The following is a 115,343-nucleotide window of genomic DNA, read 5'->3' on the forward strand; positions in this document are numbered from 1 at the left end:
ATGACAAAGCTAATTATTCACTTGGTTTCAGACTCTTCCGTGCAAACTACAAAATATGCAGCAAATTCTGCTCTTGCACAATTTACTTCCGTAAAACCAAAATTATATCATTGGCCAATGATTAGAAATTTGGAATTGCTAAATGAAGTATTAAGTAAAATAGAATCTAAACATGGGATAGTATTATACACGATTGCCGATCAAGAACTCCGAAAAGCTTTAACGAAATTTTGCTATGAATTAAAAATTCCATGTATTTCCGTAATAGGTAAAATTATTAAAGAAATGTCTGTTTTTTCAGGTATTGAAATAGAAAAAGAACAGAATTACAATTATAAATTCGATAAAACTTATTTTGATACACTTAATGCCATAGATTATGCCATAAGACATGATGACGGGCAAATGCTTAATGAGTTGTCGGAGGCTGATATAATATTAATAGGTCCTTCTAGAACTTCCAAGACACCGACTTCCGTATTTTTAGCGTATAACGGTCTAAAAGCTGCCAATATTCCTTATGTTTATAATTGCCCTTTTCCTGATTTTATAGAAAAAGATATAGATCAATTATTAGTAGGACTCGTCATTAATCCAAATAGATTAATAGAGATAAGAGAAGCTAGATTAAATTTATTACAAATTAACGAGAATAAAAGCTATACAGATTTTAATATAGTACAAAAAGAATGCTTAGAAGTTAGAAAAATTTGTGATCAAAGAAATTGGCCGGTAATTGACGTGTCGACTAGATCAATAGAGGAAACAGCAGCTTTAATAATGCGGATATATTATAATAGAAAAAATAAATATAATAAATAAAAAGATTTTCATTATTTACAAGTAGAAGCCTGTACTTTATAATTTTATTTTATACTTGGTGAATTTCAAAAATTGGCATCGTCGTCTAGCAAGTTCTGCGGTACTCACGTATTAAGTATATGCTCCGTTCCTCGCCTTACAGACTCCTTGCTCTTTTTAAATATTGGCCTTCGTATAACCACTCTTCATTTACCGATAGTAATAACAAGGAGAAATTATGGCAAATAACGTAACGGATAGCTCTTTTAAAAAGGAAGTATTAGAATCGGATTTACCGGTACTGGTTGATTTTTGGGCAGAATGGTGTGGACCATGCAAAATGTTAACACCGATAATAGATGAAATCAGTAAAGAATTAAAAGGCAAAGTAAAAGTACTTAAAATGAATATTGATGAAAATCCTAACACTCCTTCAGAACACGGTATTCGTAGTATTCCAACGATAATGTTATTTAAAAACGGTGAACAAAAAGATACTAAAATAGGTTTGCAACAAAAAAATTCTCTTTTAGATTGGATTAATAAATCTATTTAATATTTATTTTATGTCACTTAGCCATTCAAAAGTATTTATAGAGATAACCGATGGTTATGTAGAAGGCATAGATACTCATAAAAGAGCTCAAGGTTTAAAGCATTTCTTCTTGAAAAAAGGAGTCTCTCTCTCTCCAAATATACCCATATTAAACAATATTAATTTTTCTTGTTATGAGGGAGAAAAAATAGCTTTTATAGGAAGTAACGGTTCGGGAAAAAGTTCACTTCTAAAGCTAATCGCTGGAATATATCCGTTAAAATCTGGTACAGTCAGAGTTCATGGAGATATTGCGGCAATTATAGATATGGGAGTCGGTTTTGAACAGGAGCAGACAGGTCGTGAAAATATAAAAATGTTAATGCTATATAATAATATGCTGGATAAATATAGCAAAAAAATTGAAAAAGAAATTATAGATTTTTCGGAACTCGGTAGTAAGATTGATCTACCGATAAAAATTTATAGTTCAGGTATGTTATCACGGCTTGCTTTTTCCGTATCGATATTCCAAAATCCGCAGATTCTATTACTTGATGAAGTTTTTGCGGCAGGCGATAGCTATTTTATAGAAAAATCTCTTAATTTAATGAAGAATAAATTTAAAAATACTCCTATTTCAATAATAGTAAGCCATCAAGAAGAAATTATAAAAGATAATTGCAATAGATGTATTTTATTAAGAGATGGTAGTATTATAGGTGATGGTAGTCCATCAGAAATATTTAAAATCTATAACCAACAACAAGGAAATTCATAAATGATAAAGTATTTTTTTTCTAAAAAATACTGGCAAGCAATAGCATTACTGGTTAAAGCTTCTATAATTAGGCAAAACAAAGATTCTTTTTTGGGTTCTTTATGGAGTTTAATTCAGCCTTTTATTCACATAATGGTAATTTCATATTTTTTCGGTTTTTTATTAAGACAACCGAGAGAATTTATGGTAATGAACTTAGTCGGCGGTATTCCTTTATGGAGTTTTATAGTAAGCAGCCTAACGATTTGTTCAAGTTCTTTAGTTACACGTGATCAAATAATAAAAAAAGTTAGAATTTCTAAGACTTTTTTTCCTGTTGCGGATAGTTTAGGGCAATTATATACTTTAATTTGCTCATTTTCGGCAATGTATTTTGCTTTTATTTTATTATTTCCGGAAAAATTTTCTTGGCAAATAATATTTATGCCGATATTAATTTTGCCCTTAATAATATGCGTGATTAGCAGTTCTATCGCAGTAGCATTTTTAACACCGTATATTCGAGATATTCCGCAAATATTAAATGTTATTCTCGGAGTTATTTATTGGAGTATACCGATAGTTTATCCATATTCGCTAATTCCGGAGTCTAAAAAAATATATTTTGAATTTAATCCATTCTTTTTAGTTATAAGACCCGTACAAGCGTTGGTGATTGACGGAACATTACCGGATATGATGCTGATAGTTAAGTCTATTATAGTGGCATTTATTACTGTTTATATCAGTTATTTAATTTACAGACAATTTTCTAAAAGAGTTATTTATTACTTATGAAACTTGGTTTTAATCTAGATTTTAATGAATTAGATTTAACCGGGCTTAAAAAATTAGATCAAATATTTTTAGATTATCTCTTTAAAGCCAATAAATCTCTGCATAAAGATTTAATATTATTTAGATCAATACCTTTCTCTATTATTCCACAAGATTATTCCGAATTTTTATTAAAAATCTCCCCTCATTTAGACGATTTTTTAGCAGAGTTATTTTGTATTTCAAAAGAAGTAACTATATCAAGATTAAAGCATAAAGATTTTGATATTATTTATGAATGTAAAAGAAAATTTATTCAGCGTATTGCCGTAAAAGAATATCCACCGGAAAAAATAAGAAATATTAATTTTGAAGAGATATATTTAAAGCTAACTGATTTAATAGGTGCGAATTTTACTTCTAGAGAATTTGCCAAACAAATAATTATATGGCAACAGGCAGAAGAAAGTTTTGCTACAGAATTAGACATAGCAGCACAATATGCAGCGTGTAGGGTTTATTCCTGTGATGGTGTCATTCCGCGGCTTGACCGCGGAATCCAGAAAGAATTTAAAAAAGACTGGATCCCGCTACAAGCTCACAGGATAACAGGGGCAGATGACATCTTGTTCACAATCCCCCAAAAACTAGATAAAGAAAACCTAATAGACGATAAAAAAATATTAAAATATCAAAAAAATGAGAGAGTAGATTTTGACTATACAGATTCTTTTTTAAATCTAGATGAAGCTCTAAACCATTCTCATTATTGTATTTATTGCCATAAGCAGGATAAGGATAGCTGTTCTAGGGGAATTAATGTCATCCCGCAACTTGATCGCGGGATCTCAGAACACAATCTGCGATACAAGATCCCGTGGTCAAGCCACGGGATGACAACCGGCTGTCCCTTAAAGCAGAAGATTTCCGAAATGAACTATGTTAAGGCACAAGGCTTTAACTTAAGTGCTCTTGCTATTATCGTTATTGATAATCCGATGGTTGCGGCAACGGGTCATAGGATTTGTAATGATTGCTCAAAAGCTTGTATTTACCAAAAGCAAGATCCGGTAAATATTCCTTTAATAGAATCAAATATTTTAGAAGAAACGCTTAAATTACCTTATGGTTTAGAGATATATTTACTTCTTACCCGTTGGAATCCGCTTAATATTTATACACCGCTGCCAAAAGAACCTACTAATTATAATATTTTAGTTACCGGTCTTGGTCCTGCAGGTTTTAGTCTTAGCTATTATTTATTACGGTCAGGTCACAATGTCACGGCTATTGACGGTCTTAAAATTACTCCCCTACCTTTTGACGTTCATAAGCCTATAAAATTTTGGCATGAATATAAAAATTTATTATCGGAAAGAATGCCAAGAGGATTTGGAGGGGTAGCAGAATACGGTATAACTGTTCGCTGGGATAAAAACAATCTTGATATATTGCGGCTAATATTAGAAAGAAATAACAATTTCAAATATTATGACGGAGTGGCTTTAGATTTTAATATAACGAAAGAACAAGCTTTCGATTTAGGTTTTGACCATATAGCTTTTTGCATTGGAGCAGATCAGCCGAAAGTTTTGGATATAGAAAATTTTGAAGCTAAAGGCGTAAAAACGGCTTCCGATTTCTTAATGACTTTGCAAAGCGGGGGAGCATTTTTAGAAAATTCTAATACTAACATGCTAATTAGGATGCCGATTGCGGTGATAGGCGGTGGTCTTACTTCCTTAGACGCAGCAACGGAAAGTTTATATTACTATAAAAAGCAAGTAGAGAAATTTGCCGAAGATTATATAGAAAAAGATTTAGCGGAGGAAGATAAAGGAATAGCTGAAGAATTTATTGCTCATGCAAAATTGTTTAAAGAAGCTAAGAGTAATGAAGAATTAAGAAAGATTTTTAATAAGCTTGGGGGTGCTACTGTTTATTATCGTGGAAAATTGCAAGATTCACCGGCGTATAAATTAAATCACGAGGAGCTAATATATGCATTAGCACTTGGTGTTGATTTTAAAGAAAATATGCAGCCTTCAAGGATTAATCTAGACAAATACGGTCATGTGGAATCTGTGGAGTTTGAGAATCGTCATTGCGAGCAGTCAAAGACTGCGTGGCAATCTCAGGAGTTTGGCTTAACAAGATTGCCGCGTCAATGCTACGCATTTCCTCGCAATGACGTCAAGGCCAAAACCGTGATTATGGCAATCGGTATTGAAAATAACACTCAATTTGATGAGAATAAATACAGCTATTTTGGTGATTGTAATCCTAAATATTTGGGTAGTGTAGTGAAAGCTCTTGCTAGTACCAAAGAAGGGTACGATGCTATTAACAAAAGACTTATAAATAATAACCCTAGCTTTAAAGGTAGTTATAAAGATTTTTGTACGCAGCTTGATTATTTGCTAACTTCTAGGGTTAATAAAATAAATATTCTAGATGATAAAACTTTTGAGCTTATAATTCGCTCACCGCTTGCTGCTAAAAATTTTAAGTTCGGACAGTTCTTTCGCTTACAAAATTATTCTGAAGATGCTGCTAAGTTAATAGAGCCGGTAGCCTTAAATCCTACAAATATCGATGTAGAAAAAGGTTTAATTAGCTTCATAGTTTTTGAAGTCGGTAAATCCACTAGCTTATGTAAAACATTATCCGAAAATGAGAAAGTGGTTTTAATGGGACCGACAGGCTCACCGATGGAAATACCTCAAAATAAAAAAATAGTTATTGTTGATTCCGAAGCCGGTAATGTAGGCTTATTAAAAGTTCTAAAAGAAAATAATAATGAAGTTATATTTGTTACCTATCCTGATATAAAAAACTGTAAATTAACTTCTGTGGATAGAGTAATAATTAATGCTTCTCCTGAAATAATAGAAGAATTGCAAAGTCTAAAAAATGAAATATTTGGTGAAAATACGGAGCTAATAGTTAGCGTTAATTCATCGATGCAATGTATGATGAAAGGGATTTGCGGACAATGTATCCAAAAAGTTAAAGGAGAGCAGAAATATATTTTTGCATGTAGCCAGCAAAATCAAAATGCAGAAATAGTTGATTTTAAGAGCTTGAAAACTCGTTTACGCCAAAATTCTTTACAAGAAAAAATGAGAAAATTAGTAGCTAATTCATCCATGATTTAATAGCTTCAATTAACTCTTCTAGTTGTTCAGGTGACAATTCACCAATTTTTTTTTGAATTTTATCACTTCTTATAGCACTAATTTTATCAACCATAATATGAGATTCTAAATTAAGACCATTTAGCTCTGTAGGAGTCAATAACAGGCGAAAAGTTGGGGCATCTATTAAATCCGTTGTTAGAGGGCAAACTGTTATACTGGGATGATTTTTATGTAAATTAGATTGAACAACAACAGCGGGGCGAGGTTTACCATAATCTCCAGATATTACACAAGCAACAATATATCCTTTTTTAATTTCTATTATTTCCATTCATCTAACCAACTTTCTTCATTGTGTTTTAACCATAAATCGGCATCAGGATTGTTTTCTTTACTGGCTAATAAGGATTGACGTTTAGCTTCTTTGGTTAGGTCTGAATTTTCTAGTTGTTTAAGATATATACGTATTGCTTCACTAATTATCCAGCTTTTGCTACAGTGTAAATCATGAGCTGCTTTTTCAAGTTTTTTACTTAAATTTATTTCTAAACGTATACTAGTCATAATACTTTTTATCATTTTTATCCCTTTTAATAAATTAAAATAACCATGCTTATAATATTTAATTGTAACACAAAGTGTACACATTGCTAGTTAAATAAATTTACTTCTCAAAACGACAAAATGCTCTACTACTATCTTGATTAAGAAAATCGATGATTTGCATTACTATAGAATTATTGTTATATTTCTCGGCAACTTGTTTTATACGCTCAGCAAAATTACCTTTACCTGAGAAGATTTCTTCGATAGCTTTTAAAGCACTTAAAGACTCTGCTTTATCAAACCCTTTTCTATTCATACCGATTAGATTTAAACCCTCAAGCACCGCACGTTTGCTGCTTACAAGCCCAAACGGTATTACGTCTGCTCCAACCGGCGATAGCCCGCCGATCATCGAATATTCACCGATTCTAGCATATTGATGTACGGCAGACAGCCCGCCGATTATTGCGTAATCACCTACCTCAATATGACCTGCTAGGCTTACATAATTAGCAAATACTATGTTATTGCCGATTTTACAATCATGACCGATATGAACGCCGACCATAAATAAATTATTATTTCCTACTCTTGTCACCATTCCGCCGCCTTGGCTTCCTGCTTGCACCGTAACATATTCTCTAATAGTATTATTAGAGCCGATTATTGTGTTTGATCTTTCATTAGCATATTTTAATATTTGTGGAGGTTGACCGATTGATGCAAAAGGATAAATAACCGTGTTTTCACCGATTTCAGTAATCCCTTCAATTACCACATGAGATTTTAGCTCTACATTATCATGAAGTACTACTTCAGCACCTATAATACAGTATGGACCGATTTTTGTATTTTTACCGAGCTTTGCACCTTCTGCAATTATAGCCGTAGTATGGATATTGTTTGCCACTACTTTTTCCTATGCTTTATCTTTAATTATTGCAGTAAATTTACTTTCTGCGGCTATTTCGCTTTCGACCGTAACCGTACTTGAAAATTTCCATACGTTAGCTCTTTGCTGATCAATAACAGTGTGGATATGCATAGTATCCCCCGGCTGAACAATTCTACGAAATTTTGCATTTTCGATAGCCATTAAAAACACTTCTTTATTCTTAGTAGAACCTAAAGATTTAGCAACTAATATAGCAGCTAATTGTGCCATAGCCTCAACCATTAGAACGCCGGGCATAACAGGTCTTGCCGGAAAATGTCCTGTAAATTGCGATTCGTTAACGGTAACGTTTTTAATACCTGTTATTGATTTGTTAGGATCGATTTTAAGTACTCTATCTACTAATAAAAATGGATAGCGATGAGGTATCAAATCCATGATTTCGGTAATATCTATGATCATTTATTTAGGTCTCTTCTTTAATGCGAATAACTATATTTTTATTGTTGCATGGATAGGAAAATTTCCACATTGTCATCCCGTGGTTAAGCCACGGGATGACAATAAAAAAATTGATCCATATAACAAAGCCCTTTTCAATAGCAAACTACTTTTTTAATTTGCTATTAGAGGTCTTTAGTAATTGTTTCATAATAATAGATTGTCTATACCAGTCCATGATAGGAACTGCAGGGCTGCCGCCGACAATTTTACCTGCCTCTATATTTTGCGCTACACCGCCTTGTGCTGCTACTTGTACCCCGTCGCCTATATTTAGATGTCCGGCGATTCCTACTTGTCCTCCAAATGCACAATATTTGCCAATTGTGCTACTACCTGCTATACCTGCCTGTGCTACGATAATAGAGCCTTTACCTATTTTTACGCTATGTCCTATTTGTACTAAGTTATCTATGCGGCATAGATCTTCTATAACGGTATCTTGAAGTGATCCTCTATCAATAGTAGTGTTCGCACCGATTTCAACATTATTGCCGATCTTAACTATTCCTATATGAAATATTTTATGATGTACGCCTTTTTCGGTAGAAAACCCAAACCCGTCTTGTCCGATTTTTGCACCTGCGAGTATTACGACGTCGTCGCCTATAATTGCATAATTTATTGAAACATGTTGTTCTATTCTAGCGTTTCTGCCGATATTTACGCCTCTACCTATAAAACTTCCGGCTTCTATAATACTATTATCACCTATAATAACATCGTCTTCAATAACTACATTGTGACCTATATAACAATTTTTTCCGATAGTCGCCGAATCTGCAACAATAGCGGATTTCATTATTTTAGCAGGGTATGATTTAATAGGAGCATAGAAAAAATCTATTAATTTGCCGTAAGCAAAATATGAATTCTCGGCATGTATTAAAAGAGTATTTGGATTTGCTTCTCCCGTAAAATTTTTTGGCACTATACAAGCAGCAGCTTTGGTAGTTTTTAAAAATTCGGAGTATTTAGGATTGCTTAAAAAGCTAATATCGCTTGAAGATGCTTCCTGCAGAATTTTAATATCATGAATAGCTATATCTTCATGAATCTTAGGAGGTTCTATAATATCGTGTAAAAAATCTATAATTGCCATTAGTTTTCGTGGTCCTAGATTTTTATAAAAATTACTACTTACCATATATATGCTTTGCTTCATCAAGCGACAGTATATAAGCGATACTTTTAATAAGCAACAAAATTTACAAGTAATATTAAGATTTAAAGAGTAAAAGCCCTTTAATTATCAATTATACAGATAAGCTCTTAATAAAATATGTTTTACTAGCTTCCTGTCACATAGAAATGACATAGAGATCATGCAACAATGCCTACTTGATTGCAAGATCCAGTAAAAAAATAGATAAATATTAATATATAGTTTATAAAAGCCACAAATATTAATTTTTATTAATATTAACTAAATCAAGGTATTGAAAATGTTAGAAATAAACAACTTAGCCTTTGCAGGTGGTGGAGTAAAAGTCATAGCATATGCAGGGGCTCTAAAGGCATTAAAAGAAAAAGATTGTTTAAAAAATATCCAAAAAGTAGTCGGAACTTCTGGTGGTGCAATAGCTGCTTTATGCATAGCACTAGGATATCAACCGGAAGAAATTGAAGATATACTTAAGAAAATTGATTTTAATAAATTTTCAGATAATGCTAAATGGTGGGTACAAGTTTGGGACTTGATAACAACAGGAGGGCTAAATTCTGAGAAATATCTAGAAGAATTTTTAGGGCAATTATTAAAAGATAAGGGATTTGACCCCGATATTACTTTTAAACAGCTACATGATAGTCAAAAAACAAATATAGATTTATACGTAGTGTGTACTAATCTCAGCACTCAATTTCCGGAAGTTCTATCTTATGAAAATGCTCCTGATGAGAAAGTCGTAAAATTCGTACACGCTTCAGGGGCTTTTCCTATATATTTTCAGCCCGTACAAAAAACTGATCAGGGAGTAGTTTCAACGTATGTTGATGGTGGAGTTACGAACAATTACCCAGTTGAGGTGTTTGATGATAAAAGTACAGCATGAAGCCTCCCTAGAACAGAAAATAAAAACTATAAAACTCTTGGGTTTAAACCAATTAATAAAGAAATATTAAACGCTTATCAGAATGGTATAGAGAACCTAAACCATTTGTGAATACTACTACTGTTGCCGATCAACTATATGCATTAGCTGAAGTTTTCACAAGCTCTGACTTGATACCCCGTTTTCAGAATCATGAGAGAACAGTTTTTATTGATGATAATAATATATCAGCTTTAGATTTTAATATCACATCTGAACAAAAAGAAGCATTAATAAATTCAGGTTATTCTGCAACTTGTGAATATGTGAAGGGAGTGGATAATATAGTCCTTGCAGGGTTAGGAGTAAACGATTCTGATGATAGCCTTGTAGTATAACAACGCAAATGAGTAATCCGCTATTTGCTTTAATCTTGTTGTATGGATCAAGAAACGCATTCGATGTCATACCGTGGTTTGATCACAGTATCTAAAAAATAACTTAAAAATTCTAGTATTTTTAATTGGAGCTAGTGCAAATCACGGGGCGACAGAAGTAAAATCGATCCATTAGAAAGTTGAATATAAAAGGTAGGAAATTGTCTACTATGAATAATAGACAATTTTTAAAAATCCACTACTATTAAGTTCTTGTGTGCGAAAAATTAAATTAATCTATTTTAGTTCTTTTTTGCAGCAAAAAAATACTTATTTCCTTAGTAGAACTGGCTTCCAATGCCGTCAAATATTGCCGAAAAATGTAATTTAGTAAATTTAGTATTTGTTAACCTAACATTAAAACCTGAAAAGCTTGACTTTATGCTGAGTCCGTCGCTCTCAACTTTTGTAGAGATCTGAAAACTAGAGAATGGTGAGACTAGTGTACGATTTGCTCCATCAAGTGACAGTAATAAGCGATACTTTTATTATGCAACAAAATTTACAGGTAGCATAAAAGGTATTGCAAAATAAAGATTGATATCGTCATTGCGAGCAGCCGTAGGCTGCGTGGCAATCTAGAAAAATAATAAAAAAATTCTGTAAATCAGAATTTTTAACTGGATTGCTTCATCGAATTACGTTGTAATTCTTCTCGCAATGACGAAAAAATACGAGCCATGCGGGCAACGCCTAATTATCCCCATAATGACCACATATACGCAAAATTTTTATTTCTTTGGTTTCTTCATATATTTGATAAAATAACCTATAGGTTAATTCTTCTTGAATAAGCACCTACTAATTTTTTATAAGGAGGCGGATTTTGAAAGGAATTATTTTGGATAATATGTAATAGATTTTGAATTTTATCGTTATAAATAGATTTGCTTACTAATTTATAATCTTTGCGTGCAGCGTCAGTAAAATACAAAGTATACATTTTTATATTAATCTAATGAAGTACTACATTTTTTGATAGGAGTATTTAGCCCCTTAATAATTGAGTCGCTTAATTCTTTATTAGAAGCTACAAATATTGTTTCTTGTATATCTTCCCAATCAATCAGCCGAAATTAAAACTGCGGCATTTCGCTTACCCTTTATTAACGTAGGTTCATGGCTTATAGCTAATTCATCAATTAACTTGTATAGACTTTTTCTAGCTTCACTGGCAATTAAATATGTCATAAATTTATTTAATTAAGTACTAAGCTAAATAAGTACCACATGAAGTACCAATAGTCGATGTTTAAATAAATTGTTATAAGGTATTGCTAAGTAAAGAATGATATCGTCATTGCTAGGAAATTATGAAATAATTGACGAAGCAATCCAGTAAAAAATGCTAGAAATTAGCATTTTTTTTTTAATTATTTTCTAGATTGCCACGCCCCTTTCAGTCGCTCGCAAGGTATTATTGCGTGGATCGGTTTTTCAGTTGTCTCATCCCGCGACTTGATCGCGGGATCCAATTAAAAATACTAACATTATTAGTATTTTTAGTTGTTTTTTTTTGGATACCGTGGTCAAGCCACGGTATGACACCGAACGCGTTTTTCAATCTATGCAACAATGCTGAGCTAGGAATGACATAGCAGCCATGAAACAATGAAAAAATTTTTGAAATCAATAATCATATTGACTTTTTGAAAGTTATATATAAAATGATACTTGAAATAGCAAAGTGCTGTTTCAGGGTGTCGAAACCTCTGCCAAAAGTGAGAGCATTTCTCACAAAACTGATGTAATCCTTGACTCTTTTGATCGGGGGGATGATAGGGTATGTTCAGGGCTTATAGGGTATAACTTTAAGCTTAAAGCCTATCATAGCTGTTGTTCTATACGGTGTTATTAACGCCCTGGTGATTTGTGTTTAAGAAGTCAAGATAATTTGTTTATATTGCTCCTGCCAAGGTCGTTTGTTTTTAACAATGTTATTGATAATTATTATTATCTTTCGCATTACAGCAGTAAGAGCTAATTTTTTGGCCTTTCCTTTTTCTACAAGTCTTTTATAAAAAGGTTTAACTGCAGAATTACATCTTACAGACATAACAGCTGCCATATATAATGCTGCCCGTACCGTTTTTCTACCACCTTTAGTTTTTGCTTTAAATCTTGTTTTGCCACTTTCCTTACAGTGAGGTGCTACCCCTACTAAAGAAGCTTATTTGTTTACAATTTAAATTACCAAGCTCCGGTAATTCTGTAATTAAGGTTATTGCTATAATCGAGCCAATACCTGGAATAGTAATGAGTAAATTATAATTTCTTTATAACTTTCTAGATTTAAAATAAGATGTAATATAAGCTTTTCTACTTCTTCCTTTTGGCTATTAAGTAAATCAATAACATTATTTATACTATTAATTATTTTTTGATTAGTAACTCTACGTAAGCGATTGTGTTCAGATACTATCATAGTAATTAATTGGTTACGTCTAGCTGTAAGTTCTTTTAATTCTTTTTCTATCTCATTCGCTACTTTTCTAGATTCAGGGTTAATTTTTTCTGCAAATAATGCTAACATTTGTGCATCGATGGTATCAGTTTTTGTAAACTTACCTCTCATAGTTCTAAATGCTGATGTAAAATAAGGATTAACTACTGACACCAAATATCCTGCTTTTTATAAGGTGTTTGCCGCTTTATATTCAAGCCTACCGGTAGCTTCAATTACAATTTTAGCAATACTATAACCTGCTATATATTCGGCTAGCTCATTAATGCCTTTTTGATCATTATTAAAAACTTTATATTTATTCAATGGGTGTAACCAGACGTCTAAAGTATCTTCAGATACATCGATACCTATAAAAATATGCTTTGTTATGTTTTTCTCTCCTGTCCTATGTACGAGCTAGGGGGTTATTCACTTGATCTTAATGGTTGATCGTGAATAACCCCTTGCTCTATTGATTGTTTGGAACCAAATTAAGTAAGGAGTAACACACCGGGGCACGGTTCATTAATTATAATTAAATTAATAACCTGACCACCATCGTTACCTCCTTACAGTATCTAGAATTATGCATTATTCTAAACACTTATTAAATACATAGACCACCAAGAGTTTATTTCTCTTCGGTGGTTGAAACTTGAGCAATTTAAGTTTAATCAGGAGAACTAAGCCGTTATGAACACTAAAACAGTAGCAGAAAAGAATAGCCATTATTGAGCCGTATCTAGATTTTATTATTAAAGACAAAGACTTATTACGTGAAATTTATCCGAATGGCATGAATAGGGAATTAAGAATAGAACTTATTTTAGCTCAAAAACCTTACACATCATATTCTTACTACAAATTAATCAGAAATTTATTCAAATTACCATACCGAAAAATTATACTTATAATCGACAAACAACTTTTAAAAGCATCTCTTGGTTTATTTTGTTCAATTATTCTCGGCACTTTATCATATCTAAACTTAGTTAAAATTTTTATCTATGATAAGAATTGATTTTATATTAAATATGAGAGCTTTAAAAAGTAACGAAAATTACTTTAAAAAACTTATTAATTGGGAGTAATTAAATAAGCAGAAAGAAGAAGAATTGAAGTGGTGAAGGCAAGTAGACGATTTGCTCCATTAAGCGACAGTATTATAAGCGATACTTTTTTGTGTAACAAAATTTATAAGCATCATAAAAATTTGAAAGGAGACAAGTTGCCTCCGTCCTTTTTTCTGATTATCCAAATGCACTACACTGCCTAACACATTAATATCATTTATCATATCTTGATGTTGGTTCTCTATTAATTCGTCAAGCTGTTCTTCTATACTTATAATCTTTGATTTTAAAAGCTTATGATCTGCTAAGCGTTGTTGCATATTAGTTGTTATGTATATATATATGGGATTTGCAAATAAGAAATTTGATTTTTTGTGATATAATGTTTAGTGTATTTGTAAGTATAGATTTATCATAAGTATTTATTGTGGTATCATTAGATATTCTAACATTTATAGCATCCACTAAACTTTGAACACTACCATATTCGGTTACTAACTCTTTATTTCGTTCTAAATACTTGCTAATCATAGCATTACTTAAGGTTTTATCTTGTTCGTTCATATTATTTTGCTCCAAATTTAAACCAGTAATAGTAATGTTTTCTTCTAAAGCTTCAATAATTGGTTTTACTCCATAAACATTTATCTTATTTAATGAAATATCAAGATAATTTAAAGCTTTATTATTTTTTAAAAATTCAGCTATTAACTTTGCTCCATCATTAGCTATATTATTGTTATGCAAATCTAAATGTGAAATGGGATTATTATGTAACTTTAAGTTTTCGATAATTGTGTTTAATCCTGTAATTTCTATATTGTTGTTCCCTAGATTAAAATAAATTATAGTATTTGCTTGTAAGATTTCAGCTAATAAGACCGTTTTTTGATCATTTAAATTATTACAACTAAAAAATCAATTGCTTCTAACTTTTTATTTGACTTTAAAGCTTCTATGATAATTTTAATCCCTTTATAACTTATTTGACTTCCAGAAAAATTAATACTAGTAATTGTGTTAATATTTTTTATTTTTGTTGCAATTAATTTAGCTATGTCATCATTTATTGTTTGAGGTCGTGTATCAAGAAAAGTAATAAAAAAATTATTGACGAGTTCATTATTTTTTAGGATCGTGCAACCTTAGTTGTTGTGCTTCATATTTTTTTCTACTGTATATTGTTCTACAGCTTTATTATACTTTTCTTTGCTACATAAGTCATTAGTCTCTGAATTTAAATTTTTTGCTTTTTCTTCTGCTATGATTTTATTTCTTTTTAGATATTCGTAAATTATTCTAAAAAATTCTGTTTCTATGCTGTTATAAGTAAGATCAAGGTAAATTAAAGAATTATTAGTTTTAAGAACCTCAGCAAAACTTTCTCCTAAGTAGTTATCAGCAAGAATAAGCCAAGTTAAAGAATTATTAATTTTAAGGGCTTCAGCTAAAACCTTAGCTCCTTCAACTTCTATTTTATTATTTCCGAGCTCAAGATGAGTAATAGAATTATTAATTGCAATCCCCTCAGCCAAAGTTTTAGTTCCTATGCCACCTATATTGTTATGATAAAGACCTAGCCAAGTGATAAAGTTATTGTTTTTAAGAGTCTCAGCTAAAAACTTAATCCCTGTTTTTCCTATATTATTATTTTGAAGCTCAAGAAACGTCAAAGAGATATTGTTTTTAAGTATTTCGGCTAAAGCTTCTATCCTTTCATTTCTTATTTGGTTACTAGAAAGATCAAGCTTAATAATAAAATTATTGCGTTTTAGAGTTTCAGCTAAAATCTTGATTCCTTCAGCTTTTATGTTCTTATCCCTAAGATTAAGCGATGTAGCACCATTTTTTAGGTCATTAGCTTGTGTATAGAATTTTCTTTTTTCTAGAAATTCTATTAATTCTTTCATATTTCCATCCTTATTAAATTCTATAAATTTTAATATTTTGTTAAAAAAATAACTGAAATATGGATAAACTATAATAAGTAGTTTTAAGAATGCAATAGAAATATAATTAGAAGTATAAATAAATGAATTGAGATTGATTTAAAGAAGAATCACTAGAAAGATTCAACATTATCTAACTTTTTTTTGGAAAGCAAAAAGTCCTTAGTTTATAATGTGTTCGCTGTTTGAGGTGTTTATAAATTGGAATAGAAATAAAAAATGGTGGCCACGGTTGGAATTGAACCAACGACACAAGGATTTTCAGTCCTTTGCTCTACCGACTGAGCTACGTGGCCGTATATACTCGTTTAATTTGAAAAATTGGCTACGTCGTCTTTGTAAGTCCTCAGATGCTCACGTATTATTATACGCTCCGCTCCTCGGCTTACAGACTCCTTGCTCTTTTCCAAATTAAACTTCGTCTATCCACTATTCATTTATTAGGAGTATGAACTTAAGCTTATAATAGATTAATCGGCTTTTGTCCATTCTTAATTAGTAATATTAGACAAAAATACTTAATTATGATATTATGAGCGTTTATTTTTATAACGGTTTTTATGATCAAAATCGGCAATATTGAACTTTCTTCAAATATAATTCTTGCTCCAATGTCAGGTGTTACGGATTTGGAATTTAGAAGATTGGTGAAAAGATTCGGTGCAGGGCTTGTAGTTTCTGAAATGGTAGCAAGTAGGGCAATGATTGTGGAATCTAGGCAGTCACTACAAAAAAGTGCCATTATGCGTGATGATGCAACAAGTGCTTGCGTACAGCTAGCAGGCTGTGAGCCGAATGTAATAGCTGAAGCTGCTAAAATGAATGAGGATATGGGGGCGAAAATTATCGATCTTAATTTTGGCTGTCCAGCGAAAAAAGTAGTAGGCGGTTATTCAGGTTCGGTTCTAATGAGAGATGAGCAGCTGGCAGCTAAGATTTTTGAAGCTACCGTTAAAGCGGTAAAAGTTCCGGTAACCGTTAAAATGCGTATGGGCTGGGATGATCATACGAAAAACGCTCCGACTTTAGCCAAAATTGCTGAAGACTCAGGTGTTCAGATGGTTACCGTTCACGGTAGAACTAGATGTCAGTTTTATTCCGGTAATGCCGATTGGGATTTTATACGATTAGTTAAAGAAGCAGTAAAAATTCCGGTTATTGCTAACGGTGACATCACTAATTTTACCAAAGCAAAAGAAGCTCTGCAAAGATCGGGTGCGGACGGTATTATGGTCGGTAGAGGAGCATATGGCAAACCTTGGCTTATTTCACAAATTGATCATTATCTTAAAACAGGTGAAGAAAAACCTGCTCCCTCTATAGCAGAACAGCTAGATATCGTAACCGAGCATTATGATGCAATACTTGATTATTACGGCGAATCCGTGGGCGTACCTATTGCTCGTAAGCATATTGGTTGGTATAGTAGCGGTTTACCGAATTCGGCAGAGTTTAGAGGTGCCGTTAATTTGATGAACGATCCCACAACGGTAAAAGAGAAAATTGCGGAATTTTATACGAGCGTTATGGAGACGAATAAATGAAAAGAATTGTAAGTTTTATTTTTATAATATTATTTTTTAATTTAAGCTATGCAAGTGAAAAAGCAGCAATCATAATTGATTATAAACCGGTATTTTTGCCTGTAATTGCTGAAAAAATAAAAATCGCTATTCGTTCTTATTTAAATAATGAGAAATCATATTTCGTTTTAGTAGATCCGAATTCTTTTAAAACTGAGCTAGTTCTACAAGAGCTGGTAATTTTACCTACGAATAAAATAGAAGAAGAAAATCTTCTGAAAAAATTAAATAAAACTCCGTATATTAAACTTTAGATAAATATAGCTCTGCACATTAACACAGCAAAATTACGGTGCTACGAGTAGCATGTATAAAGTAAAAGGACAATTTCTTACGATTGATATGTGTCCTTCTTCCAAAAGCTTTGAGAAAGAGTTTTTTAACATTCTTTTAGAATTATCAATCAAACTAAATAAACCTATTCCGATTGCTATATGTGTTTCAGGATTATGGATTAATAAACATCAAGAGGAGTTTTTATGGCTAATAAAGCAACAAGAAAACGGTTATCTACAAATAACATGGGTTAATCATTCATTTAGCCATCCTTACTTTAAAGATAAACCTCTTGAAGATAATTTTCTTCTTTCCAATAAAGATGATTTTGAAAATGAAGTATTAGAAGCAGGAAAAATATTGGTAAGTTATAATATTGCTCCATCGCCTTTCTTTCGTTTCCCTGGATTAGTTTCTGATCAAACATTAATAGAAAAACTAAAAGATTTTGGATTTATCCCGCTTGGCAGCAATGCATGGCTTGCTAAAGGCGAAAAAGTTCAAGATGGTTCTTTTATATTAGTACACGGTAATAGTAACGAAAAAGCCGGAATAGATTTAATTATGCCAATGCTACCAAAACTAAAATTACTTCCTATTGAAAAGGCGTTTTTACTGCCGAATTTATAATTCAATTTTTCTAGTAGGGCTTTTATCTCTTCGAATATCAAGCTTTGTACCGAATAGTGGAGAATTTTGTAAAAAATCAATAAGGGAAGATTCTTGTGAATTTTCTTTATGATTTGTTATAATACTACACAAACGTTTGTTTTCATCTAATACTTCTAGGTTTACTTCGATTAAAGGCGGAGTAAGTAAGTGCTTAATGATCTCAGACCATTCTATTAAAATTAAATTGCCGTTTAATGCCTCTTCAAGCCCAAGTTCATAAATTTCTTCAGGTGATTTAAGACGATAAAGATCATAATGATAAATAGTGAAATTAGGAGCTTTATATGTTTGCAGTAAGTTAAAAGTCGGGCTTATAATGATTGTATTTTCACCGCAAAAATGTTTAATAATTTCACGACAAAAAAATGTTTTACCTGCTCCAAGGTCACTGTTAAATAAAACTATATCATTTGGTTTTAAGCGTTGTGCAAAGAGTTTTGCAAGATTCTTTGTCTCTTCTTCGTTATTTAATTTTATAAACATTTTTTAACTTGATCAATCATTTGTAAATATTGGTTCTGAAAAGTGTTTGAATCGATATCTTTCACATTCCAGTTTTCGCTATTTAATATTATTATTTTAGCGTTTAATTTGTTATATAGTCGTGAATTTTGTTCGTTACTTAAAACAAGACATTTGTTATTAGACTCTTTAATTAAATCTTCTAGCTTGCTTATATATCGGAGGCTTTTTTGACTTTCGCTATATAATTTTGCAGTTTTAATATTAGTATTAAGAAAAAAATACTCGCTACTGTCACTTAATAAAATTACATCTTTTATCGTTACAAGTTCATTATTTTTGATTTCTTGTAGCTTGTTTAATTCTTTAAGTGCTGTTGAAAGGTTATTATTAATATCTTCTTGTAGCTCAGGAAATTTTTCACTAAATTTTTGTGCAAATTCTTGTAGTAAAATCGCAGCATTATTAAGATCAAGCCAAATATGCCAATTATCTTTTATAGTGGTTAAAGATTTAATATCACTGATTTTTATAATGTTTTTACTATGATTACTAATTAATTTCTCGGCAAAACCGTCAAATTGTTCATTAATATAAATTACAATATCGGCATTTTTGACTTTTACTAAATCACTAGGTTTTAAATTATAATGATGAGGGCAGTCGCTACTAATAGCTAAACTTTCTATATCTGCTTTATCTTTAACAAGCATTGAAATAATACTACCGATTGGCGTGATACTTACAACTATTTTAGGCTTAGCATAGCTAGTGAAGCTGAAGAATGTAAGACATAATAATGCTATGCATGTCAAACCAGTCTTTCCGTCATTGCGAGGAAAATTACAAAGTAATTGATGAAGCAATCCAGTAAAAAATTCTGATTTACAGAATTTTTTTATTATTTTTTCTGGATTGCCACGCTCCTTACAGCCGCTCGCAATGACGACTCGGTATCTACGCAACAATGCCTTTAGTCGCTCGCAATGACGATTTAATATACTAGCTCTCATAATTTCTCCAATAACTCTGATTTACTAGGCTTGAAATCCTGCTCTATCCAAAAATTTTTTAGATATTCTAATTTTACACCTATCTCTTTTTTTTCTATATTCATATTTAATAAGTCATTACCGTTTACTTGGAATTTCGGACGTAATAACGCATCATATTTAAGGATAAATTCTTTTGCTTGTGAATGGTTTAATTTACCGATTATGCTAGCTGCTAATAAATATTCCTTATAGTTCTTCTTTTCAAACCAAATTTTCTTTATGTTAAATTTAGCTTCATTCAGAAAGTTCGTTATTGATAATATTTGCACTGCCTCATGTTTTGAGAATTTCCAATCGAGAAAAAGTTTTGAATTTATGTTTTTTAAATTATATAGTAATAAAGCATAGTTAGTTGCTAATTCTAATTCTTTAGCTTGCTCAAAAAATTTTATTTCATAATTTTGGATAGAGAATATTAGTTCTAATATTCCTATTTCAAACATAGCTTCTAAAATTTGTGCTACTCTTTTTGAAACGATAATTTTATCCATTTCACTTTTTATTCGCTCTCGTGATAAAGTTTTTAAGCCGTCTTTTAAAGCTTTACATGCTTTAAACCCTCCATCATCAAGCTGATTCGCATAATAGCTAGAAAACCGGAAAAAGCGTAGGATTCGCAAATAATCTTCTTTAATTCTATCTAGAGCTTCCCCTATAAATATGACCTTTTCCTGCTGCAAATCCTTAAACCCTTCAAAGTAATCATATATCTCGTTCTTAAAGGGACAATAGCTTAAAGCATTAATAGTAAAATCTCGTCTTGCAGCATCTTCGGCAAAATCATTTGTGAATACTACTTTGGCATGTCTGCCGTTACATTCAATATCTTTTCTAAGAGTCGTAATTTCAAATTTTTCATTATTTAAAATAGCCGTAATCGTGCCGAATTTTAAACCGGTCGGAATAGTTTTTATTTTAGCTCTAGATAAAATATTTGTTACTTCACTTGGCATTAGAGTAGTAGCTATATCGATATCATAGCTATCTTTCTCAAGTAATACATCTCGCACGCAGCCGCCGATAAGTCTTGCTTGTCCTTTTTCATTTAAGAGACTCAAAATTTTTCTATATCCTTTTGAAGGGATTTTTAAAGTTTTATGTATAATTCGCATGGTTTGGTTTTACTGTACATTCCTTTTTGTTGCAAAAGATAAGTATAATAGGGCTTTTTTTTAAAAAATCTTTATTAATTGTTATTAAGCTCCCGCGGTATTTAGTTTTGTAATTGAGATTAATATGAATTTCGGCTTTCTCACAATGACAATTTTTTATCCGTAGTGAGTTAAAAAAATATTATTCTCTAAAGGTAACACCATACTATCTTTTTGTCCAAACCAATTAGTCCAGTAAGTTCTATTGAAAGCAGGCATTTTATCGGCGTAGGTTACTAGCTTATTTTCTCTATCTTTAACGCCTACCGCCATATGATTTGCGTCAAATATTAATTCCGGTTTTGGGGAGTAGAACATAAATATAAAAGATATTGCCATGATTGCAAGACCAAGTAAACGCCACGAGGTTTTCCATATACAAATCCAAACAAAGCCGAATAAAAAGAGTAATATGCTGAAATTGGTAATATAACCGAAATACCATACAGCAGCCGGTAAACTATTAAAATAGGCGGATGATTTTATTATTATATCAATAAAGAACCCCATAAGCTTTAGGATATAGTTATCAAACCCGATCATGGTAAAAGGCAGAGATAACAAAGCAAGCGGCATAAGAAAAAATGACGTTATCGGAACGACAATGAGGTTAGCCGGTACTGAGTAAGTAGAAAATATAAAGAATTGATTAATTACCACAGGTGCCGTTATGATACTTATAAAATTTTACTGCCCCAAAAATGCCTTTCTTTTCTCCAAGTAACCATGAATTCTTTAAATAAAATTCATAACCGGCAACAAGCGATAATACAGCGATAAAAGATAATTGGAAACTTGGATGAAAAATATATTCAGGATTTAACAATAATATTATAAAAGCCGCAATTGCAAGAGAACGTAGGGGAAAGCAAGATCGTCCGATAATAATACCGTAAATAAAGATTGCAGCAGTAATAAAAGCTCTAGTTGCTGCAATTTGCATACCGCTTAGCTCTAAATAACCAAAGCTACCTACTAGCGAACAATAAGCAGAGATTAATTTTATATTGAAATTATATGCCAAATAATTTGAGAGATTTAATAAAAATCTTGTAGTAAGGAAAACAATCATGACTACTAAAGATAGATGCAAACCTGAAACGCAAAGCACGTGCGATATACTGTTTTGCCTCATATCCTGCATGATTTGTCTGTTTAAACCTTTCGTCTCGCCGAGTAATATCGCAGCTGCAAAATTCCCTTTATCTTTTCCTAATTTTTCTATTAAATTATTATAAATATGAATGCATATTTTATAAATAAAACTATCAAAATTTATTTTGTTACGTTCTATAATTTGCAGCTCAGACATCGCATAGTCGTTTGCTCCAATATCCGATAAATAAGCATAAAACCCGAAATCATAACCGCCTGGTATACTATTTTGCGGCTTATAGAGCTTAGCAAGCAAAGTAATTCTGTCATTTACCCTAATTTCCTTTATACTCGATCAACTTGAAAAATTGGCTGCGTCGTCTTTGTAAGTCCTCGGATGCTCACGTACTTCTATACGCTCCGCTCCTCGGCTTACAGACTCCTTGCTCTTTTTCAAGTTGATCTTCATATAATCACTCTGCATTTCACCAGAGTATATATATTTCCTCGGTGTACTAATTTTAACTTTTTGTAAATTACGATTAATTTTTTTGATCTTGATGTTATTTAATACTACTTGTCCTCCTATAATAGTCGGTTTTATCGATTCTATTTTACCGCTAATTTTAGTGATGATAGGTTTATAAAGCATTTCGCTATGTAAATTTGTCACACGATATTTAGAGATAAATATGCCAAAAATAAAAGCAATAATCATCCAGTAAATAAACTGTAAAAATATATTAGAATTTCTAGTAAAGGTTAATATTAGGCAAACACAAAAAATGAAAAAAATTGTTGTAAATGAAAGCTCAAAATCAAGCGAAAAATAAACAATAATACCGTAAATAAAACTAACAAAATACCAAAATTTAAATTATTATATTCTGCTTCCAAAGTTATTTTAAAATATTGTAGCATTTTCAATTAAAAGTTAAAACACACACTATATACATCCTTTACCGCATTTTCAAGGCTTTGTTGTATAGTTCGATGTTACTCTTGTGAAAGCAGAAATCCACTCAATATAGTAAGGAAACCAGGTGTTTTATATAAATCCCAAAGTTAATTTAAAAACTCCTAATAATCCTATATTTTTTAAATTTTTTTCTAGATTCTCACTTCTGCAAAAATGACATAAGCCCAGACACTAATTATTAAAATAAATTAACTTTCATATTGCTTTTTATTAACTTACTTATTATTTTTTATTAACTTACTTATTATAATTCCCAACATTTATGTATATAAAATTTTAATTTAAATTGAGATATTTATGATGAATAAGTTAACAGAACAAAATTTACTAAAAAAATCAAGATTTTTAAAATATTCTCTACTTGCCTCTATTTCAGTAGGAGCAATAATCGCAATACCTTTTGAGGGTATGGCGATGAGTAAAGAAGTATTTCGTATCGACCTCAGTAATAAATTGTTGAATAACTTATCACAATTAAACGGAAACGAAGATACGACAAATACCCCACAGCAGATAGGAACAGTAATTGTACGGGGACCGGAAATAAACACATATACTCCATCTGAAATAAGAGAAATGGAAATATCTAGCCAATCTAAGCCATCTAATCCATTAAAAGATATTCCTATAGAGGATCATTATAAAGAGATAGCACATAGTAAGTCTGAGGTCGGAAAAGCAAGAAAAGTACAACCACCTACTAGAAACAAAACAATTGTAGGTGGTGAAAAAACAGAACAAAGTCAAAATACTTATATTCCTGGACCGACAGAGCAAACGCCTCAAAAACCAGAGATTATAATAACAGCGTCTTCGCCTACTGTTAGCCCAGCTTCAAATAGCTTGGTCACTGCACCTAATACACCAAGTACTACCCTGACGTCACCGGAACATTATACTACGGCACCTGGTACTCCATCAACACTAGTGACTCCATATCAGCCTACTCCAGATTCTAAACCAAATGATAGTGTAGGAGCTAATACACCACCAAATACAAACTCAAAGGTAGTACAAAAACTATCGTTTAGCAGCGAGCCACAACAGACAGTACAACTTAGTACACCAACAGTTCCTCCGAGACCGATAACATCTGTACCGTTGCCTATAAAAAAAAGCAGTACCGAAGTTACAACAGGAATGGTAAGTAATATATCACGAGTTAATGAGACGATAGGAATCAAGTTAGCTGAAGTAGAATCAACAATTAAAAATACCCAAGGCAAAAAAAATAAAAAACCATGGCAGAAGTTGCATAAGCAGCTAACTGCATCACAAAAAACAACAGAAGCACTAAAGTCAAAAGCTGAAGAGATAGAAAAAAAAATAAAAATACTATCTGACCAAAATAAGGAGTTAGATAATCTTAGCAAAGGAGCAAGGTTAAAAAGCACTCAAAAGCAAGATAAAATAAAAATAGGTAAAAATGAAGACAAAATAAAGAAACTTGAAAAAGAGTTAACAAGTAAAAACAATGAAGTAGATAGGTTATCTAAAGAAATAGATATTTCAGTAAATAAGATAGTTTTAACAAAACCTCAAGGAAAAGCCCCGGTTACGGAGATACCGCCAGCTGGGGTATTCTTAAATCAGCAACAACAACTAGATGTGCTTACTCAACAGCAGAAAGTCAATGCTGCTAGACAAGCTATAGTTGATAAAAAGAGAGCAGAAGCAAATGAAGTAAAAAGAAATAGTGCAGAATACAAAGATCTAAAAGATAAAAAGCAAAGACAAGCAGCACAAAAACAATTATCGGAAATAAAAAAGCAAGAAAAAGCTATAAAAACGGTAGTGGATAAAGCTGTAGATATAGAAAAGCTAGAGGTATTAGTTTCTACTCAGTCAACAACTTCTTCCACTGCTACTATTCCTAAGCAGCCGTCAAAAGCAAAGCCAATAATACCATTAAGTCATGGGGTTCAGAAAATGTTAGATGAACAGCTGGACGAGTATGGTGGGTACTTAGTGCCAATAAAAGCTCAGCCGCAAACTTATATGCTGAATCAAGAAGTGGCAGACCCTAAAAGTATGGATTCAGGCTTTGTAAGCAGAACTTCAGATACGGGGTTTGGTTCAAACCAGAATAGCAATAGAGCCTACGAGGATTTGCCGCTGATAGAACCTGAGAATCAGCAACAACATGATATGTTAACTATAGAAACTCTTGATTTAATAACGCCAACACAAAATACAACGGTTGCTAAAAATGACTCATCGAGGAAAAGTAATGTAAGTGGAAGTATTCCGGAGATACAACAACCGCAGTCAGAAAAAATGCTTTTAGCAATAAATGCACGATTACAAGAGTATGATGAAAAAATTTCTTCGTTACTTCTAGAGAAGTATACAAGCGAAGAAGCTGAAGATATTCTTGCTCAGTCATTGTTACAAGAAATGTTAGTGTCGGATGGTAAATCAGAATCTACCTTACCTGCAGGAGATGAAGAACAAGAAGACATAGAAGTAACAGACGTAAGTAGAGAATCATCTTTATTACCTGTATCAAGTAATGAGTGTGCATTAGCATTAAGCGACGGTAGAGAATTGTTACAAGAAATGTTAGTGTCGGATGGTAAATCAGAATCTACCTTACCTGCAGGAGATGAAGAACAAGAAGACACAGAAGTAACAGACGTAAGTAGAGAATCATCTTTATTACCTGTATCAAGTAATGAGTGTGCATTAGCATTAAGCGACGGTAGAGAATTGTTACAAGAAATGTTAGTGTCGGATGGTAAATCAGAATCTACCTTACCTGCAGGAGATGAAGAACAAGAAGACACAGAAGTAACAGACGTAAGTAGAGAATCATCTTTATTACCTGTATCAAGTAATGAGTGTGCATTAGCATTAAGCGACGGTAGAGAAAAGGAATGTTTAGCATTAGGCGATGGTAGCGGAGATGAAGAAAGTTATGATTCAGGGTTTGAAGCAGAAGAAGAAACAATAGAGCAATTATCTGATTCCGATGGGGGTAACCTTAAAATGACGGAAGTTGATACGGCTATTCCTCTTGAACAGGAAGCAAAAAAAGAAATGCAAATGCAAATTTCAGAAAATGCTCCTACTTTAAATCAAGCGAAAGTTGTTAATACTATTGTAAATAATATGATTCGTAACAGATTAGATGCATCTATGAATATGTCTAATAATATGGTAGCAGTAGGAGCCGGTGATGAAGAAGAGTTTCGTATAAAAAGAGGTTTGTGGATGCGTGGTATGTACGGTACTAATAATCATGGACGTGTTGACAATATGACCGGTTATAGAGGTACTAACAAAGGTGCTACTATTGGGTTTGACGTTGAAATCGACAATAATATTGTAGGTATAGCTTATAGTAATGTTCATTCAGTATTTAAATTTAAAAATAGTAAAAATAATGATAAAGAACTTATTAATAGTCATGTGGTTTCTATTTACGGACAAAAAGAATTACCAAAGAATTTTGCACTACAAGCTTTAGTATCTGCTTCTAAAAACTTTATTAAAGATAAGACAACTTATTCATATGGTGATACTAAAATTAGAAGTAATGTAAAACATCGCAATCATAGTTATAATGCGGAAGCATTACTGAATTATAATTATCTTTTGCAGAACAAGCTCGTTATTATCCCAAATGTTGGTTTAAGATACGGGAAGTCACGAGATGGGGTATATAATGAAACCGGTATTAACATACAAGAAATAGCTCTTACAATGAAAGAGAATAATATATTGTCCGGAGTTATCGGTACTAAAGTCACAGTACCTTTAAAAGATGTTCTAAAATTTAATAATTTAGGGCTAATATTCCAAGGAGCGGTAGAACATAATTTTAAAGAGAAAACCCAAAGAATAAATAGAGTCGTTAAAATATTTGATACTGAATTTAAGCAAAATTATGTAATACCGAAACAACCGAAAACATCCTATAATTTAGGAACGGGTATTATAGGCAGTATCAAAAGTACTACTATTGCTTTGGATTATAATTATTATCTAAATAAACATTATAGAAGTCATCAAGGTAGTGTTAAGCTTAAGGTAAACCTATAATTTTTATACTTGCAATATTTGCAAAGGTGTTGTATAAAACTTCTAATTTACTGTCATGCCGTGGTCGTAGCCACGGTATGACTAATATATCTATATTGCCTACTTTTAAAATTAAGGCCCCTTCGTCTAGCGGTTAGGACACCACCCTTTCACGGTGGGAACACGGGTTCGAGTCCCGTAGGGGTCACCACGTCCCTGTATACTTCTTAAAGCAATCTCAATTCATTTATACTTCTAATTAAATTTCTATTGCATTCTTAAAACTACTTATTATAGTTTATCCATATTTCAGTTATTTTTTTAACAAAATATTAAAATTTATAGAATTTAATAAATATGAAAAAGCTAATAAAGCTTCTAGAACAAAGAGGATTTTCTAGAGAAGCTAAAAATTTAGAAAAAGATAATACTATTTTAAAGATTAGATATAAGGGTGTCGATATTGATATGATAAAATTTATTCTTAATATACTAACTTTTGATAGCGAAATTAGTTCTACGCTTACTTTGCCTTATTCTAGAGAGGAGAGTGCTTTTATACAAAGTGATGGATTAAAATTAATTGCGGAATTTTTACAATAAAACTCTAAGCTTATTTCACTTGATTTAAGCAGCAATGGTTATTTACAACCTAGAGCAATTGAGCCGATTGGTAAAGCTTTAGAATTTAATGATACATTAAAGTATCTTAGTCTTAACGATAATAAAATAGGTGTTATAGGAGCTAAAGCAATAGCTGAAGGGTTAAAGGTAAATAAATCTCTTACATACCTTGACCTTGGTAGCGATTGTCATTGGGGCAATGAGTGAGCTATAGGTGATAAAGGAGCAGAATTTCTTGCGGAAGCATTAAAAACAAATAATACTTTAACTTATCTTAGTCTTGAAAGAAGTAGTATTAGTCTAGGAGGGATAAATTTTTTTATAGAAACCCTACAAACTAATTATTCTCTTACTACTCTTATACTAAATCAATGGTTAGGTTCATATACACGGAAGAACTGGAAGAAATACAGGAAATTCTTTGCTTAAATAGAGAATTTGTAAAAAAATTATCGTTATTTTTAATTAATGATTTTTCTACCGAAGACAAGAATATAAGTTTAAATATTCAAAACCTAATAGCTTTAAAATTTTATCAAATTGCTGATAAAGAGCTGTTAATAGATCATTTAAAAGAATATGAAGATGTAACATCTTTTTTTATTATCAACTGCAACAAAATTGGTTGCAGAAAATCCTTTAGCTATAGCAGGAGTCTGTAAAGTAATAACACCTGATACTGAGCTTGCAAAAGGTGAAGTTCATATATCACACTTACCGGCTGAAATAATATTATATATTTTAAGTTTTCTTAAACCATATTCTATAGAAACAGGGTATAACGATGAACTTTTAGAAATAGTTGAAGTTATAGGAAATAACTATTGTATTTTGTCATAATTTGATAAAGCAGTAATGCAAAGCCAAATAAATAATATATCAAGCAAATTACTGAATTTTAAAGATAAGGTAGAAGTACAACAAACAATAGAAGCAATGAAGCAGTTTAATAACGAAAGTAAAAGATAGCTCTTAAAAGTAGACGAGTATTTAGATAAAAAAATTGCATCACAAGAAACAGTTGAATTAAACAATAAGTTAAGTTCTAATTTACTTCAAGAAGCAATTAATAATAATAACAGCGTATTATTATATTAGCCGGATTACTAAGCATGGGGTATGATGTAGGATTAAGTAAGTAAGAACAGAGGCAACTGAGCCCCCTACCCTTTAGATAATTATGATGGAATTAAGTGATATTCGCTTAATTAAGCCGATATTAAGGCATAACGGGGCTTAACAAAAGCCCTAATCAGGTCTAATCTATACTGGTTTAAGGTTCTAATAATGTACCATGTCTCTCACCATTCTATATTTTCCTATAAACTCATGATCTCAGATAATCTAATTTTAAATTCAGAATAAAAATAATAGTTGAAAGTAATAACTTTTAATTTATAATGCTTCAAAAAATTTGGTTGAAAACGCAAAGTTCAGTTCAATTAGAGCTATATAATACAACCAATAAATAAGGCACTTGATTTTATATCCGGCATTAATATGGTTAAAACTTTAACAAACAATTTAATATATAAAAATGCTACTGCAACGACATTTGGAAGCTTCTTAGAGGTAATCGATCAGCTTATAAGCGGATAATATTGCAACCGGACAATTTTTAGAGGTTTATAAGCATTTAGAAAATAATGCCGCACAAGGAATACCCATCAAAAGAGATCATAACCCTTGAGGGAAAATTTGAACTTTCTTACAAAGATCATTATCGTATAGAAGAAGTAAATTTGTCTATCGATGTAGCAAACACAGATAATAAAGGAAGCAGCGATTACTATTTAAGCCAGTTAAATAATCTAAAGATAGATGCACAAGAAATATCGAGTTTAGTTAAACAACAGTTAAAAGCAATAAAAGAGCAATATAAAATAGAAAGTAAAAATAGGAAAGACCATATTTTTACAAACTCCTCGAATGTTAAAGTAGATGACTTAAGAGAGCAAATTTTAAGGTTAATTGAAGTTAGTGAAGAAGCAAAAGAAGTATTAGAATCTAGTAACAATTATATTTTTATTAAAAATGATAAAAATATAATTAGTAATTTACCTCTTTTATCAGTTCATAATATTATTACTCGTGAAAAAGTATTTCAAGAAATAGGTAATATTTTAAGTAAAGAGCAATGTGTAATAATTAGTGCTTTCGCTGGAACAGGTAAAACTACGCTAGCTATAGATTATGGTGGTAAACAAAGAGATGAAGCAAAGAAAATAGTACGTTTTATTAATGCTGACTCTGCAGACAAAGTCCTTGAAACATACCAAAAACTAGCTGAGGAATTAGGAATTAATATTAAAGATGAAACAGAAGAATCAGTAGTAATAAGTTTAGTTAATAAAAAGATTGCTAATTTAAAGCCGTTTACATTATTTATTTTTGATAATGTCGAAAAATATAAAGATATTGAGCCTTATCTTAACGGTACAATAAATATATCTAAAGATAAAGCACAAGTGATAATTACTACTAAAGATAAAAATTTACATGGTGATTTAAAATTACATAAGGATTTAAATGTTGAGTTAGAGCCTTTTAGCAAAAAAGAAGCAAGATTATATTTAGAACAATCTTTAGGAAATAGATTAAATAATCAAGATATTTACAAATTAGTAGAAGAGTTTGGTAGTAAAGATGCTGCATCACCTTATAGGTTATCTAAAGCAGTAGCGTATGTAAAAGAAAATAAACTACTTAAAGTAAATGATTACATTAATTACTTTAAAAATAGCAAAGATGATCACATAGAAACCATTTTATTACTACAATTATTAGAAAAATCACCTTTAGCTTGGCAGATATTACAATATTCGACACATTTAGACCCTGATTTTATCAGCATAGAGATTTTCAAAGAATTATTTCTAATAGATGAAGAAAAGTTACAGGCACCTATAAAAATGTTGGAAGCATTATCGATAATGAATTTAACATACCGAAATGGACAAGCCGGCTTACAATTACATAGATTAATGTAATCTATAACAAAGCAATATATAAATAAATATAAAGAACATGCGATAGATGAAAAAGAGATTTATATAAAATTAGTAGAAGTGTTAGATAATTTATTTCCTTATTTAACAGCTGTTCCAAACGGAGACTGGGAAAATGCTAAATTACTTTATCCACATATAATAAAAATATTAAATGATGATACTAAAATCTATAAGCTTATAAAAGCAAACTTATCTCAAAAAATAGGGAAATATAACGAATGTGTACTATGTAAATTTACAGATTCATTAAAATATTCCAAAAAAGCTTTAGAAATAGTGCAATCGTTATATCAAAACAATCACATCTATATTGCTAGCTCCTTTAATAATGTCGGAGTAGTATATGATAAATTAGGTAATACTACAAAAGCACTAAAATATTATGAAGAAGCCTTAATATGTTTCAAGAATTACATCAAGGTAATCACCTTAATATTGCTGACTCTCTTATTAAGGTTGGAACAGCTTATAAAAGCTTAGGAAATATTTCTAAAGGACTGAAATATAAAGAAGAAGCACTAAAGATATATCAAAGATTATATCAAGGTAATCATCCTTGTATTGCTAGTTCTTTTAGTTCAATTGCATTATCTTATAAAAAATCAGAAGATACAAATAAAGCGATAGAGCTTTGTAAACAAGCTTATTTAATGTATGTACAAACTTTAGGCTTAGAACATCCTAATGCTAAATTTATAAGAAGTTATCTTAAAACAATGGCTCCGGAGTTTATAAAAAATAACGAAACTAGGGAGTTTATATTACAGAGAAGCGATTTTGAGGAAGTTACTTACAAATTAAACAAAAAATACAAAAAAGAGTTTTAAATAAATATATATTAATGCTGCTAAAGATAAATGGAATAGTAAGTTCTCAATCTTAGGAAATTGGGGAGTGAAAGGCTATTTAGGCGATAAATATTTAGCAAAACAACTAAGAGTTTTAGCGGGTCTGTCAGATTCTTTGTGTAAGTATGATTTCTCCATTTGCCCAATTTTGTAAAGTAGTATCACAAAGGATTGCAAATTGATTTAAAGCCATCGCCCAATTCTTAATAGGCATTGTCCATTTTTTAGAGGCATTTGTCAACGCCAAAAAGATTATTTTCTGAATCGATTTGTCATCTGGAAACACTCCTTTATTTTTAATAATTTTATGAATTTGACGGTTAGTGGATTCAATAGCATTAGTAGTGTAAATCGCTTTTCTAATGTCTTCCGGAAAGCTAAAAAATGGAGCTATGCCAGACCAATTTCGTTGCCATATGTCAAAAATAACTGGATATTTTTCATCCCATTTTTTGGCAAAATTTTGTAATTCTCTTAATCCCTCTGCTTCATTTATTGCAGAATAAACTGCTTTTAAATCAGCTGTTACCGCTTTTAAATCTTTGTATGATACGTATTTTACAGAATTTCTTACCATATGAACAATACACAACTGCACTATGGTTTTTGGAAAAATGTTATTTATCGCCTCTGGAAAACCCTTAAGACCATCAACACATGCAACATATATTTGTTCAACTCCTCGATTCTTAAGTTCTTGTTACTACCTGCATCCAAAATTTAGACCCTTCATCTTGCCTATCCAAATTCCTAATAGCTCTTTCTTGCCCTCCATATTCACTCCAATAGCTATATAAACTGCTTTATTTATTATTACATGATTATCTCTTGCCTTAACATGAATACAATCTAAGTACATTATAGGATATACATTATCAAGTGCTCTATTCTGCCAGGCAGTTACTTCCTCTAAAATACCATCAGTTACCTTTGATATTAACTCAGATGATACCTTGGTGGCATATAGTTCTTCTAAGTGCCATTGTATTTCCCTAATGGTCATTCCCCGAGCATATAAGGATATTACTTTATCATCAAATCCTTCAAATTTACGCACTCCTTTTGGAATTAGTTGAGGTTCAAATTCTCCGTCCCGATCCCTTGGCACTTCTACTTTCAATTTACGACCTTCTGGATCTATTAGAGTCTTTTCATAATTGCCATTATGTCTGTTATCTGAGTCTTTCTCATTTTTAGAATGTTTCTCATAACCTATATGAGATTCCATTTCTTTCTCTAAAATCTTATTTACTATCTGCTTTTTAATTTCCTGAAATATCCCTTCTTTGCCAAATATCTCAGATGGATCACTTTGTGATAGTATTTCTGATACTACTTTTTCTATAGTTGGATTTGATACTTTGCTCTTATTTTTCATATTAGCCTCATGTAAGTTGTTTTAATTAATTTTATTCTTAACTATTTTTATAACTTACATAAACTTTCTGACACCCTCGTTTTAGCAAATGTTAAGAATATAGAAGTAGCTAAAATGTTATGTTTTGAAGCAATTTGCTTAGGAGTGATTAACAGCCCTAGCAAAAACTTCGCTTGTGTAAAAGAATTCGTTAGAGCCGATCCTGAATTAACAAACAAGCATCCTGAATATTTTATTGACGGCTCAATATTACGATTATGTGTCAACGATAAAGGGATCTTAAAGAAATTGCTAGATAGTTGTTATGTAGCTTTATCCTCATCATGAGGAAAATTAGATTTATCCATTAAATTTTTAGCAATATTGCTTTCTGAAAATTTAGCTGATTGAAAATATTCAGATACAAGTTTTATCACTTCATCACAAAATTCATCTTGTAATTCCTTACTTGCAGTTAATTTTTGGTTTTGAATTAACTGTATAGCATCAGATTTTTTATGCTCTAAAAATTCTTCAATTTCTTTAGTTTTTTCTTGAATGATTTTTTTTGTAACTTCATTGCTTTCTTCTATCATTTGAGAGCATAAAGTTTCTAATTTCTTTATTTGTGAGTTGGTTTGTTCAAAAAGCAAAGCAGCATCTTCTTTTAACTTTTCAGCTTTTAGAACTTTTTCTTGTACTTCTAAAATCTTAGCATCTAAGGAATTTAAAATGGCTTTTTTTGCCGGTCTATAAATTAAATATACAAAAATTACAAAACTAACGGCAAGCCAGAAGCTCTCATCTAGGAAATTCATTATTTTATTTTTTTTAGTAAATCTATATCTGCTTTAGTTCCAGCTATTTTTTCAATAATATTAACGGCAAGTTTTATGATTGCTTCACTTTTATTAGTTCTAAATTGCTTAGCAGCTAAATTTATATCTTCAATATTTTGATTTATAGAGTTTTTTAAATTTTGCTCTAGATTCTTTTTTTTAATTAAAAATTCTGATTCTAAAGAGTCTATTTTTTCTTTTTTTAGTCTATCTATTTCGGTATTTGTTTTTGCTACTTCCTCATTATAATATTTAGTTAGCTTTTCTGCTTCTAGGGTCAGTGTATCGGCTTGCGTAATATTATCTTGAATATTTGTCTGTCTATTATTAAAAATTTCTTCGGCTTTTGGAGTAATAAATTTATAAACAAAGATATATAATAAGCCAAAAGTAACGATAAGCCAAAAAATTTGCGAATAATAGGTAGCAATATCAAATTGAGGCATCTTATTTAAAAATGAATTTTAAGAAAAAATAAGTAACATAGCAATTACAAAGGAAAAAAGTCCCATTGCTTCAGCAAGACCTGCACCGATCAGAGCCATTCTTTGTAAGTTTTCTGCAGCTGAAGGGTTTCGTGCTATTGAACTAAGTAGAGAGCTAAATATATTACTAACGCCTAGAGCCGCACCGTACATGCCGATAGCCATAAGCCCTATACCAATAAATTTTAAAGAAACCATGTCCATAAAAAACCTAACTTTTAATTAATCAAAATAACAATTAGTGTAAATTAATAGCATCATTAAGATACATACAAGATAAAATAGTAAAAATATAAGCTTGAAGTATTGCAACAAAAATTTCAAACCCAATTAATATCACCATAAGAGGGATTGGTAGAAATTTCAAGTAAATCATTAATGAAATAGTAAAACCAGCTATTACTTTTAATAAAACATGCCCCGCCATCATATTAGCGGCAAGTCGCAATGATAAACTAACCGGTCTTGCTAAATATGTAAATAGTTCAATTACTATCATTAACGGTGCCAACCATAAAGGAGTACCGTGCGGTAAAAAAAGAGTTAAAAAACGTAAGCCGTGTTTTACGAAACCGACTATAGTTACCGTTAAAAATACTAAAATTGCCAAGGCAAAAGTAACGATAATATGACTAGTAGCAGTAAAGCTATAAGGTGTCATACCAAGTAAATTACAGAATAAAATGAAAATAAATAAACTAAAAACTAACGGAATAAATTTACGTCCTTTTACTCCTATATTCTGATTTAACATATCAGCTACAAGATTATAAACTATTTCAGCACTTACTTGTAATCTAGAAGGTACTAATTTTCGGTTATAAAAAGCTAAGTAAAAATAAGTTAGAGCTAAGATGCTAGCAAGTAACATATAGATACTCGAATTAGTAAAGCTGACATCAAAACCGAACATTTTGATTTCTATCAATTTTTTGATATCAAATTGTGCTAAGGGACTATGAGTCATTTTCTTACTTTTTATTGTTTACTTTTTGCCTTATAATGTTCAAGCCGGCAATCATTCCTATTATTGTAAATATAATAAGAAATAAAGGTTTAGAATTAAAAAACTTATCCGTAAATATTCCGATCACAACACCTACCATTGTACCTGAAACTAAATCTATAGCTATAGAAAACGAGCTAATTTCTTGCCGAATTTTAGGATTAGAAAACTTAGGAGTTTTTAAGTCTTGAATTCTTGCTTTGATATCTTTTAGTTTTTCCATATTCATTAATTTATTTCCCCGTCATTGCGAGGAAAAATTGAAAATTTTGACGAAGCAATCCAGTTAAATTTATTATTTTTCTGGATTGCCACGCTCCTTTTAGTTGCTCGCAATGACGATCTACTGCCGATATTATAATTACAAGCTCATTTCATTTTTTCTTTCTGCTCCTCTAAAGCTTTATCTACTGCTGTGGAAATATTATCTATACTATAATTTCCGGTTTGTACTCCGTTAACAAAGAAAGAAGGAGTGCCTATAAATTTTGGTGTTTTTGCTACAAAGTTAGTATTAGCAATTAGCGTTTCAGTAATTTTATCACTATTTAAACATTGCTTATATTCTTCCGGAGGAACACCGCCAAGCTGACCTATATCAGTTAATAATTCTCTGTATTTATTGCTATATGCCCATTTATCTTGTTGTTGTAATATGATATTATGAAACTGTACAAAACTATTTGTATCGCCCTTGCAGCGGGCTAAAATTGCAGCGTCTAAATCTTGTTTTGTAGCAATAAATTCACGAACCACATATGCAATTTTATTAGTATCGATATATTTTTTCTTAAGTTCCGGAAAAATTGTTTGATGATAATAAGCACAATGCGGACAGGTAGGAGAAAAATACTCGACTACTATAACATTTGATTTTTTGTTACCGAGAACCATATCATTATCATCAACTTTAAAAGTGACTTTAACAGGTTTTATTTCAGGATTTTTTTGTTCTTGTGAATCCGGCGTTGATACTTCATCAGTCTGATTATTATCATTAGCAGGAACTATCAATTCAGCTGCATTTTCAGAATTTACGGCTTCCTGATTCGTTTCTTTAGAAGTTTCGTTATTTTGCAGAGTTTCTTGCTCTATTATTTGTTTTTCCTCATGGTTCTTATCTTGTGCTTTTTCTTCTGAACAGCTACTCAAAAATAATAAAAATATTAGCACAATAAAAATACTTCGCATATTTATTCCTTTAACTATTAATATTATCTACAATAAGATCATATCAATTTTATTTCAATAAAAATATCTACTTTATAATAGGAGCAAAATGTGCTATGCTATAGAAAATAATAGTCTAACATTAAGTTCTTAGGCACTAAAACCACTATGGAGGAATTAATAATGGCAAATACAACACAAACCGAACAAAAAACCGAGTTTAAAATAGGGCAGAGAATTGTCTATCCTGCACATGGAGTTGGTGAAATAACAAACATAGAATATCATACTATTGCAGGTACTGAAATTAAAGTATATGTAATTTCCTTTTCGCAGGATAAAATGACATTAAAAGTGCCTGTTAGTAGAGCTGCGGTTGTTGGTCTTAGAGCGGTTGCAAGCAGAAAAGATTTAGATGTCATATATTCAACTCTTCAAGGTAAACCAAAGCAAGGAAATAGGATGTGGAGTAGAAGAGCTCAAGAATATGAAGGTAAAATTAACTCAGGTAATGTTATAGCTATTGCTGAAGTATTACGGGACTTGCATAAAAATGTTGATAATGATCGTTCTTATAGTGAAAGAACACTCTATGAATCAGCTTTAAATAGACTTGCAGGCGAACTTGCTATCCTTGAAAATATCCACCCAACCGAAGCAATTAATAAGTTAGTTGAAGTATTGCGTGAAAAATTAGTAGCATAGCTATACGAAGTTCAACTTGACAAAGAGCAAGGAATCTGTAAGCCGAGGAGCAGAGCATACAAAAGTACGTGAGCATCCGAGGACTTACAAAGACGACGCAGCCAATTTTTCAAGTTGAACTTCGTATAGCTACTCTTCATTTACTCGGAGTATATTTTTTATGGATTGGCTACAGTCTATGACTACTCGCAATAACGGAAAAGCTGATCCACGCAACAATGCCCACAAAGCCACACTAAATTACCCTACTAACAGATAGTTCATCCGGAATTTCTCAAGGGATGCAGTAACTACATAGTCAACAAATTCTTTTAACAATTTTGGATCTGTTACTTCCTGTCCTTTATCGTCACGAGCAGTTAAAAGTTTTGAATTAATTTTTTCAAGAACGCCTTTCTTAATATCATCAATATTATGCATACCGTCTAACATTTCTAAAATATATTTTTCATGTATCGGTATACCTACCATATCGTTAAGTCTATTAGTGACGCTAAACACGTTAGTTACATTATTAAAATGTGCTTGTTTTGCTTGGTATCTTGCAAATTCGCTAGTTTTAGGTTTGTCGGTGATAGTTGCTATAATATGCGGTTTGGTCTCAAATATTTTTAGATAACCTTGAAAAAGGAATTTGATAAAATGTTGTTCTAATGCTGCTAAGAAATCTTGTAATTGATATTTACCAAGCTTTTTTAAAGCTTCTTTTGCTACTTGTTCTAAGCTTATCGGATTGCTAATATTTTCAGCATATACATATAAAATAGCTTTCATGATCGGTGAAGTGGTTGAAATAAAAGGATCAGGTAAATTTTCGTAATAGAAGCTAACATTTTCCTGTTCGTTAGTTAAATCAACATCTTTTTCTAGAGTTACTGGTCTAATACTAAGGGTAGTGTAAAACTCTTTTAAATTGTTAAATTCAATTTTTCTGTTTATAGGCATGTTTTGATGACATAATAATGTCGAGCGGAACTTTCTATTAGTGATAAAATCCATATATTGCTCAGTACGAACAATATCATTAACAGCTTGTAGCTTTTCTGCTGCCTTAGTAGGTAAATTACCGATAAACATTGCAGTAAGCGACGTATCACCTAAGTAATTTAGATGATTTTTTTGAGCTTTTTCTATGAATTGATGAAAATATGTACCTGTATTAATTTCGCCTAAATATTCATGTAGTACGTATGAATCAGTATATGCAGATAATAATTTTGTTTCATCTCGTAAGAAATTAGAATAAGGCGTTGTGGAGCTTTCTAATGAGTCATTGATAAACTTTAAAAGTAATCTAGCTTGCTGTAATTTATCATAGCTAGTATTAAATAGCTCTGAATGGAACATCATCATTTCACGTATTGTTCTCTGCATATTCCAGCCTGGGAGCGTATTATAACTTACAAAAGCTATGCCGCTTGGATTTAGCAGTTTATTGCAAATCTCTAATATTTTATTTTGTACTTCTTCAGGTACCCATGAATATACGCCGTGACAAACTATGTAATCAAACTTACCGTATGACTCATCAAGGTCTAATATAGATAATGCCTTTAGCTCGGCATTTTTTATTTTCAAATCACTGGTAATTTTTTTACCTAATTCTATTTGTATTTTGGATAAGTCAATACCAAGAGATTGTGATTTAGGATATGTTTCAGCAAAGTTAAGCATATTAACACCGACTCCGCAACCGATATCAAGTACTTTAGCAGTTTCAAGAGGCGGAGGGTTTAGTCCAAATAGCTTAGCGATAGTTCTTAAATACGGTGGGGAGGTATAACTGAAAGTAAATGGAGAATAAGGTACTTCATCATAGGATATTTTATTAGCTTGTTTTGTCATAGTATTTACATAAATTAAAAATTAATTTTAAGCAGTTTCAAAAGATTAAGCAATATATTTTATATACAAAAAACTTTAAATTTAACTAATGCTCATATAATATGTAATGAGTGTAATTTTATTTTATGAAAAATAATAATAGTTATTTTGGTTTTTTAAGAGGTGCGATAAAAATCAAGGAGGATGTTGTAAATTATTCTTGCGAAGCTGATTAGGATAGTGCTTTACTGTATGGATCAGAAAATGCTCTCGATGTCATTTCTGCAAAAGCATTATTACATGGATCGGAAAATACTCTTGATGTCATTCCCGCGTAGGCGGGAATCCAGAAAAAATATTAGAATTACTAACATTTTTAGTTGTTTTTATGGATCCCGTGGTCAAGCCATGGGATGACATCAAACGGGTTTCTCGAGTCATGCAATAAAACCAATCAAATCACGGTATGACAGGTAATTTAATCAATTGTGCTTTAGTTGTAAAATTTTCTATTCCCTCTAGATCGGTAGCGGTAACCCATAGCTGTATATTTAAGCCGGTAAAAAATTCGATTAAATATTGACGTCTTTTGTCATCTAGATGCACAAAGACCTCATCTAAAAGTAAAATCGGTGCTATTTTAGTTAGCTTTATAGCATAATTCATTTCAGCAAGGATTATCGCAATTAATATAGCTTTCTGTTCACCTGTAGAACAGAATTTAGCTAAGATATTTTTCTTTTGATGCTTTACTAAAAAGTCGCTTTTATGAACTCCAAAACTAGTGTGACCAAGTAGTTTATCTTTGCTTCTTGTTTGATAAAGTTCTGCAGTAATAAAACTAACAATATTTTCTTCGCCGTCTAATATTTTTTGTTCAACAATGCCGTCAATCGATAAATCGGCTTTTGGAAATTCATTTTCAAGGTCATCTATTGCTTGCTGCATAAATTCTAAGGTTTTTAAGCGATTATTAGCAATATGGTTAGAAATATCAGCCATCTTTTCTTCAATAATTTTAAGCCAATTATCATCTCTTATATCTTCTGCTAGAATTTTATTTCTCTCATGCATGTAATATTCATATTTACTAACTAACTCTGCATGCTTTGGATCAAAATTATAAACTATCCGATCAAGAAATTTTCTTCTATTGGTACTGCTGCTGGTAAAGATTCCTTCCATTTGCGGAGTCAGCCATACCATGCTAGTGAATTTACTTAACTCATTATTGGCTATTTTACTTTCGTTATACTCAGTTATCCTTCTATTAGAACTACGTTTGAACTCGGTACTGAACTCTGCAAGTCCTAGCTTACTATGCAATAGAGCTTTTACGGTACAATGATCTTCTGAAGTTTTGTATATATCAGCAAGTTTCGCTGATCTCAGTCCTCTTCCTGGATAAAATAGCGATATAGCTTCTAAAATATTAGTTTTACCGCTACCGTTTTCACCTATTAAAATTATTGGGGTATTATCTGTTTTTAGTTCAAGATTTTTAAAATTACGATAATTCTCAAGACTTAAGGAATATAGGAAGATATTTTTCATTTTATGAAAGAATAATAGTTAAATTATTGATACGTTGCATTTATACCGTCTAGAAATTGCCATAGTAGTTTTGCACCTTTTATTGCTCCTTGATATGCTAATTTTTGTTCTTTTGAGCTTAAATTATTAATCAAATTTACACATTCTTGTGCATGCCATTGATCAACTTTACTATGAACAATGAAAAATTGTAAAGTTCTGTAATCTGAAATTCCATAAAATTTTTGCAACCCTTGAATTTTAGAGTCAGATACTTCAGGAGTCTGACGTTCATAAGCATAAAGTGCTCCAAGACCTATAGAAAAAGATTTCTCTGTTAATTTAAAATAACCTTGAACAAGTTTTTGAGTTGAGTCTAATTTAGGTTCTGAAGTGAGCTTGTTTCTTAAACATCTAAGTCCTTCAGCAAAACGTTTCCATAGTTCCGAGTGATTTTCTTCACCTTGTTCTTCTTCTATAAGATTACCAAGTAATATTTGCTTAGCTTGTATATCACTACATTTGGAATGTATTGCACTTATATAACGTGGGAAAGCTGTAACATGATGATAATATTCTTTTGCGTAAATTTGTAAAGTAGAATGAGTAAGTTTTCCCATATTCCATAATTGATAAAATGGGTGATTTAAAAGGTTATATTGTTCAAGATTTATATTAAACTGTTCTAAAAATTTCATCTTACCTCCTTTTAGTAAATTTATAAATCTGATAATTATTTGTTTTATCTATTATTACAGAATGGCATTCTGCTAAAAGATTAAGAGGAAAAAAAGTATCTCCATCATAATTTTTATTTATTTTTGTAAGTAAAAATTTATCAATAAGATTTTGCTCTAGGAAAAGAATCGCTATTTCTGCCCCTCCAACTATAAAAATTTTCTTATCAGTAAAAAGTTTTGTTATCTGCCAAAAATCATCTAAAGATTTAATAAAAAATATAATAGATATCTTTCCAAACTTCGCTTCTAGAGGTAATGTAGACGTCGATCCGGTACTCGCATCCTCACGTATGTCTATATTATGCTGTGGTTCTGCGTTCCGTGTCTCCTTTAAATTTACCTCTAGAAGCGAAGTTTGGAAAGATATCTATTATTATAAGATTGCGATGGTGTATTTCTTGAAAAAACAATATAAATACAATTTTTTAAAATCTTTGTAGGTATAGAGTCAAAGGTTTTTCATCCCATGACTATAATATTATTTTTTACCGTCTGATAAAAATATTCAAACTCCTTAGGATAAGACCAAGGCATCTGATCTTTATTACTATCACCCCTTGTGGGTCACATGCCATTATACCGATGATTTTTCTATTTTTCATAAGATGAATATTTAATCATATGGTTTGCTACAAAAAATCTTTGATGCTCTATAACATTATGCACTCGTAAATAATCGGCTCCATGTTCTGTTAAATATTTTGATATTGCTATTGTTTTTAAATCTCTTTCCGATGCTTTGGAATTATAAAAAGCAGAAATATAAGATTTTCGCGAGTGTCCTACCAATATCTCACATCCTAGATTTTTAAATTCTTTAATATGTTATAATATATATAAATTTTGATAAACGGATTTTCCAACACCAATTCCAGGATCAAGAATGATATTTTTTCTATCAAATCCATATTTTTCTAATTTTGTTATTTCTTGCTCTGCCCATATATTTAAGCTAGCAAGCGGAGATTTATCGAAATCAAGACATTTTTGTTTTTGCGGTGGAACGGTTAATGAATGCATAGTAATAATTTTACAATTATAATCGGCAATTAATCGTAATGTATAATCATCTAGATTATTTTTAACCAAGTTGATACAGGAAATAGGGTATTTTTTTAAAACACGTTTAATTACTTCAGGAGTGAAACTATCAATACTGACTATAACTTCTTTTTCCTTTATAACTTCCCTAAGTTCTTCAAGAACATTCTCAAGTCTTGCATATTCTTCATCTTCATTAATAATTAAAGCAGAAGGACGTGTTGATTGTGATCCAAACTCAATTATTATAGCACCTTCATTTATCAAGCGTACAAAATTTCTAACGGCATCTTCTTTATGAAAATTCAATCCTCCATCAGAAAAAGAATCAGGAGTAATGTTTAAAATACCGACAAATTGAGGATTTAAAACAAGAGAGCGTATAACTCTTTGATTTTCAATTAAATGTGCTATTTCTGCAAAGGTTTTATTGTTGTAAAAATTATTAATGGGGCATGAGTAACGATATTCCAAGCTTAAACCTGCAATTAGATGAATAAGAAACGGTCTGTTTAATAATTCAGGATGCGGTATTTTTAAATCAGGTAAATCTATATAGTAGTCATTCCAAAGTAGGATATCTAAGTCAATAACTCTTGGAGACCATTTATCGTAAGAGCTTGCTCAACCTAGTGGTTTTTCAATCTTTTTAAGCTCAATTAGAAGTTTACTAGGCGTTAAAGTACTTTTGCCCTACACTACCATATTTAAATATGATTTATCCCAAGCTTTATCTGCATTAGGTGGTAGAATAACTTGTGTTTCAAAAATAATAGATTGCCTAAGCAATATAAAATCACAGCTTTTTAGTCAATTTAGAGCTTTTTTAATATTTAAAAGTCTATTACCTAAATTACTCCTATAGAAATATAAATCATAGTGTATCCTTTCCTGAATAAGAAAAAGAAACTCCGCCATGCACTCCTGAAACCGGTGATTTTAATTTAGTAACGGTTACGTTTAGAAAAATCTTTTCTAATTTAGATTCGAGAAAATTTTGATAAATAATATCATATATTTGTGCGGCTAAATACTCGATAAGATTAAAGTGATTTTCTTGAGAAAGTTTTTGTACTAGCCGTACGATTTCTGCATAACAAATAGTATCGTTTATATTATCCGTTACAGTAGCACAAGCGGAGGAGTTGAAAGAAGGAGTTTTATGTTAATTTTTACAGGTTGAGCGTGATGTTTTTCTTGAGTACTGCAGTCAAGATGTACCCAAGTTATTAGTTCCGAAATATTAAGTTTACATGAATAATTTAAGTTGAAAGCTTGATACCTATCATAGTATTAATGTTAGTTTAGTATAAGCTCTTTATAAAAAGATATAATAGTTAAATTGATATACCGCCGCTTTTTTTAAAGCCGGCATGAGCTTTTTCAAGTTTTTTAATAAGTTTAGGTGAATATGATTTAATGTCTTTTTCCTTGCCGCCTTCATATTTTTTAGCGAGTTTCATTCCTCCTCTGATCATATTATAGGCGAAGTTCATTAGCTTCGTTTCGCCTGCTATTCTTTTTGGGTTCATAAACATATAAATTTGATAAACGGCAAAGCTTTTTAATAAACGTTTTAAGTTTATTCTAGCTTGTTTGGTTAAACCTTGCAATTTATCTTTTGGGTTTGCAAGGTTTTTATTAGCATCTCTAACTATTTTAGAATGCTGATGCATTAAATAATTACTGACTTCGGCAACATTCTTGTTAATGAGCTTCTCATCCATTTTACGCATTTTAAGCTTTAAGTTTTTAGTTTTACCTAAATACTTACGGATTAATAAGATAATCCGGCTTTGCAGTTGAGTCAAATCCATAGTTTGTTCATTTAAGATAGCAAGTATTCGCTCTATCTCATACTCAAACTCTTCATTTTGGCTTAATTCTTCAAAAATTTCCTCTACCTCTTTACTCTCAAGTACAAGATCGTCACTAATACCCATTAATGCATCTTTTATTTGATCGGCGATTTTTTTGGTATCTTCGGAAAATTGATTATTTATCATAATCTAATTCATCGTTAAATATAGCTATTTTTATACTAGCACTACATTTCTGCTTGTCTATAAAAATTGTATTAAGAGATATTAAATTTTTCTCATTGAGGATACTCTGAGGAATTATAATAAGCACCTAACATATTGCTAGAATCTTCATTATAATCGCTAGGTATATCCTTAAGACTAAGTAGATATGAGGTCTCATCTTTTACCGTATTATTAAATTTTAGTGCAAAATCTTTATATGTTACGGCTATCTTATGAAATTTAAGCTGAGTATCAAGAGAGGAGTATATTAAGTACTTAGACATTTATAAAGGTTATGTAATGTTATATTATTGTTATATTCATCTATGGTTATTGTTGCTGTTATAATATCGAAAAATGCTTTTCTTGTTAATTTTTGTGCTTTTGTTATTGGCATACCATAGTCCTTACAATATGTAGCTTGCTCTAAATATGCTTCAGTTAATACTAAAGATAATTTTATTACATCTTTGGTACTACCCTGTTGTATTTTGCTTATTATTTCTGATTTTTTAGTACTGATTAAGCTTTTAAAAGCTTTTGATACGTCGGTTACATCGGGAGTTAAGTGTAAATATTTGATAGCTTCAGAATAATTCTTCTTACCGAGTTCTATAGTTCCGAGTTCTATATTTGCTTTAACAGAACCAAGTTCGGCAGCTTTTTTATATAACTCTATTGATTGATTCGGCGTTATTATGGAGATTTTGGCTTTTTGGCAATAAATTTCAGCTAATTGACGCTTACAAAACTGTTCTTCTTTATATTCTTTGGTATCTTCATAAGTGCTTTTTAATAATTGTTCTTCCTTATGTTTTTTAGACATATTGTCATAAGCATCTTTTAATAATGTCTCTAACTTGTTATAAGTATCTATCTCTTGTTGCGGAAGTATTTTAGAATTAAGTAGCTTATTATAGATTACTATATTTATATCTTCGTCTTTAATAATTTCTGTTATAGAACCGGTAATATATTCCCATAGCGATTTAGCATCTTCTTCATTGATGGGATTTATTAAGTTTTGTAAATTAGTAATATTTTTATCTATAGATAAATTCAGAGATAAATTTATTAAATTTGATTTTAAGTTAGTTTTAATTCTTGTTAAAAATTCTCTTAGCTTAAATATATCATTAACTTCTGCAGTATCTAAAGTTTTGTTAGTTTTTATGTTATTATAAAAATTCTGAACAGTTTCATTTAATTTTTTAAGAAACGAATCTTTAGTACTCTCTATCATTGCTATGAAAGCTACTAATAATTCTCCATTTATATTATAGCTTGCTACCTCGCTAAATAAATTATCAAACCACTCTGAAGAATTAATTAAATTTGAATTCTCTTGAAAATTATTGATATTGGAAAAATATTTCAAATAATTTATAAGAGAATTTAAACCACTTTCCGGTTTTGAAATTTGTAAAATAGAATATAATTCATCACTAACCTTGAGAAAACTTTCTGTACTCTTGTCTTTATTATCCCTAGTTTGAGAATCTTTTAGAATTTTTATTAGTGGTACTAATTTTTGATTTTTAGACGGATCAAATATTGTATTTTTTTCTTTATCCCATATTTTATCTATTTCTGTTTTAAGTGCATCTATATTAGACTTTATTTCTAGATTAATCAACTTTGTAGCACTTAAAATCTCTTCTGAATTACGGTCATTGATAGTTATTTTATTACTTTTATTAAGTGTGATATAATCTTTATCATATAGAATCTTTAATATTTTTCCGTATTTTGGCCTATTACTAGGCTTAGGGCAAAAATATGAATTGGATGCTAATTTAGCAATAATAGATTTTTGTTTTTCACTAAAGCTTTTTTCTTTAAGAACTTCATTAAAAATATTAGATACTTGAACCTGAGTTTTCTCATTTATTGTGTCGGTAAAAATTACGGATATATTATTACCTTTAAGATTAACTCAAAAAATTTCAACTTAGTTAAAAAATTAATTAATTTTTTAACTAAAAAATATGTATATGATAAAAATATCACAATTTAGATATTACGATATTTAATATACTGAAAGATGATTTTTATTGCATATATGATAAGAATAAGTTTTATTATAAATAAATATAATTACTTAGGTTATGAGAAATAATAAAAACCAAATGTATATTATAAAAATTTTTATAGCCCTAGTATGATTACGGGCATAATATTTTATGTTTATTTTATTCTTCATTAACTCCGTCTAAGCTTAAGATCGGTGCAAAAACTAGTAATATGGACGATTCGCTTAAAATTAAGTTTACTCTTATAGATCAAGAAGGAAAGAAATTTGATAGTACCCATTTGCAAGGTCATTTAAGTTTGATTTATTTTGGTACTACCTATTCCTTGTATGACAATCAAGCGCTAAAAAAAGTAGAAGATATTATTAAGATTTTGAAGAAAGAGAATATTTTAGTACAAGTAGTTTTTATTACTCTAGATCCTGAGCATGATACAAGTGAGGTATTAAAAAAATATTTAGAAAAAATAGATGTTAATTTTATAGGTTTAACGGGGGGAGTACAAGATATTGAACAATTAGCAGACCAATTTAAGGTCTTCTATACATCCAAAATATTTGATATAAAAACAAACGAATATGAATTATAACATTCTAATTTTGTGTATTTAATTAGCAGCCAGGGAAAATTTTTAAAGCATTATTGCTTAGGCTTACCGAAAAATGGTTAAATAAAAATGTCATTCCTGCAGAGGCGGGAATCCAGTGCTTTTCTGTGTCATCCCGTGGTCAAGCCACGGGATCTTATGTTACAGGCTGTATTCCTGAGATCCCGCAATCAAGTTGCGGGATGACATTAAAGATTACTGGATTCCTGCTTTCGTAGGGATGACACATGAGCCATGCCTAATGACGTTATCTAAGCATTCCCTATTTGTGATGAGAAATGTATTTCATCAATGCCTAAGTGTTTTAATGCATTATGCCATTTACTTTCAGGATTATCGGCAAAAATAAATTCTTTATTACAATCCATAACCAGCCATAGATTTTTCTCCAATTCTTCTTCAAGCTGCCCTGGTTTCCATGCTGTATAACCGACAATGAATAAGCTATTTTTAGGTCCTTTACCGAAAGCTATATCTTCTGAAATTTCTAAATTAGAGCTTACTGCTAAATCATTATGGAAATCCAATAACAAATTTTTATTATAATCGCTAGAATGAAGAAAAAACCCTTTTTCATGTTCTACGGGTCCGCCAAGATATATAGGAACCATAACAGGGGTTGTTATTTCGTCATTTTTTATTTTAAAAAACGATTTTAAATCTATATGATTTACTAAGCGGTTAAATATTAATCCTATTGCTCCTTCTTCCGTGTGTGATAACATATAAATTAAGGATTTATGGTAAATGCCTTTTGTAATTACATGCGGTGTAGCAACGAGTGTTTTACCGGATAAGTTATGAAAAATTTTATCGCCCATAAATAAAACTTTAATTATATAATTAATATATAAGATTTAAATCTAATTATTCAATAGAAGTTAACAATAATGATCACATTTTTTGATATTACTATTTTTGCTATTATTACTCTTTTCTCATTTTTCGGCTTATATCAAGGCATAATCGGGTTTTCAACTAGAATACTCGGTTTTATTACTTCTATAATGTTAGGATATTTCTTATATCCATATATTTCTGAACTAATCGGGAAATATATGGATAATGAGGTTATAAGAATAATTATTGCCGGTGTTATATCTTATGTTATTTCTTTAATTTTATGTGTTTTTATAGTTTATAAATTTCTTGCTATAATTTCGTTTATGAGAAACGGTTTTATTGACAGATTCTTAGGGCTATTAGCGGGATTTGCCGTAGGTACTACTATCTCGGTAGTACTATTTTTTATAACAATGATCTTTACTTCTGAAAACTATTTTAAAAGTAAATCTTTAAAAGATTTTGTGGTAAGTAGCAAACAGAGCAAATATGGAGGAGTGCTGAAAGTTTCCGTCACCACTGATTATTTAGATGAATTAAGTAAAAATATTATAGTTATAATTCCAAACGAGATTTTAAAATCTATTGAAATATTTGAAAATAAAGACCTAAATAATTTCAAAAACTCCCTTAAGAAATCAAATGATTCTAACGATGATGAGGATGTATTTTCTCAAGAATTACAAGATGAGCTTTCTAATATAGATGATGAGTAAAGTGTTATTTTTAACGTCATTGCGAGGAAATTACATAAGTAATTGACGAAGCAATCCAGTAAAAAATTCTGATTTACAGAATTTTTTTATTATTTTTCTGGATTGCCACGCAGCCTATGGCTGCTCGCAATGACGACTCGGTATCCATGCAGGAATAACATCAGATACACCAAACAAATACCCTCCCCTTTCATTAAACCAGCCTATTTCCCTTAAATTTTATAAATCACCCAATCGTAAATAATTAATAAATATTAACCAATAGTAAATTTATTAATTAATTGTTGTGCGTCGTAAATAAATAGTGTATAATGACCGATAAGTTAAGTGGTAAAATCATTAAAAACAATAAGTTATAGGGGAAATTATGACTAATAAGAAAAAAACTTTTTACTAAATTTTTACTAGCAACCAGTAGCATTGGACTACTTGCAAGTGCAGAAGGCTTTGCGGTGGATATTGTTGCTGCAAGGCCGACTGTTTACACACGAGATGGGAATGATTGGCAGCATAATGGAGCTCATTATAATCCACAAAACGGTGATAATATTATTTTAACGGAGAATAATCAGCGTCTTAATTTTGATACTGATATCAATATAGGTAATATTAATCTTTAAGGTTATACTTCATGGGGGCTTATAATTCAGACTAATAATCTAACTCGTCAAGTTAGTATTAATAATATAGTTAATGTTAATAATAATGAAACTCAAGCAGCAGTTCAAAATGCTTTAAGAGTTCCCCTAGGATATGGTGGTAATAAGAATGTAAAAGTGGATATACTACTTCACCATCAGGTAGCAAACAAAGGAGCATTAGTTGAGGATAGTAAATTAGTTATTAAGGGAAATGATATTAGTGTTGTCGGTGCAATTCGATTTGGCGGTGCGTCGGTTGAGTTAGTTTTTGAAAATAATAATATTACAGTTGATAATAGAATATACTCTAACGGTATACAGAGAGGAAGGCTAACTGTAGCAGGCAATAATGTAGTTTTTACAAAACCTATCGGTCACGATGGAATGAATCTTTTTAGTATTTCTGCATTACAGATAGAAAATAATAAAACAGCTACCTTAAAATCTAATATTTATGCTAATGATATTACTCTAGGATAAAATTCAAAATTAATTATAGATTCTTCTAAACAAGCTTTAGATGTATGGTCTGGAGTTGCTGCCAATAATCCGGGAGATGATCATGGTATAGTTGAAGTAAAAGGAAAAAACGCAGTAATTTTTCGTCAGAATGTCGGCTTACAGGATTTTAGAGTTGCCGAGATAAAAATTGGAAATGAAAATAAAGCTGAATTCAAAAATGATGTATATGCAAAGAAGACTACAGTAGCAAGTAATGATGTTGTATTTGAAGAAAAACTTGATATGACCAAGTGGAATCAGGATAATAGAGGGAATAGAACTAATTTAATACATACTGGTAATTTAGAATTTACGAATCGCGGCAAAGTAAAATTTAATAAAGATTTAATCGGTAACATTACTACTAGTAAAGCTAACCATGGTGAAGTAACTTTTGTAAATACTCCTAATATTTATGAAGTCGGTACAGTAAATAAGAGGATTGAGAAGTTAACATTTACGAGTAATCATGTTCGTAACCTACATAAAAATATTTATGCTACCCAAATTAACTTTGATACGGGAACTTATAATGTTCACGCTAATCCTGTTACAATCGACGGAAATGCTAAAATTAACGGTTCAACATTTGACCTTAGACATGACTTAATTCTTAACGGTGATGTAGAATTTTCCGGTAATATTACATATTAATGTAACTGGAGGATATAGTATATTTTTTCAAAATAATCTCCCTAACGTAATAGCCGGTACAAATATTATAATTAATGTTAACGGTGTTCACCCTGCAGATGCAGTATCAGCATTATCTATTTTTAGGGTCAATGGCGGTGCATTTATTCCTGAAGGACACAATTATAATCCGGCTACAGGAACTATGAACTTTAGGGCTGGGTTACAAGTGCAACAGGCAGGGCAAGCAGCGGTTCAAGAAGTAGCACAGCAGCAAGCAAGAGTTAATGCACAAACACAAGCGATGCAGGCTCAAGCTCAGCGTGAAGCTAACGAAAGAGCAATAGTCGAAGAAAATAATAGAAGAATAGAAGAGCAAAGACTGCAAGCGGAGTATCAGCAACGTCAAGCTAACGAAATAAGAGTAGCCGAGGAATATGTTAAAAAACCTGAACCGCAAAAATTAGCTGAGGCAATCAATAATACTATCGTTGTCCATACGGAAAATACTTTTGTAGCGGAAGCACAAAAAGAAGTGATCAGAGAAAAATCTGCACTTGTTATGAAAAATCCTGAAAAACATGCAGTAGAACTTGCTAAGGAATTAGTAAATAATAAAGCTGAGCTTAAAGTAGCTAATGATGATACTGTTGTAGTGAGTAAAACAAAACAAGAACAATCTTTATTATTCGTAGCAAACTTAGCTCAAGTTGCACCTGATAATGCAAAAAAAGTAGTAGAGCATTTAACCGAGCAAGGAACAAGATCGGTTAGTGTAGCAAATGTTACGGCTGAAGCGGTAACTTCTAACATTAATAATCACCTATCAGGTGGTAGTATGATAGCTGTTGCTGCAGGTGATGAAGAAAACCCTATAATTACTAAAAAAGGATTATGGGTTGCCGGTACTTTCAGTTTAAGTAATCAAGACGCATATAAAGGTAATCCTAGCTATAAAGGCATGGTATCCGGCGGTACTATCGGTGGTGATCTTTATATCGGGGAAAATAATCTTGTCGGTATTGCATATAGCCGTATGAACTCTGACTTTAAGTTTAAAGGTTCAAGCACCGGTGATAAATTATCGGCAGAAAGCGATATTATTTCCATATACGGTCAACAACAATTTAGTAATGGCCTTATATTACAAGAAATATTTTCAGCAAGTAACAGTAAAATCAACAAAAAAGACTTAAGACCGGTCGGACCTAATAGCTATAAAACAGCTAGCGGTAAATATACAAGCAAAGCTTACGGTTTTGAGGGTAATGTCGGTTATCAATTCTCTGCCATGGACGGTATAAATTTAATGCCTAATATCGGTATTAGATATAATACATATAAAGATAATGCTTATACCGAAACCAGTACAGGTGTGAATAATATGTATGTTGCAGGTAAGTCCGGTAACTTAACTACAGGGATTGCAGGTATAAAATTAACCGCTCCTAAGAGATTATCAAACGATACTCAAATTAGTACTGGGACTGCATGCTTCCATAGAAAATAACTTTAATAATAAGCAATCTAAGGTAAAAGCTAGATTTATTTGGGCTAGATAATTACTTTGAGAATACTACAAGTAGTAGCACGCCGCAAGTCGGCTATAATGTAGGTGCAAGTTTACTTACAGCTCATAAGAATATTGAGCTACTTGCAACGTATAACTGTAATCTACGCAGCAAATATACTCGCCATCAAGGTTCATTAAAGTTAAAGATATTGTTCTAATATCAATCAAGGATAAGATTTTAAATCTTATCCTTTGTTTTATACATCAACCAATTGTTGTAGAATAAGTAAAATAGAGGGTGTCAGAAAGTTTGTGTAAGTTATAAAAATAGTTAAGAATAAAATTAATTAAAACAACTTACATGAGGCTAATATGAAAAATAAGAGCAAAGTATCAAATCCAACTATAGAAAAAGTAGTATCAGAAATACTATCACAAAGTGATCCATCTGAGATATTTGGCAAAGAAGGGATATTTCAGGAAATTAAAAAGCAGATAGTAAATAAGATTTTAGAGAAAGAAATGGAATCTCATATAGGTTATGAGAAACATTCTAAAAATGAGAAAGACTCAGATAACAGACATAATGGCAATTATGAAAAGACTCTAATAGATCCAGAAGGTCGTAAATTGAAAGTAGAAGTGCCAAGGGATCGGGACGGAGAATTTGAACCTCAACTAATTCCAAAAGGAGTGCGTAAATTTGAAGGATTTGATGATAAAGTAATATCCTTATATGCTCGGGGAATGACCATTAGGGAAATACAATGGCACTTAGAAGAACTATATGCCACCAAGGTATCATCTGAGTTAATATCAAAGGTAACTGATGGTATTTTAGAGGAAGTAACTGCCTGGCAGAATAGAGCACTTGATAATGTATATCCTATAATGTACTTAGATTGTATTCATGTTAAGGCAAGAGATAATCATGTAATAATAAATAAAGCAGTTTATATAGCTATTGGAGTGAATATGGAGGGCAAGAAAGAGCTATTAGGAATTTGGATAGGCAAGATGAAGGGTCTAAATTTTGGATGCAGGTAGTAACAGAACTTAAGAATCGAGGAGTTGAACAAATATATGTTGCATGTGTTGATGGTCTTAAGGGTTTTCCAGAGGCGATAAATAACATTTTTCCAAAAACCATAGTGCAGTTGTGTATTGTTCATATGGTAAGAAATTCTGTAAAATACGTATCATACAAAGATTTAAAAGCGGTAACAGCTGATTTAAAAGCAGTTTATTCTGCAATAAATGAAGCAGAGGGATTAAGAGAATTACAAAATTTTGCCAAAAAATGGGATGAAAAATATCCAGTTATTTTTGACATATGGCAACGAAATTGGTCTGGCATAGCTCCATTTTTTAGCTTTCCGGAAGACATTAGAAAAGCGATTTACACTACTAATGCTATTGAATCCACTAACCGTCAAATTCATAAAATTATTAAAAATAAAGGAGTGTTTCCAGATGACAAATCGATTCAGAAAATAATCTTTTTGGCGTTGACAAATGCCTCTAAAAAATGGACAATGCCTATTAAGAATTGGGCGATGGCTTTAAATCAATTTGCAATCCTTTGTGATACTACTTTACAAAATTGGGCAAATGGAGAAATCATACTTACACAAAGAATCTGACAGACCCTTGAACAACCAGTATATTATTTAGGTCAAAACTATGCGCATTCGCCAATGCTTATCCCTTGTTATTAACTTTAAAATGCTAATAGCGAATTATGCAATAATTCGCTATTAAATTAGAAATACAGAATATAGAAAGTGAAAGATGACTTTTTTCTTTTATACAAATAAATTACATTAATATCTTATATTATTAAAATCTTCATAACAAGATTTTATATCCTGCTTGATTAATAATTTCACTTGTTCAAAAGAGATATTTTTTACCGGCTTACGTATAAAATTTTTCAAATATATACTTATTTTTTGGTTATATAAATCTTTATAAAAACCGAATATATGAGCTTCTAGAACAGTAGGTCTTTCTGTACTATAATAACACATAGCGTTAAATCGCTTACTTTTAACAACTACATTACAACTATATACTCCTTCACCAATACTATATGGAATTATAGAAATATTAGCCATTGGGATATCTAACTGCCTTGCTTCTCTTTTACCTTCAATTACTACTCCTTGAAAGAAATTTGAATTATCAATCTTTTTATTACTGCAACTAGATAAAATAAAGATGTAAAAAATTATAGAAATAATTATTCTAAAATTCATTTTTATTATACATTTTCTTCATCAAGCTTTACAGCTGCTTTACGCATTTTATCCATAAAGTAACCGGTTCCGGCAGGTACTAATCGTCCAACTATCACGTTTTCTTTTAGTCCTCGTAACTTATCTACTTTACCGGCAATAGCTGCTTCAGTTAAAACTCTAGTAGTCTCTTGGAATGATGCCGCAGAGATAAACGATCTAGTTTGCAGAGAAGCTTTAGTAATACCTTGTAATATTAATTGTGCTTCAGCAGGTTTTAAACCATTTTTAATAGCTTTCTCATTTATCTCATTGAATTCATGTCTATCTATTTTTTCACCTGCTAATAACGTAGTTCCACCTGAATCCATGACCTCTACTTTTTGTAACATCTGACGGATAATAACTTCTATGTGCTTATCATCAATCTTTACACCTTGTAGACGATAAACGGCTTGAACCTCCTTAACAATATAATTTGCAAGAACCTCTACACCCATTACTTTTAAAATATCTTGGAGTACCGGATTACCGTCAATCAATAAATCACCTTTTTTAACAAAGTCACCTTCGTTAACTACAACATGCTTACCTTTCGGCACCATATACTCAATAGACATTGTTTCATCAATCGGATGTATAATAATACGTCTTTTAGATTTATAGTCTTTACCGAATTCTACTCTACCGTCAACCTCGGCAATAACTGCGTGATCTTTAGGACGTCTTGCTTCTACAAGTTCGGCAACTCTCGGTAAACCACCGGTAATATCTTTAGTAGTGGTTGATTCTTTCGGTATACGTGCAATGATATCACCTACCGATATTTGTACTCCGTCTTCTACGCTTAAAACTGCTCCAACCGGCAAGTAATATCTAGCTTCTAAACCGTTCGATAAGGTTATAACTTCACCTTTAGCATCTAAAAGCTGTATACGCGGACGTAATTCTGCACCGCGTGAATATTGCTTTGATTCAATAATAACTTTACTCGGTATTCCGGTAGCTTCGTCAGTTACGTCACGAATAGAAATACCCTCAACCATATCTTTGAATAAAACTTTACCTGACTTCTCCGTGATAATCGGTATAGTATAAGGATCCCACTCCGCTAGTTTTTGAGTTTTAATAACCATATCACCGTCATCAACAAGTAATCTAGCACCGTATGGAATTTTATGACGAGCCTTTTCATTACCGTTATTATCAAGCAATAATAATTCACAATTTCGGCTCATAACAATTTTGCGTTCTTCGGAATTAATAATAACGTTACGGCTTATAATTTTCACTTTTGCGTCATAGGAAGCTTCTACGGAAGAAACCTCAGCACCTTTTGTTGCCGCTCCTCCGATATGGAAAGTTCTCATTGTAAGCTGTGTACCCGGTTCACCGATAGATTGAGCAGCAATAACCCCAATTGCTTCACCCTCCGATACTAATGTACCGGTAGCAAGATCCCTACCGTAACATATGCTACATATACCGGTAGTACTTTCACAGGTTAATACGGATTTTATCATAATTCTGTCGAGTCCCGCCGACTCAATCTGCTCTAACTTTGCTTCATTAATAAGCTCGCCTTTATTGAGAATTAGATCATTAGTTACCGGATGAAATATATCGATAGCAGCAGTACGACCTAAAATCTTTTCAGCTAAAGGTACTATAACTTCTCCGCCTTCAATAACACTCTTAACTTCAATTCCTTTATCAGTTCCACAATCTTTTTCAGTAATAATACAATCTTGTGCAACATCTACTAATTTTCTTGTTAAGTAACCTGAGCTTGCCGTTTTTAAAGCCGTATCTATTTGCCCTTTACGCATTCCGTTAGCAGAATTAAAACACTCAAATTCAGTTAATCCTTCCTTAAAGTTAGAGATAATAGGAGTTTGTATAATTTGACCGTTTGATTTGGTCATTAAACCTCGCATACCGCCTAGCTGTTTAATTTGCTGGAAAGAACCTCTTGCTCCGGAAATAGCCATCATATATATAGCATTTATTTTCTGATGATTTGGATCATCATTAATCGGCGGCGTAGCAATCTCTTTCATCATGTCGTTTGCTACTCTATCGGTACATCTTGACCAAGCATCAACTACTTTATTATATTTCTCTCCGTAAGTAATTAAACCGTTTGAATATTGTTGTTCAAATTCTTTTATTTCAAGCTGAGTTTCATTGATATGAGTACTCTTAGATTCCGGTACTACCATATCGTCCATTCCAAAAGAAATACCTGAAGAACAAGAATATTTAAACCCTAGTTTCATTAGCTGATCGGCAAAAATTATCGTAGCTTTTTGACCGCAGTGACGATAAACTAAATCTATAACTAATGATATGTCTTTTTTAGTTAGTTGTTTATTAATAAACTTGAATTCTATATTAGGATTAGAAGGCAATAACTCACCGACCATTAACCTACCGTAAGTAGTATCAATGATAACAGGGACCATTTTACCTTCGGCATTTAACTGATTTCTGCGATATTTTATCTTTGTATGAATAGTTATAAATTTATTATATAAAGCATGTTCCATCTCAGCTAAATCTGAGAACATCATCCCTTCGCCTACTTCATTATCAAATGCAAGGGTTAGATAATATAAACCAAGCACTATATCTTTATCCGGTACAATAATAGGACGACCGTTTGCGGGGCTTAAGATATTATTTGTAGACATCATAAATACCCTAGCTTCAAGCTGTGCTTCAATCGATAACGGGATATGTACCGCCATCTGATCACCGTCAAAATCCGCATTGAACGCAGCACAAACAAGCGGATGAAGCTGGATCGCTTTACCTTCGATTAATAGTGGTTCAAATGCTTGAATACCAAGCCTATGTAACGTCGGAGCTCTATTAAGTAGAACCGGATGCTCTCTAATTACTTCTTCAAGCACGTCCCAAACTTCAGGTTTTTCAGCTTCTACCATTCTTTTAGCGGCTTTAATAGTTGTAGAGATGCCGTACAACTCAAGCTTAGAATAAATAAACGGCTTAAATAGCTCCAGAGCCATTTTTTTAGGTAAGCCACACTGGTGAAGTTTAAGCTCAGGTCCTACCACGATAACCGAACGTCCTGAGTAATCAACCCTCTTACCTAGCAAGTTCTGACGGAAACGCCCCTGTTTACCTTTAAGCATATCACTTAATGACTTAAATGGACGCTTATTAGCATTTTTCGCTGCTCTACCACGACGACCGTTATCAAATAACGCATCCACTGCTTCTTGTAACATTCTTTTTTCGTTTCTGACTATTATATCAGGAGCTTTTGACTCTATTAATTTCTTTAAACGATTATTTCTATTAATTACTCTTCTATAAAGTTCATTTAAGTCCGAAGTAGCAAATCTTCCGCCGTCAAGCATAACAAGCGGTCTAATTTCAGGAGGAATAACTGGCAAAACATCTATAATCATCCATTCCGGTTTGTTTTCCGACTCTAAAAAATCCTCTACTAATTTTAAACGCTTTACTAATTTTTTCTTTTTGACTTCTGAAGAAGTGGTTTGTAATTCCTCATATAATTCTTGCTTTAACTTTGAAAAATCAAGCTCTTTAAGCATTTGTTGTATTACTTCTGCACCTATAGAGGCAGTAAATGCATCTTCACCGTACTTATCTTTTGCTTTCTGTAATTCTTCCTCTGTTAAGAGTTCGCCTTTTTGTAAAATCGATAACCCTGGGTCAACTACTACATAATTTTCAAAATAAAGAATCTTTTCTACATCTCGCATTGTCATATCAAGAAGCGTACTAATTCTTGAAGGCAGTGACTTTAAAAACCAAATATGAGCAACGGGAGCTGCAAGCTCTATATGCCCCATTCTTTCACGCCTTACTCTAGAAACCGTAACTTCAACACCGCATTTCTCACACGTAATTCCACGGTTTTTCATTCGCTTATATTTACCGCAGAGACATTCGTAATCTTTTACCGGACCAAAAATTCTTGCACAAAATAAACCGTCTTTCTCAGGTTTAAAAGTTCGATAGTTAATTGTTTCAGGTTTTGTTACTTCACCGAAAGACCACGAACGTACTTGATCGGGACTTGCTATATTAATCCTTATCTGATCAAATTGTTGAGTATTACTTAATTGTCCGTAAAAATTTACTACGCTCATAAATACTTTTCCTTAAAAATTACTCGTACTCTAAAATGTCACCCCGTGGCTTGACCACAGGGCCTTGTATTACTGGCTGTATTCTAAGATCCCGTGGTCAAGGCCACGGTATGACATTAATTTACTTTTTCTAGATTGCCACGCAGCCTACGGCTGCTCTCAATGACGATTTGGTATCCACGTGAGCAATGCTGGCTTTACCACGGCATAACACATTTAACTCGAAGTCACTTCAAGCTTTACGTTAAGACATAAAGATCTAAATTCTTTTATCATAACATTAAATGATTCAGGAATGCCTGATTCAAAATTATTTTCACCGCGTACTATAGAATCATAAGTTTTGATCCTACCGTTTACGTCATCCGACTTAACCGTTAACATTTCCTGTAACGTATAAGCTGCACCGTAAGCTTGTAATGCCCAGCATTCCATTTCCCCGAAACGCTGTCCGCCGAAATGAGACTTACCTCCAAGCGGTTGCTGCGTTACTAAGCTATAAGGCCCTATAGAACGGGAGTGAATTTTATTATCGACTAAATGATGCAATTTCAGCAAATATTTCTGTCCGACGGTTACTAGACGATCAAAATATTCACCAGTTCTACCGTCAATTAATTTTACTTGTCCTGAAGGATCTTGACCGGCAAGCTTTAGCATATCTTTAACGTCCTGAACTTTTGCTCCGTCAAATACAGGCGTTGCAAAATGTACGCCTTTACTTACTTCCTTACAAAAAGAGATAATCTCTTCTGCTGGTCTTTCAAGTACAGAATGAATATTTTCTCCATACAGTTCAATTAAGAATTTCTTAATCTGCTCAATACCTATATGTTTATTTTCATATTCCTTTACTAAGGTAGATATTTTTTTTGCTAAATTTATTGATGCCCACCCAAGATGCGTTTCTAAAATCTGTCCTATATTCATACGGGACGGAAGACCTAGAGGGTTAAGAACGATATCTACCACAGTTCCATCTTCTAAAAACGGCATATCCTCTTCAGGTACGATACGTGAAATAACACCTTTATTTCCGTGTCTTCCTGCCATCTTATCACCGGGCTGTAATTTATGCTTAGTTGCAATAAATACTTTTACTACTTTTAAAGCTCCCTGAGGTAAATCATCACCGCTTTGCAATTTCTCTACCTTAGTAGCAAATCTTTTATCAAGAGCCTCTTTTTTCTCATCATAATGAGTCTTTATCTGCTCTATTTCATTCATTACATTTGCATCTTCCACGGTAAACTGCCAAAACTGCCCTTTAGATAAACCTTTTAGCATTTCAGTAGTAATAGCTTGTCCTGCTTTTACTTGCTTAGGACCGTTAATAATCACCTGCCCTACTAAAAGCTTTTCAAGCCAACTAAACACAAAATGCTCAATAATTTCTAATTCATCGTCTCTATCTTTTGCTAATTTTTCAATTTGTTGTTTTGCAATAGCAATAGCTCGCTGGTCTTTTTCTATACCTCTACGAGAAAATACCCTTACTTCTACTACAGTTCCACTAACTCCGGAAGGTACATGCAGCGATGAATCTTTCACATCAAAAGCTTTTTCTCCGAAAATAGCACGCAATAATTTTTCTTCCGGAGTAATAGGCGACTCGCTTTTCGGCGTTACTTTTCCGACTAAAATATCACCAGCTTTTACTTCCGCACCTACATAAATTATTCCGACCTCATCAAGATGATGCAACGCTTCTTCACTTACATTCGGTATATCCCGGGTAATTTCTTCAGGACCAAGGCGTGTATCTCTAGCTATTACTTCAAACTCTTCAATATGAATAGATGTAAATACATCCTCTTTTACTATACGTTCGGATATTAAAATTGAATCTTCAAAATTATAACCGTTCCAAGGTAAGAAAGCCACAAGCACGTTTCTACCTAAAGCAATTTCACCGTTATCCGTACTAGGACCGTCAGCTATAATATCGTTTTTCTTAACATAATGACCGACCTTAACTAAAGGCTTTTGATTTATACAAGTATTATGATTGGATTTTTGGAATTTTAGTAAGTTATAAATATCAACCGAAGGAGAACCGTCAACTTTTTGTTCTAGAGTTCTAATCACGATTCTATTTGAATCTACCTGCTCAACAATACCGTCATGTAATGCAAGCACTGACGCTCCGGAATCTTTAGCTACCACCCCTTCAACTCCGGTACCTACAAAAGGTGCATCCGTTTTAATTAAAGGAACGGCTTGTCTTTGCATGTTTGAACCCATTAAAGCACGGTTAGCATCATCGTTTTCTAAGAAAGGTATAAGAGAAGCCGCAACCGATACTACCTGCATAGGCGTTACATCAATGAAATCCACCTCATGAGGTTCTACCATTACAAAATTTCCACCCTCAACACGGCAATTAATAAACTCTCCTTGCAACTTTCCGTCTTTATCAACTTTAGAATTTGCTTGTCCGATTTTGTATTTACCTTCTTCAATAGCAGAAAGATATACCACTTCATCGGTTACACGCCCATCTTTAACTCTTCTATACGGACTCTCTATAAAACCGTGTTTATTTATCCTGGCATAAGTAGCCATAGAGTTAATTAACCCGATATTCTGACCTTCAGGTGTTTCAATAGGACAAATACGACCGTAATGAGTCGGATGTACGTCACGTACCTCAAAACCTGCTCGATCTCGGCTAAGACCTCCAGGACCGAGTGCCGACAGCCTTCTTTTATGAGTTATTTCCGATAATGGATTTGTTTGATCCATAAATTGGGATAATTGGGAGGTACTAAAAAATTCTTTTACTACCGAAACTAAAATTTTAGAATTTACTAAATCATGAGGCATTACGGTATCAACATCACCTGCCGACATCCTTTCAATTACAGATTTTTCCATTCGGACTAAACCTATTCTAAATTGATTTTCTATCAATTCACCTACCGATCTAACCCTTCTATTACCTAAATGATCAATATCGTCTATGATACCTTTACTGTCTTTAAGCTCTACTAAAACTCTTACGATATTTTTAATATCATCAATTGTTAAAATCGTAACTTCTTCAGAAATATTCAGTTCTAACCTAGAATTCATTTTTATTCGCCCGACTTCTGAAAGATCATATCTTTCCACATCAAAGAATAAATTATAAAATAAGCTTTCGGCTGCTTCAATATTAGCAGGTTCGCCTGGTCTTAGAACTCTGAAAATGTCACATAATGCTGCCTCACGGTCCTGATTTTTATCGGCAAATAAGGTATTTCTTATATATGGACCGGATTGAGGACTGATTACTAATATGTTAACATTTTTAATTTTAAGATCATTAATAACATTTAGCATATCAGCAGTAATCATTTCACCGATTTTTGCTAATACTTCATCGCTTGCAGGATCTCTTAAATCTTCAGATAGATATTTGCCGATTAAAGTTTCATGAGCTACTAAAATATTATTAAGCCCTTCTCCAAAATATTTTTTAGCCAAACGCAGGGTAATTTTTTGTCCTGCTTTCAGTAGCACATTTCCGGTATCTGCATCTACTAAATCACTTGTTAAACGATGAGCAGTAATATGCTGAGGTATAAATTTAACCGCCCAACCTTTATTTTTAACAAGCTTATAAGTTACTGAATTATAATAAAATTTTATAATTTCTTCAGTACTCATACCTATAGCTCTAAGCAAAGTAGTAGCATAAAGCTTTCTTTTTCTATCAATCCTGAAATAAATAACATCCTTAGCGTCGAATTCTAAATCAAGCCAAGACCCTCTATATGGAATAACACGAGCAGAATATAAAAGCTTGCCGGAAGAGTGAATTTTTCCTTCATCATGATAAAAGAATACGCCAGGTGAGCGATGCATTTGTGATACAACTACTCTTTCCGTACCGTTGATAATAAAAGTACCGTTTTTAGTCATTAATGGGATATCACCCATATATACTTCTTGCTCTTTAATCCCTTTAATTTCTCTAGTACCGGTATCCTCATCTATATCCCAAATACTTAATCTTAAAGTAACTTTAAGAGGAGCAGCATAACTTAAACTTCTTTGACTGCACTCTTCTACATCATATTTTGGAGTATCGAATTCATATTTTACAAATTCTAAATTAGCAATATTGGAGGAATCTGAAATAGGAAAAATTGAGTTTAATATAGATTGTAAACCTTTGTTTTTTCTTTCAGAATCTTTAATATTTAACTGTAGAAAGTTTTTTTCATATGAATTTTTTTGAATTGCAATCAAATTCGGTATATCTGCTACTAAATTTATGTGACCGAAATTTTTTCTTATTCTTCTATTATGTGACAAGGGTTGTGCTTCTATATTATCCCTTAATGAAACCATATAATCTCCTGACTGATAAAATTACTGCCCGTATTGAAGTGATTAGGTTCTGTATATAAAATTTAAATTATTTATATTTTAAACAATAAAGTTTTTATTGGAATAGATACCTATTTCGATAAAATGCTTATAATTTGCAGTAAAAAACTAAAATATACTGTTTTAAATTTTTTTACATAGAACTTAAATTAAAGAAACCTAGTAAGTTTCTTATTTAGATCTTGTGTAGGCTCTGCGAACATTTCTAAAAAGATTTGATTTTGGTTATTTGTTTGTTGCAAAAAATTATAAGATTTTTTTAAAATAAGAGCATTTCTTCAAAAATCTTATTAATTTTCACTAAAAATCAATTATAAATGTTCACAGAACCTAGAAAATTTCAATAATTTAAATTTCTAGACGTATGGTATGTTATAGTAAATTAACTTGAATTAGGGATAATTTCTACATCATCTTTTAATTTTTTAAGAACATATTTCATATCGTAAATGATTAGTATTAGAGGTATTCGCTATTCCCTTAAAAAAATAAAATATTTTCTATAAATCATCCCTAATTCAAGTTAATTTACTATGGCACTGTTAACAAAATAATTTTAAAGCTAATTAAATAATTTTTAAACAAAAAAGCCTTATTCAAATTTAATTACTAAAATAAGGCTTTTTAGATTTTAAGAAGTTAATTTAAAGCTATAAAATATTTCATCTGTAATGCAAAAAACATTAGGTCCTGTAAAGGAAAATTATAAGATTTTTTTTGGAATAAAAATAACTGTTCCAGCAAGAATCTTATTAATTTTTACTTAAAAATATCTAAAAATACGAATAATTTAACTTTTCTTTATAGAACCTAGTGTAGAAATAATTATTTTAATTCAACTTTTGCTCCGGCAGCTTCTAACTTACCTTTGATTTCTTCTGCTTCTGCTTTTTTCACATTGCTTTTAATCGGCTTTGGAGCTTCATCAACTAATTTCTTAGCTTCAATTAAACCAAGACCTGTGATATCTTTTACAACTTTAATTACTTCAACTTTCTTGTCACCGGCAGCTGTTAAAACTACTTCAAACTCAGTTTTTTCAGCAGCTGCTTCAGCCGCAGGAGCTGCAGTGCCGGCAGCTGCTACAGCTACAGGTGCTGCTGCAGATACACCCCATTTTTCTTCTAGCATTTTCACAAGCTCAGCTGCTTGCATTAATGTTAATGATGATAATTGTTCTTCAATTTTAGCTAAATCTGCCATAATTTTTTCCTTTTTACTTTTTTTATATTGAGAGGTTACTGCATCAGGTATTTTAATTGATAATTAAATTCTTTTTTGCTGCAAATTATAAGATTTTTTAAAAATAGGAACAATTATTTCGACAAAAACCTTATTAATTTTCACTATAAAAGCTCTTTAATTATCAATTAAAATACCTGATGCAGTAACCTTTAAGTTAATTTTTACTAGCATGCGCTTGTATTACTCTTGCCATACTCGAAGACGGGGCTTGTAAAACACCTACAACCTTAGTAGCCAGTGCTTGTAATAACCCAACAATTTTACCTCTAAGCTCATTAAGTGAAGGTAGCTTAGAAAGTTCTTTTATTGAATGTTCATCTAATACGTGATTATCGACTATTCCACCAATAATCTTAAGATTATCATTAGCCTTAGCAAAATTAACTACTAATTTTGCCATCTCAACCGGTTCTTTAGAATAAACAATAGCAGTAGGACCCGCAAATAAATTAGCAATACTATCAAGCCCTGCTTGATTTGCAGCTATTTTTGCTAAAGTATTTTTAACTACTTTAAAACCTGCTTCTTTAGATTTAAGTGATTCTCTAAGCGAACTCACTTGACTAACGGTTAACCCGTGATAATGAGTAATAATTACAGATGGCGATTCTTTATAAATATTTACAATATCCTCTACTGCTACCGGTTTTTCTGATCTTAACACCTTTTAATTCTCCTTTTATAACTAATATATTTAAACTGATACAAATGCTTAAAATAACAAAACTTTTTTATTATTACTATTACCGTTAAACGACTATAAAAATTATGCTATACTAGTTAAATCTATTTGTACCGATGCTCCCATAGTAGAAGATAAATACATTGCTTTTAAATAACTTCCTTTTAATCCGGCAGGTTTCGCTTTAATTACTGCTTTAATAAACGCATTTAAATTTTTTAATAAATCTTGGTCTGAGAAAGATAACTTTCCAAGCCCTGCATGAACTATACCTGCTTTCTCTGCTCTATATTCTACCTGACCGCTTTTAGCATTTTTAATAGCATTTTTAATATCTAAAGTTACGGTACCAAGTTTAGGGTTAGGCATTAAACCTTTTGGTCCTAAAATTCTTGCAACTGAACCTATAGCTGCCATCATATCGGGAGTAGCTATACATACATCGAAATTAATTTTCCCTGCTTTAATTTCATCAATGATATTTGTTGAACCTACTAAATCTGCTCTAGCACTTTTAGCTTCCTCTTCTCTTTCTTCTTTACAAATAACGGCAACTCTTACGGTTTTGCCTGTACCGGCAGGTAAATTAACTACGCCGCGTACCATTTGATCAGAATGTCTAGGATCAATTCCAAGCTTCATAACTATTTCTAAGGTTGGATCAAATTTAACATATGATGCTAATTTTAATCGTTCAACTGCATTTGTTAAATTATATAAAGTATCTGATTTTACTTTTTCTCTAGCTTCTCTTATTTTTTTACCGCCGCTAATTTTTACGGCAACATCTTTCTTATTTGACATAATAATTAATTCCCTACCACTTCAAGTCCCATAGATGTAGCACTACCACAAATAATTTTTGTTGCTGCTTCAATATTTTTTGTATTTAAATCAGGCATTTTTAACTTTGCAATTTCACGACAATCATCCATAGTAACTTTACCTACTATGGCTTCTTTTTTAGTAGCACTAGAACCTTTAGTAATTTTAGCATACTTCTTTAAAAAGTAAGAAGCAGGAGGAGTTTTTATTTTAAAAGAAAAACTACTATCTTCATAAACGGTAATTACGGTTGGCAGAGGTATTCCTTTTTCCATACCTTGCGTAGCATCATTAAAATCTTTACAAAATGCTACAATATTAACTTTTCTTTGCCCTAGGGCCGGTCCTATAGGAGGAGCAGGAGCGGCTCCGGCAGCCGGAATTATCAAGTTAATATAACCTTTTATTGCTTTCTGAGACATTCTATAAATATCCTTATTTTTCTCTTAAATTAATATTACTTTATAACACTCTTACGTAGAGGTAATTTATATATTGTACTTTAGTCCTAACTAGACATATACTTCTTTTTTTTAAAGAAGTTTTAAATAATGAGTAATGAAAATGAAAAGCGGTTTTCACTTTTATTAAAAATTTATTTATTTTTCTTACTCTTCATTTTATTTAGTAGTATTTTAAAAATGCTATCGACTTTTAATCATTTTTCTTTACTTGATTAAAATTTAGTTCTATTGGAGTTGCTTTACCAAATATTGAAACTGAAACTTTTAACCTATTTTTTTCTTGATCTATTTCTTCTACTGTACCTATGAAAGTTTCAAAAGGACCATCTGTAACAGTCACTATTTCACCGACTTCATACAATTTAGAATTCTTTGCTTCTTTAGCTTCTGCTTCCAAATTATTAAAAATATTTTGTATTTCGCTTTCTGTAAGAGCTTTTGGCATGGTTTTGCTTCCTAAAAAGCCGGTTACTCCAGGTATATTTTTCACTAAATGCCAAGATTTATCAGTCATATTCATCTTTATCAAGATATAACTCGGCATTAGTTTTTTTTCTACCTTGATATTTTTACCGCGTTTAACTTCAGAAACTCCAAAAACAGGTATTAATATATCTTCAAAAAAATCCGTCATTTTCTGTTTAGCGATTTTTCTAAGCATATCTTCTTTAATGCGTTTCTCTGCTCCCGATGCCGTATGTACCACATACCACTGCTTTACATTTTTTTCAGAAGAAGGCAATATATTATCTATACTCTGTTCTGTCACAATTTATTCCTTATACTATTTGCCGATATTAAGCAAAAGCTGCATTATGTTATGTATACTATAATCAAGCACCAAACAAATTAGGCTAAAAATAAAAACTGCTACTACCACTACTAATGTTGAAGCAACAAGCTCTTTTCTAGTTGGCCAAACTACCTTATAAGTTTCTTGTTTAACTTGTTCAAAAAACTTATAAATTTTATATTCTTTAAACATATTTTTGTTAGGTAATTTATTTAGACTTCTTACAAAATTCTACTTCTAGAGGTAATTGAGATGATGATCCAGCACTGGAATTCTCATGTACTAGTATGTACGCTGCGATTCGAGGTGAAGTATCTCTTTCAAATTCCTCTCTATAAGCGAATTTTGTAAAAAGTCTATATTTTATAGCAAAAAAACTCTAAACCTATAACGGCAGGAGCGACAGGCATCGAACCCGCAACCTCCGGTTTTGGAGACCGGTGCTCTACCAATTGAGCTACACTCCTATCATATTTTTAATAAAAAATCAATAAATTTATTAAAAATATTTGTTATTATTAAAAAATTACTATAATAACCGGTACTTCTAATTTATAAGCTGTCATAGTAAAACAACATTTACCTTTGCAAGACATGACATTAATTATATCTAGTTAGAGACCTCTAGGTTCTATACACTTTTAATAGAATAATCATAATTAAGGTTCTTTTTAGCTGCAAATTATAAGATTTTTTTGAAATGGAAACAACTATCCTCTCAAAAATCTTATTAATTTTCGTTTAAAAATACCTCATAATTATAATCATTAATCAAAAGTGTACAGGTCTAAATTATTTTTTAGCTTTAATAATATCAGCTACCTGACTTGGCACTTGATCATAATGAGAAAATATCATACTAAACTGAGCTCTACCTTGAGATAAAGACCTAAGCATATTAACATAACCAAACATTTCCGCTAAAGGAATATTCGCAGTAACTACTTGAGCATTCCCTCTTGGATCCATGCTTTGAATTTGCCCTCTACGACTATTTAAATCGCCTATAATATCACCCATATATTCATCAGGAGTGATAACTTCAACTTTCATAATCGGCTCAAGTAATTTAGGATGACCTTTCGGCATTCCTTCTCTAAACGCTGCCTTTGCAGCAATCTCAAATGCAAGTACACTAGAATCTACATCATGAAACGCACCGTCAACTAAAGTCGCTTTAAAATCAATCATAGGATAACCGGCAATAACACCGGTTTCTCTAATATTATTTAATCCTTTTTCAACACCTGGTATATATTCTTTAGGCACGGCACCGCCGACGATTTTACTTTCAAAGACAAAAGTTTTATTTTTATCCTCATCTTTTAGATCTTTTACCTCTTTTAGAGGCTCAAAAATAATTTTTACACGAGCAAATTGTCCTGCACCGCCAGATTGTTTCTTATGGGTATAATCAATTTCGCAAGCTTTTGTTATAGTTTCGCGATATGCTACTTGAGGAGCTCCAATATTTGCTTCAACCTTAAACTCTCTTCTCATACGATCAATGATAATTTCTAAATGGAGTTCTCCCATTCCTTTTATCACTGTTTGTCCTGTTTCATGATCTGTTGAAACTCTAAATGATGGATCTTCGGCTGCCAAACGAGAAAGTGCTAAGCCCATTTTTTCTTGATCGGCTGTTGATTTAGGTTCTACTGCAAGCTCAATTACCGGCTCCGGAAATTCCATTCTTTCTAAGATTACTTGCTTATCAATATCGGATAACGTATCACCGGTGGTAGTATCTTTAAGACCTGCTAAAGCTACTATATCACCTGCTGATGCTTCTTTTACGTCTTCACGATTATTAGCATGCATTAATAGCATTCTACCGATTTTTTCTCTTTTATTCTTTACGGTATTAATAACAGTTATTCCTGAAGTAATTTTACCTGAATATATTCTAATAAAAGTTAATGAACCAACAAACGGGTCATTCATAATTTTAAATGCTAAAGCTGCAAACGGCTCAGTTACTGAAATAGGGAAATCTTTTTCTTCACCGGTATTTACTTCCATACCTTTTACTATACCTATATCAATAGGCGAAGGTAGGAAATCAACTACGGCATCAAGTAAAGGTTGCACTCCTTTATTTTTAAAAGCACTACCGCATAAAACCGGATAAAAAGCTGCTGAAATAGTCCCATTTCGGATTAATCTTTTAATCTCTTCTTCTGTTACTTCTTCACCTGATAAATATTTTTCCATAACATGATCATCTAACTCAACAACCATATCAAGTAATTTAGCACGATATTCTTCAGCTTTATCTTTCATATCAGCAGGTATATCTTCTTCAAAATACTCAGCTCCAAGTGATTCATCTTTCCAAATCACTGCTTTCATTTTAACAAGATCAATTATACCTTTAAAATTTTCTTCAATCCCTACAGGCAACTGAATAACAAGCGGTTTTGCTCCTAAACGATCTTTGATCATTTCAACGCATCTATAAAAATCTGCTCCCATTCTGTCCATTTTATTGACAAAACACATTCTAGGCACATTATATTTATCTGCTTGCCTCCAAACCGTTTCTGACTGCGGTTCAACACCTGCTACACCGTCAAATACTGCAACCGCACCGTCAAGAACACGAAGCGAACGCTCTACTTCGATAGTAAAGTCAACGTGTCCGGGAGTATCGATAATATTAATTATTTTATCTTGCCATCTACAAGTAGTAGCAGCTGAGGTAATGGTTATACCGCGTTCTTGCTCTTGCTCCATCCAGTCCATGGTAGCACCGCCCTCATGAACTTCACCTATTTTATGTGATTTACCGGTATAATATAAAACACGTTCGGTAGTTGTGGTTTTACCAGCATCAATGTGAGCACATATACCGATATTACGAATATGCTCAAGTTTATTTATTTTACTCATTATACCCTACCTTATTTCATTTTTTTAGGGCTAAAATGAGAGAAAGCTTTATTAGCTTCAGCCATTTTATGAGTATCTTCTTTCTTCTTAATGGCAACGCCTCTATTATTAGAAGCTTCAAACAGCTCTTCGGCAAGTTTATCAATCATCATTTTTTCAGAACGTTTTGACGCAGCATTAATAATCCAACGGCTAGCAAGAGCATATCCTCTTCTTTCATCAACATGCGTCGGAACTTGATAATTAGCTCCTCCAACCCTAACTGAAGTTACTTCTAAATGCGGCTTTACGTTATGCATAGCATTATTAAAGGTTTGATACGGATCGACTCTATGCTTCTTTTCAATTTTATTAAAGGCTGAATAAACAATTTTCTCTGCAAGGGCTTTCTTCCCTTCTTTCATAATATTATTGATAAATCTTGACAGTAAAATACTGTTATATTTCATATCAGGTAAAATTACTCGCTTTTCCGCGGCGTGACGACGTGACATTTTATTTTTTCTCTCTAACTAATAATTTATTTTTTTGTAACTGCAACTTGTTTACGAGGAGCACCGTAACGTGAACGACCTTGCTTACGTCCTTTAACTCCGGCAATATCATAAGCACCGAGTACGATATGATATTTCACCCCCGGAAGATCAGGAACCTGACCGCCTCTTACTAACACCCTATCATGCTCCTTTACACTATGCTTTTCACCAGGAATATATGCATTTACGGTTCTTTTATTACTTAAACGCACCGTTGCGATCTTACGAAGTGCAGAGTTAGGCTTTTTAGGGGTAACGGTTTTTACAACTAAGCAAACACCGCTTTTAAAAGGATTAGATTCTAAGGCAGGAGATTTGGTCTTACGAGTTTTTGACTTTCTCCCAAAACGTACTAATTGATTATATGTCGGCATTAAAAAAATACTCCAAAAAAACTTATATATACGATAAATAAAGGGTGTAAAAAATACTTCCACCCTTTATTTGAAATCATTTCTAAATACAAATTATAAGAATTTGTAAATTACTAAATTTAAATTATAATTACTTTTTCCATAAAAGCAAGTATGTTTTAATTAACAATCATTTTTTTCTCAATTATTTTTGCTATAAAGCTGATTAACATCACTAAAATATAATAACAGCACGCAGCAACAAGCATTGGAAAAAAGTAATTATATGTTTCAAGTGACACAATTTGTGCTCTACGCATTAAATCCACCTCACCGATCATAGAAATAATCGCCGATTCTTTAATTAAATTAATAAGTTCGTTTACTAATGACGGAAAAATATTTTTAACTGCTTGCGGCAAGATTATATCTTTCATTATTAAAAACCTTGGGATAGCAAGAGCTTCAGCTGCTTCAAACTGTCCTTTATCAACCGCATTAATCCCCGCTCTAATTACTTCTGAAACATATGCTCCCGAATTCAGCGAAAAAGAAATAGCTCCCGCCATAAACACGCTAAATTTAATACCTATTATATAAGGCGAGGCAAAATAAATAATACTTAGCTGAATTAATAAAGGCGTCCCTCTAAAAATAGAAGTATATAAATCAGCAAAAAATCTTATGCTACGATTCTTATTTACCTTACAAATAGCGAGTAGCATCCCTATCACTAAACCGAATATAACAGCAATAACGCTATATTTTAAAGTTACCAAAGTCCCCTCTACAATGAAAAGGATTTTTGGATAGAATTTTATTAAATACTCAAACATATTTTGATATACAAATGATAACTAAAGAGCCGGTAGACGAAGTTTAATACACTCTTTTTGCCGGTGGAATTGCACTTATTTCATCGGTTAAAGTGGTTAACGTCACAGGTTTATAATCAAGTACGACTTTATCAGTTTCATCGATAGAGCTAAGAGTATGTTTCATCCAATCTTCATCGTTACGATCAGGGTAATCTTCCCGAGCATGAGCTCCTCTGCTTTCCTTTCTTGCAGCTGCTGAATATACCGTAACCAAAGCTTGATCAAGTAGATTATCTAGCTCTAAGGCTTCGACTAAATCACTATTCCAAATTAAAGATTTATCATTAATTTTTATATCTTTATAGCCGCTTCTTATCTCGCTAATCATTCCTGCTCCTTCATCTAGTACTTCTTGAGTTCTAAATACCGAAGCGTGGCTTTGCATAGTTCTTTGCATTTTAAGCCTTAAATCTGCAACTAAAATATTACCGTTAGCGTGACGTATTTTATCAAATCTATTAATAACTTTTTCAAGGCTTTCTTCTTTTAAAGGCTTATGAGGACTCGCAGGCTTAATAAGCTCGGCTGCTTTTAATGCAGAGCTTCTACCGAACACTACTAAATCAAGCAAAGAGTTTGACCCTAATCGATTAGCTCCGTGTACCGATACGCAAGCCGCTTCACCGATTGCCATAAGTCCCTTTACTACGCTATTATGATTCGTACCGTCTTTGATTATGACTTGACCGTGATAATTCGTCGGTATCCCGCCCATATTATAATGTACTGTAGGAAGTACCGGTATCGGCTCTTTAGTGACATCTACACCAGCAAAAATTTTAGCCGTCTCAGAGATGCCAGGCAAACGGCTATGTAAAATTTCAGGCGATAAATGATTTAAATACAAGAATACATGATCTTTATGCTCGCCAACTCCTCGCCCTTCACGAATCTCAATAGTCATTGCTCTTGAAACTACGTCTCTTGAAGCTAAATCCTTTGCAGCAGGAGCGTAACGCTCCATAAAACGCTCTCCGTTTGAATTAACGAGATATCCCCCTTCACCTCTTGCTCCCTCGGTAATAAGACAACCAGCTGAATATATACCGGTCGGATGGAACTGTACAAACTCCATATCTTGCAGCGGAAGACCAGCTCTAATCGCCATACCACCCCCGTCACCCGTACAAGTATGGGCAGAAGTCGCCGAAAAATAAGCACGTCCGTATCCACCCGTCGCAAGCACTACATTATGAGCTCTAAAACAATGTAGACTACCGTCATCTAAATTCCACGCAACTACGCCTCTACATTCACCGTCTTCCATCAATAAATCAATAGCAAAATATTCAACAAAAAACTGCACTTTATGTTTTAGTGACTGCTGATATAAAGTATGAAGTATGGCATGCCCCGTACGATCTGCCGCAGCACATGTACGCTGAGCTGCTTTTCCTTTACCATACTCTGTTGTCATTCCTCCAAAAGGACGCTGATAAATTTTTCCCTCTTCGGTTCTTGAAAAAGGTACGCCGTAATGCTCAAGCTCTAAAATCGCATCGGGAGCGTTCTTGCACATATACTCGATGGCATTCTGATCACCTAACCAGTCCGATCCTTTTACCGTATCATACATATGCCAACGCCAGTCATCTTCGCCCATATTTCCAAGTGCTGCACTGATTCCGCCTTGTGCAGCCACAGTATGACTACGGGTTGGGAATAGCTTAGTTATACAGGCGGTATTTAGCCCTTCTTTAGCCATACCGAATGCAGAACGAAGACCCGCTCCGCCTGCACCTACAACTATTACGTCAAATTTATGATGAATGATATTATACGCTTTGGTCATTAAATTAATTTTTTACTATTTAATTTTATTTGGTGTTAGTTGCTATAAACGCTGCTGATGTCATTCCTAGCTAAAAGCGGGAATCCAGTAAAACATATAAAAAACTTGTTTTTTTAGGTTTGTTTTGTCAATAATGTGTAGCAATATTAAAGTTATTTTCTGGATTCCCGCCTTCGCGGGAATGACATCGAAAACATGAAAATCACCCTCTATAAAACATCGCTACTATAAAAGCTGCAATAGTCACAATGCAAAATAATTGCACTATTATAATCAATGTATTACGTAATTTGTGACAACTTACATAATCCTCAATCACTACACGCATACCAAGCATCGCATGATACAACGAAATAGCCACCGTAATTAACAATGCTACTACATTAAAAGGTTTTTTAAGCTCCCACATAATAATATTTATATCATTATTTTTGTTGGTTAACGTAAAATATATTAACCATATAGAACATAAAGCTAATATAATCCCCGTTACTCTTTGTAATAACCAATGATGAGAACCGCTTTTAGCAGAACCGCTATTTTTTGCTTTTACAATTTCTGCTTTAAAATCATATACCATTAATTTTCTCTATTATTTGTTTTAGCTTTTCGTCATTGCGAGGAAATTGCATAGCAATTGACAAAGCAATCTCAGGAGTTTGTTATTATTTCATGAGATTGCTACACCCATAAAAATATTGTTAATAATATAGAACATACAACTACACACCAACCGGTGATGTTAACTGCTTTTATAGAAAAGCCATAACCGATATCCCAAAATAAATGTCTGATGCCATTACATAAATGATAAAACCAAGCGTAGCTAGCGGCTACTAAGCATATTTTTATAACGCAGCAATTAACAAGCTGTAAATAATTATTGTCATATTTACTAAGAATCAACCACCACGCCGAAATCGATACTGCAAAAAATAGAGCTACGCCGGTCATACGATGCAAAATTGACAACGTAGAACTGATTTGCGGTTTATATATACTTAAATGCGGCGAAGTCGGACGCTTATTATAAATTTCTTGTTTGGTTTTATTCATAGCTATTTAATATAATAAAAAATTATACGAAGGCAGACGAAGCGTAATTTGGAAAAGAGCAAGGCGTCTTGAAGCTGATAACCGCAGCGTAGTTAACCCTACGTGAGGATCAAAAAGTATAAAACAACGTAGCCAATTTTTCAAATTAAACGAGTCTGCAACCAATACCCTTCTGCGGGTGTTAAATCATCTGCCACTGCTCTTCTATCATCAAAGACGAAACATTCACCTTGCCATAAATTATTTTTGTTTTGCGTATCTTCTAAATACTGCAATATACCGCCCTTTAAATGATATACCTCATCATAACCTATGCTTTTAAGTAAGCTGGTGGATTTTTCACACCTGATACCACCTGTACAAACCATAGCAATTTTCTTACCTTTGAGCAATTCTTGATTCTGCTGAACCCAAACAGGAAACTGTTTAAATGTTTTGGTATTAGGATTAATTGCTGATTTAAATGTACCGATCTCTATTTCATAATCATTACGAGTATCTATTACTATAACATCTTGTTTTGTGATAAATTCATCCCAATCTTTCGGCTCTATATATTCGCCTTTAAACAAATCAACATTTAAATCATCAATATTCATCGCTATAATCTCTTTCTTAAGTCTGACTTTCAACTTCTGAAAAGGATGAACATCACTATAATTTATTTTAACGTTAACATCTTTGGGATCGGTTAGTTTTATTAGTTCTTCAAGTACAAGATTTACATTTTCATATGAACCTGAAAAAGAACCGTTAAAACCTTCATTAGCTAATAAAATAGTACCTCTAACATATTTTCTTTTACCGATAAGCAAAAGTTTCGGTATCAAATTTGCCGGCTCTTCTATATTAACAAAACTATATGCACTTAAAATTGCTATTTTTTCATTCATAATTATTTAATTTATAATTGTCACCCCGTGGCTTGACCATGGGGTCTTAGGACATAGTCTGTGACACAAGATCCCACAATCAAGTCGCAAGATGATATATTATTTAGTAAATGAAGAGCAAGGTGTTTTATACTTTTTGACCGCAGCGTAGTTAATCCTACGTGAGGATCAAAAAGTATAAAACAACGTAGCCAATTTTTCAAATTAAACGAGTATACTACATCACCTGCAATGGTACGAACATATTACCGCTACCCCTTTCAATCAAGAGCAAAATATTTTGCTTATTCGATTTTTTAGCATTTTCATATAATTCTTCTAGCTTACTTATATCGTCTATGCTTTCCTGATTAATATTGGTTATCAGATCACCAATTTTAAAGCTACTTTCTTCTTCCTCAATATTGGTTATAACTATTCCCGCTTTATCGTTAGGAATATTATATTGTTGTCTTAATTCTTCAGTCAAATTACTAAAAGTAATATTATTTTTAGTAATAGATAAATTATTTTCTTCTTTGTTTGTTATTTCTTCTTTATTGGTCTCTGCTGTAGAATCCTTGGTAACTTCTTCATTATCTGAAGTAATTTTAATAGGTAATTCAAGCTCTTTTTTATCGCGAAGTATTTTTACTTTTACTTCCTGATCAATAGGAGCATCTGCAATAATTACACGTAATTTTTTAGTATTTTTAACCGGTATATCTGCAAACTCTATTATTATATCACCTGTTTTAATTCCTGCTTTATCACTTGGACCGTCTTCTTGTACTTTAGCTACTAATACCCCCCTAGTATCTTTAAGTCCTAACCCTTCAGAAATTTCCTCGGTTAAATCTTGTATTGTTACTCCAAGACGTCCTCTACTTACTTTTCCATCTTTCTTAAGACGTGTGATTATAGGCTTTGCAGTATTTGACGGTATTGCAAAACCGATACCTATATTAGTACCGAGCGGTGAAAAAATTGCCGTATTTACTCCGATTACTTTCTGATCCAAATTAAACATAGGACCGCCGGAATTACCGTTATTAATTGCAGCATCCGTTTGAATAAAATTATCGACTATATTATCCGTATCTATATCGATATCCCGTCCTTTAGAGGATATAATACCGCTTGTCACCGTACCGCCGAGATTACCGAACGGATTACCGATTGCAATGACCCAATCTCCTACTCTTGCATCATTTGAATCTCCAAACTCAACAAAAGGTAGAGGTTCCTCGCTATCTATTTTTAAGAGAGCTAAATCGGTTTTAGTATCACTACCTATTAATTTAGCCGATAATTCGGTATTATCTGCAAGTTTTATATTAATTTTCTCAACATTTGCAATTACATGATAGTTTGTCACTATTAAGCCGTTAGGTTCAATAATAAATCCTGAACCAAGCGGAACGCTTTTAGGAGTTTGATCGACCTCTTCCAAATTCAGCGGTATATTAAGCTTTTCTAAAAAATCATTAATGAAATCTAAAGGCTTTTTTTCTTGCAGAGGATCTTTCTCGGCATTTTCCGACTTACTATTAACATATTCTATTGTTGAAATATTAACGACTGCAGGAATTAACGGCTCAACTATATCGGCAAAGCTATAACGGGCGGCTTCACTTACTTTTAAAGGAGCCGAATTTATTTCCGTAAATTCATGCTCTTCTTGATCTGCTACTTTTAAAGACTTACTATTTTCTTTTGCTAGAACAATGTTACTTGATATTAAAACTATTATAACAAGAACTATTTTCAGATTCATCATATACTCCAAAGTAAAATGAAAAGTAAATAGACGAAGTTTAATTTGGAAAAGAACAAGAAGTCTAAAACCCTCGGAGCGGAGCGTATTATAGTAATACGTGAACACCGCAGAACTTATTAGACGATGTAGCCAATTCTTCAAATTAAACGAGTATACTACTTAGTTAGATTAAGGTATTTTAAAACTTCAGCATCCGGTGAGATTACAAAATTAGTATCCTCTTTCTTTAAAGAATTTTTATATACTAAAAGTGATCTATAAAATTTATAAAATTCCGGGTCGACTGAATAAGCAGAATTATATATTTTTGCCGCTTTCTCATCGCCGTCACCTTTGATAATTTGTGCATCTCGATAAGCTTTAGCAAGTATTATTTTACTTTCTTTATCTGCTTTTGAACGAATACGCACGCTTTCTTCTTGCCCTTCTGCTCTAATTTGGGTTGCTTCTTTTTCACGTGCCGTTTGCATACGGCGATAAATAGCCGCACTATTTTCTTTCGGTAAGTCTGCTCTTAAAATTCTAACATCTACAACGTCAATACCAAAGTTTTTAGCTTCTCCGTCCACTTGATTTAAGATATTTAACATTACGTTACTACGTTCCTGACTTAAAAGGCTACTTAGCGAGATTTTACCTATCACCTTACGCATTGATGATTCAAGATTTCGGGTCAATCTAATTTTTACGCCTTGATAATCATGCACTGTTTTATAAAACATTACAGGATTATCAATTTGGAATTTAGCATAAGCATCGACAATAACTCGTTTACCGTCGGCAGCCGTTAATTCTTTTGCCTCAACTTCAACATCTAAAAGACGCTTATCAAAAAATTCAACATTTTGAATAAACGGGATTTTAATATTTAGCCCTGGATTTTCTATAGTTCTAACTGCTTCACCAAATTGGAATACTACAGCAGATTGGCGTTGGTCAACTGAAAATAAGGAGTTAGAAATCAGTATCAGCCCAAAAACAATTGTAAAAATTATATAATAAATCTTTTGTTGCATTTAATATTCCTTGTTGTTTAAATATCATTCGTGTATAGCTTGAACAACACGCTCGATGTCATCCCGTGACTTGATCGCAGGATCCAGAAAAACAATTTTAAATACTCATAATTAGTATTTAAAGCTAGACCCCATGGTCAAGCCACCGCGGGGAGGGGGTGACAGTTCTACTGCTTTATAGCCATGTGTGGCAGTAGTGCATTATTAATAATCGTTTTATTTGAACCGCCTAATATCTCTTCGACTACTTCTAAATATAATCTATCTCTAGTTACTTGCTTACCTGTAGCATATTGTTTATAAATAGCATTAAATCTTTGGCTATCACCTTCTGCTTTTGATATAACTTCTTCTCTATAACCTTCTGCTTCTTGTATAATCTTTGCAGCCGCTCCCCTAGCTTCCGGCAAAATTTTATTATTATAGGCTTGAGCTTGATTTATTTCTTTCTCTTTATCTGCTTTTGAAGTTTGCACGTCTCTATAAGCGTCTATTACTTCGGCAGGCGGCTCGGCTTTTAATAATTGTACTTTCTCAATCATCACACCGGCATTATAACTATCCAGTATCTTTTGTGCTAATTTTTCTATTTTATAAGTAATTTCTTGCTTTTGATCGGATAATACCCAAGAAATAGGAGTATTGCCTATTACTTCCCTAACGGCACTTTCTACTGTTGCTTTTACTGTTTCTTCAGGTCTTTGTACGTTAAAAATAAAATCTTCAAGATTATTAATATGCCACATTACGTCACAATTTAAAGCAACGATATTTTCATCACCGGTGAGCATTATACTTTCACCGGCAATATTTTTAGTATTATCGCCACCGCTACGCAGAGAGCTATTTGTACGATAACCAATCTCAATCCGGCGTGATTGTTTAACTTTCTCAACTATTATTTTTTCAAAAGGAGCCGGTAAATGATAATTAAGCCCAGGGTAGCCCTTACGCACAAAACGCCCAAATCTTATTACCGCTGCTTCTTCGCCTTCTTTTATTTCATAAATACCCGAAGCAAGCCATAAAGCAACCATCGCAACAACAGCTAAAATTATTGTTTTAGCATTGAAATTAAACTGGAATTGAAATTTATCAAAATTAAATTGATTTTTACGCGGTCTTGTGAATATGTTATCTTCTTTATTAGAATCAAAATCTTTCCATGGGGATTTTTTTAAAATCGAGCTATATTTTCTACTAAGCATTTGCTTTTTTATATTATTTTAAGGATTAAGTGATTATATATATTATAGTATATAACGTCAAGTTACGAGCTTAAACAGCTTTAAAAAGGAAATTTAATTATGGCGAATTTACACCAAAAACAAATGATCGATAGACTGCAGCATATTACTTTTAAAGACGGTACTTTTTTAAAACAAGTTATATCGGATATTATAATTAAAGGTAATAATATAGGTTTCTCAATAGATATATCAGGTAAAAACAAGTTAGAAGCCGAAGAAATTAGACTTAAGGCAATTAATAAACTTAACGAGATTTCGGAAGTAAATAAAATAACAATTGTTTTTACCGAAAGTAAACCTATGGAGAAAAAAGCTCAAAAACCAAAACATTTTATAGAAAATGTACAAAAAATTATCTTAGTAGCATCAGGCAAAGGCGGAGTCGGAAAATCTACAATATCAGCTCTTATTTCTCAGCAGTTAAGTCTAGAAAATTACCGAGTCGGGATAGTAGATGCGGATATTTACGGTCCATCAATTCCGCATATATTCGGCATTAACGAAGTACCGCAAACTATTGAAGGACGAATAATACCGATAACGACTAGAAATATTCAGATTATGTCTATAGGCTTTTTCGTTAAAGACCATTCGGCAATTATTTGGCGTGGTCCTATGGCGAGTAAGACTATTTATCAATTATTATCGGTAACAAAATGGGATAATTTAGATTATTTAATTATCGATATGCCGCCGGGAACAGGTGATATTCATTTAAGTATGCTAGAAAATTATCATTTAGACGGCGTAATAATCGTCACTACACCACAAAAAATATCGGAGATAGATGTAATACGTTCTATAGATTTATATCAAAAATTAGGGCTACCGATACTCGGAATAATTGAGAATATGAGCTATATGCTTGAAAATAATAGCGGCGGGCATTTATCGCAAAAATATAATATACCGTTAATCACTCAAATCCCAATCATACAAGAAATAGCCGATGCTTGCGATAAATCACTACCTCTAACAGACTTATTAACATTACCTTTAGAGCAGTATTTATGATGAAAATACAGGTATTGGCAGATGATAGAACAGGCAATACACATCAGGCTATCGCACTTGCTGAAAAATTAACGGAAGAATATATGATAATTAAACTGCAATATAATTGCTTAGCTAAGCTACCGAATTTTTTACTAAAATATTATCCTATTCATATAAAAAGTGAGCTATTGCAGGATATTTTGGATAAGTCCCCGCCTGATATGATAATTACCGCTGGAAGAAGAACGGCAGTACTGGCATTTTATTTAAAAAAGAAATTTAAAGATATTAAGTTAATACAAATAATGCAGCCTAATCTTCCCTATAATGCATTTGATACCGTTATTTTGCCTTATCATGATTACCATTTGTCATCCCGCGACTTGATCGCGGGATCCAGTAAAAATCTAAAACGTCATTGCGAAGCCACGAAGTGGCTGCGGCAATCTCAGGATTTTTTTACTAGATTGCTTCGTCAATACTTCGTATTTCCTCGCAATGACGATTTTAAAAACATAATTCCCATCAATGGGGCTATCAATAATGTAACCGCTAAATTTGCTGCTACAAGTCTAGAACTCCAAAAACATTATCCTAATCTTAAACAGTTTATTGCAGTGATAATCGGTGGAAATAATAAAAAATTTAATTTCAACAAAGATGAAGCTGTTTTATTTTCTTCATTATTAAATAAAATATATACTAATCTAAAAATACCTTTTTTCATTAGTTTTAGTAGACGTACACCACAAGCCGTAAAATCAATTATTAAAAATAACATGCCGGCTTCTACAATTATTTATGACCCGAACGAAGACACAGGCTATAACCCTTATATAGCTATGCTCTCCAAGGCAAAATATATAATCTCTACCGCCGACTCGATTTCAATGTGCAGCGAGGCAGCTTCAAGTGGTAAACCTCTTTATATATTCTGCCCACCAAACTTTAATTCCTCAAAGCATAAAATTTTTATCAAGCAATTAGTAAAACAAAAAATAGCAAGAATTTTTGATGAGGCAGTTATTTCTCTAGAAGAATATAACTACAAACCTTTAAATGAAGCAGAAAGAGTAGCTGAAATTATTAAATCTTTAATCAAAAGCTGGTAATTATATGGATAAAGATATACAATCATATATATTCATTAAGAAGTTAAAGTCTTTATCATTTGTCAAAGCAATATGGCTTTTCGGCTCTCGTGCTAGAGGGGATAATGATGAGCGTTCCGATATTGATATTGCAATTATCTGCCCTAATATTACAGATCAAGAATGGCTAGAAGTTATGGATATTATAGAGAATGCCGACACGCTTTTAAAAATAGATTGTGTAAGGTTTGAAAGTACTAAAATAAGCTCTGAACTTTATGAAAATATATTAAAAGAGAAAAAAATTATATATGTCAAAAATAAACCTTAAACTTGAAAAATTTCGTAAAGCTTTTAGGACGCTTGAAGATATTTATTTAAAACCGGCAACAGAAGATAGGGCTTATATTGACGCAACCATTCAAAGATTTGAATTTACTTTTGAACTTGCCTGGAAGTTTTTAAAAGAATATTTTTCTCAAAAAGGCACAGTTCTTCACTATCCTAAAGAAGTGATAAAAGAAGCTTTTGTTGCCGGTATTATAAATGATGAGAGTTTATGGATTTATATGCTTACTGATCGCAATATGACATCACATACTTATGATAAAAAGCTTGCCGATGAAATATATAGCCGAATAAGAAATTATGTTCCTGAACTTAAGAAATTACTAAATACTATTGATTCAAAGATTTAATAATACCTTGTAGTGTTTGGATTTCAGGGGAAGAAAGGTTGTTTATACGTGTAAATATATTGGTGATATTTTGCTGCATAGCAGGTTTTTTGTCAGGAGCTTTGAAGAATCCGGCTTTATCGAGTTTGCCGAATAAATTTGTTAAAAAATGTTCTATTTCTTCTTTAGTAGCTAATTTTTGAATATTATGTATATCCTCTCTAGGCGTAGAATTACGAAACAATTCATAGCATATAATAATAACTGCTTGAGCAATATTTAATGAGCTAAATTCGGTTGTATTAATAGTGATAATCTTATTAGCTAGCGAGATTTCCTCATTACTAAGCCCGTTATTTTCCCGCCCGAACATTATCCCGACTTTTTCAGAATTTGGATAATCTAAAGGTAAATTTTGTGTAAATACATAATCTTTATTCATAGCCCTTTTAATGCAAGTAGTAGCATATAAATATTCGAGGTCTTTAACGCTATCCTCTAGGCTCTCATAAATTTTTGCATTATCTATAATATTAACCGCTCCAACTGCATTACTCCGTGCTTGCTCATTAGGCCAGCCATCTCTTGGAGTTACGATTCTAAGCTCATTTAAGCCAAAATTCTTCATTGCTCTTGCAGTAGCACCGATATTCTCGCCCATTTGCGGGACAACTAATATTATTATTGGATTCATTTTAATAATTTTTTGTAACTAGGCAGGTATAGGCAATCGCTATGGCGTCGGCTTCATCGGAATTAGTAATTAAGGAAGTACCGGGCAATAAAAGCTTGATCATATGCAAAATTTGGTCTTTCTCTGCATGACCATAGCCGGTTACGGTTTTTTTTACCGTATTCGGCTTAAACTCTCGCAGGTCCAAATTATATCTACCGATCAGCGACATTATCGCCCCTCTAGCATATCCAAGCTTTAAAGAAGTCACGCTATTAGTATTAACAAATGTTTCTTCAATCGCTGCCATATTTGGTTGATATTCTAATATTACTTTTTCTAATGTACTGTTAATAAAGGCAAGTCTATTATGAATTTCATCCTTACTATTTGTTTTAATAATACCGCTAGCTAAATATTTCAACTTTGCAGTCTCCTTTGCAATTACTGCCCATCCAAGACTCCCAAGTGCCGGATCAATCCCAAGTACTATCATAGTTATTTAATGTTATTTTTTTGTAGTTTTGCTGTTGTCATCCCGCAATCAAGTCGCGGGATCTCAGGACACAGTCTGTGATATAAGACCCCGTGGTCAAGCCACGGGGTGACAGCTTTATATCTTCATATATTGATAAAATTCTTGATTATTCTCCCACAGCTCACGCACCTTAACAAATAAAAATAAATGAACGGGGAAGCCGAAAAATTGCTCCATTTGCATACGGGATTTTGCCCCTATCTCTTTGATTTTAGAGCCGTTTTTACCGAGTATTATAGTTTTATAGCTTTCTCTTGAAACTACTATAACTTGATTAATCTTTACGGATTTGTCTTTAAACTCTTCCCACTTTTCGGTTTGTACAGTTAATTTATAAGGGAGTTCTTGCTGCAAATTTAAAAATAATTGCTCTCTTGTGATTTCTGCTGCAATAAAACGCATCGGTAAATCCGTTATGTCGTCTTCCGCATAAAGCCAAGGAGAAATTTTTGCCTTACTTGTTATATATTCAAGTAATCCATCAATATTTTTGCCCGATAAAGCAGATATAGGAAAAAGCAAACTATCAGGATGATTTTCCGTTAAAAAAGCTTTAATGTCATTTAGATATTTTGATTCGATGTCTATTTTGTTCAATAAAAATACCGGAACAATATTAAGTGAGCGCAGCTTATCTAAAATATTATGTGTTACATCATCAAACGGTTTTAGACTATCGATAATTAATAGAACTAAATCCGCACTATGCAAACTAGACCACGCACACCTCACCATTGCTTTCTCAAGCGTCCCTTTCGGCTCAAATATACCGGGCGTATCGTATAAAATTACCTGCGTATCTTTTAAGGTAATAATGCCGGTAATAATCGATCTAGTCGTTTGAACTTTGGGAGTAACAATTGAAAGCTTCTCACCGATTATTCTGTTTAACAAAGTCGACTTCCCGCTATTTGGTCGCCCGATTATACAAACCGAAATTGTTTTCTGATTAGACATCTTTAAGCCTATGCAATAAGCTTCTTGCTGCGTTTTTCTCTGCTTCTTTTATCGAGTGACCAGTGCCTGTTTGTTCATAATCTTTTACTTTTACAAGAACCGTAAAAGTCGATGAATGGGCGGCTCCTTCTCTTTTTATCAGACGGTATATAGGTAGGTGATGATCACTAGCTTGAGTCCATTCTTGTAAAGCAGTTTTTGGGTCATAATCCGTTAAATTCTGAACTTTTATAAATTCTGCCCATAATTTCCCGATAATATTATGGGTTGTTTCAATATTGCTATCAAGATATATAGCTGCAATCAAAGCTTCCGTAGCATTTTCTATATTATTAGGATTATCACGCCCCCCTGTTACTTCTTCACCATGAGTCATAATTATATAATCTTTCAAAGTAAGTTTAGCTCCAACCATACAAATTGTTTCTTTACAAACCAAATATGATCTAATTTTAGCTAAATTTCCCTCATTATAATTTGCAAAATTCCTAAATAAAATTTCTGTGATTACTAAATTTAATACGGCATCACCTAAAAACTCTAATCGTTCATAATCTTTATCGGCTTTATATTCATGATGCTGTCTTAAAGACGGGTGACTCAACGCCTCTATTAAAAGCTCTTTATTTTTGAAACTATAGCCAAATAGCTTTTCTAACTTCTCAAATGATACCATTATTCATCCGTGTTATAAAGATTTCTGAAAATTCGATTTAACCTAACAGATTCAATCCATGGTTTTAACTTTAATATTAGATTAATAACTCCTATATCATTATCCCACCAAGTTATTTTTGTTGAGAACCAAATAAATTGTGCTTTAGCAATAAAATTTTCAAACGGTACAAATCCAAGATTTACTCTACTATCATTTGACTGATCTCTATTATCCCCTAAAAAGAAATATTTCCCTTCAGGTACATAAAAAACATCCGTATTACCGTATCTATCATTATATATAACGCCAAAAATAGGAGCAAGCTTATAAGAAAAATATGTTCTACCATTTGGCAGTGTTTCTTTAAACTTCAAATATTTTATTCCCTCTTCGCTTATATAAGTTCCAACTTCCGTGCGTTCTATTTTTTTATCGTTAATATATATCACGTCATCAATCAATTGAATTTTATCGCCGGGTAGCCCTATTAAACGCTTTATATATCTAACACTCATATCGTTAGGCGGACGGAAAACTACAATATCGCCACGCTCCGGTTCGCGAGCAAATATTCGCCCTTTAAAAAGAGGAATAAAATCAAAAAAAGACAAAGAATAATTACTATAACCATAACTATATTTCGTAGAAAATATATAGTCATTCTCAAGTATGGTTGCTTTCATAGAACCAGTCGGAACGGTAAACGGCTCCATAATAAGTATTCTAATAAGTAAAGCGATGCATATTACAAAAGCGAAAGACCCCCACTCTTGCTTAGCTATTTTATTAGTGTTTGATTTTATATCTGTTTGCATAATCTCTTAATTATTTATAAATAATATTTGTTACATGGTTTGAAATCGTCATTGCAAGGAAAAATTGAAAATTTTGACGAAGCAATCTCGTGCCAAAATCTTGAGATTGCCACGCTCCTTTCAGTCGCTCGCAATGACGGCTTAGCATCCACGCAACAATGCCTCCTCACAATGACGATAAAGTCAAGCCACAGCATGACTTTTTATCCTCTCCTCAATCTCGCTTCTAAAATGGCGTATCAGCCCTTGGATTGGCCAAGCTGCCGCATCACCTAAAGCACAAATAGTATGCCCTTCTATTTCTTTTGTAACGTTAAGAAGTTCGTCTATCTCGGATTTTTTGGCATTACCTTTAACTAGCCGCATCATAATGCGCCACATCCAGCCCGTACCTTCACGGCAGGGAGTACATTGTCCGCATGATTCATGCATGTAAAATTTACTAAGGCGTGCTATTGCATAAATAATGTCGGTAGATTTATCCATAACTATAATACCACCTGTACCAAGTCCGGAACCTGTGGTTCTTAAACTATCAAAATCCATATCTACTTCACATAATGACTTAGGAAGTAAAGGCATGGAAGAACCGCCCGGGATTATGGCTTTAAGATTATCCCATCCACCACGAACACCGCCGGCATATTTCTCAATCAATTCTTTTAACGGAATCCCCATTGCCTCTTCAACATTACAAGGCTTGTTAACATGACCGGATATACAGAAAATTTTAGTACCGGTATTGTTAGGCTTACCGATAGAAGCAAACCAACTAGCTCCTCGTCTTAAAATGGTCGGCACTACTGCAATAGACTCAACATTATTTATAGTAGTTGGGCAGCCATATAACCCAAAGCCGGCAGGAAAAGGCGGCTTAAGCCGTGGCATGCCTTTTTTGCCCTCTAAGCTTTCAAGCAGTGCCGTTTCTTCACCGCAAATATAAGCACCCGCACCACGATGTAAATAAATATTACAATCGAATCCCGAACCGCAAGCATTCTTTCCTATTAACCCTTCTTTATAAGCTTCATCTAAGGCACGCTGAATATTAGAGGCGTCATTATAAAACTCACCTCTAATATAGATATAACAATTATTCGCTCCTATAGCAAAGCTTGCAAGCAAACAGCCTTCTATCAATTTGTGCGGCTCGAATCTTAATATATCACGGTCCTTACAAGTACCAGGCTCAGACTCATCTGCATTTACTACTAAATAGCAAGGTTTCTCTGAATTTTTGGGCATAAACGACCATTTCATACCGGTAGAAAATCCAGCACCACCTCGCCCTCTAAGCCCTGATTTCTTGACCTCTTCAATGATGAAGTCTCTACCTTTATCAAGCAAAGCCTTAGTATCATCCCAATCGCCGCGTTTCTTGCTAGATTTCAAATCACGGCCCTGCTGCCCATGTAGGTTAGTAAAAATTTTGTCTTCTTCTTTTAGCATAAACTATTCTCGTTATGGCTCAAAAACGTCATTGCGAGGAAAGGCGAAGCCTTGACGTGGCAATCTCAGGAGTCTTGTACTGCTTCATGAGATTGCCACGCTCCTTGGAGTCGCTTAGCTCATGATGATTCATTATCTTTCTATTACTTTTTTATTAAACTTCCTATTAACAAACATTGTAAGTATCGGAGCGGAGATAAAAATTGATGAATAAGTACCGGCTATCATCCCAAAAAATACAAGTACGCTAAAACTACGGATCGCCTCACCACCAAAAAGAATAAGGGCTAAATTGGCAAGTAGCGTAGTAATTACCGTTAAAATAGTTCTTGATAAAGTCTCATTAATACTTAAATTTATAATTTCCGTTATATTCTTTTTATGGTATTTACGTAAATTCTCTCTAATCCTATCATATATTACTACCGAATCGTTAACGGAATAACCTATAATAGTTAAAACTGCGGCAATAGTACTTAAGTTAAAATCAAGTTTTGTCATACTCATAAACCCAAGAGCAAGTATTACGTCATGCACTAAGGCGATAAGTATACCAAGACCGAAATACCATTCAAAACGCACCCAAATATAAACCATAATCGCTAAGAAAGAGAACAGCATCGCCATAGCCCCTGCTTCTATTAACTGCCTACCGACTTGCGGACCGACAAAATCTACCTTACGATATTCAAACTTATACGGAAAATTATTTTGCAAAGATGTTTTAATTAACTCAATATTTTTCATGAGATTTTCTTCACTACTACTACCGAATCTAATTGATAGATCATGCTCACTACCGAAATTTTGTAAGACCACCTCACCAATTCCAAGCTCACCTAGCACTTGACGCATTTTTGGCAAATCAGGAGCTTGATCAAGCCTGACTTCAATAACTATACCGCCGGCAAAATCAATACCGAAATTAAATTTATATATACCGATCCAAATAAAGCTAATGAGTGATAAAATAATTGAGAAAGTGTAGCTGACTTTTTTAAAGTTCATAAAATCGAAATCGATTTTATTCGGTAAAAGCCTTAAAGGATAAATTTGCATTATTATATATTTTATTGAATAAAAGTTATATTTGTATTATATAGTAAATTCAAAAAGGTTAAATGATTTTTTATGTCAGAAGTAGTAGTAAAAGAACAATTAGAGCAATATATAAGCAAAATAGAAAGATTAGAACAGGAAAAAGCTGATTTATCTCAAGAAGTAAAAGATATTTTCCAAGATGCTTCTTCACATGGATTTGATGTTAAAGCTATGAAATCTATATTGAAACTAAAGAAATTGGATAAAGATAAACTTGCTGAGCAGGACGCTATGCTTGAACTTTATAGAGATACTTTAGGGATTTGAGTCATACGTCATTGTGAGGAAAATTATGAAGTAATTGACGAAGCAATCTCAGGAGTTTATTATTACTTCATGAGATTGCCACGCAGCCTACGGCTGCTCGCAATGACGTATTTAGTATTCACATAGCAACGCACTCTTTCGCAGTAACGACACAAGAGCTACGAATATATTTAAGCTTTTGCTGTCTTAGTTTTAGCAATAGTGATATGTCTCTCTTTAATTCTAGCCGACTTACCGCTTCTATTTCTTAAATAATAAAGTTTAGCACGACGAACTACCCCGTATTTTACTACCTCAATAGAGTGTACTATCGGTGAGTAAGTCATAAAGCGTCTTTCGACTCCTTCACCATGGCTAATTTTACGTACTAAGAAAGATGAAGTAATACCACGATTTCTTTTTGCGATAACTACACCTTCATAAGCTTGAAATCTTTCCGTTAATTTTTCCTTACCGTCTTTCTCAATCGATCTATCAATAATTTTAACAGTTACCTTAACTGTATCGCCGGCTTCAAAATCAGGAATTTTTTTATTTGCAGTAAGCTTTGAAATATTTTCCTGTTCAAAGCGGTCAATAATATTCATTTTTTTAACTCCTTACTCTATAAATCTTTAAGTAACTCCGGACGGCGTAATTTAGTAATCATACGTGATTGCTCTTTTTTCCATTCATTAATTAGCCTGTGGTTACCGGATAACAAAACACTCGGTACTTTTCTTCCACGCCAAATTTCAGGTCTTGTATATAGACCGCACTCAAGCCCGCCCTTAAATTCCCCGTCTTCTTCAAAAGACTCGGAAGATAAGGTATTTTGGTTCATTAAAACACCTGGCAGTAGTCTAATTAAGCAATCGAGAATGGTAAGGGTAGGTATTTCTCCGCCGGATAAAATGTAGTCGCCTACACTAATTTCTTTAACATTATACTCTTCAATTATACGTTCGTCAATCCCTTCGTAACGTCCACATAAGAACATAAGGTTTTTATTTTTTAACATCTCCTTAGCAAAGCTTTGAGTAAAGACTCCACCGCGAGGTGAAGGATAGTAAATTTTAGCATTAGGATTTAAAGAAAGAGCATGATCTATGCTACTGCCTAGAACATCAGGACGCATTATAAGCCCGTCACCACCGCCGTAAGCCTCATCATCAACGTTTTTATGCTTAGTTAAACCGAAATCTCGAATATTAATAACGTCATATGACCAAATATTTTTATGCAGTGCTTGCCCTGCTAAAGAATACCCCAGAGTCCCAGGGAATATTTCAGGAAAAACTGTTAAGATTATAGCGTGAAGTATAGACATACGTTTAAAATAGTAGCCAGTACCAATTAATACAATAAAATTATAATTTAATTATTTACCCCACCCACCTGTCCTATAATCTTCTTTTCTTTGCTTTCTAGCAGCAGCTATTGCATCGCTTCTAAATGCTTCAGCTTTTTATTGATTCGTTTTATGAGCTTGATCGCTTTGAAGTTTTTGAAATTTCGCTTTCTTATCAGCTTCCATATAACGACTTTTTATTTTCTCTAAGCGTCTCATAGCATCTTTATCTAAACTCACACCTGCTTCTTTTGCTTGCTGCTCTATTTTTAATGCTGTCTTATAACCTTCCGCTGCTTTTTCAGCTTTAACCATTTTATCCAAAAAATGAGCTTTGGAATCCCGCATTGCATCATTATATGGATTTATCTTTAATTGTTTTTCTGCTTTCTTTTTATCAAAGTTTTCTACCATAATTTTCTCCAAAACTTAAGTTAAAAATATATCTATAGTTGCATATATTTTATTTCAAAAAAAGTTAATAAAGAAAAATAGAGGTATAAGTAATTAAAAATTAACCAATTTGTGTTATAAAAACTTCATCACTTCCTCAGCGATGATTAGCTCTTCGTTTGTCGGCACAGCGAAAACTTTAACCTTACTGCTTTCAGTACTTATTATATACTTGTTTTTTTGGTTTTTTGCATCATCTATTTTAATACCGAGCTATGAAAGTTTTTCGCTAATCATCTCACGTATTACGGCAGAATTTTGACCGACGCCGGCAGTAAAAATTAAACAATCAAGCCCCTCAAGTGCAGCAGTTAGCTTACCTATTTCAAGTTGGATACTATACACGAATAAATCTATAGCAAATTTAGCATCAGGTGAGTTACTGGCAAGCAAAGTACGCATATCGGAGCTTTCACCGGACATACCTAGTAATCCTGATTTCTTATATAGTAACTCGGTTACTTCTTTCGTAGTCATTTTCTCATGATCGATAAGATATAACACTACTCCGGGATCAAGGTTACCTGTCCTTATACCCATCATAACACCGTCAAGTACGCTAAAGCCCATGGAACTTGTTAGACTGAGACCGTTTTTAATAGCACATAGACTACTACCACTTCCTAAGTGAGCTATAATAGTCTTTGTAGGTAAATCTTCCTTTGTCATTTCTTTAAAATGGCTGCTAACATATTTATATGATAACCCATGAAAACCGTCACGAATTATCCCTCTATCATAATATTTTTTTGGTAAACCGCAAGCTTTTGTAATAGGCGGATTGGTAAAATGAAACGACGTATCAAAACATGCTATATGTGAGATTTCTTTATATTTTTGAAGAAATAAATCCAGTACCTGCAAATTATAAGGTTGATGCAAGGGACTTAGAGGTATTAATGCTCTTAAATCTTCACTAACTTTTTCGTTAACAATAACCGGTTTATTAAAATTTTTCCCGCCATGGACAATACGGTGACCGGTTGCAATTAAATTGAGATTCTCTTGTTTTTTCCACCAATCTTCAAAAAGATCAATCATTCCCTTAACAGCATCACTATTAATATCTGCAGTAGATTCACGATTTTTATTGATATGGAATACTATTTTATTGTCGTTTTTTTCTAAAAAAATATTATAAATTTTATCTTTAACTTTTTTATTCTGAATTTCAAAAATAGAAATTTTTAAACTAGATGAGCTGGCATTAGCTATTAAAATAACATTTTTCATTATTTACCTGCTTGGATATGTAGCTTCGCCTTAGTGTGATTATAAATAAATGAAGCAAGTATACAGGAAATAACACACATATCTATAGGATCGGCTCTACTTGTTAAAATAATAGGCACACGGGCTCCAAGAACGATACCTGCCATAACTGCTTGACCCAAATATTTCAGCTGCTTTGCAAGCATATTGCCTGATTCAAGATCGGGTACTACTAATATATCGGCATTTCCTGAAACTGAAAAGCTAATGCCCTTTGCTTCTGCAGCAAATAAAGATATAGCATTATCAAACGCAAGCGGTCCGTCAACTATAGCATTCGTAATTTGTCCTCGATCTGCCATGTTCGATAAAGCGGCAGCATCAAGGGTTGTAGGGATTGCAGAGGTTACCGTCTCAACTGCCGATAATACCGCAACTCTAACTTGTTTGTCTTCTTTGATCATATGCATTAAATCAATAGCATTCCGCACTATATCACGCTTATCTTCAGAGTAGGACGAATATTAATAGCAGCATCGGTAATAATAAAAGGCTTTGGGAACGTCGCAACTGCCATTAAGAAAGCATGGCTTATACGGCGTTCGGTACGTAGTCCATTCTCCTTATGAACCACCGCAGACATAAGCTCATCAGTATGAAGCGACCCTTTTTCATAATAGCCGCAACTTCTCTTTTCTTTGCAAGTTCTACGGCTTTTTTTAGCTGCTTCGTGGCTATGCTCAACGTTAATTACTTGATAATCCTCAAGATCAACATTATTAACTTTTGCTACTGATTCAATTTTATATTGCGGTCCTATAAGAATCGGTTTTATTACATCAAGTTGTGCCGCTCTAACCGCACCGAGTAATGATTCTTTATCGATCAGATGAACTACTGCAGTTTTAACAGGCTTAAAGCCGTCGGCTCTAAGCAATAGATCGATGAAATGCTTTGCTGCTTAATCAAAGTCAGGATCGTTGATTTCTTTTGGAGGAGTATAAGTAGTGCCTAATTTCTTAGCTAGAATTGCATCTAAAAAAGTCTCATTTATTATATGTTGTTTCTTCATAAACCCCTGAATAAATTAATCACTAACTTAATTAGATAATATATAAGTTAATTAATCAAGGAAAAACTAATTATTGTTTTTAGTGGGAATTTCTTAAGTGCTATTAACACAACAGTGTAAGTTTAAACCATTCTTGCAAGACGTTATTGCATAGTTCTTAAAAAGACCTTATTATCATTCCCGCTTTTGCGGGAATCCAGTTACTAAAAAGTACAAACACACTAAATTTTTAAAATTAACAGCTCAAATAATTTCGCTTTTTTCTGGATTCCCGCCTACGCGGGAATGACATAGAAGCCATACAACAAAGCTGCGACTAAAATGAGCATGGCGATCCATATAATTACTAATTATGATAATCTAAATCAGTTATTGTTTTAGACAGCTCTTCTAGTTTTAGCTCACCTATAAGATATATATTGCTACTCCATACAAAGTACAAATTGCATCATCAAGGTGATATTTAAATGACTTTATATCTTCTTTGTCTCGCTCTGTAATATCTTGAGAAGATTTATCAAAAATTTTTAATGTGTCCTCGTTTAAAGCTGTTAACCCCAAATGTTTTAATATGGTGTTTGCTTTTGTAAAATTATATCCTTTTATATATTCTATTGCTTCTCTTGCTGGGTGTTCACTTATACGAATTATAATTTCATTATTTCATTCCTCTTAAATAAATAGCTTCGTTTTTACTATAAATAATCTTATAGATTATTTAAATAATTCCCAGTTTCATTCTTGTAGAGGCAAATCCTTTCTTCCTTCAGGAAAAAAATCATTAGTAGGGTTTAAGCTTAGTTCTTTAAAGACTTCTTCCCAACTTTTTTGTGGTTTAAAGCTTTTATCTGATAATAAATGTTTGAGTTCTTCAGAATCATTTTTAGTTTGATCGTTCATAAACATTTTTGTTTTTACATATTCTATATACTGCAATTGTTTAAAAAACAACTATTAGTTATACTACTTCATACTGCTCAAATGATCTTCTAATTTTCTTAGTTTTCTGCCTTCATTTACTATTGGTCTCACATATTTTTCCATTTTGGCATTTTCTCTATATTTATTAATCTGATCGATCTGAGCATTTACTTCATCGGTAATAGCTTGCTTTCTATCCTCTATTTTATTTAACACTTCAGTACTATATTCATAATTTTTAACATCAGCATTAAAGTTATTAAGCTCTTCCATAATCTTTTGGTCTATTTCAGCTCCTTCGGCAGTATCTTTAACTTTTTGTGCTATTAATGCCGGCATTTCTTCGATCTTGATATCATCTCTTTTGAAATGATCTTTAAGCTCTTTATAAGTTTGTTCTAAATTTTCCTGGGCTTTCTCGTGCATAATATCATAATGCTCTTGGCGACGAGTATATCGATCTCCATCTATAAATTCTGCATATTTTCGATGAGCGTTATCTATCATATCCCGCATCTGAGAATCAGTAGCTTTCTCACGCATAAATCTATCACCCATCATTACCGGCTCACCCTCTTCGGATAACTTACTATGCACCTCATGAATGAGCTTTCTTTGAGCTAATTCTTGATAATATTCTACATCACTCTGTCTACCTGCATTCTCAAGTCTTGCTAGATATTCCGGTGATAATATATCTGCCTGAGCAGCTAGCGTCTCCTTATTAATATGCATTTGGAGTTCTTCACGTTCCCGTGCTTTTTCTTCATCTTTTAATTTTTCGCTATAAGTTCTAAGTCTTGGATCGTTATATTCAAAATCATGCCATTCGGCACTGGTTAGATTACCCTCATAAGCATCGCGTAAATCTTTACCGACTATTGCAGTTAAAGCTTCTCTTTTTATTCCTGTATAACCTGCATATATTTTTTCGCCTATACCTACACGCCTTTCTTCTTTTAATTTACGTTTTGTATCAACACGATGCTCCATCTCTTGCCAGCTTCTAAGCACTCCTATATTCTTACCGAAAAGACCAACACCTCGCCCTGACATTTCTTGGTGAGCATATTTATAAGCATCTTGATAATCTCTAGTAAAGTTCGCATCGCTAGCGAGTTCACGTAAGTTAGCATCTTTTAATGACTTATCAAGCTCTGTTTTTTGTTCTTTACTTAAAGCGGCGTAATCTTTCACTCCATATTTATTTGCAGCAATTTTATCTCGAAGCTGAGTAAATTTCATTTGCGATAGTTCTTTTGCTTTTAATTCATTCCCTTTAGGTAAATTCTTTAATAATCCTGAAATACCGTTTTCATAATCCGTAATAGCATTCATCTTTACATCTTTAGAATCTATACCGTATTTTCTCTTAACCTCATTTTGTACGGCTTTGTTTGCTGAAGAACCGAGAGCTTGCTTTTCAAGCCTTCCCATCATTATACCTTCAAATCCTTTAGCAAAGAACATACTAGTTTCTTCTAACTTCGCACTTACACGGGTAGTTACAGGTGCACTTACCGTCTTAGCCACATAACTTAGCGGTCTATTCATTTGCTTCGCTGCAGATTCATAAGATTGCTGATTAACTTTTTGTATGTCTGTTAAATTACCTGAAGTACCGGCAATAAATTGTGCCGTCGATATAGCAGTATCGTTAAATTTACTTAGCAAATAAATAGACACAAAAATTAGTAATATCCCGTCAAGTTGGATAAATTTCCCGTTTATAAAATTACTAATTCTTTTTGCATCTTTAACTAAATCTAAAAACGGTAATTCAATATAGCGTTCATCTATACACTCATACGCAGCACAATACTTACATTTATCAGGGTCATTCTTACAAGAATCATCTACTATTATATGATCTTCAGGAACTAATATATTTGCTTTGTGGAAATTATTTATACCGCCTTTCATCGGTACGGGGAACCACCAATAAAATATTGAATTACCAAGGCTTGGATCTATATCCTCAAGAAAACTACCGAATATTTCATTTATCGGACCTAAATTAGGAAAATCATGTTTACATACCGCAAAACCAAGCGTTGAATATATTTCGGTTCTGATGATCATTGAAATAAAAGCGATACCGGCAAATAAAATCATAGGCTGTAATGCGTATGATATTAATTGTCTTAACCAATTCTCAAATAACGAACGAGTTATATTAAACAACATGAAACAAATAAATATTGGTCCCATAATTATAATCATACCGATAGTTATAAGAGCGGTTAGATAGATAATAGTAGCTTTAAATATAAGAAAGAAAATAAAATACAGAGCTATTAAATATAGAATGATATATATACAACCAAGCCAATCAACAAATAGTAAAGAAAATAATTTAGATAAAGTTTGAGGAGAAATAAGTAACCCAAGCAAGCTTTGAGAACCGGGACCAGTAGCCGAAGCTTCATTAATTATTTGCAGTATTTGCTGAACCCCATCAATAAAAAATACGAATAAATAATCATGAAAAAATGTCCAAGCTTTATCCGTACTTAATAATATTGAGACTATACTAACTTTTAATATTCTAACTATAAGTTCGACATGAGTAAGGTTTATATTACCTATTAAAAAGGAAAAGCCCGTAAACATTATATATAGAGTTAAAATAGCCGAGACACTCATCCTATAACCCGGCGTATCAATTATTTGTTGATAAGTTTTCTTTATGATCCCATCGTTACCAAATAATACTCCTTTTATTAAATCCGTTAAAAATTGTAGCGGATCGGGTCTAGTATCAGTAACTCCGGACTTTATTATTAATCTATATTGCCCGCTATTATCATCATAAAATTTATCTATAATCTTAAAATAAAGAGGAGATTGAGCATATTTTGACTTATCTTCACCTTTATATTGATAATTTATACCGCCGGCTTTCAAGAATTGTCCTGTACTACTAATACTATAAAATTCATAGCCTACACTCGAAGTAAGCTCTCCTAAATGCTGAGTTATACCTCGCGGTTTACGCTGTGAATCTGGTGAAATATTGGGATCGGGATAATTTTTATCAGCAATAAGAAAATAAAGCCCGACACCGTCTGTCATTATACATGGAGCATTACTAATCATTGCATCATTTTGATTTGCGGGATTAGGAGTACACATATCAAGCCTAGCATTATCCCAAAAAGTACACGGTTGTAGCTTAACGCAAAAAGCAGCCAAAGTAGTTGTGTTATTTTTTTGACCATACCATGGACACCATGCAGATAACTGACCTGAAGTATTTTTATCGCCAAGTATATAACTCCATGGTCTTACCATAACGGTTAAAGGATAACCGTTTACTTTATAAGCACTATCACGCCATGGTGCTACCTGATCACCTTCCTGTCTTGAAGTAATTTCTTTCGGATCATATCTAGAAGAAACATTGAATTTGATAAAACCGAAATCATCAGGATCAATACAAGTATCGCCGGTACAACCGGAAAGCAGCAATAGCGATATTAATAATGTAATAAAAATATTTTTGTTCATTTTGAATCGACTTGTCATCCCGCGACTTGATCGCAGGATCTATAAAATGTTTTAATCTCATAAATTGTGTCCTGAGATCCTGCGATCAAGTCGCGGGATGACACTAAAATAATTTAGTTACTTCCTCTTTCTTCACATCATTACGCTCGGCAAGGAATTTATTTGTAAATTCACCACCTCCTTCCGGTTTTCTAGCTTTATAATTTTGATCAATTATCTTGTCTTTGAAAACTCTAGCCGGAGCCATTGCAGCCTTTTTAATCGGTTTTGTTACCGAACCTATATCCTGCATAACAGCTCCCACAGGATCAGAACGTTCTTGATAATTTCCTGATATTCGTGCCGGTGTAACATTTGTAAGCATTCCGACTACTATATTTACAAAAGCTACTAAGCCATATGACATCAAACAATATGAATAAAATAATAAAGCCGTAGTAAATAATACTAAGAAAGTATTAGCGTTGTTCGTTAGAATATTCGAGCTACTAATTTCCGGAACATCCGGTATATAGAAAGGTATTCCGGGTAAGAACGGTAATGTAAAAGAGAAATTAATCGGAATACCAAGATTTGTTAAATCAAGCCCTATTTTTATTGGTATAAGAGTATCCCAACAGGCTCTAACTACTACTTTTAAAAGCTGCTCAGATAAAACCTGATCTATCAATAAAAAGAAAATCAATAATATTGTCGGCTGCACTACATAGCTAAGCAATGTCGATATCCAATTATCAAATAAACTCTTAGTTTTTTCAAATAACATTAATATTATGAAAAACGGTGCTAATGAAATCATAACAGTTACCCCTATGAATGCAATAACATAGCCTATTATAACTTCTAAAATAGCTCTAAAATAAGTGATAAGTGAATAAATGGTTATAATAGCGATAAATGCTAAACCATTATGTATTTGTAATAATTCAATAAATAGTAATCCCCAAATCCTACCGTTAGTATATTTATTAAATATAGGATCAATAAAACCAAAAATATTAGATTTAGAGCTTGTAGCACCTACTACGTTAGTTACAAAGAAATCAATACCGTCAGTAAATGCACTAAAGAAGTATGTATTAAAGAAGCTCCAACTTTCTTCTCTAATTAAAAAAGCTACTATAGCTATTTTGCATATACGTGTTATTACTTCTACGGCAGTTAATTTTAATGCTCCTGCAACGAACATGAGCCCAAATATAGTAATATAAAGGGTTAATGCAGCTTTAGCTATATTCTGCACTGCAGAATTTTTAACTAACTTAATATAAAAGTTTTGACTAAAAGTTCTAAACTGATCGGTAATAGGTTTAATAGCACCGTTATATATTATATCAGAAAACCAAGTTGTACCAGTATAATTAGCATAATTTACACTAACTATCCCTTGTATATTACTATTAGGATTTACCACCCTTAACCATAAATATCCATCTTGCGGTGCATCAGTCGCAAAGTTATAATCTACCAGCGTACCACGAATAGATGGATCAGGTAACGTACCATCCGATGTTATTAAATATTCTAACTTTATATTTTGTTGATCACCCGGACTAATTGAATTTGTCCCATTACCTATTTCAACAATCATCGAATAACGACCAAAATATAAAAAATTAGCTGACCAATCATTCTTATTTATATAATCTACAAAACTAGCATAATTTGAAAAATTTCGGCTCCAATCACTCATTAAAACTGAATTACTAAACATGTTACTAACTTGCCAATCGCTAGTAAAATCCATAGTACCGCCGCTAGTTGCTTGATAATATATAAAACTACTTTGGGTACTGCCTGAATTTACAAAACTCTGATCTCGTCCCTTAATAACCTGCCCGCCTACTGTAATTATCATCCCTCTACCTTGATCGTAATAGCAAGTGGGGCTAGTATTTATACCGGCATTAGCAGGACAAGAATTAATTAAACCCATGAAATTCTGTACCGCTCCAATCATCATAGGCTTACCGACTAATACTCCGTTATTTATACTTTTATATTTTGTAGCTGAGCCAGTACCGCTACATCCGCTTGATTTTTCAGGATCTCTTGAGGCATCTATAAGATTACATACCTGCTCTGCAGATGAGTAAATTATTCTATTATCAAAGTTACCAAGGTTACTTTGAGTATAAAGTGCAGAAGCAGCGAATATCGAACTATCAAGTTCCTGTGTTAAAATATTATCTACGGTATTAGGAAGTTTTGGAGTATTAGGGCTAAAAAAATTATCTTTACCAACTAAACTAATATTTACTACATCGCCGGCATTAACTTGAATTCTCGAATTACCGTTAGAATAGTTAAAATACCTAACAGAATCAAACATTTTAGTAAATGAAAGTGCATCAAGGTCTTTATCAGGCGGTATGGCCCCCGGTGTTTCACTGTTATTGTCCGTAACAAAACGAGGAAATCCTAAAGCTTCAAATTGTAATTTAGAATAATTATAAGTTTTAATGAAAACTTGCGGTGTACTAAACCTTGGATCAATTCTATATAATACTAGATATTTTCTAGGTGCAGGAGTAATACCTGAAGTAGACCAGTTTATTTTTAACAATTTACCTTTCTCAACAGCATTACCTGTTGATTGCCAAGTTCCGGCTGTAGATAAACTAATTCCTATATTACCCTCTTGAAAACTTGTAAATTCAGGCACTTCTAAACAACCGAATAAGCTTTTTAACCCACTAAAACCGGTTGACATCCATGAAAAAGTATCAACAGCTTTAGCTGGCATCGCCATAAACAAAACTAATAAAACTAAACTCTTAAGAATTTTCATCATATTATATTATTTCGGTGTTTCAGGTTTAGGCGGTTCTTCATTTGTCTTCTCACCCCCTTCTTTTGACATACTTGTCCTATTTTTCTCAGCCTGATCTAATGTCTTATTGCGTTGTTTTAATCGTGCTTCCGCTCTGCCGGTAATACCTTGTCTTGTTTTATAATCCATTCCTATTGGACTTAATGCTTTTTGTCCTGCATCATGAGACATTTTACCACCAATTTCAGTAGCCGAAGGCCCAGCAGCACTAGTTAATTTTGCTACCATACGTCCTGAAAATTCGACATAACCGTACATACCGTAAGCAATAATAACTAGAGCTACGATATTTTGCATATTTACTCCCATCATACCCGACATATAATCCATTCCCCAAGGGGCAAACCAATTAATACAGAAGATAGGTACATTCAGCAATGCAATAGGTAAAATAGTACCGATAAACGGAATTTTTATCGGTAAAGTACATTTCCAACAAACGCTATAACCTAAAACAAAATCTAGATAAATGGTAAATAGCTGTGTTAGCACTATAATACCTGCCATCATAACTACCGGTTCTATCATATAGCGGATCGTAAACCTCACCCAATTATCAAACAAATACCTAGTAAAATCAAATAATAAGAAACTAATAAATAAAGGGGCTATACCTATTAATATACAAGTTGCCATAAATGCCATAATATAAACGGCAATAGCTCTAAGTGCCGTAATAATTACTATACCAAGTGCAACAAAAGTAATTATAAAATATATAATACCGCTAAGCCCAAGTGAAAGAAGTGCAAGTAATTGAGCGATAAATGTTTGACTAAAAAATATTTTACTCATTACTGCATCTAAAAACATAAAAGGATTAGAAATATTACTATTAGGATCAATAGAAGTAAATAAGCTATATCCGCTCATATTAGCAATAATTGCGTCTGAAAAATTGGTAATTGCATCAAAAAGATAGTTATTGAAAAATTCAAAAGTATTACCGTTCATAAGTCCGCTAACTACTCCGATTTTTGCTATTCTAATTACTAGCTCTTTTTGGTTTATCTTAGCAAAACCAAGCAAGAACATTGCTCCGTAAGTCATCACATACAGAATTAAAATTGCTTTAATATAGGTAAAAAAGTTAGTACAGGACGAGCTATCACTAGCTTTATAACATACCATATTTTTAAAAATAGAAGTAGCAGCCCCTTGCACTTTAGTTTTAAATAACTGAAGTAACGGATTCATTACTTTAATAGTAAAACTGCCTACTTTTAAGGATGTTGAGAAATATACTTTATAGCTACCTTCACTATCTTTATAATCCTTTAAATTATTATTAGGATCATTTAGAATTCTCATCCATATATAACCCGCTTCGTTTGCGTTAAAATTATATTTACCGTCGCTATCAACGTTAATTCCTTGAGGTGAATAGGTTTTACCGCTAGTATTCGGGTTTTCTGAAGCCTTTACTATTATGTATTGCACTCGTCCCCGATCATCAAAAGTATCGTTAAAACTATTACCGTTCTCTCTATAACATTTAGTCTGTTTAATATTTAGAACATATCCTCCCGTATTCTTACTAGCATCTTGTGAGGTGGGAGACCAAAGCCTATATTGTAAATAACTTTTTTCAATATTGCTGTTAAAAGGTATATTATATATAACTTTATATATATATTTATCGTCTTTATCTTTATATTCAGGCGGTTGATCTGCATCTGCAACAAACTGAGCAAATTCTAGCTTAGAAGGCAAAGCTTGACTTACAGAACCCGCGTCATTCATTTGATATATTAATCCGGTTGGTCCTTTGCCTCCTTTACCGTCCGCCGTATACCAAAATCTCCGATTCTTTTGAAAATCTCCATCGTTACATATTCCCGAAGTACAATTTACACCTCCAATATAATCCTTATCTTTAGGACTACGATTCTCGACACTATCAGGACATTTACCGTTTGGAGGAATATTAGCATTATTAGAGCATTGAAGATTTGAATAATCAATAAATAAATTACCTGAATTATCTGACCAACTAAAGGTAAAACTACCGTCATCTTTATAAGCTTCCGGCATTGTGCCATAGTGATTTATCCAAGCAGGTAAGGAATCACATATAAAACCAAGGCAACAATGAAACACGGCATTAGCAGAATCACATACCCACTGAGCAACAGCTTCTTGATGAATACATTTAAGAATACAATGACATTTTTCCCGATGCTTATTACCTTGCCAATAATTTTGCTTCAGTTCGCAAGCATTAACATATTGACCTAAATAAATAGAATATTTCCCGCAAATCGGCTCATAAGAAGTTTTGCCTTGTGAGCAATCTTTCGTAACCTCAGCATCTTTAAAAGCATCCTTAACTGTCGCATCCGTACTGGCAAAATTAGGAGATATGGAAACTAAAACTCTATCATTGGCGTATAATTCGGCAATATTACGCCATTCATTATTTTTTGCATCCATTATTAGAGAGACAGGCGGATTATTTGCATCGGTGATACGAGGGATCGGAATCATTTTACCGTTATCGTCTAAATGAGATCCAGTCCCTGTACGTTGTAAATTATCTTTTGGTATATAAGCTAAACACAAACTAATCTGACCGACCACTTGTAAATTCACCGGTTGGCTGTTTTCTACTAGCACCTGAGTATTTAACCATTCACCATAACGAGTAGGATCAGGAATAAGCTGAGTTGTACCGTCGGGCAATATCTTAGAAGTGTTTACATAATTAGCATTAGCATTAAGGGTTATAGTACCGGTTATTGAATCCGACCCTCCTTTACCGTCCGGAGCATATCTCATGTAGCAGCCGTCACCGACTTTTACTGCTCCTATCATACCAAGTGCTGCAAAAATAAAGCAAACTAACGTTGCTACTATAGCGAGTACTCCTAAAACTTTTAATAAGTTACTCTGCATATTCTATTATTTACCCCCACTCGTCAATAAGGCGTCTTTAGCACTACTACCTCCTTCTGTAGCAAGTGCATCATCTCCTTTCTGTCCTTCTTGGCGTTTACCTCCAGCATCCGGCTTATCTCCTACCGGCGGCTTACCTTGCGAAGCCATGGCAGCATCCTTAAGGAAAGCGGCTCCTTTCTTTACTAAATCAACGATTTTAGTTGGACTCGCCGTTACTGCATCCATATTAGGACCATTAGTTAAATCAGAAGCAAATCGCCCTATAGATTTAGAGAAGTAATAAAAAATAACCGAAAATACTAATACACATAAAAGTTCCGCTAAAATAGATATAACATCTCTAACAATTGATTTTATTGGGAAAAGTATCAATAAATGTTCTTCCCAACCTTCACCTGCATAATATTCTAACATTTTATATCCAAAACTTTCCTGACATTTATCTGCCCCGCCGACAGGAAGCCTTAACTCAAAAGTACTAAATCTAATATCCCCTTTTTCATAATCATATCTAAGGAATTCACAATTTTTAAATATTGCGGAATCATACATAGTTATTAATAAAGCTATAAAACCTGCTATTACTGCCGGCTGCAATGCACATGAGATACATACTTTTAACCACCCGTCAAAATAAGCTTTTGTACGAGTAAATAAAGCCATAGGAATGAATATAGGAGAAATATATGTCATAACGTAAATAGTAATCATGCAAACTAAATAATGCGTAATAAAATATAAAAGTATAGATAAAAATATTACAGAAAATACTAAACCTGCTGCAAGTATAATAACATTTCCGGCCATAAAGAATCCAAACATAACGGCAAAAAATCTTAGTGCTCCTGCTTTACTTAAATCTTTCGGTCTGTTATTTTTACCATCAGGATCAAAATTAGGTATAGGTGTATTATTACCACGGGGACCATTGCCAATCGAATTCCCTAAAACTCCATTCTTATCTATATTATAAAGTAAATCCAAGCCAAGATAATAACCTATACGGCAATCAATAGCGTCCCATAAACCGTAAAATTTATAACCGTCCTTATACTTTGAATTATCAAATTGACATAATCCTCTAGAACCTGCTGCATTAAAGATTATCTGTGCAAAGTCCGGTGCTGCTCCCGTCAAAAGAGGTAATCCATATTTTAACATACCGTTTTCTTTTGTCGGCTGACCTCCGCTAAAATCTAAAGGTCCAAGACCGATAGAAAAATAAGCAACAAATAAGAATTTTATTACAAAATGAGCTATTTTTTCAGTACTTGCATATTCTTTATTTAGAGCCATATTAAAGGCAAAAAACATAGTATAAAGAATTAGTGCCGCACCTATAGTTCTCTTTAAATAACCTTGAAATGTAGAAAAAGCAGCAAGATTAGTTATTCTAGAATTTTGATCTTGAGAACTACAACCATGTCCGGCAAAAAATATTTTATTAAGCGTTTCGCTCAAACACTGAACTGCAAGACCGGAAAAATTAATTAACGATTGACTATAATTTGCTCCCGTATAGCAACTTTTTCCTATATTACAATTTTCATCATCAGGCGGAGTAGGCGGTGGAGTAACACTTAAAGATTTACATGCTACCGGCATCGGTCCCCTTGACGTAGGCATAACTAAACATAGATCATTATCCCATTTTTTAACCGTTAAAACGATATTCTTTAATACAGGATTTGCTCCAAGATCAGGATTATTATCAGTACTTAAATCACTAATCTTCCTAGAGTCACCTTCATTTAAAGTATACATGGTGCAAGGGCTACTACTACCTTCTACATTTTTAAAACAAAACGTTATACTAGACGCAACTGAGTTACAATTACCTCTTGGATCTTTCATATCAATATTACGAATTATATAGCCATATGCCGTGTCCGTTTCTAAATACCCATCTGAAGTAGTCGGTAAACTAGAACATGATTCTCCAAAGCCGGCAAAGCTAGCTAAGCTTACAGACGCTATATAAACTATAATAAATATCTTTAAGGTTTTAAGAGTTTTCATTAGAACTATTATCTTTTTTTTCTGTTACTACGCCGCTTTTTACTAACTCATCCCATGCCTTTTCAGCATTTGCACGTCGTTCTGATATTTCTCCTCCTTCTTGTTCTCTTACTCTTCCTCCTCCGCTTGCTACTAGTTCATTCCATGCTTTTTCTACTTTTACACGTTTATCTCGAATCTCTGCATTTTCCCGTATCTGCTTTACTCCTGTCGGATTATCATGTTCCTTTAAGTTAAAACTATAATCAATTACTCCTGACCCCCTACTTGTACTGTCAACTTTTTCTTGCGGTGACGTAGTAGTATTATCTTCTTTTCTGTCGTTTTCTATATTTTTATTTTCTTCTACCTTTGCTTTTTCTGACTTATTAAGTTCATCAGCTAATTTATCAAATTTATTAGTTACACTATTATCCCTTTCTCTTATCTCAGTTACTACACCGCTATCGACTAATTCATTCCATTTCTTTTCTGCATTTGCATGTCGTTCCGATGTTTCTTCACCTTGCTGATCTCTTATTCTTCCTCCCCCGCTTGCTACTAATTCGTTCCACGCTTTCTCTACTTCTGCACGTTTATCACGAATCTCTGCATTTTCCCGTATCTGCTTTACTCCTGTCGGATTATCATGTTCCTTTAAGTTAAAACTATAATCAATTACTCCTGACCCCCTACTTGTACTGTCAACTTTTTCTTGTGGAGTTGCATTATCAACTTTTTCCTGTGAAGGCGGAGTATTATCAATCTCTTTTTTACTTTCTTGATTATTATCTCTTATGATTTTTCCAACACTTTCGGCTTCAATATTACTTTGTGGTGCAGGTGTAGAAATAGAAGTTCTAATACTAGCAGGCGGTGGTGAAACAGCTTCTGGAGGAGCAAGAGGAGGAGTAACAATATCCGATCTTGCTTCACTACTTACAGTTTTTGGGCTAGAAGTTGCTACAGAAGACGAAGCTATCGGCGTTGTTACCGCAGGTGTCGACGTACCTCCGCTTGCAGCAATATTATCGTTTGATAGTCCGCCTTTACCTACCTCTAAATCACTTGCTCCTCCACCTTGACCGGCTTTTAAATCACTTATTCCTCCTCCCCTGCTTGCTACCTGATCGAGACCCTTAGTTGTAGCACCCGCAGTAGCAAGTACTGCCATAGCTGCCTTAAATATTGCTTGCGGTTTTATAGCAACATTATTAAGAGCTACTCCTTCTGTCATATCTGCAGCAAATTCAGCTAGCTGACTACTAAAATTATACATCAAATACAATGTAAAACATGCCGTAACTAACGCAAGCAAAATATTTTTAATTTTCTCAAAAAGCACTTTTGGAGACATGAAAAACATTCCGGGACCCAAAACTACTCCCGATAAAAACTGGAATTTAGCAAGAAATTTATCGGTAGGTGTATCGCCCGGTTTACTATCGACAATTTCACTTACACTATCTTTTGCAAAATTAAATGCCGTGGTAATAGGGTTATTTAACATATAACCTAAACTATTTTGACAATTTTCTGCGTCCTCTTTTTTAGGATATTGTGATATATCATCCCAATCATTATTAATATAAAATATCAAAACATCACGGCTTGAAGTACCACCCTGTGCAAGATTTTCTATACTATTGTGAATTAACTTGCTCTTATATTGACATTTACCGTAGAAACCATAATCATATACCGAAAACATCGTGATCATAAAAGTAACTACCACCATAGGCTGTAGCAAGAACGAGATCATTAGTTTAACCCAGCTATCAAAATAATTTCGTGTATACGTGAATAAAAACATGGGTACAAAAAGAGGAGCTAAAATACCGAGTATTACTATAGATATCATACACATAATCGTTGCATTAACCATAAAGGCAGCAACCGAAATCACAAGTAACGGATACGAAAGAGCGAGTGACACTAACATCATATTACCGGAGATTATCGCCGGAATTAGCAAATAAATATATGGTGGAGCACTAAAACTAAAGAAATCAAAATTTAAAAAATCATGGCTTCGATAAGCATTTTCGACAAGTAACGTAGATAATATATCAAGCCCTAAATAATGAGCTACCCTACAATCTAATGCATCCCATAATGCAATATAAGAAACGGTACCGTCATAAGAAAGATTGTTAAATTTACATAAACCGGACGGAGCAGCATTCATAACCCAACTTGCTAAACCGTTTATACCGTCAAGTAAGAAAGGAAACGCCCACTGAATCATACCGTCTAACCGGTCATATGGAGAGCCATTACCAGGGGTTATATTAATTCCTATTGAAAAATAAGTTACGAATATCATTTTCAATATAAAGTTTATATACTCACTTTTTGGCGGTACTTCACCTGCAAGTAACAGTTTAAAGCCAAAAAACATAACATATAAAGTTAGAAAAGCTGTAACTATTTTATACATTCCTACTTGGAACTGAAATAATGCACTATCTTGCCTTGAAGCCAAATTAACCACTTGGCTTACATTATCAAAACTACAAACATCTTTACTAATTAGTAATCTAGTAATCATTTGCCTCATACACTCTATAAGAGGAGAAGTCATGACTACTGCAGTTTTTGAAGCATTATAAGCTTTTTGATAGCATCCTCCACCTGCTGCACTACAGGAAACTAAGGCTAAAGGATCGGTAGGCGTTTCATTTGGATCTTCAATCAAATCCTTATCTGCTACATCCATAAAGCTATTATACATGGATTTTGGAAACGGCTCTTTCATATATTTACAGCCGACGGGAACGTCTCCTGTAAACCCCTTTGTTGAGACACATATTCTATCTTTATCTTGAATAACTTTCCAATATATTACAGGGAAGCCTACATCAAATGCAAAACCGTCATCACCGGGCTTACCGCTATATGGAACATAATAATCTTTCTTATTATTTTCCCACGCTTTTTTTATATCATCCCAAGGATCACTACCTGTTAATACGGCTTTAGCAATAGCAAGTGCCGATTCTAAAACAGCTTCTGCTCTAGCTACAATTAGTTTAGCATTACTACATAAAGCAAAACGTAATTCCGGATTTTTAGGATCAATTCTGTTTTCACGAGTACATTGACCTCCTGGAAAATTTCCAAACTTACTATCGTTAAATAAATCTTTATCATTTATTTTAAGCTTTAAAAACGTATTCATGTATAAGACGGGAGAAACAAGATTCATTACCGCAAAAGTAAAGAACGGAGCAACAATACATGTATGAGAGAATTCACTACGTAATAAATCACCTACGCCTTGAGTTTCGCAAGTTAAACCGTTTAAAACATCTACAATGCTATCAAGAGTATCTTTAGCATGAATTTTAGTAACTAACCCTAAATTTAGGATAAAGCTTAGTACTAATGTTATAAGTATACTACGAGGAAATAATTTCATCACTAGTTACTTGCCTCGTATTGTAAAAATGTCATCCCGTGAACAAGCCACGGGATCTCAGGACATAGTCTGTGAGACAAGATCCCGCAGTCAAGCCGCGGGATGACAAACAGGAATCTATAATGTTTTAACTGCTTCATAAAATATAGGTAACCACTTATCCGGATCATTGCCGTATTTCTCTCTAATTTGATCGAGCAATATTACAGTCTCAACTCTGCCAGATAAAACACTAATTATATTATTCATACCGTCTAAGTTAACTTTGGCAACTACGGCATCTATTCCTTGTTTTATTAAAAAATAACGTGTAGTAGGGTCGGTAGTTTTAATTAAAATATATTCTCGCTGACTTAACATAAATGCACTACGATAAATATCCGTAGCTTTCAAATTAGGTAAAAAAATCTGCGTAGCTGTTTGTTGAATCAACGTATCACTAATTCTACTTTTTGCGGCATCTTCAACACTCTGCGTAGCAAATATAACAAAAGTATTTAATTTTCTCAACACTTTTAACCAATCTTTGATCTTAGGTGCAAACACCGGATTATCGATTAAAGCCCATGCTTCATCAAGCACTATCATAGTTTTCTGCCCATCTAAAGAGATATTAATACGATGGAAAATATATAACAATACCGGTGCAAGGCTTATAGGATCTTTAAGTAATTCAGTCATATCAAAACCAAATACCCTTGCTTTTTGTAAATCAATATTATCTATTTCATTGTCAAATATCTTAGCGTGTGAACCTTTACCAACCCACATTGCAATCCTACTTGCCAAACTATTTGGTGTATCAATACCAAGAAATGCTATAACATTACTAAGCTTTCTGTCTTTTCTTTCTAATCTAAAATTACCGCTTACCGCTTGAGATAAGATTTTATTATCTTGTGCAGTTAAACTTTCACCGTTAGAAGTTACAAGCACGCGAAGCCACTCTAAAATAAACGTTCTATTCTCACTAGTATCTTCAAGCTGTAAAGGGTTAAAGTTGCATTTTAAGCCCGGATCAATTACTGTATAAACTCCGTTTAAAGCACGTATAAATATTTCTGCTCCTCGATCTTTATCAAAAAAGAACATACGAGGTTTGAATTTTTGTGCTTCAGCACATAAGAAATTCATAAGAACTGTTTTACCGGCACCAGTTGGACCGATAATTAGAGTATGTCCAACATCCCTTACATGGAAATTAAAATAAAACGGCGTACCTGAAGTAGTATCAAGTACTGTGACATATTCTCCCCAATGGTTATCTCTAATTTTACCGAGCGGATAATTATGTTGTGAGGCAAAGCTAGCCATATTAAGAGTATTTATAGTGGATTTACGCACTATATAATCCATATTTCCCGGCAACTGTCCCCAATAGCTAGGTTCCATGTTAACTTTTTCTCTAACTGGCTGAATTCCTGAATTAGAAAGCTCAACTGCTGCCATTGACAATATATCTTCCAAAGCTTTAATATTATTTGCGGAACATAAAAGCGATAAATGATGCTCACCAAAACCGATATCACCGCTAGTAGCCATATCAAGGGCCGTATTGATTTCAGCAATTTGTGAAGTAGCCTTGTCACCGGATTGTATCATTCTATTTTGCTGTAATTGCATTTTACCGATCGCTATGGTTCTATTAGCAAAGACAAAGCTTTGTGTCATGACAAATTCAAAAGGCATTTGCAGGAATCCGTCAAAAATTCCTGCCGAAGTATTAGGACCGTATTCAAGTATACTGATCATTCCAGCATATTTCTTGCCAAGCGGACTTCTTGCTTCAATAGTACGAGAATCAAAAAATAAGCGATGAGTCGGTAAATATTCGTCAATAGTACCACGCGGTAATGCTATAGGACCTGGTGAATCGCCGCAATTAATTAAAGATGAAAGGAATTCTAAAATTTCGCAATAACTACCTGACTGCGTTTGACGAACTCCAAGTAATCTTGCTCCGTAACTTCTGAATGTATTAACCACTCTAGTTGATATTTCTTGAAGATTTTCTTTCATCTCTTTCATGTCGTTTTCCCAAGCAGTTTTATTAGATTTTTGTCTAAGCTTCTTTAGAAAATACTCAACTATAGCAGCACCGCCGGTATCAGGCTTATATAAAATACTAATATATAATTCATTAAAAAACGACCTAGCACCCGCATGTTTCTTACGCCATTCTGCACCTAAATAAGTAATAAAATCATTAGGGACTTTTACGGTAGGATCATAAGTAAATTCCGTATCGTCAAATATTACTGCTTTACGTCTTCTAATAGTATGGAAATACATAATGATATTTCCCGAAGCCATATTTTTAAGTAAGGCATTTCTGATATTCTTTTTAATATCTAGATCTTCATCATCGGCAGTTTCAAAAGAAAATCCGTTTATTTTAATAACTTGTAATAAAGAATTATCTTTCGTTAAAATAGTATTACTATCCCAATGACATTTATAAGGAATAAAATGCGAAGTGGGTCTTTCTTGTTTAGACCTTAATTCTTTAGCTGCTCTAGTTCTAAATAACTTCATTACCTCACCTGATTTAACTATTTTGATTTATTTTGTCATTGCGAGGAGAGGCGAAGCCTCGACGTGGCAATCTCAGAAATTTTATGCTGTTTCATGAGATTGCCATGTGGCAGCCTACGGCTGCTCGCAATGACGATTTTAGAGACATATACATCATCAAATATTATACGAATTTGCTCCGTAGTAAAATTTATTAGGACATTGGCTAGTTCTTGACATTTTATTTAAATATAGCTCTATGAATCTCGGTTCTTTAAAACATATAATATAAGCTACCAAATGCAAAGCAGTTGCAATGAATAAAATCATAATGCCGTTATTCCAAATAAATACTATCATCGTCATTATCATATTTAATGCAGCAAACTTAATACTTACTCCAAATATCATCGGCGGTCTAGTTAACCCTACAAATAAAAGATCAGATGCTAATGCTCCTGCCATAAAAAACCTCTATTAATTTATATTAATATCAAGACAATATTGAATTCGGTACTTCACTATTCACAAAATGTACGTAACCGTTATTATTTTCAAGTGCATTAACTGCTATCTTAATTAATTCTTCTTCGATGAAATTATTACTATCATCTAACATTGATTTCAACAAGTTAATATCTCGTATTTTTATATTATATGGAAACGTCTCTCGGATACCTGTAATATCTCATATGGCAATATTAAATGTTCCGCACTTAATGCAGAAGCAATTGTTGCTACCGTTAAGTTAACATTTAATAAATGCGTTTTCTCCTGATCATCGTTAGCAAACGGTGCTATCACGGGTATAATATTATTATCTTCAAAATTTAATAAAATTTCCAGATTAATCATAATAGGCTTGCTTAAAAAACCAACATTTATAACATCATGATTTACAATTTTTCGGTGAGATAATTTTGATTTTTTTGCTTGCAGTAAATTAGCATCCTTACCCGAAATACCAACTGCATAACAACCTATACTACTTAACTTTGTTACTATAAGCTTGTTAACGTAACTGGATAAAATTTCCATAATAATAGGATTATTTAGAGAACTATAGTCGCTTATTTTACTAATTTTTTGACTAAAATTTTCATCTATTTGTGATATTAAAGACGAACTTCATAAATCAATATGATCATGTACTATATATATTTTAGCACCGCACATCTCAAGTAATCTAATAGATTCAATAAAAGCCGTAAATAATTTATCGTCAATAATAATAGTAGCAGGTAATTTTAGAACTATTGCTTGACTCTTCAGCTCACTACTACACTTTATTATATTCTTAATTATAGCAATGTTATTTAATGAAGAAATACTATCTCCTCTTTACCTTTGAGGTTTGATGCATTTTGCCAAACTAGCTTTAAATTCTCTTGCACCTTCTTTACTCCTACTACTTACATATATAACATTACATGAGTAGTTTAAAGTTGCAAGAAAATTCTGTGCTTCATCGTTAAGGTTTTTATGATCCGTAACTTTATCCGATTTTGTGAAAATAATTTGAAATTCTCTTTTATTTGCAAGTAATAGCTCAGCTACTTTCTTATCGTTTTCTTTTATACCCCTTCTTGAATCAATCAATAAGTTAACTAACCTTAAATTATGACTATTTCGTAAATAATAACTAATTAACACTTCCCACTGCTCTTTGACTGATATAGGAACATTAGCAAAACCATAACCGGGAAGATCAACTATAATAAGTTTATCTGCAAGGTTAAAGAAATTGATTTGTCTAGTACGCCCCGGAGTATTAGAAACTTTAGCAAGATTTTTATTATTACATATCGTGTTTATTAGGCTTGATTTGCCGACATTTGACTTACCGACAAACGCAATTTCCGGTAATGAAAAATTGGGGATTTGATTTATATTCATAGCACCGGCTACAAATTTAGCTTGATGACGAAAAAGCTTACTGCCATCAGTCGATTTTGTAGGCACTATTTTCTGAGTAGTCATAATTTGCTTTCGTATTGGATGTAATTAGGCATTGTTGCGTGGATACCGAGTCGTCATTGCGAACGACTGAAGGCTTTATTGCATGGCTCGAAAAACCTGTGCGATGTCATTCCCGCGTAGGCGGGAATCCAGTAAAACATATAAAAAACAAGTTCTTTATATATTTATTTTATCAAATATGTAACTTCTATATCAATATTGAAGTTATTTTTCTGGATTCCCGCCTACGCGGGAATGATATAAAACGAGTCATGCAATACGCTATAAGTGAGCCAGAATGACATTGAAAAAATATGGTAGCGGGGGCTGGATTTGAACCAACGACCTTCAGGTTATGAGCCTGACGAGCTACCGAGCTGCTCCACCCCGCAATAATTGAGAATTGACGATTTATCTGTGTTATATTGTGACTTGACTCCCGAACGTTTAAGATATCATTCTCGTATGATAAAATCGTCATAAGCTATACAACTAAAAGCCTTGTTACATGGACCATTATAACGTGTTGGATGTCATTCCGTTGATCGCAGGCACCCAGTAAAACATATAAAAAACAAGTTCTTTATATATTTATTTTATCAAATATGTAACTTCTATATCAATATTGAAGTTATTTTTCTGGATTCCCGCCTACGCGGGAATGACATAACACGATCCACGCAACAAAGCACAACTTTCTTATAATGAATCCAAGAAATATAAGCCTAACTAGCTTCTTTCTTACTACCGAAAGAAAGACCTGAGAATCTTTTATTGAAATCACTAACACTTTTGTTTGATTGATTTACTACATTTCCGGAATCTTTATTCCATGCTGGATGCTTTCTAAAATCAACATCCATTAAAATTTCACCTGTAGGATGAGTAGACATTGTTTCAAAAACATCACTTCCTACTTTAATCAAAAACTTTTTATATTCTGGATGTATACCGCTTTTCATAATGATTTCGCCGTTTTAGTCTGAATTATTTTTTTCTTAATAGCTCTAGCCGTACTAGATAAAACATTATCATCGGCTTTTAGAATATATGCATCAAAACCGCCGGCTTTTTCCACTGAACTAATACATCTAGCATTAACCGATAATCTATATTCTCCGGCTGTTATATCACTTGTAAACTTAACTGACCTTAAATTAGGCTCAAAACGTCTTCTAGTTTTACGCTGAGAATGTGATACATTGTTGCCGTATAAAACACCCACACCTGTGAGTTCGCACTTATGAGACATATAGCTAAATACCTTAAAACTTATAAATATACAATAAATAAAAAATATAAAGTAATACTCCCCTAGTGTCAAGAGATAATTATGGTCCATTTAGTGAAGAAATAAAGATAGGTACGATGTATTTATACGTGAAATAGGCAAAAGCCAAACCTAAAATAGTACCAATAACGATTATGCGGAATTTTGCAGGACTAAAAATTAAAATAACTATTCCAAGAATAATTACTATTTTTATTATATCATCTGTCGTATAAGAGCTAGAATTTATAGCATAAACATTTAGGTTTATACCTAGAAATATTACTATACATAATAAGTGCTTAAACATTTTACACCTCTATAGGACCGGTAGTTAATCCATTTATAAATTGTTTTAAATAAGGATTATCACTATTACGCATTTCATCTTTACTGCCGTACCATTTAATTTTCCCTTGATAAATCATAGCTACTTCTTTAGCTATTTTTTCGGCACTAATCATATCATGAGTTATAGTAATCGTAGTTGCCCCTAACTCTTCTTGGATTTTTATAATTAATTCGTTGATAACATTTGCCATTATAGGATCAAGCCCTGTGGTCGGTTCATCAAGAAATAAAATCGACGGTGTACTACAAATAGCCCTAGCAAGGGCTACTCTTTTTTGCATTCCTCCCGATAATTCGGAAGGGTAAAGATCGAGTATTCTAGGGGATAAACCGACGGAATTAAGCTTTGCACCGGCAAGGTCGTTTTTTTCTTTCTTAGATAATTTTTTAGTCTCGAAAGTAATATTATCACATATATTTAAGGAGTCAAATAATGCTCCGCCTTGGAATAAAAAACCTATACCATCCATAATCTCAAATTTTTGTTTACTTGAGATATCTTGGATTTCTACATTATCAATAAAAATTTTACCTTTATCAGGTTTAATCAATCCTACTATATTTTTAATTAGAACAGATTTGCCGCTACCGGAACCACCTAAAATAACTAATGAACTGCCCTTTTTTACATCCAAATCTATTCCGTCTAACACCTTATGATTAGCAAATGATTTATACAATGACTGAATTTTAATTTTAAACTCTTCTTTTTCACTCATATCTATACTTTAAAAAATAATTCGGTTATTAAATAATTGCTTATTAAGATAAGGATAGAAGAATTTACTACTGCCGAGGTAGTTGCTCTTCCAACTCCCTTAGCCCCTTTACCTGAATAATAGCCGCTATAGCAACTTATTATAGAAATGATAAACCCAAAAACTCCCGCTTTAACAAGACCGGAAATTACGTCAATCGGCTCTAAATACTGAAAAGTACTGGTTAAATAAGCTGAACTATTAAAATCAAGTTTATATACCCCTACCAAATAACCGCCCATAACACCAATTATATCCCCGATTAAAACAAGATAAGGCATTGTAATAATAGCTGCTATTACTCTTGGAAAAACTAAATATTTAATAGGATCGGTAGATAAAGTATATAAAGCATCTACCTGCTCCGTTACTCTCATTGTTGCTATTTCGGCGGCGATTGATGCCCCGACTCTTCCCGCTACCATTAACCCCGCAAGTACCGGTCCAAGTTCTCTAGTCAGCGACAATACTACTACCGTTGCAATGGAACTTTCAGCTGAGAAACGGGAAAAACCGGTATAACTCTGTAATGCAAGTACTGC

The 115,343-nt window shown here is 32.8% G+C and carries 102 protein-coding genes, 4 tRNA genes and 15 pseudogenes (1 of these 121 running past the window's edge); 33 read left to right on the top strand and 88 right to left on the bottom strand.

Going from position 1 to position 115,343, the window contains the following annotated elements:
• The 5 genes from RAS_RS00005 (at position 1) to RAS_RS00025 (ending at position 6,031) form a co-directional block, all read left to right on the top strand.
• Positions 1–822 (top strand): pyruvate, water dikinase regulatory protein, encoded by an 822-nt coding sequence (locus RAS_RS00005; protein WP_147141152.1) that lies wholly within the window; start codon positions 1–3, stop codon positions 820–822.
• A 217-nt stretch (positions 823–1,039) separates the two neighbouring features.
• Entirely contained in the window at positions 1,040–1,357 is a 318-nt protein-coding gene (gene trxA, locus RAS_RS00010) for a thioredoxin (protein ID WP_147141156.1), read from the top strand.
• A gap of 10 nt (positions 1,358–1,367) precedes the next feature.
• Complete coding sequence (locus tag RAS_RS00015; RefSeq protein WP_147141159.1) at positions 1,368–2,117, top strand: ABC transporter ATP-binding protein; 750 nt, start codon at positions 1,368–1,370, stop codon at positions 2,115–2,117.
• Positions 2,118–2,894 (top strand): ABC transporter permease, encoded by a 777-nt coding sequence (locus RAS_RS00020; protein ID WP_147141162.1) that lies wholly within the window; start codon positions 2,118–2,120, stop codon positions 2,892–2,894. It begins immediately after the preceding gene.
• Entirely contained in the window at positions 2,891–6,031 is a 3,141-nt protein-coding gene (locus RAS_RS00025) for an FAD-dependent oxidoreductase (RefSeq protein WP_147141166.1), read from the top strand. Before RAS_RS00020 ends, RAS_RS00025 begins: the two co-directional genes overlap by 4 nt.
• Here RAS_RS00025 and RAS_RS00030 read toward each other — a convergent pair.
• The 5 genes from RAS_RS00030 to lpxD form a co-directional block, all read right to left on the bottom strand.
• Entirely contained in the window at positions 6,012–6,344 is a 333-nt protein-coding gene (locus RAS_RS00030) for a type II toxin-antitoxin system PemK/MazF family toxin (RefSeq protein ID WP_147141169.1), read from the bottom strand. The genes RAS_RS00025 and RAS_RS00030 overlap by 20 nt on opposite strands.
• On the bottom strand, positions 6,335–6,592 hold the full coding sequence (locus RAS_RS00035; protein ID WP_147141172.1) for a CopG family ribbon-helix-helix protein: 258 nt from the start codon (positions 6,590–6,592) through the stop codon (positions 6,335–6,337). The genes RAS_RS00030 and RAS_RS00035 overlap by 10 nt, the downstream gene beginning before the upstream one ends.
• An 85-nt stretch (positions 6,593–6,677) precedes the next feature.
• A complete protein-coding gene (gene lpxA / locus RAS_RS00040; RefSeq protein ID WP_010420782.1) occupies positions 6,678–7,469 on the bottom strand; it encodes an acyl-ACP--UDP-N-acetylglucosamine O-acyltransferase in 792 nt (263 codons plus the stop codon).
• Positions 7,470–7,478: 9 nt separating this feature from the next.
• Positions 7,479–7,916: a 3-hydroxyacyl-ACP dehydratase FabZ gene (gene fabZ, locus RAS_RS00045; RefSeq protein ID WP_147141175.1), complete on the bottom strand. Its 438-nt coding sequence runs from the start codon at positions 7,914–7,916 to the stop codon at positions 7,479–7,481.
• 145 nt (positions 7,917–8,061) lie between these two features.
• Positions 8,062–9,102 carry a UDP-3-O-(3-hydroxymyristoyl)glucosamine N-acyltransferase gene (gene lpxD, locus RAS_RS00050; RefSeq protein ID WP_147141179.1) on the bottom strand — a complete coding sequence of 347 codons (1,041 nt, stop codon included), beginning with the start codon at positions 9,100–9,102 and terminating at the stop codon, positions 8,062–8,064.
• 298 nt (positions 9,103–9,400) lie between these two features.
• Here lpxD and RAS_RS09160 point away from each other — a divergent pair, with 298 nt between their 5' ends.
• The 3 genes and pseudogenes from RAS_RS09160 to RAS_RS11280 all read left to right on the top strand — a co-directional run.
• The gene (locus RAS_RS09160; RefSeq protein WP_232049240.1) at positions 9,401–10,009 is read left to right on the top strand and encodes a patatin-like phospholipase family protein; all 609 of its coding nucleotides are present in this window, start codon (positions 9,401–9,403) and stop codon (positions 10,007–10,009) included.
• A 107-nt stretch (positions 10,010–10,116) separates the two neighbouring features.
• Positions 10,117–10,386 carry an alpha/beta hydrolase gene (locus RAS_RS09165; protein ID WP_232049241.1) on the top strand — a complete coding sequence of 90 codons (270 nt, stop codon included), beginning with the start codon at positions 10,117–10,119 and terminating at the stop codon, positions 10,384–10,386.
• A gap of 1,424 nt (positions 10,387–11,810) precedes the next feature.
• Positions 11,811–12,002, top strand: a pseudogene (locus tag RAS_RS11280) (hypothetical protein); the annotation flags it as partial.
• A gap of 299 nt (positions 12,003–12,301) precedes the next feature.
• Here RAS_RS11280 and RAS_RS09175 read toward each other — a convergent pair.
• From RAS_RS09175 to RAS_RS10575, 8 genes and pseudogenes are all read right to left on the bottom strand, one after another.
• Positions 12,302–12,583 (bottom strand): annotated as a pseudogene (locus tag RAS_RS09175) (transposase); the annotation flags it as partial.
• A 69-nt stretch (positions 12,584–12,652) separates the two neighbouring features.
• Positions 12,653–13,042: an IS110 family transposase gene (locus RAS_RS00090; RefSeq protein WP_172616097.1), complete on the bottom strand. Its 390-nt coding sequence runs from the start codon at positions 13,040–13,042 to the stop codon at positions 12,653–12,655.
• A gap of 15 nt (positions 13,043–13,057) precedes the next feature.
• Complete coding sequence (locus RAS_RS08370; protein ID WP_172616098.1) at positions 13,058–13,195, bottom strand: hypothetical protein; 138 nt, start codon at positions 13,193–13,195, stop codon at positions 13,058–13,060.
• An 826-nt stretch (positions 13,196–14,021) separates the two neighbouring features.
• Positions 14,022–14,264 carry a hypothetical protein gene (locus RAS_RS00100; RefSeq protein WP_147141191.1) on the bottom strand — a complete coding sequence of 81 codons (243 nt, stop codon included), beginning with the start codon at positions 14,262–14,264 and terminating at the stop codon, positions 14,022–14,024.
• Position 14,265: 1 nt separating this feature from the next.
• Entirely contained in the window at positions 14,266–14,691 is a 426-nt protein-coding gene (locus RAS_RS00105) for a hypothetical protein (protein WP_147141193.1), read from the bottom strand.
• A gap of 398 nt (positions 14,692–15,089) precedes the next feature.
• Positions 15,090–15,854: a leucine-rich repeat domain-containing protein gene (locus RAS_RS00110; RefSeq protein WP_147141197.1), complete on the bottom strand. Its 765-nt coding sequence runs from the start codon at positions 15,852–15,854 to the stop codon at positions 15,090–15,092.
• Between the two features lie 259 nt (positions 15,855–16,113).
• Positions 16,114–16,189, bottom strand: a tRNA-Phe gene (locus tag RAS_RS00115).
• 12 nt (positions 16,190–16,201) lie between these two features.
• Positions 16,202–16,303 (bottom strand): palindromic element RPE5 domain-containing protein, encoded by a 102-nt coding sequence (locus tag RAS_RS10575; protein ID WP_010420765.1) that lies wholly within the window; start codon positions 16,301–16,303, stop codon positions 16,202–16,204.
• Positions 16,304–16,453: 150 nt separating this feature from the next.
• Between RAS_RS10575 and dusB the strand changes: the two genes are divergently transcribed.
• Together dusB and RAS_RS00130 are read left to right on the top strand one after the other, a co-directional pair.
• Complete coding sequence (dusB, locus tag RAS_RS00125) at positions 16,454–17,437, top strand: tRNA dihydrouridine synthase DusB (RefSeq protein ID WP_147141200.1); 984 nt, start codon at positions 16,454–16,456, stop codon at positions 17,435–17,437.
• Positions 17,434–18,382 (top strand): annotated as a pseudogene (locus RAS_RS00130) (polysaccharide deacetylase family protein). The gene dusB and the pseudogene RAS_RS00130 overlap by 4 nt, the downstream one beginning before the upstream one ends.
• Here RAS_RS00130 and tsaE read toward each other — a convergent pair.
• From tsaE to RAS_RS00155, 6 genes and pseudogenes are all read right to left on the bottom strand, one after another.
• Complete coding sequence (gene tsaE / locus RAS_RS00135) at positions 18,377–18,907, bottom strand: tRNA (adenosine(37)-N6)-threonylcarbamoyltransferase complex ATPase subunit type 1 TsaE (RefSeq protein ID WP_147141202.1); 531 nt, start codon at positions 18,905–18,907, stop codon at positions 18,377–18,379. The pseudogene RAS_RS00130 and the gene tsaE sit on opposite strands and share 6 nt — an antisense overlap.
• The gene (locus RAS_RS00140) at positions 18,898–19,701 is read right to left on the bottom strand and encodes a metal ABC transporter solute-binding protein, Zn/Mn family (protein ID WP_408634835.1); all 804 of its coding nucleotides are present in this window, start codon (positions 19,699–19,701) and stop codon (positions 18,898–18,900) included. The genes tsaE and RAS_RS00140 overlap by 10 nt, the downstream gene beginning before the upstream one ends.
• A gap of 194 nt (positions 19,702–19,895) precedes the next feature.
• Positions 19,896–21,053 (bottom strand): CCA tRNA nucleotidyltransferase, encoded by a 1,158-nt coding sequence (locus tag RAS_RS00145; protein WP_147141209.1) that lies wholly within the window; start codon positions 21,051–21,053, stop codon positions 19,896–19,898.
• A gap of 156 nt (positions 21,054–21,209) precedes the next feature.
• Positions 21,210–21,431 (bottom strand): hypothetical protein, encoded by a 222-nt coding sequence (locus tag RAS_RS10580; RefSeq protein ID WP_332094825.1) that lies wholly within the window; start codon positions 21,429–21,431, stop codon positions 21,210–21,212.
• A gap of 87 nt (positions 21,432–21,518) precedes the next feature.
• A pseudogene (locus tag RAS_RS10585) lies at positions 21,519–22,227 on the bottom strand (ComEC/Rec2 family competence protein); the annotation flags it as partial.
• Positions 22,228–22,542: 315 nt separating this feature from the next.
• Entirely contained in the window at positions 22,543–22,905 is a 363-nt protein-coding gene (locus RAS_RS00155; protein WP_232049242.1) for a palindromic element RPE5 domain-containing protein, read from the bottom strand.
• Between the two features lie 561 nt (positions 22,906–23,466).
• Here RAS_RS00155 and RAS_RS00160 point away from each other — a divergent pair.
• The 8 genes from RAS_RS00160 (at position 23,467) to RAS_RS00195 (ending at position 31,651) form a co-directional block, all read left to right on the top strand.
• Positions 23,467–27,210, top strand: a complete 3,744-nt coding sequence (locus RAS_RS00160) for an autotransporter domain-containing protein (protein ID WP_147143832.1) — start codon at positions 23,467–23,469, stop codon at positions 27,208–27,210.
• A gap of 115 nt (positions 27,211–27,325) precedes the next feature.
• Positions 27,326–27,400 (top strand) — tRNA-Glu (locus RAS_RS00165).
• A gap of 146 nt (positions 27,401–27,546) precedes the next feature.
• Positions 27,547–27,792 carry a hypothetical protein gene (locus RAS_RS00170; RefSeq protein ID WP_147141212.1) on the top strand — a complete coding sequence of 82 codons (246 nt, stop codon included), beginning with the start codon at positions 27,547–27,549 and terminating at the stop codon, positions 27,790–27,792.
• A gap of 66 nt (positions 27,793–27,858) precedes the next feature.
• Complete coding sequence (locus tag RAS_RS10870) at positions 27,859–28,020, top strand: hypothetical protein (RefSeq protein WP_408634836.1); 162 nt, start codon at positions 27,859–27,861, stop codon at positions 28,018–28,020.
• 414 nt (positions 28,021–28,434) lie between these two features.
• The gene (locus tag RAS_RS00180) at positions 28,435–28,653 is read left to right on the top strand and encodes an F-box protein (protein WP_147141215.1); all 219 of its coding nucleotides are present in this window, start codon (positions 28,435–28,437) and stop codon (positions 28,651–28,653) included.
• 806 nt (positions 28,654–29,459) lie between these two features.
• Complete coding sequence (locus RAS_RS09180) at positions 29,460–30,803, top strand: ATP-binding protein (RefSeq protein ID WP_232049243.1); 1,344 nt, start codon at positions 29,460–29,462, stop codon at positions 30,801–30,803.
• Between the two features lie 78 nt (positions 30,804–30,881).
• Positions 30,882–31,304 (top strand): tetratricopeptide repeat protein, encoded by a 423-nt coding sequence (locus RAS_RS00190; protein ID WP_232049244.1) that lies wholly within the window; start codon positions 30,882–30,884, stop codon positions 31,302–31,304.
• Positions 31,223–31,651: a tetratricopeptide repeat protein gene (locus RAS_RS00195; protein ID WP_147141218.1), complete on the top strand. Its 429-nt coding sequence runs from the start codon at positions 31,223–31,225 to the stop codon at positions 31,649–31,651. The genes RAS_RS00190 and RAS_RS00195 overlap by 82 nt, the downstream gene beginning before the upstream one ends.
• Before the next feature lie 127 nt (positions 31,652–31,778).
• Here the strand turns inward: RAS_RS00195 and RAS_RS00200 are convergent.
• Positions 31,779–33,050, bottom strand: a pseudogene (locus RAS_RS00200) (IS256 family transposase).
• A 114-nt stretch (positions 33,051–33,164) separates the two neighbouring features.
• On the opposite strand from RAS_RS00200, the gene RAS_RS00205 reads away from it, so the two are divergent.
• The gene (locus RAS_RS00205; RefSeq protein ID WP_147141221.1) at positions 33,165–33,377 is read left to right on the top strand and encodes a hypothetical protein; all 213 of its coding nucleotides are present in this window, start codon (positions 33,165–33,167) and stop codon (positions 33,375–33,377) included.
• On the opposite strand, the gene RAS_RS00210 is transcribed toward RAS_RS00205, so the two are convergent.
• The 6 genes from RAS_RS00210 to RAS_RS00240 all read right to left on the bottom strand — a co-directional run bounded on the left by RAS_RS00210 (position 33,353) and on the right by RAS_RS00240 (position 36,550).
• Positions 33,353–33,847, bottom strand: a complete 495-nt coding sequence (locus tag RAS_RS00210; RefSeq protein ID WP_147141224.1) for a F0F1 ATP synthase subunit B — start codon at positions 33,845–33,847, stop codon at positions 33,353–33,355. The two genes, RAS_RS00205 and RAS_RS00210, sit on opposite strands and share 25 nt — an antisense overlap.
• Complete coding sequence (locus tag RAS_RS00215) at positions 33,847–34,314, bottom strand: F0F1 ATP synthase subunit B family protein (protein ID WP_147141227.1); 468 nt, start codon at positions 34,312–34,314, stop codon at positions 33,847–33,849. The genes RAS_RS00210 and RAS_RS00215 overlap by 1 nt, the downstream gene beginning before the upstream one ends.
• Before the next feature lie 18 nt (positions 34,315–34,332).
• Positions 34,333–34,557 (bottom strand): F0F1 ATP synthase subunit C, encoded by a 225-nt coding sequence (locus RAS_RS00220; RefSeq protein WP_010420727.1) that lies wholly within the window; start codon positions 34,555–34,557, stop codon positions 34,333–34,335.
• A 34-nt stretch (positions 34,558–34,591) separates the two neighbouring features.
• Entirely contained in the window at positions 34,592–35,320 is a 729-nt protein-coding gene (locus RAS_RS00225; RefSeq protein WP_010420724.1) for a F0F1 ATP synthase subunit A, read from the bottom strand.
• Positions 35,321–35,324: 4 nt separating this feature from the next.
• On the bottom strand, positions 35,325–35,588 hold the full coding sequence (locus RAS_RS00230; RefSeq protein ID WP_147141230.1) for an AtpZ/AtpI family protein: 264 nt from the start codon (positions 35,586–35,588) through the stop codon (positions 35,325–35,327).
• 140 nt (positions 35,589–35,728) lie between these two features.
• Positions 35,729–36,550 (bottom strand): DsbA family protein, encoded by an 822-nt coding sequence (locus RAS_RS00240; protein WP_147141233.1) that lies wholly within the window; start codon positions 36,548–36,550, stop codon positions 35,729–35,731.
• 162 nt (positions 36,551–36,712) lie between these two features.
• Between RAS_RS00240 and RAS_RS00245 the strand changes: the two genes are divergently transcribed.
• Positions 36,713–37,234 (top strand): CarD family transcriptional regulator, encoded by a 522-nt coding sequence (locus RAS_RS00245; protein ID WP_147141236.1) that lies wholly within the window; start codon positions 36,713–36,715, stop codon positions 37,232–37,234.
• A gap of 16 nt (positions 37,235–37,250) precedes the next feature.
• On the top strand, positions 37,251–37,352 hold the full coding sequence (locus RAS_RS00250) for a palindromic element RPE5 domain-containing protein (protein ID WP_147141239.1): 102 nt from the start codon (positions 37,251–37,253) through the stop codon (positions 37,350–37,352).
• Positions 37,353–37,474: 122 nt separating this feature from the next.
• Here RAS_RS00250 and RAS_RS00255 read toward each other — a convergent pair whose 3' ends face one another.
• The 11 genes and pseudogenes from RAS_RS00255 to RAS_RS09195 form a co-directional block, all read right to left on the bottom strand.
• Positions 37,475–39,079, bottom strand: a complete 1,605-nt coding sequence (locus RAS_RS00255) for a methyltransferase regulatory domain-containing protein (protein WP_147141242.1) — start codon at positions 39,077–39,079, stop codon at positions 37,475–37,477.
• Positions 39,080–39,517: 438 nt separating this feature from the next.
• Positions 39,518–40,612, bottom strand: a complete 1,095-nt coding sequence (recF, locus tag RAS_RS00265; protein WP_147141245.1) for a DNA replication/repair protein RecF — start codon at positions 40,610–40,612, stop codon at positions 39,518–39,520.
• 23 nt (positions 40,613–40,635) lie between these two features.
• A complete protein-coding gene (locus RAS_RS00270; RefSeq protein WP_147141247.1) occupies positions 40,636–41,289 on the bottom strand; it encodes a CADD family putative folate metabolism protein in 654 nt (217 codons plus the stop codon).
• A gap of 1 nt (position 41,290) precedes the next feature.
• A pseudogene (locus RAS_RS00275) lies at positions 41,291–41,551 on the bottom strand (dihydrofolate reductase); the annotation flags it as partial.
• Positions 41,552–41,681 (bottom strand): annotated as a pseudogene (locus RAS_RS10590) (palindromic element RPE1 domain-containing protein); the annotation flags it as partial.
• Between the two features lie 19 nt (positions 41,682–41,700).
• Positions 41,701–41,933 (bottom strand): annotated as a pseudogene (locus tag RAS_RS09185) (dihydrofolate reductase); the annotation flags it as partial.
• Positions 41,923–42,963: pseudogene (gene folP / locus RAS_RS00295) on the bottom strand (dihydropteroate synthase). The pseudogenes folP and RAS_RS09185, both read right to left, overlap by 11 nt.
• Positions 42,964–43,246: 283 nt before the next feature.
• A complete protein-coding gene (locus RAS_RS09190) occupies positions 43,247–43,486 on the bottom strand; it encodes a dihydroneopterin aldolase (protein WP_332094826.1) in 240 nt (79 codons plus the stop codon).
• Between the two features lie 223 nt (positions 43,487–43,709).
• The gene (locus RAS_RS00305) at positions 43,710–44,378 is read right to left on the bottom strand and encodes a DUF5394 family protein (protein WP_147141253.1); all 669 of its coding nucleotides are present in this window, start codon (positions 44,376–44,378) and stop codon (positions 43,710–43,712) included.
• Between the two features lie 92 nt (positions 44,379–44,470).
• A complete protein-coding gene (locus RAS_RS00310; RefSeq protein ID WP_147141256.1) occupies positions 44,471–44,683 on the bottom strand; it encodes a hypothetical protein in 213 nt (70 codons plus the stop codon).
• The gene (locus tag RAS_RS09195; protein ID WP_232049245.1) at positions 44,668–46,035 is read right to left on the bottom strand and encodes a tetratricopeptide repeat protein; all 1,368 of its coding nucleotides are present in this window, start codon (positions 46,033–46,035) and stop codon (positions 44,668–44,670) included. Before RAS_RS09195 ends, RAS_RS00310 begins: the two co-directional genes overlap by 16 nt.
• 472 nt (positions 46,036–46,507) lie before the next feature.
• On the opposite strand from RAS_RS09195, the pseudogene RAS_RS00320 reads away from it, so the two are divergent.
• Positions 46,508–47,102, top strand: a pseudogene (locus RAS_RS00320) (SCO family protein).
• A gap of 188 nt (positions 47,103–47,290) precedes the next feature.
• Here the strand turns inward: RAS_RS00320 and RAS_RS00325 are convergent.
• Positions 47,291–47,860, bottom strand: coding sequence for a YqgE/AlgH family protein (locus RAS_RS00325; protein WP_010420684.1), 570 nt, complete (start codon positions 47,858–47,860; stop codon positions 47,291–47,293).
• A gap of 69 nt (positions 47,861–47,929) precedes the next feature.
• Between RAS_RS00325 and RAS_RS00330 the strand changes: the two genes are divergently transcribed.
• From RAS_RS00330 to RAS_RS00355, 6 genes and pseudogenes are all read left to right on the top strand, one after another.
• Complete coding sequence (locus RAS_RS00330) at positions 47,930–48,598, top strand: CvpA family protein (RefSeq protein ID WP_147141259.1); 669 nt, start codon at positions 47,930–47,932, stop codon at positions 48,596–48,598.
• Positions 48,599–49,050: 452 nt separating this feature from the next.
• Positions 49,051–49,218, top strand: coding sequence for a hypothetical protein (locus RAS_RS08375; protein ID WP_172616083.1), 168 nt, complete (start codon positions 49,051–49,053; stop codon positions 49,216–49,218).
• A gap of 156 nt (positions 49,219–49,374) precedes the next feature.
• Positions 49,375–49,719, top strand: coding sequence for a hypothetical protein (locus tag RAS_RS00340; RefSeq protein ID WP_147141264.1), 345 nt, complete (start codon positions 49,375–49,377; stop codon positions 49,717–49,719).
• A gap of 264 nt (positions 49,720–49,983) precedes the next feature.
• Positions 49,984–50,394 carry a hypothetical protein gene (locus RAS_RS00345; RefSeq protein ID WP_147141267.1) on the top strand — a complete coding sequence of 137 codons (411 nt, stop codon included), beginning with the start codon at positions 49,984–49,986 and terminating at the stop codon, positions 50,392–50,394.
• 541 nt (positions 50,395–50,935) lie between these two features.
• Positions 50,936–52,104, top strand: a pseudogene (locus RAS_RS00350) (autotransporter outer membrane beta-barrel domain-containing protein).
• Between the two features lie 154 nt (positions 52,105–52,258).
• Positions 52,259–53,529, top strand: a pseudogene (locus RAS_RS00355) (IS256 family transposase).
• Positions 53,530–53,709: 180 nt separating this feature from the next.
• Here RAS_RS00355 and RAS_RS00360 read toward each other — a convergent pair.
• The 21 genes from RAS_RS00360 to hflK form a co-directional block, all read right to left on the bottom strand.
• A complete protein-coding gene (locus tag RAS_RS00360; RefSeq protein WP_147141270.1) occupies positions 53,710–54,144 on the bottom strand; it encodes a riboflavin kinase in 435 nt (144 codons plus the stop codon).
• A 5-nt stretch (positions 54,145–54,149) separates the two neighbouring features.
• Positions 54,150–58,268 (bottom strand): DNA-directed RNA polymerase subunit beta', encoded by a 4,119-nt coding sequence (gene rpoC, locus RAS_RS00365; protein WP_147141274.1) that lies wholly within the window; start codon positions 58,266–58,268, stop codon positions 54,150–54,152.
• 216 nt (positions 58,269–58,484) lie between these two features.
• Positions 58,485–62,606, bottom strand: a complete 4,122-nt coding sequence (gene rpoB / locus RAS_RS00370) for a DNA-directed RNA polymerase subunit beta (protein ID WP_147141277.1) — start codon at positions 62,604–62,606, stop codon at positions 58,485–58,487.
• Between the two features lie 864 nt (positions 62,607–63,470).
• The gene (gene rplL, locus RAS_RS00375) at positions 63,471–63,848 is read right to left on the bottom strand and encodes a 50S ribosomal protein L7/L12 (RefSeq protein ID WP_147141280.1); all 378 of its coding nucleotides are present in this window, start codon (positions 63,846–63,848) and stop codon (positions 63,471–63,473) included.
• 196 nt (positions 63,849–64,044) lie between these two features.
• Positions 64,045–64,554 (bottom strand): 50S ribosomal protein L10, encoded by a 510-nt coding sequence (gene rplJ / locus RAS_RS00380; protein WP_147141283.1) that lies wholly within the window; start codon positions 64,552–64,554, stop codon positions 64,045–64,047.
• A gap of 102 nt (positions 64,555–64,656) precedes the next feature.
• Entirely contained in the window at positions 64,657–65,376 is a 720-nt protein-coding gene (rplA, locus tag RAS_RS00385; RefSeq protein WP_147141284.1) for a 50S ribosomal protein L1, read from the bottom strand.
• 5 nt (positions 65,377–65,381) lie between these two features.
• Positions 65,382–65,819, bottom strand: a complete 438-nt coding sequence (gene rplK / locus RAS_RS00390; RefSeq protein ID WP_010423932.1) for a 50S ribosomal protein L11 — start codon at positions 65,817–65,819, stop codon at positions 65,382–65,384.
• A 232-nt stretch (positions 65,820–66,051) separates the two neighbouring features.
• The gene (gene nusG, locus RAS_RS00395; protein WP_147141287.1) at positions 66,052–66,630 is read right to left on the bottom strand and encodes a transcription termination/antitermination protein NusG; all 579 of its coding nucleotides are present in this window, start codon (positions 66,628–66,630) and stop codon (positions 66,052–66,054) included.
• Between the two features lie 15 nt (positions 66,631–66,645).
• Complete coding sequence (gene secE / locus RAS_RS00400) at positions 66,646–66,846, bottom strand: preprotein translocase subunit SecE (RefSeq protein ID WP_004996644.1); 201 nt, start codon at positions 66,844–66,846, stop codon at positions 66,646–66,648.
• A gap of 202 nt (positions 66,847–67,048) precedes the next feature.
• Positions 67,049–67,121, bottom strand: a tRNA-Trp gene (locus RAS_RS00410).
• A 325-nt stretch (positions 67,122–67,446) separates the two neighbouring features.
• Entirely contained in the window at positions 67,447–69,546 is a 2,100-nt protein-coding gene (gene fusA / locus RAS_RS00415) for an elongation factor G (RefSeq protein WP_147141290.1), read from the bottom strand.
• An 11-nt stretch (positions 69,547–69,557) separates the two neighbouring features.
• Positions 69,558–70,040, bottom strand: coding sequence for a 30S ribosomal protein S7 (gene rpsG / locus RAS_RS00420; RefSeq protein WP_004996646.1), 483 nt, complete (start codon positions 70,038–70,040; stop codon positions 69,558–69,560).
• 26 nt (positions 70,041–70,066) lie between these two features.
• Positions 70,067–70,456, bottom strand: coding sequence for a 30S ribosomal protein S12 (rpsL, locus tag RAS_RS00425; protein ID WP_004996647.1), 390 nt, complete (start codon positions 70,454–70,456; stop codon positions 70,067–70,069).
• Between the two features lie 158 nt (positions 70,457–70,614).
• A complete protein-coding gene (locus RAS_RS00430) occupies positions 70,615–71,271 on the bottom strand; it encodes an amino acid ABC transporter permease (protein ID WP_147141294.1) in 657 nt (218 codons plus the stop codon).
• Positions 71,272–71,314: 43 nt separating this feature from the next.
• A complete protein-coding gene (gene sdhA / locus RAS_RS00435; protein WP_147141296.1) occupies positions 71,315–73,105 on the bottom strand; it encodes a succinate dehydrogenase flavoprotein subunit in 1,791 nt (596 codons plus the stop codon).
• Between the two features lie 202 nt (positions 73,106–73,307).
• Complete coding sequence (gene sdhD / locus RAS_RS00440) at positions 73,308–73,685, bottom strand: succinate dehydrogenase, hydrophobic membrane anchor protein (RefSeq protein WP_010423904.1); 378 nt, start codon at positions 73,683–73,685, stop codon at positions 73,308–73,310.
• Between the two features lie 101 nt (positions 73,686–73,786).
• Positions 73,787–74,161, bottom strand: coding sequence for a succinate dehydrogenase, cytochrome b556 subunit (gene sdhC, locus RAS_RS00445; protein WP_147141298.1), 375 nt, complete (start codon positions 74,159–74,161; stop codon positions 73,787–73,789).
• Positions 74,162–74,301: 140 nt separating this feature from the next.
• The gene (gene trhO, locus RAS_RS00450; protein ID WP_147141301.1) at positions 74,302–75,054 is read right to left on the bottom strand and encodes an oxygen-dependent tRNA uridine(34) hydroxylase TrhO; all 753 of its coding nucleotides are present in this window, start codon (positions 75,052–75,054) and stop codon (positions 74,302–74,304) included.
• A gap of 217 nt (positions 75,055–75,271) precedes the next feature.
• Positions 75,272–76,813, bottom strand: coding sequence for a Do family serine endopeptidase (locus RAS_RS00455; protein WP_147141305.1), 1,542 nt, complete (start codon positions 76,811–76,813; stop codon positions 75,272–75,274).
• A 155-nt stretch (positions 76,814–76,968) separates the two neighbouring features.
• On the bottom strand, positions 76,969–77,829 hold the full coding sequence (gene hflC / locus RAS_RS00460; protein WP_147141307.1) for a protease modulator HflC: 861 nt from the start codon (positions 77,827–77,829) through the stop codon (positions 76,969–76,971).
• 167 nt (positions 77,830–77,996) lie between these two features.
• Positions 77,997–79,037 (bottom strand): FtsH protease activity modulator HflK, encoded by a 1,041-nt coding sequence (hflK, locus tag RAS_RS00465; RefSeq protein WP_147141310.1) that lies wholly within the window; start codon positions 79,035–79,037, stop codon positions 77,997–77,999.
• Positions 79,038–79,136: 99 nt separating this feature from the next.
• Here hflK and RAS_RS00470 point away from each other — a divergent pair, with 99 nt between their 5' ends.
• From RAS_RS00470 to RAS_RS00485, 4 genes are read left to right on the top strand one after another with little or no spacing between them, the layout of a single operon-like run.
• Positions 79,137–80,093, top strand: a complete 957-nt coding sequence (locus RAS_RS00470) for an Mrp/NBP35 family ATP-binding protein (protein ID WP_147141313.1) — start codon at positions 79,137–79,139, stop codon at positions 80,091–80,093.
• On the top strand, positions 80,093–81,187 hold the full coding sequence (locus RAS_RS00475) for a mitochondrial fission ELM1 family protein (protein ID WP_147143851.1): 1,095 nt from the start codon (positions 80,093–80,095) through the stop codon (positions 81,185–81,187). Before RAS_RS00470 ends, RAS_RS00475 begins: the two co-directional genes overlap by 1 nt.
• Positions 81,188–81,191: 4 nt before the next feature.
• Positions 81,192–81,497 (top strand): nucleotidyltransferase domain-containing protein, encoded by a 306-nt coding sequence (locus RAS_RS00480; protein ID WP_147141316.1) that lies wholly within the window; start codon positions 81,192–81,194, stop codon positions 81,495–81,497.
• The gene (locus RAS_RS00485; protein ID WP_147141319.1) at positions 81,478–81,864 is read left to right on the top strand and encodes a nucleotidyltransferase substrate binding protein; all 387 of its coding nucleotides are present in this window, start codon (positions 81,478–81,480) and stop codon (positions 81,862–81,864) included. The genes RAS_RS00480 and RAS_RS00485 overlap by 20 nt, the downstream gene beginning before the upstream one ends.
• Here RAS_RS00485 and RAS_RS00490 read toward each other — a convergent pair.
• The 8 genes from RAS_RS00490 to secF form a co-directional block, all read right to left on the bottom strand.
• Positions 81,845–82,537 carry an RNA methyltransferase gene (locus RAS_RS00490; protein WP_147141321.1) on the bottom strand — a complete coding sequence of 231 codons (693 nt, stop codon included), beginning with the start codon at positions 82,535–82,537 and terminating at the stop codon, positions 81,845–81,847. The two genes, RAS_RS00485 and RAS_RS00490, sit on opposite strands and share 20 nt — an antisense overlap.
• Before the next feature lies 1 nt (position 82,538).
• The gene (ruvC, locus tag RAS_RS00495) at positions 82,539–83,012 is read right to left on the bottom strand and encodes a crossover junction endodeoxyribonuclease RuvC (protein ID WP_147141324.1); all 474 of its coding nucleotides are present in this window, start codon (positions 83,010–83,012) and stop codon (positions 82,539–82,541) included.
• Between the two features lie 117 nt (positions 83,013–83,129).
• A complete protein-coding gene (gene era, locus RAS_RS00500; protein WP_147141326.1) occupies positions 83,130–84,011 on the bottom strand; it encodes a GTPase Era in 882 nt (293 codons plus the stop codon).
• Positions 84,004–84,687, bottom strand: a complete 684-nt coding sequence (gene rnc / locus RAS_RS00505; RefSeq protein ID WP_147141329.1) for a ribonuclease III — start codon at positions 84,685–84,687, stop codon at positions 84,004–84,006. Before rnc ends, era begins: the two co-directional genes overlap by 8 nt.
• The gene (gene lepB, locus RAS_RS00510) at positions 84,687–85,484 is read right to left on the bottom strand and encodes a signal peptidase I (protein WP_147141332.1); all 798 of its coding nucleotides are present in this window, start codon (positions 85,482–85,484) and stop codon (positions 84,687–84,689) included. The genes rnc and lepB overlap by 1 nt, the downstream gene beginning before the upstream one ends.
• A 10-nt stretch (positions 85,485–85,494) precedes the next feature.
• Positions 85,495–85,632, bottom strand: a complete 138-nt coding sequence (locus RAS_RS08380; RefSeq protein WP_172616099.1) for a hypothetical protein — start codon at positions 85,630–85,632, stop codon at positions 85,495–85,497.
• 35 nt (positions 85,633–85,667) lie between these two features.
• Positions 85,668–86,933 carry an NADH-quinone oxidoreductase subunit NuoF gene (nuoF, locus tag RAS_RS00515; protein ID WP_147141335.1) on the bottom strand — a complete coding sequence of 422 codons (1,266 nt, stop codon included), beginning with the start codon at positions 86,931–86,933 and terminating at the stop codon, positions 85,668–85,670.
• Between the two features lie 132 nt (positions 86,934–87,065).
• A complete protein-coding gene (secF, locus tag RAS_RS00520; protein ID WP_147141338.1) occupies positions 87,066–87,992 on the bottom strand; it encodes a protein translocase subunit SecF in 927 nt (308 codons plus the stop codon).
• Between the two features lie 72 nt (positions 87,993–88,064).
• Between secF and RAS_RS00525 the strand changes: the two genes are divergently transcribed.
• On the top strand, positions 88,065–88,301 hold the full coding sequence (locus RAS_RS00525; RefSeq protein ID WP_004996682.1) for a DUF2312 domain-containing protein: 237 nt from the start codon (positions 88,065–88,067) through the stop codon (positions 88,299–88,301).
• Positions 88,302–88,471: 170 nt separating this feature from the next.
• On the opposite strand, the gene rplS is transcribed toward RAS_RS00525, so the two are convergent.
• The 21 genes and pseudogenes from rplS to RAS_RS00625 form a co-directional block, all read right to left on the bottom strand.
• Positions 88,472–88,888 carry a 50S ribosomal protein L19 gene (gene rplS, locus RAS_RS00530; protein ID WP_147141340.1) on the bottom strand — a complete coding sequence of 139 codons (417 nt, stop codon included), beginning with the start codon at positions 88,886–88,888 and terminating at the stop codon, positions 88,472–88,474.
• 17 nt (positions 88,889–88,905) lie between these two features.
• Positions 88,906–89,610 carry a tRNA (guanosine(37)-N1)-methyltransferase TrmD gene (trmD, locus tag RAS_RS00535; RefSeq protein ID WP_147141343.1) on the bottom strand — a complete coding sequence of 235 codons (705 nt, stop codon included), beginning with the start codon at positions 89,608–89,610 and terminating at the stop codon, positions 88,906–88,908.
• Between the two features lie 138 nt (positions 89,611–89,748).
• Positions 89,749–90,045 carry a hypothetical protein gene (locus RAS_RS00540; protein WP_232049246.1) on the bottom strand — a complete coding sequence of 99 codons (297 nt, stop codon included), beginning with the start codon at positions 90,043–90,045 and terminating at the stop codon, positions 89,749–89,751.
• A gap of 114 nt (positions 90,046–90,159) precedes the next feature.
• A pseudogene (locus RAS_RS00545) lies at positions 90,160–91,317 on the bottom strand (acetate/propionate family kinase).
• A pseudogene (locus tag RAS_RS00550) lies at positions 91,317–92,368 on the bottom strand (phosphate acetyltransferase). Before RAS_RS00550 ends, RAS_RS00545 begins: the two co-directional pseudogenes overlap by 1 nt.
• Before the next feature lie 735 nt (positions 92,369–93,103).
• Entirely contained in the window at positions 93,104–93,268 is a 165-nt protein-coding gene (locus RAS_RS08385; protein WP_172616100.1) for a hypothetical protein, read from the bottom strand.
• Positions 93,269–93,331: 63 nt separating this feature from the next.
• A complete protein-coding gene (locus tag RAS_RS00555) occupies positions 93,332–96,799 on the bottom strand; it encodes a TrbL/VirB6 family protein (protein WP_147141346.1) in 3,468 nt (1,155 codons plus the stop codon).
• 103 nt (positions 96,800–96,902) lie between these two features.
• Positions 96,903–99,590 (bottom strand): TrbL/VirB6 family protein, encoded by a 2,688-nt coding sequence (locus tag RAS_RS00560; protein ID WP_147143854.1) that lies wholly within the window; start codon positions 99,588–99,590, stop codon positions 96,903–96,905.
• Positions 99,591–99,599: 9 nt separating this feature from the next.
• Positions 99,600–102,527 (bottom strand): TrbL/VirB6 family protein, encoded by a 2,928-nt coding sequence (locus tag RAS_RS00565; RefSeq protein WP_147141349.1) that lies wholly within the window; start codon positions 102,525–102,527, stop codon positions 99,600–99,602.
• Positions 102,528–102,533: 6 nt separating this feature from the next.
• Positions 102,534–104,549 carry a TrbL/VirB6 family protein gene (locus tag RAS_RS00570; RefSeq protein WP_147141352.1) on the bottom strand — a complete coding sequence of 672 codons (2,016 nt, stop codon included), beginning with the start codon at positions 104,547–104,549 and terminating at the stop codon, positions 102,534–102,536.
• Entirely contained in the window at positions 104,536–107,949 is a 3,414-nt protein-coding gene (locus RAS_RS00575) for a type IV secretion system protein (protein ID WP_147143857.1), read from the bottom strand. The genes RAS_RS00570 and RAS_RS00575 overlap by 14 nt, the downstream gene beginning before the upstream one ends.
• A 117-nt stretch (positions 107,950–108,066) precedes the next feature.
• Positions 108,067–110,484, bottom strand: coding sequence for a VirB4 family type IV secretion/conjugal transfer ATPase (locus RAS_RS00580; protein ID WP_147141355.1), 2,418 nt, complete (start codon positions 110,482–110,484; stop codon positions 108,067–108,069).
• 156 nt (positions 110,485–110,640) lie between these two features.
• Positions 110,641–110,928, bottom strand: a complete 288-nt coding sequence (locus RAS_RS00585; protein WP_147141359.1) for a type IV secretion system protein VirB3 — start codon at positions 110,926–110,928, stop codon at positions 110,641–110,643.
• A 28-nt stretch (positions 110,929–110,956) separates the two neighbouring features.
• Positions 110,957–111,857 (bottom strand): annotated as a pseudogene (locus RAS_RS00590) (amino acid kinase family protein).
• Positions 111,805–112,443 (bottom strand): ribosome biogenesis GTP-binding protein YihA/YsxC, encoded by a 639-nt coding sequence (gene yihA / locus RAS_RS00595; RefSeq protein WP_147141362.1) that lies wholly within the window; start codon positions 112,441–112,443, stop codon positions 111,805–111,807. The pseudogene RAS_RS00590 and the gene yihA overlap by 53 nt, the downstream one beginning before the upstream one ends.
• A gap of 294 nt (positions 112,444–112,737) precedes the next feature.
• A tRNA-Met gene (locus RAS_RS00600) sits at positions 112,738–112,814 on the bottom strand.
• Positions 112,815–113,147: 333 nt separating this feature from the next.
• On the bottom strand, positions 113,148–113,384 hold the full coding sequence (gene rpmE, locus RAS_RS00605; protein WP_004996719.1) for a 50S ribosomal protein L31: 237 nt from the start codon (positions 113,382–113,384) through the stop codon (positions 113,148–113,150).
• Positions 113,381–113,674 (bottom strand): 50S ribosomal protein L28, encoded by a 294-nt coding sequence (gene rpmB, locus RAS_RS00610; protein WP_010423982.1) that lies wholly within the window; start codon positions 113,672–113,674, stop codon positions 113,381–113,383. The genes rpmE and rpmB overlap by 4 nt, the downstream gene beginning before the upstream one ends.
• Before the next feature lie 79 nt (positions 113,675–113,753).
• On the bottom strand, positions 113,754–114,002 hold the full coding sequence (locus RAS_RS00615) for a DUF5510 family protein (RefSeq protein ID WP_010423985.1): 249 nt from the start codon (positions 114,000–114,002) through the stop codon (positions 113,754–113,756).
• Position 114,003: 1 nt separating this feature from the next.
• The gene (locus tag RAS_RS00620; RefSeq protein ID WP_010423988.1) at positions 114,004–114,762 is read right to left on the bottom strand and encodes an ABC transporter ATP-binding protein; all 759 of its coding nucleotides are present in this window, start codon (positions 114,760–114,762) and stop codon (positions 114,004–114,006) included.
• Positions 114,763–114,764: 2 nt separating this feature from the next.
• Positions 114,765–115,343, bottom strand: partial view of an MlaE family ABC transporter permease gene (locus RAS_RS00625; RefSeq protein WP_010423991.1) — the 3' portion only. The gene runs 201 nt beyond the window's last position; only the last 579 of its 780 coding nucleotides appear in the window; its start codon lies off the right edge, out of view; its stop codon occupies positions 114,765–114,767.

It is taken from the genome of Rickettsia asiatica, from assembly GCF_007989425.1.
Lineage (GTDB): Bacteria > Pseudomonadota > Alphaproteobacteria > Rickettsiales > Rickettsiaceae > Rickettsia > Rickettsia helvetica.

Bases quoted from the DNA above. Each gene is read 5' to 3' on its own strand.
- RAS_RS00005 (WP_147141152.1), top strand. From the start codon at position 1: ATGACAAAGCTAATTATTCACTTGGTTTCAGACTCTTCCGTGCAAACT.
- trxA (WP_147141156.1), top strand. From the start codon at position 1,040: ATGGCAAATAACGTAACGGATAGCTCTTTTAAAAAGGAAGTATTAGAA.
- RAS_RS00015 (WP_147141159.1), top strand. From the start codon at position 1,368: ATGTCACTTAGCCATTCAAAAGTATTTATAGAGATAACCGATGGTTAT.
- RAS_RS00020 (WP_147141162.1), top strand. From the start codon at position 2,118: ATGATAAAGTATTTTTTTTCTAAAAAATACTGGCAAGCAATAGCATTA.
- RAS_RS00025 (WP_147141166.1), top strand. From the start codon at position 2,891: ATGAAACTTGGTTTTAATCTAGATTTTAATGAATTAGATTTAACCGGG.
- RAS_RS00030 (WP_147141169.1), bottom strand. From the start codon at position 6,344: ATGGAAATAATAGAAATTAAAAAAGGATATATTGTTGCTTGTGTAATA.
- RAS_RS00035 (WP_147141172.1), bottom strand. From the start codon at position 6,592: ATGATAAAAAGTATTATGACTAGTATACGTTTAGAAATAAATTTAAGT.
- fabZ (WP_147141175.1), bottom strand. From the start codon at position 7,916: ATGATCATAGATATTACCGAAATCATGGATTTGATACCTCATCGCTAT.
- lpxD (WP_147141179.1), bottom strand. From the start codon at position 9,102: ATGGTAAGTAGTAATTTTTATAAAAATCTAGGACCACGAAAACTAATG.
- RAS_RS09160 (WP_232049240.1), top strand. From the start codon at position 9,401: ATGTTAGAAATAAACAACTTAGCCTTTGCAGGTGGTGGAGTAAAAGTC.
- RAS_RS00100 (WP_147141191.1), bottom strand. From the start codon at position 14,264: ATGCAACAACGCTTAGCAGATCATAAGCTTTTAAAATCAAAGATTATA.
- RAS_RS00110 (WP_147141197.1), bottom strand. From the start codon at position 15,854: ATGAAAGAATTAATAGAATTTCTAGAAAAAAGAAAATTCTATACACAA.
- dusB (WP_147141200.1), top strand. From the start codon at position 16,454: ATGATCAAAATCGGCAATATTGAACTTTCTTCAAATATAATTCTTGCT.
- tsaE (WP_147141202.1), bottom strand. From the start codon at position 18,907: ATGTTTATAAAATTAAATAACGAAGAAGAGACAAAGAATCTTGCAAAA.
- RAS_RS00145 (WP_147141209.1), bottom strand. From the start codon at position 21,053: ATGCGAATTATACATAAAACTTTAAAAATCCCTTCAAAAGGATATAGA.
- RAS_RS10580 (WP_332094825.1), bottom strand. From the start codon at position 21,431: ATGGCAATATCTTTTATATTTATGTTCTACTCCCCAAAACCGGAATTA.
- RAS_RS00155 (WP_232049242.1), bottom strand. From the start codon at position 22,905: ATGATTATTGCTTTTATTTTTGGCATATTTATCTCTAAATATCGTGTG.
- RAS_RS00160 (WP_147143832.1), top strand. From the start codon at position 23,467: ATGAATAAGTTAACAGAACAAAATTTACTAAAAAAATCAAGATTTTTA.
- RAS_RS00170 (WP_147141212.1), top strand. From the start codon at position 27,547: ATGAAAAAGCTAATAAAGCTTCTAGAACAAAGAGGATTTTCTAGAGAA.
- RAS_RS09180 (WP_232049243.1), top strand. From the start codon at position 29,460: ATGCCGCACAAGGAATACCCATCAAAAGAGATCATAACCCTTGAGGGA.
- RAS_RS00195 (WP_147141218.1), top strand. From the start codon at position 31,223: ATGTTTCAAGAATTACATCAAGGTAATCACCTTAATATTGCTGACTCT.
- RAS_RS00205 (WP_147141221.1), top strand. From the start codon at position 33,165: ATGTTATGTTTTGAAGCAATTTGCTTAGGAGTGATTAACAGCCCTAGC.
- RAS_RS00210 (WP_147141224.1), bottom strand. From the start codon at position 33,847: ATGAATTTCCTAGATGAGAGCTTCTGGCTTGCCGTTAGTTTTGTAATT.
- RAS_RS00215 (WP_147141227.1), bottom strand. From the start codon at position 34,314: ATGCCTCAATTTGATATTGCTACCTATTATTCGCAAATTTTTTGGCTT.
- RAS_RS00220 (WP_010420727.1), bottom strand. From the start codon at position 34,557: ATGGACATGGTTTCTTTAAAATTTATTGGTATAGGGCTTATGGCTATC.
- RAS_RS00225 (WP_010420724.1), bottom strand. From the start codon at position 35,320: ATGACTCATAGTCCCTTAGCACAATTTGATATCAAAAAATTGATAGAA.
- RAS_RS00230 (WP_147141230.1), bottom strand. From the start codon at position 35,588: ATGAATATGGAAAAACTAAAAGATATCAAAGCAAGAATTCAAGACTTA.
- RAS_RS00240 (WP_147141233.1), bottom strand. From the start codon at position 36,550: ATGCGAAGTATTTTTATTGTGCTAATATTTTTATTATTTTTGAGTAGC.
- RAS_RS00245 (WP_147141236.1), top strand. From the start codon at position 36,713: ATGGCAAATACAACACAAACCGAACAAAAAACCGAGTTTAAAATAGGG.
- RAS_RS00255 (WP_147141242.1), bottom strand. From the start codon at position 39,079: ATGACAAAACAAGCTAATAAAATATCCTATGATGAAGTACCTTATTCT.
- recF (WP_147141245.1), bottom strand. From the start codon at position 40,612: ATGAAAAATATCTTCCTATATTCCTTAAGTCTTGAGAATTATCGTAAT.
- RAS_RS00270 (WP_147141247.1), bottom strand. From the start codon at position 41,289: ATGAAATTTTTAGAACAGTTTAATATAAATCTTGAACAATATAACCTT.
- RAS_RS00305 (WP_147141253.1), bottom strand. From the start codon at position 44,378: ATGATAAATAATCAATTTTCCGAAGATACCAAAAAAATCGCCGATCAA.
- RAS_RS00310 (WP_147141256.1), bottom strand. From the start codon at position 44,683: ATGTCTAAGTACTTAATATACTCCTCTCTTGATACTCAGCTTAAATTT.
- RAS_RS00325 (WP_010420684.1), bottom strand. From the start codon at position 47,860: ATGGGCGATAAAATTTTTCATAACTTATCCGGTAAAACACTCGTTGCT.
- RAS_RS00330 (WP_147141259.1), top strand. From the start codon at position 47,930: ATGATCACATTTTTTGATATTACTATTTTTGCTATTATTACTCTTTTC.
- RAS_RS00345 (WP_147141267.1), top strand. From the start codon at position 49,984: ATGACCAAGTGGAATCAGGATAATAGAGGGAATAGAACTAATTTAATA.
- RAS_RS00360 (WP_147141270.1), bottom strand. From the start codon at position 54,144: ATGAATTTTAGAATAATTATTTCTATAATTTTTTACATCTTTATTTTA.
- rpoC (WP_147141274.1), bottom strand. From the start codon at position 58,268: ATGAGCGTAGTAAATTTTTACGGACAATTAAGTAATACTCAACAATTT.
- rpoB (WP_147141277.1), bottom strand. From the start codon at position 62,606: ATGGTTTCATTAAGGGATAATATAGAAGCACAACCCTTGTCACATAAT.
- rplL (WP_147141280.1), bottom strand. From the start codon at position 63,848: ATGGCAGATTTAGCTAAAATTGAAGAACAATTATCATCATTAACATTA.
- rplA (WP_147141284.1), bottom strand. From the start codon at position 65,376: ATGTCAAATAAGAAAGATGTTGCCGTAAAAATTAGCGGCGGTAAAAAA.
- rplK (WP_010423932.1), bottom strand. From the start codon at position 65,819: ATGTCTCAGAAAGCAATAAAAGGTTATATTAACTTGATAATTCCGGCT.
- secE (WP_004996644.1), bottom strand. From the start codon at position 66,846: ATGTTTAAAGAATATAAAATTTATAAGTTTTTTGAACAAGTTAAACAA.
- fusA (WP_147141290.1), bottom strand. From the start codon at position 69,546: ATGAGTAAAATAAATAAACTTGAGCATATTCGTAATATCGGTATATGT.
- rpsG (WP_004996646.1), bottom strand. From the start codon at position 70,040: ATGTCACGTCGTCACGCCGCGGAAAAGCGAGTAATTTTACCTGATATG.
- rpsL (WP_004996647.1), bottom strand. From the start codon at position 70,456: ATGCCGACATATAATCAATTAGTACGTTTTGGGAGAAAGTCAAAAACT.
- RAS_RS00430 (WP_147141294.1), bottom strand. From the start codon at position 71,271: ATGTTTGAGTATTTAATAAAATTCTATCCAAAAATCCTTTTCATTGTA.
- sdhA (WP_147141296.1), bottom strand. From the start codon at position 73,105: ATGACCAAAGCGTATAATATCATTCATCATAAATTTGACGTAATAGTT.
- sdhD (WP_010423904.1), bottom strand. From the start codon at position 73,685: ATGGTATATGATTTTAAAGCAGAAATTGTAAAAGCAAAAAATAGCGGT.
- sdhC (WP_147141298.1), bottom strand. From the start codon at position 74,161: ATGAATAAAACCAAACAAGAAATTTATAATAAGCGTCCGACTTCGCCG.
- trhO (WP_147141301.1), bottom strand. From the start codon at position 75,054: ATGAATGAAAAAATAGCAATTTTAAGTGCATATAGTTTTGTTAATATA.
- RAS_RS00455 (WP_147141305.1), bottom strand. From the start codon at position 76,813: ATGATGAATCTGAAAATAGTTCTTGTTATAATAGTTTTAATATCAAGT.
- hflC (WP_147141307.1), bottom strand. From the start codon at position 77,829: ATGCAACAAAAGATTTATTATATAATTTTTACAATTGTTTTTGGGCTG.
- hflK (WP_147141310.1), bottom strand. From the start codon at position 79,037: ATGCTTAGTAGAAAATATAGCTCGATTTTAAAAAAATCCCCATGGAAA.
- RAS_RS00470 (WP_147141313.1), top strand. From the start codon at position 79,137: ATGGCGAATTTACACCAAAAACAAATGATCGATAGACTGCAGCATATT.
- RAS_RS00475 (WP_147143851.1), top strand. From the start codon at position 80,093: ATGAAAATACAGGTATTGGCAGATGATAGAACAGGCAATACACATCAG.
- RAS_RS00480 (WP_147141316.1), top strand. From the start codon at position 81,192: ATGGATAAAGATATACAATCATATATATTCATTAAGAAGTTAAAGTCT.
- RAS_RS00485 (WP_147141319.1), top strand. From the start codon at position 81,478: ATGTCAAAAATAAACCTTAAACTTGAAAAATTTCGTAAAGCTTTTAGG.
- RAS_RS00490 (WP_147141321.1), bottom strand. From the start codon at position 82,537: ATGAATCCAATAATAATATTAGTTGTCCCGCAAATGGGCGAGAATATC.
- ruvC (WP_147141324.1), bottom strand. From the start codon at position 83,012: ATGATAGTACTTGGGATTGATCCGGCACTTGGGAGTCTTGGATGGGCA.
- era (WP_147141326.1), bottom strand. From the start codon at position 84,011: ATGTCTAATCAGAAAACAATTTCGGTTTGTATAATCGGGCGACCAAAT.
- rnc (WP_147141329.1), bottom strand. From the start codon at position 84,687: ATGGTATCATTTGAGAAGTTAGAAAAGCTATTTGGCTATAGTTTCAAA.
- lepB (WP_147141332.1), bottom strand. From the start codon at position 85,484: ATGCAAACAGATATAAAATCAAACACTAATAAAATAGCTAAGCAAGAG.
- RAS_RS08380 (WP_172616099.1), bottom strand. From the start codon at position 85,632: ATGCTAAGCCGTCATTGCGAGCGACTGAAAGGAGCGTGGCAATCTCAA.
- nuoF (WP_147141335.1), bottom strand. From the start codon at position 86,933: ATGCTAAAAGAAGAAGACAAAATTTTTACTAACCTACATGGGCAGCAG.
- secF (WP_147141338.1), bottom strand. From the start codon at position 87,992: ATGCAAATTTATCCTTTAAGGCTTTTACCGAATAAAATCGATTTCGAT.
- RAS_RS00525 (WP_004996682.1), top strand. From the start codon at position 88,065: ATGTCAGAAGTAGTAGTAAAAGAACAATTAGAGCAATATATAAGCAAA.
- rplS (WP_147141340.1), bottom strand. From the start codon at position 88,888: ATGAATATTATTGACCGCTTTGAACAGGAAAATATTTCAAAGCTTACT.
- trmD (WP_147141343.1), bottom strand. From the start codon at position 89,610: ATGTCTATACTTCACGCTATAATCTTAACAGTTTTTCCTGAAATATTC.
- RAS_RS00540 (WP_232049246.1), bottom strand. From the start codon at position 90,045: ATGGTAGAAAACTTTGATAAAAAGAAAGCAGAAAAACAATTAAAGATA.
- RAS_RS08385 (WP_172616100.1), bottom strand. From the start codon at position 93,268: ATGAACGATCAAACTAAAAATGATTCTGAAGAACTCAAACATTTATTA.
- RAS_RS00555 (WP_147141346.1), bottom strand. From the start codon at position 96,799: ATGAACAAAAATATTTTTATTACATTATTAATATCGCTATTGCTGCTT.
- RAS_RS00560 (WP_147143854.1), bottom strand. From the start codon at position 99,590: ATGAAAATTCTTAAGAGTTTAGTTTTATTAGTTTTGTTTATGGCGATG.
- RAS_RS00565 (WP_147141349.1), bottom strand. From the start codon at position 102,527: ATGCAGAGTAACTTATTAAAAGTTTTAGGAGTACTCGCTATAGTAGCA.
- RAS_RS00570 (WP_147141352.1), bottom strand. From the start codon at position 104,549: ATGAAAACTCTTAAAACCTTAAAGATATTTATTATAGTTTATATAGCG.
- RAS_RS00575 (WP_147143857.1), bottom strand. From the start codon at position 107,949: ATGAAATTATTTCCTCGTAGTATACTTATAACATTAGTACTAAGCTTT.
- RAS_RS00580 (WP_147141355.1), bottom strand. From the start codon at position 110,484: ATGAAGTTATTTAGAACTAGAGCAGCTAAAGAATTAAGGTCTAAACAA.
- RAS_RS00585 (WP_147141359.1), bottom strand. From the start codon at position 110,928: ATGGCAGGAGCATTAGCATCTGATCTTTTATTTGTAGGGTTAACTAGA.
- yihA (WP_147141362.1), bottom strand. From the start codon at position 112,443: ATGACTACTCAGAAAATAGTGCCTACAAAATCGACTGATGGCAGTAAG.
- rpmE (WP_004996719.1), bottom strand. From the start codon at position 113,384: ATGAAAAGCGGTATACATCCAGAATATAAAAAGTTTTTGATTAAAGTA.
- rpmB (WP_010423982.1), bottom strand. From the start codon at position 113,674: ATGTCTCATAAGTGCGAACTCACAGGTGTGGGTGTTTTATACGGCAAC.
- RAS_RS00615 (WP_010423985.1), bottom strand. From the start codon at position 114,002: ATGTTTAAGCACTTATTATGTATAGTAATATTTCTAGGTATAAACCTA.
- RAS_RS00620 (WP_010423988.1), bottom strand. From the start codon at position 114,762: ATGAGTGAAAAAGAAGAGTTTAAAATTAAAATTCAGTCATTGTATAAA.